Raw genomic sequence first — 110,443 nt, forward strand, 5'->3', positions numbered from 1 at the left:
AATCCCTGCACTATGAAGTGTCGGCTATGTCCCCGAACACCCGTCGGTCATGTCCCCGGGCTGAACACTTGACCGGGTGATCCAGTATTCCAGAGGCAGCAGTGCTGGAGCCGAGAGGCCGCGGCGTACTGGATCGCCCGGTCAAGCCGGGCGATGACAGTTGTGGGTGGGGATCTAGCTGCGCATTCTCGCGACATGATTTGTCCGAGCTTTGCCAGTTGATTGCCGACACGCGCTTCGCGATAGTGCCGGGCAAGAAGCGGCACGACAAGTGCTGCCGGCAAGGAGGATCGAACGGATGAGGGCTGTGTTCGCCGGATCGTTTGCGGTCCGTCTGGTCGAGCCGGTGCGGCGGCGCTTGACGATTCCCTGCGAGATCGTCGCGGGCGACGAAGCTGCCGTCGTTGATCAGCTCCGCGATGCCGATGTTCTCGTCTCGATGGCCTTCACGAAGGAACTCGCCGCCGCGGGAACGAAGTTGCGCCTGGTGCAGGTGCCGGGCGCCGGCCTCGACCGCATCGACCGCTCGCAGCTGCGCCCCGGTCTGGCGCTCGCCAATGCCTTTGGCCACGAGGCCGGCATCGCCGAATATGTGATCGGCAGCATGATCGCGCTGACGCGCAGCTTCCAGCGCATCGACCACGAGCTCAGGGCCGGCCGCTGGGAGAGCCAGTGGTCGATCGACACGCCGGCGCCGCCGTTGTGGCCCGAGCTTGCCGGCAAGACGCTCGGCATTCTCGGCTTCGGACATATCGGCGAGGCGCTGGCGCGGCGCGCTCATGCGTTCGACATGAAGGTGTGCGCCGTCAGGCGGCAGGCGCAAGCGAAAGTGCCGCGCGAGCTGATGTTCGTCGGCGGGCCGGAGCGGCTCGACGAACTGCTCGGTCTCTCCGACTACCTCGCCATCACGCTGTCGCTGTCGTCGGAGACGCGCGATCTGCTCGATGCCCGCCGGCTCGCGCTGATGAAGCCGTCGGCCTATCTGATCAACGTGGCGCGCGCGGAAATCGTCAACGAGCAGGCGCTGTATGATGCGCTCGCGCAAGGGCGGCTGGCCGGCGCGGCGCTCGACGTCTGGTACCGCTATCCGACCGCGCCCGGCCTCACACCGCCATCAACGGCGCCGTTCCATACCCTCGGCAATGTAATCATGACGCCGCATGTCTCGGGCTGGACCGAGGGCATGCTGGAGGCGCGCGCCGGCATCATCGCCGGCAACATCGAGCGGACCGCGCGCGGCGAGCCGCCGCTCAACGCCATCGCTGACGCGCGCTGATCGAAGTGTGTGCCGCATTGGCGATGCGGATGGTGAACGGCGCACTGCTGGCACAAACTGTAACCGGTGTTCTCCGGACGAGAACAGCTTGGCGTTGTCATAACGGAACCTGATATCCGCAGTTTGTGCCAGCCGGCACGATGCGGCTCGAGCCGCGTGCCGGCGCTCGGCAATTGCCGGGCAACGCCGGCCGGTCTGTGCCCAAACCCACGCCACAGGCTGATCAACTCTCCATCAGGATGGAAAATTACATAAGTAATATCAGTATTATAAGAGAAATTGTATGCAGAATACAAAATGTGCTTGTCGCATCGCTGTCATTCGCGCAGACTTCGCGCGGGCAGGACAAAACAAACTGCCGGAGAGGAGCGAAGCATGAGCGAACAGGTGTCCACCATCGCAATGACGGACGCGGCAAGGCCAAGCGGCGTGCGCTGGAAGATCTTCCTGCTGATGCTGTTCCTCATTTCCATCAACTACATCGATCGCGCCTCGTTGTCGGTCGCGATGCCGCTGATCGCCAAGGAGTTCGACATCGACCCGGCGATGCAGGGCCTGATCCTGAGCTCGTTCTTCTGGACCTACGCCTTCATGCAGGTGCCGGGTGGCATGCTGGCCGATCGCTACAAGCCGCGCGTCGTGATCGCCGCGGCGACGTTCTTCTGGGGTGCATTCCAGGCGCTCGCCGCGATCTCGACCAGCTGGTTCCTGCTGCTGCTGACCCGGCTCGGCCTCGGCGCATCCGAGGCGCCGATCTATCCGGCCGGCGGCAAGCTCAATGCGATCTGGATGACGCAGACTGAGCGCGGCCGCGGCGCCACCCTGCTGGACGGCGGCGCGCCGCTCGGTGCAGCGCTCGGGGCGATCGTGATCGCCTGGCTGATCGCGGCGTTCGACTCCTGGCGCATGGCGTTCGTCATCGCCGGTGTCGGCACCATGCTGTGCGGCCTGTGGGCCTGGTACTACATCCGCAACGCGCCGCGCGAGCATCCGTCGGTCAACGAGGCGGAAGCGCGCTATCTCGAGGAGGCGCATGCGATCGAGGATGCCGCGACGCCGGCGCCGTCGGGCGCGGGCTGGATGGCCTATTTCCGCTTCCGCTCGGTGTGGTGCATGTGCCTCGGCTGGATGTTCTTCAACACCACCTTCTACGGGCTGCTGACCTGGATGCCGAACTACCTGTTCAAGGTCCATGGCTTCGACATCAAGACGCTCGGCGGCGCGTCCTTCATCATCTTCTTCGCCGGCTTCGTCGGCGAACTGGTCGGCGGCTGGATCGGCGACGGCTGGCGGGCGAGGGGCGGGTCGCCGAACATGGTGTTCCGCACCCTGTTCGGCATCGCCGCGGTGATGGCGACGGTCTCGATCTTCCTCGTCGCCTACGTCACCAATCCGGTCGCCGTCGTCGTGCTGCTGTCGACCACGCTGTTCTTCCTGCGCTGGTGCGGCATGTACTGGGCGATCCCGTCGGCGCTGGCCGGCCGCGGAAAGTCCGGCTTCCTCGGCGGCTGCATGAATCTCGGCGGCAACATCGCCGGCATCACGACGCCGCTGATCGTCGGCTTCATCGTGCAGGCCACTGGCTCCTACTTCCTGGCGCTGATGTATTTCGCCGCCGCCGGCATTGCGCTGTTGATCAGTTCGACGCTGATCGATTACAGCCGCAAGCTGCCGGTGTAGAAGCATGATCCGGAAAAGTGCGAAGCGGTTTTCCGATAAAGATCATGCTCACCGTAACGGCCGAGCCTCGAAGGAGGCTCGGCCCGTCAATGAGGCCAACGAATGATGCGTCCTATCAGGCTCGGCATGCTGACGCCGTCCTCGAACACCGCGCTCGAGCCGATCACCTGTGCGATGCTGGCCGGCATCGATGACGTCTCGGCGCATTTCTCGCGCTTCAAGGTGACGGAGATCGCGCTGTCCGAGGCCGCGCTGCGCCAGTTCGACGCCAGCGAGATCCTGCGCGCCGCCGAGCTGCTGGCGCATGCCAAGGTCGACGTGATCGCCTGGAACGGCACCTCGGCGAGCTGGCTCGGCTTCGACCGTGACGAGAGATTGTGCGAGCAGATCACGGCGGCGACGGGGATCAAGGCCTGCACCACCGTGCTGGCCTATCGCGACCTGCTGCGGCGGATCGGCGCAAAGCGTATCGGGCTGGTGACGCCGTATCGCAAGGACGTGCAGGCCAGGATCATCGCCAACTGGAATTCGGAAGGGCTCAATTGCTTTGCCGAGCGGCATCTGTCGCTGCAGGACAATTTCTCCTTTGCCGAGGTCAGCGAGGCCGAAGTGGCAAAGCTGATCGAGGAGGTCGTGCGCGCGGGCTGCGATGCCGCCGTCGTGCTCTGCACCAACATGCGGGGCGCCGGTGCCGCCGAGCGGCTGGAGCGCTGCTACGGCGTCCCCGTGCTCGATTCGATCGCCGTGACGCTCTGGGCGTGCCTGCTTGCGACCGGCTACGATCCGTCGCGGATTCGCGGGTGGGGCAGCCTGTTCACAAATCCGGATCTGCGGGCGGCTGCCGCGACACTCATCGATGCAAAGGATAAGGGCCAGTCGTGACCGAGACCGAGACGACGAGGCGCAGGAAGGACCCGAAGCCGCCGCGCGCCATGACGGCGCAGCAGCGGCGGCGCCTGCGCGTGCCGCGGACGGGCCTGCACGAGCAGGCGGCGGCGCGGCTGCGCACCATGATCGTGCGCGGCGAGCTGTCGCCCGGACAGCAATTGGGCGAGGCGGATCTATCCGACGCGCTCGGCATCTCGCGCACTCCGCTGCGCGAGGCGTTGAAGCAGCTGGCGAGCGAGGGCCTCGTCGAACTGCGGCTCAACCGCAGCGCGATGGTGGCGCCGTTCCGGCGTGCCGAGCTGACCGAATTGTTCGAGGCGGTCAGCGGCATCGAGCGCTGCGCCGCCGAGCTCGCGGCCGTCCGCATGGAGGCCGGCGACTTCGAGCAGCTCGAGGCGCTGCAGGACAGGATCGAACGGCATCACGGCCGCGGCGAACTGCGCGAGTATTTCCAGACCAACCAGCAGATCCATTCCGCGATCGTCGGCTTCGCCCGCAATGCCGTGCTGAAGGCGACGCACGAGGCGCTGCTGGCGCGGGCGGAACGGGCGCGCTTCTTCGCGTTGTCGGTGCTCGGGCGCTGGGATGAATCGGTGCGCGAGCACCAGGAGATTCTCTCGGCGCTGCGGGATCGCGATGCCGTGCGTGCCGGGCAGGTGCTGGCGCATCACGTGCGCCGCACCGGCGAGATCGTCGCCGAGACGCTGGACGAGAAGGCGGATGCTGCGGCTGCGCCCGAGGTGGCGGCGAAGTCGCGTGGCCGCAAGACGGGGAAGGCCGGACGATGAGGATTCTGCTGCTCAATCCCAACACGACATCGGCGGTGACCGAGCTGCTGCACGCCGCCGGAAGCAAGGTGGCATCTGAAGGCACCGAGCTGGTGCCGGCGACCGCCTCGCGCGGCGTGCCTTATATTGCGACCCGCGCCGAGGCGCAGATCGGCGGCGCGATCGCGCTGGAAATGCTGGCCGAGGCCGGCGATACCATCGATGCCGCCGTGATCGCCGCATTCGGCGATCCCGGCCTGTTCGGCGCGCGCGAGCTGTTCGCGTTTCCGGTCGTCGGTCTCGCTGAAGCCGCGATGCTCACCGCCTGCATGGTCGGACGGCGGTTCTCGATCGTCACCTTCGCCGGCGCGCTGGCGCCCTGGTACGAGGAATGCGTCGCGATGCACGGCCTCGGTGCACGCTGCGCCGGCGTCCGTGCGCTGAACGGTGCGTTCCAGTCGATCTCGGACGTGCAGGGCGAGAAGGAGGACCTGCTGGTCGATCTCGCCAACCGCGCAGTCGACGAGGACAAGGCCGATGTCGTGATCCTGTCCGGCGCGCCGCTCGCCGGGCTGGCGGCCAAGGTCCGCGACCGCATTCCGGTTCCCGTGATCGACCCGGTCGCGGCCGCGGTGCGCCAGGCGGAGACGCTCGCCGTGCTCAGGCCGCGCAAGGCGATCGCCGGCACCTTCCGCCGGCCGGACCCCAAGCCGACGCGCGGGCTGGCGGAGCCGCTCGCCGCAATCATCGAACATCGCTCACCGAAGGAAGGAGCCCGCTGATGGCCTTCGACACCATCATCCGCGGCGGCACCGTGGTCACCGCTGCCGACACCTTTGCGTGCGATGTCGGCATTCGCGACGGCAAGATCGCGGCGCTCGGGCAGGATCTCGGCACGGCCGCTGAAATCATCGATGCGACCGACCGGCTGGTGCTGCCGGGCGGCATCGACAGCCACGTCCATTTCGCGCAGCCGTCGGGCGAGGGCATCGTGATGGCCGACGGCTTTGCCACCGGCACGCGCTCAGCGGCGTTCGGCGGCAACACCACCGTGCTGCCGTTCTGTTTACAGGAGAAGGGCCAGACGCTGCGCGAGGCGCTCAAGCAGTACCATGCGCTGGCGGAAGGCGAATGCCATGTCGACGTCGCCTTCCATCTGATCGTCACCGACCCGACCGAGCATGTGCTCGGCCAGGAACTGCCGGCGCTGGTCGAGGACGGCTACACCTCGCTGAAAGTGTTCATGACCTATGAGGGCTTGGCGCTGTCGGACCGCGAGCTGCTGGAGACCATGTCGGTGGCGCGCGAGACCGGCGCGATGCTGATGGTGCATGCGGAGAATTTCGACGCGATCCGCTTCCTCACCGACCGGCTCGAGCGTGCCGGCAACACCGCGCCGCGCTTTCACGCCACCTCGCGGCCGATCCCGGTCGAGCGTGAGGCGACGCACCGCGCCATCTCGCTCTCCGAGCTGGTCGACGTTCCCATCATGATCGTGCACGTCTCGAACCGCGAGGCGATGGAGGAGATCCGCCGCGCCCAGCAGCGCGGGCTGCGCGTGATGGGCGAGACCTGTCCGCAATACCTGATGTTGACCGAGAGGGATCTCGACCAGCTCAACATGGAAGGCGCCAAGTACGTCTGCTCGCCGCCGCCGCGCGATGTCGCGAGCCAGAAGGCGTGCTGGGAAGGCCTGCAGCAGAAGGTGTTCTCGGTATTCTCGTCGGACCATTGCCCGTTCCGCTACGACGATCCGGAAGGAAAGCTGGCGCCGAAGGGCCGCACCAGCTTCCGCTGGGTGCCGAACGGCATCCCCGGCGTCGCGGCGCGGCTGCCGATCCTGTTCTCCGAGGGCGTCGTGAAGGGGCGGATCGATCTCAACAGCTTCGTCGCCTTCAGCGCCACCAACCACGCCAAGATCTACGGGCTCTATCCGCGCAAGGGCACCATCGCGGTCGGCTCGGACGCCGACATCGCGCTGTGGGATCCCAGGCGCAAGGTGACGATCCGCCACGAGCTGATCCACGACGGCTCGGACTATACGCCGTATGAAGGCCTCGAAGTCACCGGCTGGCCGGTTATGACCATGGTGCGCGGCAAGGTCGTCGTCGACGACGGCAGGCTGGTCGGCGCCAAGGGCCACGGCACATATCTGCCGCGCGCCAAGCCGCCGGCGGCGGCGACCATCCCGTAACACGAACAAAGAAGGCAGGAGATCAACATGCCCCATGCGACGACGGACGACGGCGTACGCCTCTATTTCGAGGAGACCGGGTCGGGCCAGCCGGTGATCCTGGTGCACGAGTTCGCCGGCGATCTGCGCAGCTACGAGCCGCAGATGCGGCATTTCGGCAAGCGCTATCGCACCATCGCCTACAATGCGCGCGGCTTCCCGCCGTCGGACGTGCCGGAGCAGGTCGCGTCCTATTCGCAGGCGCGCGCGGCCGACGATATCCTGGCGGTGCTCGACCACATCGGCGCCGAGAAGGCGCACATCGTCGGCCTGTCGATGGGCGGCTTTGCGACGCTGCATTTCGGCATCCGCCACCATGCGCGGGCGCTGTCGCTGTGCATCGGCGGCTGCGGCTACGGCGCCGAGCTCGACAAGCGCGAGACGTTTCGCGCCGAGGCCGACGTCATCGCGGCCACGATCCGCAAGGACGGCATGCCGGCGTTCGCCGAGCGCTACGCCTTCGGGCCGACCCGCGTGCAGTACGAGAACAAGGATCCGCGCGGCCACGCCGAGTTCAAGGCGATGCTGGCAGAACATTCCGCGGTGGGATCGGCCAACACCCAGCAGGGCGTGCAGAAGGAGCGGCCCTCGCTCTACACGCTGACCGACGAGATGAAGCGCATCACGGTGCCGACGCTGGTCATCACCGGCGACGAGGACTGGCCGTGCCTGCTGCCGGGCATCCTGATGAAGCAGAACATTCCGTCGGCCGCGCTTGCGGTGATGCCGAACTGCGGCCACGCCATCAACATCGAGGAGCCCGACGAGTACAACAGGATCGTCGGCGACTTCCTCGCGCAGGTCGAGAGCGGCCGCTGGCCGATGCGCGATCCGCGCGCCGTCAGCGCCTCGATCACGGGAATGAAGGACTAGGTTCGCACGGAGTTAGTTGCGCGATTCCCCGCATACATTACGGTGTCATCACCCGCGCAGGCGGGTGATCCAGTATTCCAGAGGCAGTCGTGCTTGAACCGAGAGGCCGCAGCGTACTGGATCGCCCGGTCAAGCCGGGCGATGACGCCGGTGGATGTGCCTCCGCGTTTGAGGTGGTAGATTTCAACGGGACAATCTGCTGAACTGATGCGAGCTCTCGAACAAATAAGGCTCGCATGACACTCGGTCGCTGTTCCAGCCTGGCGACCCTCGTCGCCCTGGTTGTTCTCCCGGCCGCAGCGCAGACGGCGCATTCGCGGGACGCGTGGCGAGTGGTCGACAAGGAATGCCGCGATGTCTCGCCGCTGCAGGCAAAGATACGCGCATGTCTCAGTCTGCTGAGCGATCAACGAATCCCGATCGCAACTGTCGTTCAGATCAATGGCGAAATATCCGGCGCATTCGAAAGCCTGCACGACTACGACAACGCCATAAAATACAAGAAGATCGAAATTGAACGCGCGCTTGCTCCGGTGAAGCAGGCTTCCTCGGACGGGACGCCGCCAGTCACATTTGGCGCGATGTCGCAACGCTACACGGAGCTTGGCGCACTCCAGTCTCTCAATCGCCTCACCAACTTCAAGAGCCAGCCGGATGAAGCGCGCCGAAGCGCCGCTGATGAGCAAAACAATCTTAACCTGGCGCTCCAATACAACCCGATGAATTACAGGGCGTATCGGCACCGTGCCGACGTTTACAGCCTGCTCTGCAACAGCGCGTCTGCCGCTCAAGATTTGGAGGCAGCGATCAGATTTGCAGAGTTAGCTGGAGACCAGAATGCCGCTCGAGACTACAAGCGCGTCACCCCGAGCGCTTGCATTCCGGCATGGCGCCGAGACTAGGCCGTGTACCTGTAAACGCCGCGTGACGTGACTGGTGACTACGTCGCTTTGCCCATATGGCGACCAGGTTAGTGCGGCAGCGAAATATGTCGCGATGGGTCAAAAGCGGTAAGTTGGAAACAAATAGCCTCCCGGAATGCGGCCTCGTTTATGGCGAACCGGCTGCGACTAGCTTGCGCCGCGCCTCGACGAGGTCAATGAGCTTGGACCTGTTTTTCTTGTACGCCTTGTCGAGGTCACGAGCGTGGCCGAGCAACACCCATGGCGCCACTCTCCCCAAGTGCTCCATGACCTCAGCAGTTTGCGCCTTCCAGGCAGAAGCCCGCATCTTCTGGTTGGAGAAGTAGAGCATCAGCGAATGCGAGCGGCTGATCGGTATCACGCCGTACATCAGTGTCGTAGTCGTCATGCTATAGGCATAGAGCATGTCCGACAGCGGCATCAGTCGGAGCCTAAACCAGCCCCTTTGCAACACGTGCGTGTCAGTAATCCGCACGTGGCCGCGAAGCTTCAAGGCAGATCTGGCTGTCGCAATGTCGTGCTCCAGCCGCGCGCTGAGGTTTTCCAACGCATTGGCAGACTGCCCGCAGACCGCACGCAAATCGGGATGCGATGATGGCGCCTTCAATCGCGGTAGTGCTCGCCCGCCGATCAAGAGGGCGAGCCCCAATGGGACCGCAATCACGATCAGCACGGCCGCGACGGCGGCGGAGGTGTATTTCTCCGTGTCGAGCATGACAGGGAGGAACACCGCGCCGGCATCGCCACTCCGCCTGGCGAGGCGACCGATCCGGTCGATTGTCTCCATGTCGGCGGCAACCAGGCCGCCGCTCAGCGCTCTCCCGTCGAGAACGCGTTCCGGAGCCGCCTTGATCAGGAGCAGGCGATCCCCGAGCTGAGCAACAGAGAAGATCGCGTGGTCATATTTGCCCCGGGCGTAGACGCCAGTCGAAACGACTTTATCGGCCTGCAGCGCGACCCAGTTGCGCGACAGTTGCGGAAGACTCTTCACCGCGCGCACCTGGGCTTGCGACATCGCAACGACGCCTCTGGCGTAGTTGCCGAGAAACTGTCCGTTTTCCAGCGCGACGAAGGCCGCAAACGCGAACAGCACAAGGCATGCGCCGAGCTGACGCAAGCTCGTGTAGCGCACCTGGCGCTCGACCCATGTCATGCCCATACCTCTGCTTCGGGGCGCACCCGCCTAAAGTTCCGGCGCTTTGTCTGCCCGGTCCTTTGCACCCCTGGGAATGTCGCGCGAATGCAATTTCCGATCGTTCAGCTGCGACGTAAGTGACAAATCCGTCCACAGCCGCAGCGACGATGAATCTTAAGCTGATGGTCTTACTTCAGGACTGCTGCCGGAGACTGCAGCGCAGGGGATTAAAGCGACTTTAACGACGGGGACCTGGCTTGGCGTCGGTCACGTTTCGATTGCTTAAACTCATAAAATTTGCGCTTTGGTCTTCCCCGCTTGTGCACCACGGGTATGATGCCGTTGTCGAATAGCGACGCGCTACGACAGGCTCGCCGCCAACTACCTTGCCTTCATTCAGCTTGCGTCAATCAGGCTCTGGCTGCGCCTTGATGAGTCCGCAGCCTAGTTCAGGCCGCGCGCGCTGGTCCGGTGTTGTCAGGTTCATCTCGTCACCAACGTACATGCCGAAAGCGCTCTCGGCGACTTTGAGCGCCTCGTTGCGACGCGACGCGGCTCGCAGTTGCTCGCTCGATTTGTCTCGCTTCATGCAACCGATGCGAGAACGCGCGCGCATCTGAACGCTACCGCGCATTCATTTGTCGATTGCACAAGACTGACACGGACCTGTCATTCGACGTGGCTAATGTGTCGCAGGTCGACGTCATAAATCTGTTAAATACAAGGGGCTCTACGTGAGAGACAAATTTCTTTCGACAGTCGGAATCTGCCTGGTCGCTGCCGCGGTTGCGTGCAGCACCTGGGTCTATGCGGCTCAGGACAACAAGGGCAATCAAGGCAACCAGGACCAGGGCAACCACGGCAACGGTCATCATCCGCACGACATCCACACCGCGACGCCGATCAAGCATCTCGTCGTGATCTTCAACGAGAACCGCTCGTTCGATCATTACTTCGCGACCTACCCGAACGCCGCCAATCCGTCCGGCTCGATCCCGTTCGTTGCGAAGGCGCACACGCCGAAGGTGAACAACCTCGCCAACAATGATCTGCTGACCAACAACCCGAACCTCAACCCGGCCAACGGCACCGGCGCGGCCAATCCGTTCCGGCTCGACCGCACCCAGGCCAACACCAAGTCGCAGAACCACGCCTACACGCCCGAGCAGCAAGCCTATGACAACGGCAAGGCCGACCTGTTCCCGAAGTTCACCGGCAAAGGCACCGCCGGCGGCGTCGGCGCGTTCGGCACCAACGGCCAGGTGATGGGCTATTTCGACGGCAACACCGTCACCGCGTTCTGGAATTACGCGCAGAACTTCGCGATGAACGACAATGCCTACACCGACACCTACGGGCCGTCGACGCCGGGCGCCATCGAGGTGATCTCGGGCCAGACCAACGGCGTGCAGAACATCATCGGCTCCTCGTCGTCGGTTGCCGACGGGCAGGGCGGCCTGACGCTGACCGGCGATACCGATCCCGGCTTCGACCAGTGCTCGAGCACGTCGAGCACGATGCTGATGACCGGCAAGAACATCGGCGACCTGCTCAACGACGAGCGCATCAGCTGGGGCAGCTTCATGGGCGGCTTCGACCTGACGCTCAAGAACACCAACAACACGACGGGCTGCGGACGCAGCACCTTCTCGAGCAACGTCAACGGCACCATCGTGGACTACATCCCGCACCACGCCTGGTTCCAGTACTACAAGTCGACGGCGAACCCGACCCATGCGCGCCCGAGCTCGGTGCAGGCGGTCGGCCACACCTATGCCGCCGACGGCAAGACGGTCGATCCGGCCAACCACGGCTATGATCTCGAGGACTTCTACGCCGCGGTGAAGTCGGGCAACTTCCCGGCCGTCTCCTACATCAAGATGCCGGCCTATCAGGACGGTCATGCCGGCAACTCCGATCCGCTCGACGAGCAGGCCGGCAATGTCGAACTGATCAACTTCCTGCAGAAGCAGCCGGAGTGGCGCGAGACCGCGGTCATCATCACTTATGACGACTCCGACGGCTGGTACGACCACGCTTACGCGGCGCCGACCAGCGCCTCGTATGATCCGACCGCCGACCAGGTCAATGGTCCCGGCCAGTGCGGCCGCGGCGTCAACAAGCAGAAGCAGCCGAAGGGCCTCAACGGCGAGCCGGTGAACGGCCGCTGCGGTCCGGGCACCCGCATTCCCTTCATCGTGGTGTCGCCCTTCGCCAAGCGCAACTTCGTCAGCCATACGCGGATTTCGCAGGCGTCCGTGGTCCGCTTCATCGAGGACAACTGGTTGCACGGCAAGCGCATCGGCGGCGGCTCGTTCGACAATGACGTCGAATCGATCACCGACCTGTTCGACTTCGATCGCGGCCATGGCCAGGATCACGAGTTCAAGCAGGACACGCTGTTCCTCGATCCGACCGCCGGCACGGTCATCGTCAGCGCGCCGGATGATCATCATCATCACTAAGAAGAGCGGTGCCGGTTCTGATTGAATCAGAACCGGCACTCTTGATCGTTCACTTGATGCGTCTTTCGTTACGCGAACTGGAACCCGTCCCGCAGCAGATGCGGGACGGGTTTTCGCTCGAAAGCGCGATAGCAACACGGGACGTGATATGAACGGCCGCATGTCGTGGCTCGTCGGCGTCGGCCTCTTGTGCATGGCCGGCGCCGTCGCCGCAGTCGAGACGCAACCGCTGCTTCCAGGGGCGAACCCGAATCCGGTGCAGCTCCGGCGGCCGCCGGTTGCCCCGCTGTCTTCCATGGCGCAACTCGGCCAGAAGATCTTCTACGACGCTTCGCTGTCCTCCTCGGGCGCGCTGTCCTGCGCGTCCTGTCACAGCCCGGATCACGCCTACGGTCCGCCCAATGAAGGGCCGGTGATGCTCGGCGGGCCCGCGATGTCGGGCCAGGGCGCACGCGCCGTTCCCGGACTGACCTATTTGGAACGCGAGCCGAGCTTCAGCATCGGGCCCGAGAAGGACGAAGACGACAACGTCGTCAGCCTCGCGCAGATGGCCGCGATCGGCGAGCAGGCCGCGCGCGCCAAGAAGACGGCGACCGCGACTGCCGCAGCGGCCACCAACATCGTGCCGCAGGGCGGCCTGTTCTGGGATGGCCGCGCCGACACGCTGCAGGACCAGGCGATCTTCCCGCTGCTCGATCCCAACGAGATGGACGGCGGCAGCATCGAGACGGTGGCGGAAAAGCTGCGTCACGCACCCTATGCCCAGCGGTTTGCCGAGCTGTTCGGCGCCGGCATCTTCGACAACAAGGGCTTGCTGGTCGCCGAGGCGATGTTCGCCGTCGCACGCTACCAGGTCGAGGAGCCGAGCTTCCATCCCTACACCAGCAAGTTCGACTACTGGCTGGAGGGCAAGGCGCGGCTCAGCGAAGCCGAGCTGCGCGGCCTGCAATTGTTCAACGATCCGGAGAAGGCCAATTGCGGCGGTTGCCATACTTCGGCGCCGAGCCATGACGGGCTGCCGCCGCTGTTCACCGACCATCAGTATGAAGCGCTCGGCGCGCCGCGCAACGCCGCGCTCGAGCGCAACCGCGATCCCGCCTATTTCGATCTCGGCGTCTGCGGCCCGCATCGCAGCGACATCGCCGAGCAGACGCAGTATTGCGGAATGTTTCTGACGCCGACCCTGCGCAATACGGCGACCCGTCGCGCATTCTTCCACAACGGCGTCTTCCGCAGCCTCGAACAGGTGCTCGACTTCTACAATTTCCGCGACACCGATCCGGAGAAGGTGTTTCCGCGCGATGCCGACGGCAAGGTGCGGAAATACGACGACCTGCCGGAAAAGTATCACGCCAATGTCGACGTTGCCGATCCGCCCTTCGAGCGCCATCTCGGCGACACGCCGGCGATGACGGCGCAGGACGAGGCGGACATCATCGCCTTCCTGAAGACGCTGACCGACGGCTACAAGGTGGAACAATAAGGCGCGCAGGCGTGAGTTGGCAGCGGCCCGGCATGCGCGCATAATGTCCGCATGAATGTCGTCGCAGGCAACGGCGCCGAAATCCCAGCGATCGGGCTCGGCACATGGGAATTGCGCGGGCGCACCTGCGCGCGGATCGTCGAGCAGGCGCTGCGGCTCGGCTATCGTCACATCGACACCGCGCAGATCTACGACAATGAGCGCGAGGTCGGCGAGGGGCTGCGCGCCTCCGGCGTCAAGCGCGACGAAGTGTTCGTCACCACAAAGGTCTGGACCACGCATTTCCGGCCGAACGATCTCGAGCGCTCCGCCAAGGAGAGCCTGGTGAAGCTGCGCATGACCGAGGTCGACCTGCTGCTGCTGCACTGGCCCAATCCGCAGGTGCCGCTGGCCGAGACGCTCGGCGCGCTCGCCAAGGTCAAGAGGGCGGGACTGGCGCGCCACATCGGCGTCTCCAACTTCAACGTCGCGCTGGTCGAGGAGGCGGTGGCCGCCTGTCCCGAGCCGCTCGCCTGCGACCAGGTCGAGTACCATCCCTATCGCGAGCAGGCCGACGTGATCGAGGCCTGCGCGCGCCACGGCCTCGCCTTCGTGGCCTATAGCCCGATCGCCAAGGGGCGGATCAAAGGCGACCGCGTGCTGGCGCGAATCGGCGACCGCTATCGCAAGACGGCCGCCCAGGTCTGCCTGCGCTGGCTGGTGCAGCAGAATGTGTCCGCGATCCCGCGCACCTCGAAGCTCGAGCGGCTGCAGGAGAACATGGAGATCTTCGATTTCGAGCTCTCGGACGAGGACATGCGGGAAATCTCCGCCATCTCCGGCACCGGGGCGCGATGAGAGCGGTGGTTTTGCCCGTCCAGAAAGCCGCGACACGGATTTGTGGATCGTGCTAAGGCCGCCGGGCCGATCCACCTCGCGCCGAAATGGGATTGAGGCGGACTGGCCCCGACCGCTATTGTGGGAGGCGGGGAGACATCACGACGTGATCGAGTGGGATGAAGTTCCGGCCAAACGCGGATATGATGGCGTCGGTGCTCGTGCACCTGCTGTTGCTCGCGCTGATTTTCCTGTTCTCGGAAGTGCATCAGTTCGATCCCGTCGCCGCTGACACGGTGCCGGTCGAGGTCGTGACGCCGCAGGAGGTCGCCCAGGAGGTCGCCGCGGTCCAGCCCGATCCGGTGCCCGCGCCGAGCCCGTCGCCGACGCCCGAGTTGCAACTGCCCTCGCTCGACAAGCCGACCGATGCCGCCAAGCCGGAGCCGGCCGCGCAAGCGCCGGCGCCGCAGCCTGAGCAGAAACAGGCGACGCCGCCGGCGCCAAAGCCGAGCCCGACTCCGCAGCAGGCTGCCGCGCCGCCGCCCGCACCACCGCCGCCGACAGTGCAGCCGCCGCAGACGCCGCCGGCGCCCCAGCCGATGGCGCAGCAGCCGCCGCCGTCGCCACCGGCCTACAAGCCGCCGGAGCCCGACCTCACGGTCAAATACAACGTCATGCTTGGCCTGCCGCCCGATCTCCCGGCGCCGACGCCGGCCGCAGCGCCGTCGAGCAATGACGGCGGCAAGGACAGTTTCGATGCGCCGGCCACAGAGAAGGCCGATGTCGGCTCCAGCGTGGTCGCCGAATTCCGCCGCCATCTGCGCAGTTGCCTGAAGCGGCCGGCGCAGCTCAGCCCGAGCGACGACGTCAGGGTCAAGTTGCGGGTGTCGATGACGCCCGACGGCAAACTCGCCGCCGCCCCGCAGCTGATCGAGGCGACGGCGTCGGCGAAGGGCCCGCTGCTGCTGCAGAGCGCCACCAGCGCGCTGCAGGCCTGCCAGCCCTATGCGATGCTGCCGAAGGACCGCTACGGCGAATGGAAGGTGCTCGACCTCGATTTCACCCCGCGCGATTTCGCGTCGTAGGGCAGGCGGTTAGCCTTCGGGCCGAGGGGTATTTTTGCGATTTCGGAATATTGGAAGAATATCGCTGAGTTGCCCGACGTGTCAAGCGTCGGTGTCGAACGCGGGCAGCCGCGGGCTACTTTGCATGGGGTTGTTTTTCGATATTTTGGCCATGCGCCCCTACGGCCGTGAAGAACGGGGAAAGGGGATATGCCGCGCTGCGTCAGCTCCCCATCGCCTGCCAGGCGTTCGAGGCGAACTGCCGGCGCCAGATCACGATCACGACCGCGGCGGTCGAGACGAACAGCACCCACGGGCTGATGAACCAGCCGAGATAGGCGAGCGCGAAGAAGAACGCGCGCTGGCCGCGGTTGAAATGCTGGCCGGCATTCTCGAACACGCGCGTGGTGCGGATCACATGCGCCTCGGCTTCCGGCGTGTCGCGCTCGCTCACCGGCGGCATCGCGCCGAACAGGATCGCGACATAGTTGAACAGGCGGTAGGCCCAGGCGAACTTGAAGAAGGTGTAGATGAAGATCAGGATCAGCCCGACGCATTTCATCTCCCACAGCGCGGGCGAGGGGCTCAGGTTGAACGGCAGCGTGCCGAGCACGGCGATCGCATCGCTGGTGGCGCGCAGCAGGGTCAGCCCGCCGCCGATCGCGATCAGGCTGGTCGAGGCGAAGAACGCGGTGCCATTCTGCAATGAGGCCATGATCTGCATGTCGACCATCCGCGCCTCGCGGCCGAGCAGGTTGCGGACCCAGATCTCGCGATAGACATGCATGCGGGCCGACAGGCTGTCGCGCCCATAGGTGGTGTGTTCCAGCGTCAGGGCGTAGACCAGCCATTCCAGCGCGAAGAAGCCGACCGCTGCGGCATCGACCCAGTAGCCCGTCATGTTGCCGTTCCCTTCACCGATGCGCCGCTCGCTGCGTCCTCCGTCATGTACCGGTTGAACGCGTGCAATGCACTATGGCAAGGTACAACCCACAACAGGATTCTCGGACATGTTGAAGCTCGTCATCGGCAACAAGAACTATTCGTCATGGTCGATGCGGCCATGGCTCGCGCTGCGCGCCAACGACATCCCGTTCGAGGAAATCTTCATCCCGCTCTACACCGATGACAAGGCGGACAAGGATCGTATCCTCAGCTTCAGCAAGGCAGGCAAGGTGCCGACGCTGATCGACGGCGATGTCACGGTCTGGGATTCGCTTGCGATCATCGAGTATCTCGCCGAGAAATTTCCGGACACAAAACTCTGGCCCGCGGATCGTGCGGCGCGCGCGCATGCCCGCGCGATTTCGGCGGAGATGCATTCCGGCTTCGTGCCGCTGCGCAGCGAGTGCGGCATGAACCTGCACCGGCCGGTCGGCGCCGTGGCGCTGTCCGATGACGCCAGGGCCAATATCGCGCGCATCCAGGAGATCTGGGCCGATTGCCATGCGCGCTATGGCAGGCAGGGGCCGTTCCTGTTCGGCGCCTTCTCCGGCGCGGATGCGATGTATGCGCCGGTGGTGCACCGCTTCCGCACCTATGCGATCCCGGTGAAGGGCGAGGCGCAGCACTATGTCGACGCCATGATGGCGCTGCCTGCGTTCCAGGAGTGGACCCGTGACGGCCTTGCCGAGACGCTGCTGATCGACCGTTTCGAGGACGCCTGACGAAGCTACGCTGATTGTGACCGCGGCCGTCGGCTTCGCGCCTTGACGGCGGCCGCTGGCGGCGTCTCAATCCGCACCGCTGGTGCAACAGGCCGCGAAAGGGCTCGACCATGGGCATTCTTGATTCCTTCGAAAACTCGCCGGAGCTGAAGGGGATACTTGGTCAGCTCGGGGCCGCGGTGCTGCCGGCGGTGCTCGGCGAAGTGCTGGGCCAAGGCGGCCAGGGCGGGCTGTCGGCGATCGTCGCCAAGCTCGAGCAGGCCGGCCTCGGCGAGCAGGTCAAATCCTGGATCGGCACCGGCCAGAACCTGCCGATCACGGCCGAGCAGCTCCAGCAGGTGCTGGGCAGCGACATGGTCAAGCAGCTGGCCGCCAGGTTCGGCATTCCTATCGATCAGCTCGCCCAGGTGCTGGCCCAGCAGCTTCCGGCCGCGGTCGACCATGCCAGCCCCGACGGCAAGCTGCCGCATACCGCCTGACGGCGATGGAACCCGAGGTTGCAGGGCCGGCGGCAATTTGCGTTTGGCACGTAATTTGCTCCGTATCGCTCTGAAAAACCTGCAAAAACCGCAACTTCGCCATGTCCCGATCCTGCTGGATTTCGGGCGCTCGGCTGTGCTAGGTTGTCACAGGGTTTCAAATGCCGGTGAGAGCTGAGGGACAGCACGCTCCGCCGACAATCTCGAAAAAATGGAGAGGGCGTTGAAGCATAAGTACTCCGTTGGAGAGACGGTCTTTTTCACTGCGAGCAACGTGGCGCGTCCTGCCGCCAGCGGCACCTATCAGGTGATCCGGCTGCTGCCCATCGACGGTGACGACTGCCTGTACCGCATCAAGAGTTCGACCGAAGCTTTCGAACGCGTGGCCAAGGAGAGCCAACTCGTGCTGTCCTGATGGACCGGCACGTCGACCGGCGGGCAGGGCGGTTCCGCCCCGGCCGCCGTCAAAAGGCCCCGTTCGCGGACCCATTCTGCTGACGGTCGAATGCCGGGATGACGGCGTTCGCCGCCGCCGATTGTGACTACGCTGCGTTGAGGGGACACCGCGCATGAATTGGTCTTGGACTTCCTCACTGGATCAGATCTGGCGCGCGCCGACCTTCCCGATGTGGCTGACACTGGCCGCTGCGGGGTTCTTTGGCATAGTCGTGCTGGTCACGCTCCTGCGCGCGGAGAAATCCGTCGCCAACGGCGCGCTGACGGTCATTACGCTGCTGTCGATCGCGGTGGCGGTCGCAGCCACCATCCGCGGCTTCACGCCGGGCGGGCAGGGCGCGGCAACGGAAACGCGCGCCGCGCAGGCGAACGGTCAGACCGTGGCGGCGCTCGCCTGCGTCGACGATCTCGCCGGAGATGCCGTCCTCAATGCCTGCGAGAAGGTGCTGTTCGGCTCGGCCGACACCGCGGCGGCTGCCGTCAGCTACGCAGCTTCCCAGATCTCGCGCCTGACCGCCTTCGGCGACCTCGCGTCCGCCGAACGCAACTCGACCACCGAGCTGCAGGCGCTGCGCCGCGCCATCGAGCATGATCGTTACGGCCTGGTGGCCTATGTTCTGATGGCGCGCGACCGTTGCACGCCGACGGCGTGCCCCGCGTTCCGCTCGCTCGGCGACAACCATCAGGTCATCGCCAACATGAACGAGAGGACCTACGAGAACCTGATCACCCGCTACACGGCGTCGTGGAACGCGCCGCCAGCGCAGCCGTCGGCTGCCGGCCTGGTCGCAGCGCTGCCGCCGTCGATGCCCACGGGCAAGCCGACCAATGCCGAGTTTCCGAGCGCGTCGTCGACGCCGCCGGTCAGCATCATGACGCCGGAACCGGCGCGGCCGCCGGCTGCTGCGGCACCGGCTCCGGCCGCACGCGCGCCGGCCCCGCCGGCCGTCGCGGCGGCCAAGCGGCCGCCGGCGCCGAAGCGTCCGCCGGTGCAGATTGCGCCGCCACCGGCTGCAACAGCGGCGCCGCCCGCCGCGAGCGCACCAGCTGCTGAGGAATAGGCGCGGCGACGTCTCGCCACCACTCCGTTGCCGGCATCACCGATATCCACCGCTGCATCCAGCGCTCCCTTTTCAAAAGGCGCGCCGGTCGCTAAATCCGGCCCATGCCGCTTCATCTCATCAAGCTTGCCGTCGGTTGCGACTCGGTCAAGGAACTCAAGGGCTGGGTCGCCGAACGGATGGCGACCGCGAAGAAAAAAGGCCTGCCGCTCCGTCACGTCCACATCACGCGCATGACGCCGAAGCGCGAGGAGGAGATCCTCGCCGGCGGCTCGCTGTATTGGGTGATCCGGGGCGAGATCGCCGCGCGCGAGAAGATCGTCGCGATCGAACCGTTCCGCGACAAGGACGGCATCGGGCGCTGCCGCATCGTCATGCAGCCGAAGGTGATCGCGGTCTCGCCGCGGCCGATGCGCCCGTTCCAGGGCTGGCGCTATCTGACCGCGGACTCCGCGCCGTCGGACCTCACCAAATCGAGCGCCGCCAGCGTCGCCTCGATGCCGGAGCCGATGCGCCGCGAGCTGCGCGACCTCGGACTGCTGTAGCGAAGCCTACATCAGGGCTGAGCCTGCGTCGTGAGCTTCAGCCGTTCCCATTCCGACGCCGGTACCTCTACATAGCGGCCGCCGCCGGCATTCCGGACGGCGACGTCGAGCATTTCGTGGTCGATGCCCATCTCCCCGAGATAGCGCCTGAACTGCTCGGTGAAGATCGAGGTGAGGCTCTCGCGCTGCTCGGTCGAGACGTTGGGCGCCAGCCGGTTCTGAATCGTCATGCCGCTCAGCACCACGCGGCTGCCGGGCGGCAGGCTGCGATGCACGCCGCCCGAGAGCATCAGCACACAAGCGAAATCACAGATCAGATCGGTGGCCTTCTCCTTGGCGTCGAGCGGGCCGCCGGGCCGCTTCAGCGCGAAGCAGTCCGCCTCGGATTTGTCGCCGCAGGCGTCGACCTCGGTTGCTCCGATCGCCGCATCGATGCCGCGGTCGCGCAGGATGCGGCCCATGCTGGTGGCGACGTTGAGGTTGGACTGGCCCTTGATGTTGATCACGACCGGAAGCTTGCGGCCGGCCTGCCGGTCGAGGATCGCGAGCAGACGCTTGTAGCTGTCCCACTGCACGGCGCCTTCGGCGGCGATCCAGTCCGAGCAGCCGGGGCCGCAGGCGCCAGGCGCGCCATGGGCGACGTAGAAGATCATCGCGCCGTTCGCCGAGCCGAAGCCGCCGATCGGCGGCCGGTTCTGGCTTTGCGCCCGCGCCACGCTGCTGGCCAGCAGCGCGACGCCGAGAATCAAGCCTGGTCTGAAATATCGAGTCATGGATGAATCGCCTCTGACATGCGGCGATCATCCACACGGCGGTGGCCAGGCGCAAGCGCGGCGGCGGCAAGGCCAGGCTGTGACAGCGCGGTCACACCGCGATATTGTCGATCAGGCGGGTGGTGCCGAGCCTCGCCGCCACCAGCATCCGCATCGGGCCGTCCTTGAGCGATCCGATCGGCGCCAGCGTGGTGGCGTGGCGGACCTCGAGATAGTCGAGCACGAAGCCGGCCTGAGTGATCGCAGCGGCGCCTTCAGCCATCGCGGCCGCGGTGTCTTCGCCGGCGCGCAAGCGTGCCGCGGTGTCCTTCATCACCCGATTCAGCGTGGGGGCGACGCGCCGCTCGTCCGGCGAGAGGTAGACGTTGCGCGAGGACATCGCGAGGCCATCGCGCTCGCGCACTGTCTTGGAGCCGATCACCTTGACGCCGAGGTCGAGGTCGGCGGCCATCTGGGTCACCACGCGGAGCTGCTGAAAATCCTTCTCGCCGAAGATCGCGATGTCGGGGCGGACTTGCGTGAACAGCTTGCCGACCACGGTGGCGACGCCGCCGAAGAAATGCGGCCGGAAGCGATCCTCGAGCCCGGCGGTGGCCGGTCCCTCCGGCACGATCCGCGTCGCGAAGCCGTCCGGATACATCGCCTTCACTTCGGGGTGCCAGATCAGTTCGACATTCTCGGCGGCGAGCTTGGCGACGTCTTCCTTCCAGGTGCGCGGATATGAACCGAAATCCTCAGTCGGCGCGAACTGCGTCGGGTTGACGAAGATCGAGACGACGACGCGCTGTGCGCGGCGCCGGGCGAGCCGCACCAGCGACACATGGCCGTCATGCAGGGCACCCATGGTTGGGACCAGTGCGACGGTTGCCTTTCTGGCGCGCAGCGCGTCGACGGCGCGACGCAGGGCAGGGACGGTGCGGACGACGGTGGGGTTTCTCGGCATCGGATCTCGGCTCGTGGGAGAAATCAGGGGTGGACGACCTGGAGGGCGCGTCGGCGTTTCGCAGGCGGCGCAGCTTACCAAGAGCGAACCGTTATCGGCAAACCACCGACCGCGATCAGCTCTACCTGATGCCGCACGCGCGCGAACCAGTGTTACGCTGCCGCCGATCGACGCAGCCGCTTTGCGGGGCCGATTCATTATTAAGGAAGGCAGCGATTGATTTCCGGTCGCCGTGATGCATTTCACTTGACCATGGCCAGATGCGCTTTGAAGATATTGCCAGGGATTGAGTCATGTTAGTGCAGGCCAGTCAGGGACAGTCCGGCTCCGCCCATGTCGTCGTGCTGGGGAACGAAAAGGGCGGTTCGGGCAAGTCGACCACCGCTCTGCACATCGTCGTTGCGCTCCTCAAGGCCGGACAGCGCGTCGCCAGCATCGATCTCGACTGCCGCCAGCAAAGCTTCACCCGCTACATCCGCAATCGCCGGGCCTGGGCGCGCCGCACCGGCCTCGATCTCGAACTGCCGGTGCACACCTGCATCAAATACGGCGAGACGATGCAGATCGAGGAGAACGAGAACGCTGAGTTCGAGCAGTTCATGGCCGCGATCAGCGCGGTCGAGCGTGCCTATGATTTCATCGTCATCGATACGCCCGGTTCGGACAGCTACCTGATGCGCCTTGCGCATTCGATGGCCGACACGCTGGTGACGCCGATCAACGACAGCTTCCTCGATTTCGACGTGCTCGGTACCCTCAATCCCGCCACCTATGCGGTGACCGGCGAGAGCCATTATGCGGAGATGGTTCGCGATGCGCGGCGCAAGCGCCGCCAGCTCGATGGCGCCAGCACCGACTGGATCGTGGTCCGCAACCGCCTGTCGGTGCTCGGTTCGCGCAACAAGCAGCTGGTCGCCGACGGCCTCAAGCAGCTGTCGCTGCGGCTCGGCTTCCGCTCGGTCGACGGCTTTGCCGAGCGCGTGGTGTACCGCGAGTTCTTTCCGCGCGGCCTGACCGCGCTCGACGACATCGACGAGGCGACGCTCGGCACTCGCCCGAGCATGGGCCACGTCACCGCGCGCGAGGAGGTCATGGGCCTGCTGCGCCAGCTCAAGCTGCCGCTCGACGAGCGCGGCCGGCGCCGGGCCGCCAATAGGGCCGAATGGTTCAGCCAGGTCGACAAGCCGCTCGAGGTCCACGACATCTTCGGCAGCTAGCGGGCCCATCGAGCATGACCATCGTCACTTCCGGGCTGCCGGGGAGGCCCGGTATTCTTGCGGAGTAGTCCGCCATTTCATCGCCACAAGGGCGGAACAAAGCGGCCACCGGCCGGTTTTCCTGGTTTCAACGGTGAAACTTTGTGTAGTCGGTGTTTTGGTACCGGTTCGGATTTGCTGCAGCTGCACAATCCGTAGGTGCGCCGCACAAGGAAAGGGCGCGCAAACCACAACTTTTAGACTTCCTGTCACGCCTGTGTGACATATATTCTAAAACAAGGAGCCCGCAGCGACTCCGGAGAATAGGCCGCAAAGGCGGGCGCTTGAGGACGTCATGAAACGTGGAATTACAGTTCTGCTTTCGCTCTCCGTGGTTCTCACGGCGGCATACTTTACGGCGAGCAAGTGGGCGATCCGTCATGAGACCATCATGTTCAAGGATCCGACCCGCGACGAGCGGCCGGTCGCTGTGGATGTTGCCGTGCGTTTCGACAAGGAGATGCAGGCGGATGCTGGCCTGATCAAGCTGCCGGTGGCGATCCTCAACCACGGCAACACCGTCAAGTTCACCGAGTACTCCTTCCTCGCGAACGTGTTCGCCGCGCGCGGCTATCTGGCGATCAGCATTCAGAACGACCTGCCGTCGGACGGGCCGATGGTGACCAAGGTCGGCGAGCTCTATGTCGGCCGGCTGCCGCAATATCAGCGCGGCATCACCAACATCAAATTCGCCATCGAGGAGATGAAGAAGCGCCAGCCGAATGCCGACTACAGCAAGCTGACGATGGTCGGCCATTCCAACGGCGGCGACATCGCGATGTATTTCGCCAAGCAGTATCCCGAAGAGATCAAGAAGGTCGTGACGCTCGACAATCTGCGCGTGCCGTTCCTGACCGACGGCAAGTTCAAGATCCTGTCGTTCCGTTCGCATGATCAGCAGTTCAAGCCCGATCCCGGCGTCGTGCCGGACGCGGATGAGTGCGAGAAGGCGGGTATCACCGTCGTGAACACCGACTTCCAGCACAACGACATGCGCGACACGGGTCCGGCTGCCGCCAAGAACTCGATCGAGGCCATGCTCGATAAATTCCTCGCCGACACCGATAGCGATGTCGCGCCGGTAGATACCAGGAATGCGCCGCTGAAAATCCTGGAGCCGGGGCCGGTGTCGCTCTATGTGCCGGTCGACAAGCAGCAGAGCCTGACCGACAAGTTCAAGAAGGCATTCACCGTCAAGAAGACCGAGAAGGAAGCGTCCCAGCCCACTACCTCGGCCACCAACTGACCTGGCAGGCCCCGTAGCCCCGGCGTGACGATCCCGGCTGCATTGACCAATCCGCCATCACGGCCCACATAGCATTTGCTGTACGAGGCAAGCGCTGATGGCCGGCGAGCCGACCAAACCGACATCTGGACATGACCCGCGTCCGGCGGAGACGCGGACGACTGTGCCGGACGCACGGACGTCTACCTCCGACGACATCGCCGCCTTCGTCGCCAAGGCGCGCGCGATGTCGCCGCACCGCGCCGGCGCCCGCGGCCGGCTGGTGTTCGCGCTCGACGCCACCATGAGCCGGCAGCCGACCTGGGACATGGCCTGCACGCTGCAGGCGGACATGTTCCGTGAGGCCGCCGCCCTCGGCAGCCTCGATATCCGTCTCGTCTACTATCGCGGCCTCAACGAGTGCCGTGCCACCGGGTGGATCTCGGACAGCGCGCAGCTCGCAAGGCTGATGGGCAAGATCGATTGCCGCGGCGGCAACACCCAGATCGGCAAGGTGCTGACGGAGACGCGGCGCGAAGCGGTCGCCTCCGGCGTGCGGGCGCTGGTGTTCGTCGGCGATGCGATGGAGGAGCCGGTCGACGAGCTCTGCGCCAAGGCCGGCGAGCTCGGCCTGCTCAAGGTGCCTGTCTTCATGTTCCAGGAAGGCAGCGACGCGGTCGCCGAGCAGGCGTTTCGTGAGATCGCGCGGCTGACCGGCGGCGCATGGTGCAGGTTCGATCCCGGTGCGGCCGCCCAGCTCCGCGAGCTGCTGCGCGCCGCGGCGGCCTATGCCGCGGGGGGACGCGAGGCGCTGTTGCAGTTGGCGAAGACCGCAAGCGGCGCGGCCAAGCTGATCGGCCAGATGAAGTAAGCGGCATCGCCGTCGTTTCACGCGGGGATGAGGCGAAGCCGCGCATGCTTTTTGCGGCGGGCGCGCCTATATTCCGGGCATGCCAACCCTGATTGCCGGCATTGTTGCCGTTGTCGTGATTTATTCAGCCCTGCAGATGTTCCGTGCAGCCAATCCGGCTGTGCTGGCGCGCGGCATCCGCCTTGCGGGCGGTGTCCTCGCGCTCGCCGTCGCGGCCTTCACCGGCGTCCGTGGTGAGCTCGCGGTCGCGATCCCGCTCGGCATTTTCGGCGCCGGCCTGCTCGGCTGGTCGCCGTTCGGCGCGACCGGCTTTCCCAATTTCGGCGGCATGTTCGGCGGGCGCAGCTCGGCGGGACAAAGCTCGCGGGTGCGCTCGCACTATCTCGACATGAGCCTCGATCATGACAGCGGCGTGCTCAAGGGCCGGATCGTGGCCGGCCCACATGAGGGCCGCCTGCTCGACGAGTTCGACCTGTCGGAGCTGCTGGCGATGGTGCCGAGCTTCGATGCCGAGAGCGTGGCGTTACTTGAAAGCTATCTGGACCGCCGGTTTCCCGCCTGGCGTCAGGACGCGCAGGGCGACCGGACAGGGGGGCAGGGGCGCGCGGCGTCGCGCGGCAAAATGACGGACGAGGAGGCCTATCAGATCCTTGGCCTGCAGCCTGGCGCGACGCGTGACGACATCAGCCGGGCCCATCGCGCCCTGATGAAGAAACTGCATCCCGACCAAGGGGGGTCGACGTATCTCGCTGCCCGTGTCAACGAGGCCAAGGACACTCTGCTTCGCACGCATCACTAACTCCGGCAACGCTATCAACGCCACAAGCCGAGAGCCGTCTCTGCCGATCTCTGATTGATGCCCCGCGGCGCCGCCATTGTCCGGCGCGGCCGATCTTTCTTTGGTGAAAACTTAACCGTAAAATCTTGACGAGAAGTTTCGTAAGTCCGGTTGCGGATCGATCTCGCTCGCGGCGTGCTGAAAAGCAACAGGGCCGGCGCTTGCGGCGCCGGCCCTGCGTCAAATCAGATCCTGCGGGTTAGTTCCGAACGGTGATGCAGGAGATGTCGGCGCGCTTGAGCGTGCGGCAGACCTGCTCGGCCTGGTCGCGCTCGAGGCCGGCGAAGCGGGCGCGGTAGAGCTTGCGGTTGTCCTTGGCGACCACCTCGGTGAACGGATCGGCCTTGCTGAGCAGGCCGCGGGCCGAGCTGCGCGCGAGGTCGATGCGCTGCTTCGCTTCGCCTTCGGTTTCCAGCGCGCCGACCTGAACGATCCAGCCGCTGTGGGCGACCGGCGCGGCCGGCTTGATGGCGGCGGCGCTCGGCTGGCTGCGGGCGGGCTCGATCGAGGCCACGGCCTGCGGCGCCGGAGGCGGCGACGCGTGCACGGCGGAAGCGGGAAGGACGCCGAGGATGCCGTTGCCGGTGCCGAAATTGGCGGGCTGCGGCGGCATCTCGGGCCGCGAGGTTTCGACAGCGCGCGCCATCATCGCATTGGAGGTCTCGGCGGCGACCTCGGCGCGCGGCGGGATCGTGCTGGTGATCGGCGGCGCCGACTGTGCGGGGCCGGCGGCGGCGAGCTTGACCTGGCCGGCGCGGACCTGGACGGTCTTCACCTTGACGGGCTTCATCGGTTCAGCGGAGCCCGGGATCGCGGCGATCGGCTGGGTCTGGATCACGCCGGAAGTCAGCGGCGCCGGTTCGGGCTTGGGCTCAGGCTTGGCCTGGGTCTCAGGCTTGGCGGGGAGCGGCGGCAGCGCGGCGGCGGCAGCAGCCATCAGCGACGGCCGGCTCGCCGGGCGGGCCGGCTGCATCGCGGTGGAGGCAGGCTCGGAGGCGGCCGCCGGCGAGGCATCTGCACGCGAGTCGCTGTCGTCTTCGGCGACCTCGACCCTGGCGTCGGCCGGGTTGCGCTCGGTGATCGCGGCAACGGTGCGGGTGGTTGCGCCCCTGCCCACGTTCTCGGCGAGCAAATTGCGCATGATGGCGTCGCGGGAGCCGCCGCTGCGGCCGCCCATCACCACGCCGACCAGGAAGCGGTTGCCGCGGTGCATCGAGGTGACGAGGTTGAAGCCGGAGGCGCGGGTGTAGCCGGTCTTGATGCCGTCGACGCCCTCGACGCTGCCGAGCAGACGATTGTGTCCGGTGATGGTGCGGCCGCGGAAATTGAAGGCCGTGGTCGAGAAGTAACGATAGTAGCGCGGGAAGCGATCCTGGATCGCGCGGCCGAGGGTCGACTGGTCGCGCGCCGTGGTGATCTGCTCGTCGTTGGGCAGGCCGGAGGCGTTGCGATAGACGGTGCGGCTCATGCCGAGCGCGCGCGCCTTGCGGGTCATCATCCGGGCGAAGTCGTCCTCGCTGCCGCCGATCGCCTCGGCGATCACCACCGCCGCGTCGTTGGCGGAGCGGGTGACGAGGCCCTTGATGGCATCCTCGACCTTGATGCTCGAGCCGGGCCGCAGCCCGAGCTTGGTCGGATCCTGCTCGGACGCATGCTCGGAGACCGGCATCTCGGTATCGAGCTTCATCTTGCCGGCGTCGAGGCGCTCGAACAGCAGATAGAGCGTCATGATCTTGGTGAGCGAGGCGGGGTGGCGCAGGCCGTCGGGGCTGGTCGCAGTCAGCACCGCGCCGGAATTGCCGTCGACGATAATCGAGGCGAAGCGCGAGCTGTTGGTCTCGCGCGCTTCCTGGCTGTGCTGGTGGCGGACGTGCCGATGCCGGTAGCGACGTGCTTCGGCACTGTCACTGATCAGGATCGCCGTCGTGACGGTGACGAGCCCGAGAACGCCAACTCGCAACGCCCGCGAGGAAGCCAAGGTTTTACGAAGCATCTACTTCCCCGTCCCAATTTCTATCTAGATCACCGGTCCGTGAGGCGAAATTGTGCCCGGCGGCCGCCGATCCTTGCCTGCGCAACAGTCCAGTTTCGGGCTGAACCTTGGCCCCGTTGGCCGCGCCGGTTGCTCTTCTAGCTAAGGTATTGTTCACAAACGGCTTTTGAGGCCCGTCTGCCGGAAGGCGAACAAAGTCCGGGAATCAGGTTAGGCGGGCCGAGTTTCCAAAAGATTAAGCAACCGTTGCGTAGTCCCCCGGGGTTTATTGCAAATGCTGCAGATTCGCAGCAATGGTGCGTCGCACAAATTATGTTGACTTAATTGTGCATTGCACTATCTTGACAGCGTCAGGGGGCCGGGAGCTTCCCGGCAGGAATGCGCTTTCAAGTCTGGGCAAGGAACCTGAGTCAATGATCAAGATTGAAGACATTCAGAACTACGGCAAAGAGCATCTGGAATCGGTTGCGGCTTCCGCGACCAACGTGCAGAGCGGTGTTCAGGCGATCGCCACCGCTTATGGCGACTACGCCAAGAAGTCCTTCGAGGACACCAAGTCGTTCGTTGAGAAGCTGTCGGGCGTGAAGTCGCTCGACAAGGCGCTCGAGGCGCAGACTGAATTCCTGCGCAGCAGCTACGAGACCTTCGTTGCGGAATCGCAGAAGATCGCCGGCCTCTACGGCGACTGCGCCAAGCAGGCGTTCAAGCCTTACGAGGGGCTGGTCGCGAAGTTCGCGCCGACGACCACCTCGCACTAACGTCGACGCCTGCAGCTTCGCAGCGTCGAAAACAAGAAGCCCGGCCAGTGATGGCCGGGCTTTTTCGTACGCCGATTTGCAGGGCGTCTATTTCGCGACGCGCAGCTTCGAGATCTGCGTGAGGATGTTCTGGAAGGCATCCGCCGTCTGACCGGCAGTCGTGATCATCTGGAAATTGCCGGTCGTCGCGCAGTCCTGCAACACCTGCGATTTCGGGTCCCTGTTGTTGATGTTCACCTGAATGGTGAAGATCGTGATCTTGCTGGCCGGATCGGCCTTGATGGCCTGACAGAGCAACTGCTGCCGGGTGTCGATGTCCGACTGGGTCGTGCTCCAACGATTCTGAGTGTTCAATCCGTCGGAGAGCAGGACGATGTAGTCCTGGTAAGGATAGTTGGCGTCCTTCGGCGGTGCCTTGATCGGCGGGTTTGAGGTGTTCAGCGACAGCCATCCCCATGCCAGCCCAACCGCCTGGTTGGTATTGCCGCTCGGATACATGTTGTCGATCTGGCCTTTGAGCGTGCTCCACTGGTTGCTCATCGCCGTCACGGTGCCGGGAAGACAATCAGCGAACTGCTCGGCGTAAAAAGCCGTCGACGGTGTCGTCGAGACGCCAAGCGAGGACGGCGGCGCAGTGTTGCTCGTATCGTAATTCTGATCGCGATCGTTGACGCAGCCGGTCCAGGTGCTGTGGGCGGGCGCAGCGGCTGCCGTTGCGGCGGTACCATCGCCGCGCCAGAGGTGCGAGTACGTCGGAGGCAGGCTGCAAACCTTGCTCTTTCCGTTGCCGCTACAGCTGCAGTTGCTGGTCGAGCCGCAGCTCGCGCCCGCGCCGGAATCTATGACCGTTCCCGGCACCGTAACCGTCGTGTAGCAGCCGTTGTAGTAGATGCTGGTCTTGCCGGGCAGCTTTCTGCCGCTGTCCATGCTGGGGCAGATATAACCCGCATACGTGCCGCTCGAGGGGATTGTGCTGGTGCTTTGCGCGCCGCTCAAGGTCGCCGGCCGGTCCATGCAGGTAAAGCCGTGGGTGCTGCTCGTGAACGGGCAATCCGACCCCGCTTTGACCGTATTCCAACCGGTGGGATAGTTGCTCTTGAGAATCGGAGGCTCAGCCTCCCATTCCGCCCAGTTGATCCAGGGCTGGTTGACATTGGCCACGTCGACATTCACGTCCTTCGAGAACGGAACAATCGAAATATAAACATCACCGGTCTGCTTGTTGTAACCCGACAGGGTATCGATCATGCCCTTGGCGGCGGATTGGAGCGCGGCCATCTTGCCGTTCTGGGCCATCGACCCGGTGTTATCGAGCACCAGCGCGACGCGCATCTTCATGCTGCCCCAGGTCGATGTCGAACTGGTGTTGAAGTCGATCTTCGGAAATCCGGCGATCTTCATGAAGTCGGTCGTGACCGAACTGGACCCGTTGATGAGGACGGTCGAGGCTGTCGTCGCACTGCCTGCCGAGTAGGTTGCGTTAATCGTTGCCGACGCCTTGGCATCCGTGTTGGTATAAAGCGCGGCGAAGTAGGCCTGCGCCTTTGTGTTGATATCAGCCGTCGTTATGGTGCCGTCGGTAAGATCCTTAGCAACCATCAGGGCCGCGGAGTCCATCGCGGCCTGCATCGACGATCGGGCGCTGTTGGCGCGGGAATAGTCGATCGCGACCCCCACGAAGCTGAGGATCGGGACTGCCGCGAGGGCGAAGATCACCGCGATATTTCCGTCGGTTGCTGCTGAAAACCGGGCTACCGCGGTGCGTGCGCGACAAAAAATGGCTGAACCAAGCATGGCGCTCTCGTCAAAATGGACTGGTACGCCATATCGGCGCGCGCCGCTAAACAGATGATGAATCCTGCAGCGGAAACGGGCAGGAGGTGCGCCGAGCCGGGCTCAAGCCTGGGCAAAAGCCGCATTTATCCTCAACGGCGGCTAAACCGGGGGCCCGACTCCTTTGTCAAATCCGAGGGAAACGATTAACCTTGCCGGGATTGCCGCCGCCGGAATCGGGCGGCTGCGAGCCGGGCAGGCGGGACGCTTCTGTGCTTGCGGCAGGCCGCCGCCGGCCCCATATTCGGGAAGCTGACCCAGCCGCTGGGTCGGGACCGGGAGCGGCAATCCGGAAAGCGTTGCTGGGAGTTCCGCGACGCTGCGGCTTCTTGCGCCAGCGTTCCGATACGCGATCCGGTTTTCCCACGGGAATTCGAACGTTTGAGCCATGTTGCGATCCACGTCCATCATCCTATCGCCGTCGGCGGCATCCACGGCGGAAGCTGTCCGAATGAGCAATGACGAGCCCCGCAACGGCGGGACCAGCGGTCCGTCGACCTCGGTCATCACCAAGGTCAAGCCGAAGACCAAACGACCGAACCTGTATCGCGTCCTGATCCTGAACGACGACTACACGCCGATGGAGTTCGTCGTTCATGTGCTGGAGCGGTTCTTCAACAAGGACGCCGAGGCCGCGACCAAGATCATGCTCCACGTGCATCATCACGGGATCGGCGAGTGTGGTGTGTTCACTTACGAGATCGCCGAAACCAAAGTGACGCAGGTCATGGATTTCGCGCGCAAGCATCAGCATCCGCTGCAATGCGTGATGGAAAAGAAATAGTTCAGCGGTAACGGCGCCCTGCGCGATATTCCGTGATCTGCCGCCGCGCCGGAACGGGTGTTTCGGCCGGTCGGTTGTTGCAGCAAGATAAGTGATTGAAACGAGCAGCGTTCCCGTATCAGTACGGATGGCAGCCGCGCGTTCGCCCCAGTGCCTGAAATTTAGAGGAAAACCATCGCGGCGGGACCGGTCTTTCGCCACGATCCGTCGTAACTATATCAGAGGGGATCACAAAGGTTGCTGTTGCCTGACCGGGTAAGGGCGATCATGATGGCCGGGGGCCATAGAGGACGCGAATGCCTACTTTTTCCCAAAGCCTAGAACAATCTCTGCATCGTGCATTGGCGATCGCGAACGAGCGTCACCATCAATACGCGACGCTCGAACATCTGCTGCTGTCGCTGATCGATGACTCGGATGCGGCGGCGGTGATGCGGGCCTGCAGCGTCGACCTCGACAAGCTGAGGACGAGCCTCGTCAATTATCTCGAGACCGAATTCGAGAACCTGGTGACCGACGGCGCCGACGATGCCAAGCCGACCGCCGGGTTCCAGCGCGTGATCCAGCGCGCGGTGATCCATGTCCAGTCGTCCGGTCGCGAGGAAGTGACCGGGGCCAACGTGCTGATCGCGATCTTCGCGGAGCGCGAGAGCCATGCAGCGTACTTCCTGCAGGAGCAGGACATGACGCGCTACGATGCGGTCAACTACATCAGCCACGGCATCGCCAAGCGGCCGGGCGTCTCCGAGGCGCGGCCGGTGCGCGGCGTCGACGAGGAGACCGAGACCAAGGGCAACGAGGACGCCAAGAAGAAGGGCGAGGCGCTCGAAACCTATTGCGTCAACCTCAACAAGAAGGCGCGCGACGGCAAGATCGATCCGGTGATCGGGCGTAACGCCGAGATCAACCGTGCGATCCAGGTGCTGTGCCGCCGCCAGAAGAACAACCCGCTGTTCGTCGGTGAAGCCGGCGTCGGCAAGACCGCGATCGCCGAAGGCCTCGCCAAGCGCATCGTCGACAGCGACGTGCCGGAAGTGCTGGCCGCCGCGACCGTGTTCTCGCTCGACATGGGCACGCTGCTGGCGGGCACCCGCTACCGTGGCGATTTCGAGGAGCGGCTGAAGCAGGTCCTGAAGGAGCTGGAGGCGCATCCGAACGCCATCCTGTTCATCGACGAGATCCACACCGTGATCGGCGCCGGTGCCACCTCCGGCGGCGCGATGGACGCGTCCAATCTGCTGAAGCCGGCGCTGGCCTCGGGCACCATCCGCTGCATGGGCTCGACCACGTACAAGGAATACCGTCAGCACTTCGAGAAGGACCGCGCGCTGGTGCGGCGCTTCCAGAAGATCGACGTCAACGAGCCAACGGTCGAAGACGCCATCGCGATCCTCAAGGGCCTCAAGCCCTATTTCGAGGATTACCACCGGCTGAAATACACCAATGAGGCGATCGAGGCTGCGGTGCAGCTCTCCTCGCGCTACATCCACGACCGCAAGCTGCCCGACAAGGCGATCGACGTGATCGACGAATCAGGCGCGGCGCAGATGCTGGTCGCCGAGAGCAAGCGCAAGAAGACGATCGGCATCAAGGAGATCGAAACCACCATCGCGACGATGGCGCGGATCCCGCCGAAGAGCGTGTCGAAGGACGATGCCGAGGTGCTCAAGCATCTCGAGCAGACCCTGAAGCGCGTGGTGTTCGGCCAGGACAAGGCGATCGAGTCGCTGTCGGCATCGATCAAGCTGGCGCGTGCCGGCCTGCGCGAGCCGGAGAAGCCGATCGGCTGCTACCTGTTCTCGGGTCCGACCGGCGTCGGCAAGACCGAGGTGGCAAAGCAGCTGGCTGCGTCGCTCGGCGTCGAGCTGCTGCGCTTCGACATGTCCGAGTACATGGAGCGGCACACCGTGTCGCGCCTGATCGGCGCGCCTCCAGGCTATGTCGGCTTCGACCAGGGCGGCCTCTTGACCGACGGCGTCGACCAGCATCCGCATTGCGTGGTGCTGCTCGACGAAATCGAGAAGGCGCATCCGGACCTCTACAACGTGCTGCTGCAGATCATGGACCACGGCCGGCTCACCGACCACAACGGCAAGCAGGTCAACTTCCGCAACGTGATCCTGATCATGACCACGAATGCGGGCGCGGCCGATCTCGCACGGCAGGCCTTCGGCTTTACCCGCTCCAAGCGGGAAGGCGACGACCACGAGGCGATCAACCGGCAGTTCGCGCCCGAGTTCCGCAACCGGCTGGATGCGATCGTCTCCTTCGCGCACCTCAATGCCGACGTCATCGGCATGGTGGTCGAGAAGTTCGTGCTGCAGCTCGAAGCCCAGCTCGCCGACCGCGACGTCACGATCGAGCTGTCCGAGCCTGCCAAGGCCTGGCTGATCGAGCACGGCTATGACGAGCAGATGGGCGCCCGTCCGATGGCGCGCATCATCCAGGAGCACATCAAGAAGCCGCTCGCTGATGAGGTGCTGTTCGGCCAGCTTAAGGGGGGCGGCCACGTTCGCGTCGTCATGGTCAAGGACGAGGCGACGGACAAGGACAAGATCGGCTTCGAGTTCGTCGAGGGTCCGGTCACGCCGAAGCCGGAAAACCTGCCGCCGCGCAAGCGCAAGCCGCCGAAGGGCGGCGGCGGTGGCGGAGGCGGCACCAAGGGCCCCGCGTCGAAGGGGCCGATGGTCAAGGCCTGAGGCGTCAGCGAGACAACCAATGAAAAGGCCGGCTTGAAGCCGGCCTTTTTCGTTTGTAGGGCGCATGGTGCCCCGGTTGGGGCGCAGAGCTCACTCCCCCTTCAGGCGCTGGCTTTCATGGACCCGCACCTGCTCGGCGCCGCGGCTGCCGGCCGTTGACAGCCGCAGCGTGCTCAGCAGAGCGCCGGTGAGGGCAAAGCCGACGCCGACCATCAGCGAGATACGCGTGCCGTCGGCCGGATAGCGCGCCAGCAGCAGTGCCACGAGCGCCGCGCCGATGGTCTGTCCGAGCAGGCGGGCGGTGCCCAGCATGCCGCTGGCGCCGCCGGAGCGCTCGCGCGGGGCTGCCGCGATCATGGTGCGGTTGTTCGGGGTCTGGAACAGGCCGAACCCGGCGCCGGCAAGCGCCATCCGCCAGATCACGTCGACGGGCGTGGCATCGGCCGGCATCATCGCCAAAGTGCCGAGCCCCATTGCGAACAGCAGAAGCCCGATGCCGCCCAGAAGCCCGGCCGGATAGCGCTCGACCAGCCAGCCCGCGAGCGGCGCCGCGCAGGCGACCGCGATCGGCCAGGGCGTGATCAACAGGCCGATCTGCACCGCCGTGTAGCCGAAATGGTTCTCGAGATAGAAGGGCATCGCGACGAAGGCCAGCATCTGGCCGCAGAACGAGGCGATCGAGGTGCCGATCGACAGTGCGAAGATCGGGATCGACAGCAGGTCGACCGGCAGCAGCGGCGAGGGAAGGTGCCGCTGGCGCCGGTACAGCAGGTGGGATGCCATCGCGGCGACGGCAAACTCCAACGCGCACAGATACAGCGCCTCGCCATGGCCGGCGCTGTCGATCGCGCTGATGCCGAAGCCGAACGCGATCGCGCTGAGGCCGGCGCTGAGCCAGTCGAAGGCGTGGACGGCGGGCATCGTGTGCGGCAGGACGCGCCAGCCCAGCGCCAGCGTGACGATGCCGAGCGGGACGTTGATCGCGAACAGATATGGCCATGTGCCGACCGCGAGGATCACCGAGGCGACGGTCGGGCCGACCGCGGCTGATATCGCGACCACCAGCGCGTTGACGCCGATGCCGCGGCCGAGCTGCGACCTCGGGTAGATGAAACGCACCAGCGCGGTGTTGACGCTCAGGATCCCGGCCGCGCCAAAGCCCTGCAGCACGCGGGCGATGGTGAGCAGCGGCAGCGTATGCGCCAGCGCGCAAAACAGCGAGGCCAGCGTGAACAGCAGGAGCCCCGCCAGATAGACCCGGCGATAGCCGATGATCTCGCCGAGCGAGGCCAGCGGCAGCAGCGAGATCGTGATCGCGAGCTGATAGCCGTTGACGATCCAGATCGAGAATGCCGGGCTGGCGTCGAGGCTCTTGGCGATGGTCGGCAGCGCAACGTTGGCGATCGAGCCGTCGATGACGGCCATCACGAGCCCGAGCGCGATGGTGAGAATGGCCCAGTTGCGTTGCGGCTGCGGCAGCCCGTCGGCGTGCTCGATCGGTGGCGATGACATCTCGGAGGCAGGTTCGAGTGGAGCGGCGATTCATCTCCGGATTAGGAAATTGCCGGATCGACCGCAAGCCGGGTGGGGCACGGGTCTGCGCCAAGCTGCTGTCAGTCCCGTCATCCTGAGGAGCGGCGTTAGCCGCGTCTCGAAGGATCGACGGCCACCAGTCGGGCCGTGCATCCTTCGAGACGCCGCTTCGCGGCTCCTCTGGATGACGGGGATGGAGCTCGACGTGTGGGACGACGGCTGACGCCCGCGACGCCTCAGCGTTCGCCGAGCAGTTCCTTGATGCGCCGCTGCAGCTGGCGCTTCTTGATCTCGCTGCGGCGCAGGCGCTCGTCGAGATCGCTGACCGGGGTGTCCGAGGTCATGATGCGGAAGGCGAGGCCGACCTTGTTGGCCTGGCGCCAGATCAGCCGGGCCAGGAACGAGCGGCCCTTGCGGGCGATGGTGAGCTTCATCTCCTCGGGCACGCGCGCGGCGTCGCCGAACTCCACGCAGGCGCCGCCATCGCTGATGTTGCGCACCGTGCAGTCCAACGTCGAGCCGCGTTCGTTGATCTCCGCAACGCCGCCGTAAAGCACCTTGTCGCGAATGGTCCGGCGCCGGTCCAGCATCGCAAAAAATCCTCCGAATGAACGGCAGGACTGTACCGCTCCGCGGCGGGAAAAGAAGGTCCGCAATGGAACCCGTTGCAGTTAACGTAAATTGTTCGCGGCCGGCGCAACCTGGATTCAGCGATAGTTTTTGCGCCGCAAACGTGCCAGCCGGATCAGTTCGGCAACCGGCTGTGGCGCCAGTCGCGCGGCGACTGGCCGTAATGCTCGCGGAACACCCGGCCGAAATGCGAGAGATCGTTAAAACCCCAGGCGAAGGCGATCTCGCCGATATGGCGATGCGCGTGCGCCGGCGAGGCGAGGTCGCGCTTGCAACGCTCCAGCCGCTGCGCCAGCAGGAAGCGCTGGAACGAGGTGCCTTCGTCGGCAAACAGGCTGCTGGCGTAGCGCGGCGAGATGCCGAGCGCCGCGGCGGTCTCGGCGAGGCCGAGATCGGGGTTGGGCAGATGCGCCAGCACATGCGCCTTCAGCCGGTAGAGGAGAGCCGAGCGGTGGGTCGAGGCCGGCAGCGCGGAGCCAGCGAGCCGCTCGCTCATCGCCATCGCGAGCAGGTCCGCGGCCTGATCGGAGAGCCGGATCGCGCTATCCGGATCGAGCCTGTCGGCGACGTCGGCGAGGCCGGCGATGAACTGACAGGCCAGCCGCTGCACCGGGCTGTCCGAGGTGAACGTGGTCGCGGTGAGGGCCTGCGTGCCGGCGAAGCGGCGGTGCAGCATCTCGCGCGGCATCTGGAAGATGGTCTGGGTGAAGTCGTCGTTGAAGCGCAGCTCGTAGGGGCGGGTGGTGTCGTAGAAGGCGAATTCGCCGGGTTGGATCGCGGTCTCGCGGCCGTCCTGCAGCACGGCGCCGGCGCCGCGCCGGCCGAGCGCGATCAGGATGAAGTCCTCGCTGGCGCGCGCGATCCGCGACGGCGTGCGCAACACCCGCTGCCGGCTCGAGGAGACCGTCGAGCATCTGGCCGCGCCGAGCTGCGCTGAGGTGATGGCGCCGTGGAAGGCGGTGCCGAGGTCGGACTTGCAGTCGAGCTGCACGAAGACGTCGCAGACGATGTCCTGCCAGAGCGCGAGGCGCCGGTGGGTGGGCGCGTCTTCCGTGGTGAACAGGGCCGGCATGATTTCCTCCCTCCCTTCACGAGTCCAAACGCTGGCCACTCAAACAAAGCAAGCTTCGTACCCGGGCGCCCGCGGCCGATCTCCTCCGCAGTCGAATTTTCCTTCCGTCCTGGTCGAACGGCGGTCCCGGTCCCGGGGCAGCATGATGTCAGAGGCCGCTAGGGCCGATCAAGTGCGAGGAGGAACATCATGGGCATCGAACATCCGAAATATCGCGTTGCGGTGGTGCAGGCGGCGCCGGCGTTTCTCGACCTCGACGCGTCCATCGCCAAGTCGATCGCGCTGATCGAGGAGGCGGCCGCAAAGGGGGCCAAGCTGATCGCGTTCCCGGAGGCCTTCATCCCCGGCTATCCCTGGTACATCTGGCTGGACTCGCCGGCCTGGGCGATCGGGCGTGGCTTCGTGCAGCGCTATTTCGACAATTCGCTGAGCTACGACAGCCCGCAGGCCGAGAAACTGCGGCTCGCGGTGAAGCAGGCCGGCATGACCGCGGTACTCGGCCTGTCCGAGCGCGACGGCGGCAGCCTCTACCTCGCGCAATGGCTGATCGGCCCCGATGGCGAGACGATCGCAAAGCGGCGCAAGCTGCGGCCGACCCATGCCGAGCGCACCGTCTATGGCGAGGGTGATGGCAGCGACCTTGCGGTGCACGACCGTCCCGGCATCGGCCGGCTTGGCGCGCTGTGCTGCTGGGAGCACCTGCAGCCGCTGTCGAAATACGCGATGTACGCCCAGAACGAGCAGGTCCATGTCGCGGCCTGGCCGAGCTTCTCGCTGTACGATCCGTTCGCGCCGGCGCTCGGCTGGGAGGTCAACAATGCGGCCTCGCGCGTCTATGCCGTCGAGGGCTCCTGCTTCGTGCTGGCGCCCTGTGCCACGGTCTCGCAGGCGATGATCGACGAGCTCTGCGATCGCGACGACAAGCACGCCCTGCTGCATGTCGGCGGCGGCCATGCCGCGATCTACGGGCCCGACGGCAGCGCGCTCGCCGAGAAGCTGCCGCCCGAGCAGGAGGGGCTGCTGTTCGCCGACATCGATCTCGGCGCAATCAGCGTCGCCAAGAACGCTGCCGATCCGGCCGGGCATTATTCGCGGCCCGACGTCACGCGTCTGCTGCTGAACAGGAAGCCCTCCAAGCGCGTCGAGCATTTCGCGCTGCCGCTCGACAATCTGCCGGGCGACGAGCTCGACGCGGCCGCGAGCTGACGGAGGCAAACCATGGAGTCAGCCATTCCATCACATCTCGAGACCACGCGATCCCGCCACAAGCGCGTGCCCGACGACTACGCGCCGCCTTATCCGTCCTTCGTCGCGCGCCACAAGCCCGCGGTGACGCGGGTGATCATGGCCTATTTCGGCGTGCAGTATCGCGGCGAGCCGACGGCCGCGGTGACCGCGGCGCTGGCGCAGATCGCGGCGCGCTTCGCGAGCGAGAACGGTCCGTCGCACTGGGACCGTGCGCAATATGTCGACCAGGCCGGATTCACCAACGTCGTCTCGGTCGCCTATTGGGACGATGCCGGGCGCTTCGACGCCTGGTTCGCCGGAGCGCGCGAGGCGTGGACCGGCGGCGCCGCGGCTGACGGCATCGGCCGCTTGGTCGAGGTGCTACGGCCGCATGTTGCGCGCTACGAGACGCTGTTCTCTTCCACCGACCGTGCCGAAGGCGTCGCGGTTCTCGCCGACGGCATGAGCGGGGAGATCCAGGAGCACGCCTATTGGGGCGGCATGCGCGACCGCATCCCGCTGTCGCAGACCGACGCGATGTCGCCGGGCGGCGAGCCGCGCGTGATCCGTGACGGCGCTCGCATCCGCGTGGTCGCGCACGACAATCTCTGCCTGATCCGCTCCGGGCAGGATTGGAGCGACACCGAGGCGTCGGAGCGCAAGATGTATCTCGACGACGTCGAGCCGGTCTTGCGCGAGGGCATGGACTTCCTGCGCGACGACGGCGTGCGGGTCGGATGCTACGCCAACCGCTACATGCAGGTCGTCGATGCCGAGGGACGGCCGACCGAGAAGTCCTATGGGCAGAGCTGGTGGAAGTCTCTCGCGGCGCTGGAGCGCTGGTCGGAATCGCATCCGACCCACGTCAAGATCTTCGGCGCGGCGATGAAGTATTTGATGACGCTGGGGCCGAGCGCGAAGCTCAGGCTCTATCACGAGGTCACGGTCGCCGCCGCGGACGAACAGTTCTTCGAGTATCTCGGCTGCCACGAGCGGACCGGGATGCTCAACGCAGTTCCGGTCGCGTCATGAACTCGGACGAAGCAAAGGTACGAGTCCCAAATATGGAAGAACAACCCCATGCAAAGTAGCCGGCGGCCGCCTGCACTCGGAAAAGCCACTTGACGCGTCGGGCAACTCAGTAGTAAATTTCCATTGTTCCGAAATTTTGCGAATGCCGCCGCCGCGCGATAGTCCTGCGGGCGGCGCCTTAGTCTTGCGGGCGGCGCCTTGCGCCGACCCGCCTGGCTCGCGGTAAGGCTAATCCGACACGATCAGGCGACGCGCAGACCCTTGGCGATTTCCTTCTGGGCGTCGAACTCGCGACGCAGGCGCGCCAGCTCCTCGGCGCTGAGCGCGTCCGCGTTGCTGTAGTCACGCTTCCAGGCATGGTCCTCGCTCCAGCGCAGTGGCGACTGCACCGTGGTTTGCGGACCGGGGGCCTGCTCCAGCACGCGCAGCGCCAGCTCCAGCGTGGAAGCCTGCGAGGCAACGTCGTGCGGCTTGCCGGCGGAGTTGCCGAGCGGGAAGTCGGAGAACAGGAAACGCGCGACTGCGGCGTGCTCGACGATATCCTTGGCGCAGCCCATCACGACGGTTGGGATGCCGTTCGCTTCGAGATGTCGCGCGACCAGGCTGACGGTCTGGTGGCACACCGGGCAGTTCGGAACCAGCACCGCGGCATCGACGGCATCTGCGCGGCAGCGCGCGAGGATTTCCGGCGCATCGGTGTCGATGGTGACGCGGTGGCTGCGGTTGGTCGGGGCGCCGAAGAAGCGCGGTGCGACCTCGCCGATCCGTCCCTCGGCGGCAAGCCGCTTGAGCTGCGCCAGCGGGAACCAGGTGCCGCTATCGGTTGCCGTGGTGTGCACGCGGTCATAGGCGATATGGGAAATCCGCACATCGTGCGGCAGCGAGGTGTCGCCGTCATAGACCGAATAGAACTTGGCGCCGCCATTGTATTTCGCGCCGGGGCCCTGGTCGCCCTTGGCCGGATCGAACGGCGCCGCCGTCGTGATCAGGGCGACGCGGGACCGGCCGAGCTGCTTGGTCAGCGGCTGGAACGGGGCGGAGGTGTAGTGCGCCCAGCGGTAGGGTGTGGTGTAGCCGATCGCCGCGTAATAATCCCGGGTCCGCTTCATGTAGCCGATCGGGGCGTCGTCCTCGGGCGCGAAACCGAGCTGATCGTCCGAAGGTGCGGCCATTTTGCGCTCCCTTTTGCGCGCCATCATTATCAGCCATAGCTAGACGAGGAGCCTGCGGTGTCAAGCCGCGCGGCGCGGGAACAGAACTGCGATGCGAACGGGTCTTTGCGCCGCATGGATCATGCTTGCGATGCTGCTGCCGCCGGCCGGCGCCAGCGCGGAGGACACGCCGCCTGCCGCGGCCGGGCCGTCCCACGCCGAGCAACCCGTCTCCCCTCCGGCGGACAAGCCGGCGGCGCCGGCCGAGCCACCGGCTGCGCCCGTGGCGGAGAAGCCTGTGGATCAGCCCGCGGCCGCTCCCGCTGAGAAGCCGGCAACGCCGGAAGAGAAATCAGCGTCAGCCCCGGCCGACAAACCCGCCGATGCGCGCGAGAGCGACACCCGCGAGGCGATGTGCCTGATGATCGAGTCCGCCGCGCGGGCGAACGATCTGCCGCTCGAGTTCTTCGCCCGCGTGATCTGGCAGGAGAGCCGTTTCCAGGCCGACGCGGTCGGGCCGGTCACGCGCAGCGGCCAGCGCGCGCAGGGCATCGCGCAGTTCATGCCGGGCACCGCCAGCGAGCGTGGGCTGCTCGATCCCTTCAATCCGGTGCAGGCGTTGCCGAAATCGGCCGAGTTTCTGAGCGAGCTGCGTGGCCAGTTCGGCAATCTCGGGCTTGCCGCCGCGGCCTACAATGCCGGCCCGCGGCGGATCCAGGAATGGCTCGCCGGCACCGGCTACATGCCGCAGGAGACCCGCGCCTATGTCTATGCGATCACCGGCTCCAGCGTCGACGATTGGGCGACGGCAGGGCGCACCGGCAAGATGCCCGAGCGCAAGCCGACGTCGAGCTGCCGCGAGCTGATGGCGCTGCTCAAGCGTGCCCCCAATCCGTTCGTCGCCGAGCTCGAGCAGCACGTGACGCTGTCGGCGGCCAAGGTGTGGGGCGTGCAGCTCGCCGCCGGCTTCAGCCGCGACAAGGCGCTGGCGATGTACGCCCGTGCAATGAAGCGGCTCTCCAACGTGATCGGCGACCAGGACCCGAGCCTCTTGAGCTCGCGGCTGCGCACCCGCGGCAGCGCCACCTTCTACCAGGTGCGCATCGGCGCCGACACGCGCGGCGAGGCCGACGGCCTCTGCAGCCGCATCCGCAAGGCCGGTGGCGCATGCTTCGTGCTGAAGAACCGGGCGTGACGTCATCTCGTAGCCCGGATGCAGCGAAGCGAAATCCGGGGCAGTCTCTCCGCGGTGAGGCTTTCCCGGATTGCGCTTCGCTCCATCCGGGCTACCGCATAGCGGCTCTGTGCGGTGCCTTGCTTGACCGTGCGTTGCGCCGGCCCTAAGCCGCCGCCATTGCAACACCATCCGGTTCTCCCGTGGCGCTTCCTCCGCTCGACTCTCAGCAATGGCAGACCTCGTTCCGCGCCTTCCTGTGGGGCGCGCGGTCGATCGGGGCGACGGTGCTGACGCTGGTGCTGTTTGCGACCTATCTAGGCATCGGCGCGCTGGCGCATGATTCCGGCTTTTCGCTGGGCTGGACGCTGGCGAGCACGGCGTTCGTCTGGGCCGGGCCGGCGCAGATCATCGTGATCACGACGCTCGGCTCCGGCGCCACGGTGCTGCAATCGGCGATCGCGGTCACGGTCAGCGCCATCCGCCTGTTTCCGATGGTGGTGTCGGTGCTGCCGATGATGCGCACCGAGACGACAAAGCGCTGGCATCTCATTCTCGTCGCGCATCTCACCGCGGTGACGCTGTGGGTCGAGTGCTTCCGCTTCCTGCCGCAGGTGCCGCGCAACCGGCGGATCGCCTTCGTGCATGGGCTCGGTTGTGGGCTGGTCTGCGTCTGCCTGATCGCGAACACGATCGGCTACACGCTCGCCGCCAATCTCTCTCCGTTGCTGGCTGCCGGCATCCTGATGCTGACGCCGCTGGCGTTCCTGTTCTCCACCGCGCGCAACTGCCGCGAGCTTGCCGATGTCATCGCGCTGGTGCTCGGACTGCTGCTGTTCCCGGTAGCGGCGCTCTTGAACAGCGGCGTCGACATCCTGGTCAGCGGCGTGGTGGCCGGAACCATCGCCTATGGCGTGCACCGCTTGAGGGCCGGGACGGTGAGGGCGGGCGCATGAGCAGCTTCATCGGCGATTGGCACGCGCTCGCGATCCTGTTCGTCGCCGGCGTCATCCCCAACCAGATCTGGCGCATGCTCGGCCTGTGGTTCGGCGGCGGCATCGACGAGAACTCCGAGCTGCTGGTCTGGGTCAGGGCGGTCGCGACCGCGATCCTCGCCGGCATCATCGCGCAGATCGTGGTGCAACCGCCGGGCGCGCTGGCCAGCGTGCCGGACTGGCTGCGCTACGGCGCGGTCGCCGCCGGCTTCGTCGTCTTCATGCTGACGCGGCGTTCGATCTTCGCCGGCGTGATCGCGGGCGAAATCGTCATGATCGCGGGCAAATACTGGCTCGGCTGATTGCGGCGAGCGGATATTCCGCTAGTCTCGCGCCCCAACAACAACAATCGGGGGAACAGCATGAGGCGGCGCGCATCAGCATTCATTGTCGGATTGGCCGCGGCGCTGATGGCGACGCAGGTATCTGCCGCCGAATATCCGACGCGTCCGATCAAGCTCGTGGTGCCTTATGCTGCGGGCGGGCCGACCGACGTGCTCGGCCGGATCATCGGCGAATATCTCGGGCGCGATCTCAAGCAGGTGGTCGTGGTCGAGAACAAGGCCGGCGCGCAGGGCGCAATCGGTGCCGAGGCGGTGGCGCGCTCCGATCCCGACGGCTACACGCTGTTCGTGACGGCGGCCTCGATCTTCGTGCTCAATCCGCTGCTGTACAAGAAGCTGCCCTACGATCCGACGAAGGATTTCCGCCTGCTGGCCGTCGTCACCGATGCGCCGATGATCATGGAGGTGAATCCTTCAGTGCCCGCCAAGACGATCGCGGAGTTCGTCGCCTATGCGAAGCAGAATCCGGGGAAGCTCAACTTCGGATCGGCCGGCACCGGCGGCACCGTTCATCTCGCCGGCGAGATGTTCAAGCAGATGGCCGGCGTTGAGATGACCCATGTGCCCTACAAGGGCGCCGGCCCCGCGCTGACCGATCTGTTGTCCGGCAACATCCAGCTGATGTTCGACACGCTCGGCACCGCACTGCCGCCGGTGAAGTCGGGCATGCTGCGGCCGCTCGGCGTCAGCTCGACCGAGCGCATTCCTGATCTGCCCGATCTGCCGACCATTGCCGAGAGCGGCTATCCCGATTATGCCGTCAGCGTCTGGTACGGTCTCGCGGCGCCGTCGAAGGTGCCGGGTGATGTCGCCGACAAGATCAAGGCGAGCCTCGACCGGGCCTTGAACGACGAGGCGTTTCGCGCTTCGCTGATCAAGATCGGCTTTCCGCCTCTGCGCCCGAAGAGCCAGGCCGAGATCGACAAGTTCGTGGAGACCGACCGCGCGCGGTGGGCGGGCGTGGTCAAGGCGCTGAACATATCGTTGGACTGAACAGATGGTACGTGAAAGTGAACTGCGCAGCGGCGAAGTCGCCGTCGACATGCCGACGGCGCGCGATGCCGGCCTCGTCTTCATCGGCCGCATCCGCACGCCGTGGACCTCGCGGCTGGAGACGCCGCGGCAGGGGCGGCACGACGGCCCGGTGTGCCGGCTCGAGATCTTCGAGCCCTGGACCAGCGCGATCAAGGGCGTCGATTTCTACGAGAACCTCGAAGTGCTGTACTGGCTGCACCAGTCGCGCCGCGACATCGTGCTGCAAAGCCCGAAGAACAACGGCAAGACCCGCGGCACCTTCTCGCTGCGCTCGCCGGTGCGCCCCAATCCGATCGGCACCTCGATCGTGAAGCTGGTCGGCGTCGAGGGCAACGTCGTCCTGGTGCGTGGCCTCGACTGCCTCGACGAGACGCCGCTGATCGACCTCAAGCCCGACCGCTGCGAGTTCACACCGCTCGCCCCGCCGCAGCCGGGGGATTTCCAGACGGAGTGACGGCGGCGTCGTAGCCCGGATGGAGCGAAGCGAAATCCGGGGCCGGTCTTGCCGCGTGGAGGGAATCCCGGATTACGCTTCGCTCCATCCGGGCTACGACACCGCGTGCGTGGCGTGGTTACTTCAACGCAGCGATCAGCTTCGCCGCGGTGGCTTCCAGCACCTTAGCCTCTTCCTTGCGGCTGGCGGGCGGCAGCAGCGGCTCGCCGTCCTTGCGCGGCATCACGTGCATGTGCAGGTGGAATACGACCTGGCCGCCGGCGGGCTCGTTGAACTGCTGCACGGTGATGCCGTCGGCCTCGAACGCCTTCATCGCCGCGGCGGCGATCTTGTGGGCGCCGCGCGCAACATGGGCGTAGTCGTCGGGCTTGATGTCGAGGATGTTGCGGGCAGGGGCCTTCGGGATGACGAGCGTATGCCCGGGCGAGCGCGGCATGATGTCGAGGAAGGCGAAGACGTGCTCGTCCTCATAGACCTTGTAGCAAGGCAGCTCGCCGCGCAGGATCTTTGCGAAGATGTTGTTGGTGTCGTAGGCGGCGGGCATCGGCGGGCTCCTCAAGTTCTGCGGATTTAATCTCTGACATGCGACTAGAACGTCAAGCCTCGTCCTCGACCGTCTTCCGGAACGGACCGGCCTCGGAGAGCTCGCGGCCGACCTCGGCGACATAGTCGCGCTCGCGCTTGAGATAGTCGGCGATTGCCTTGCGCAGGCCGGGATCAGCGATGAAATGCGCCGAGTGGGTGGTCTGCGGCAGGTAGCCGCGCGCCAGCTTGTGCTCGCCCTGCGCGCCGGCCTCGACCACCTTCAGCCCGCGCTGGATCGCGAAATCGATCGCTTGGTAGTAGCAGACCTCGAAATGCAGGAAGGGGTGATGCTCGACCGCGCCCCAGTTGCGGCCGAACAGCGTATCGGAACCGATGAAGTTGATCGCGCCGGCGATCCAGCGGCCGTCGCGCTTGGCCATCACCAGCAGCACGTCGCGGCTCATGCTCTCGCCGATCAGCGAGAAGAACTTTCGGGTCAGATACGGCCGGCCCCATTTGCGCGAACCGGTCTCCATGTAGAACTCGAAGAACGCGTCCCAGGCGTCCTCGGTGATATCGGAACCGGTCAGCCAGTGGATGGTGATCCCGGCGGCCACCGCCTCGCGGCGCTCGCGCTTGATCGCCTTGCGGTGGCGGGAGTTCAGCGAGCCGAGAAAATCGTCGAAGGTCTTGTAGCCGTCATTGTGCCAGTGGAACTGCTGGTCGGTCCGCTGCAGGAAGCCGTGCGCGCCGAGGAACCTGGCTTCGTCCTCGCGTGCAAACGTCACGTGCACCGAGGAGGCTTCGGTGGCGTTGCAGAGCGCCCGCAGGCCCCGCGCCAGCGCCGAGCCGATCTGTTCACGGTCGACGCCATCGCGGATCAACAGGCGCGGTCCGGTGGCCGGCGTGAAGGGAACGGAGACCTGCAGCTTCGGGTAATAGCTGCCGCCGGCGCGGTGATACGCCTCGGCCCAGCCGCGGTCGAACACGTATTCGCCCTGCGAGTGGGACTTCAGGTAACAGGGCACGACGCCGACGATCTTCCCGTCAAGCTTTGCGATCAGGTGCCGGGGACCCCAGCCGGTGCGCGGGCAGGCCGAGCTGGAGGCTTCGGCCGCGGCGAAAAAGGCGTGGGAGACGAATGGGTTATAGCTCGACCTTGAGATCGCCTCGCAGTCGCCTGCCAGCGTATCGAGGTTGTCCAGACTGTCCGGATCCGGTTTCGGATTGGCGCAGGCGTCCCACTCAGCGGCGGGGATGTCGCTGATGTCTGGAACAGCCTCTAGGGTGATTTCGGAAGACGTCATCGAGAATGAAGACCGGTGCCTCGTTTGAGCAGGATCCCTCCGGAACAGCTGGCTCCACTTCCGGATCATGCTCCGCATTCCGCCATCGATGATGACGACCAACCCTAGCCAAGATCGTGCATCGCAGCGACGACTTCAAGGCTTGCAAGCGACATGTCAGGTTCCCGGAACAAACCCCTCGAAAATCATCTGATCGGCATAACGGGCGGCGCGCTCGCGCTGGTCCACAGTTCGCACCGTCCAGGCCAGCAGCGCGCAGCCGAAGATGTTGCGGGCGATCCAGGGCGCCGGCGCCGGCAGCTGGTTGACCCAGTAGGCGACGAAATGCGGTTGGGTAGCGAAGCCGTGGCGCAGATGGAGCATGCTGTCGCGCTGCGCTTTAGTCAGCCTGTCCCAATGCCCATCGTCGTAGCTGCGCTGGGCGGTGATGCCGCGCGGCAGGTTCGGCATGATCTCGCGCAGCGCCATCACCTGGTCGGGGTCAAACGACATGCCGACGACGGGCCCGGAATAGGACGACAGCACCTCCGCCATCCGCCGCACCAGCCTGCGGTCGCCGGCGAACTGGCTCTTCACCTCGACGACCAGCGGGACGCGGCCGGCCACCAGCGTGCAGAGATCGCCGAGCGTCATCATCTGCTCGGCGGTATCCTTGAACTTGACCGCCTTCAGCTCGGCCGCGGTCTTGGTCAGCAACGGGCCTGAGCCCTCGGTGAGGCGGTCCAGCACATCGTCGTGATGCACCATCGCCTCGCCGTCGGCGGAAAGCTGGATGTCGCACTCGATGGAGAAATGACCTGCGACCGCGGCGTGGGCCGCGGCCGGCATGTTCTCGATGACGCCGCGTGCGGCGTCGTGCAGGCCGCGATGGGCGACCGGCCGCTTCGTCAGCCAATCCGGCGCGCGCATCAGGAGACTTCGAAAATACCCTCGACCTCCACCGCCGCATCCGCCGGCAGCGAGGCGACGCCGACCGTGGTGCGGGCATGTCGGCCCTTGTCGCCGAACGCCGCGACCATCAGGTCGGAGGCGCCGTTCAGCACCTTCGGTCCGTCGAGGAAGTCGGGCGCGGAATTAATGAAGCCGCCGAGCCGCACCACGCGCACCACCTTGTCGAGGTCGCCGAGCGCGGCCTTGATCTGCGCCAGCAGGTTGATCGCGCAGCCCTGCGCCGCGGCGACGCCTTGCTCGAGGGTGACGCCGGCGCCCAGCTTGCCCTTGGCGATCAGCTTGCCGTCGGCGCCGAAGCAGACCTGGCCCGACACGAACAGCAGGTTTCCGGTGCGGACGAAGCCGACATAGTTCGCGACCGGGGAGGTCGGCTCGGGCAGTGTGATGCCCTGTGACGCCAGTTTTTGTTCGACCGTACCCGCCATTTTGTTCGTTCCCGGTTGGATTTCCACACGAAGCCTGAAAACGCGCTCAGGCGGCACATTGTTTCGCGCATCGTGCCGCCGGTTGCAAGCGAGCGGGCGGGCCTGGGCGGCCCGGAATGCGGCCGAAAAAGTCGGTACTTCCCGTCGTTGTCCGTTACCTTTTTGTGAAATTTGCCCCAGTTGCGGCGCAATAGAGCCGTCTCTATTGTAACGAATCGTCATCCCCTTGAGGAGAAACCATGATCCTGCCGTTGCTTGCTCCGTCGCGTGCCCTGGTGCTGACGATCGCGGTGGTTGCGGGATCAGGTTTGGCGCACACGCCGGCCCTCGCGGCGGCGAGCGGGCCGTTTCTCGCGCATCAGGCACTCTACGACCTCAGCCTCGTCAAGTCGCGCGCCGGCAATTCGATCAGCGATGCGCGCGGGCGCATCCTGTACAATTTCTCCGGCAACTCCTGCGAAGGCTACACCTCGGAATTCCGCCAGGTGTCGGAGCTCGACAGCGGTGAGGGCAAGGTCACGCTGTCGGATCTGCGCTCGTCGTCCTGGGAGGATGCCGCGGGCAAGAGCTATCGCTTCAAGATCGACACCCGCATGAACGACAGTGCGACGGCGCCGGTCGACGGCATGGCCGAGCGGGTCGGCGATCATATCACCGTGAAGCTGACGCAGCCGGTGAAGAAGACCTTCAATCTCGACGGTAAGGTCGTGTTCCCGACCGAGCAGATCCAGCACATCATCGCCGCGGCCCGCGAGGGCAAGTCGGTGCTCGAGCTCACCGTCTATGACGGCTCCGACAATGGCGAGAAGGTCTACAGCACGCTGAGCGTGATCGGCCGGGCGATCCCCGGCGACCGCGCGCCGTCCTCGCCGGATCCGTCGACCGCGAACGACGTGATGAAGACGATGACGCGCTGGCCGGTGACGGTGAGCTATTACGACCGCGATGCCCGGGCGAAGGACGGCGAGCAGACCCCGGTCTATGCGATGTCATTCGAGCTGTACGAAAATGGCGTGTCCCGCGCGCTGGTGCTGGATTACAACGATTTCGTGATCTCGGGCGCGATGGACAAGTTCGACGTTCGGGATTCCAAACCCTGCAAGTGATGGTTGGTTAGCGCCGCACACTCGGTGTCGTCCCGGCGAAGGCCGGGACCCATAACCACCAAGCTTCGGTCGTAGAATTCGTTGCGGCCACTGCGTCGTACTACAACACAACCCAGTGGTAATGGGTCCCGGCCCGCGCCGGGACGACACCGAGCAAGGTGGCGCGGCGTCGCTCTGGCCGAGCGCGCCTGACCGCGATACGCTTCCCCAAACACGCGTGTCAGGGAGGCACCCAATGAGCAAGCTCGACCATCTTCGTCCCAGCGGCCTGCATCACAATCCGGCCTATTCGCACGTCGTCGTCGCCTCGGGCGCGCGCACGATCTACATCTCGGGACAGGTGTCCACCGATGAGGAGGGACGTGTGGTCGGCCCCGGCGATCTCGCCGCGCAGACGACGCAGGTGATGACCAATCTCGGCCTGGCGCTGAAAGCCGCCGGTGCAACCTATTCCGACATCGTCAAGATCACGACCTTCGTCGTCGGCTACAAGCCGGAGCTGCGTCCGATCATCGGCAAGGCGCGCGGCAAGTTCTTCGAGGGCATGGAGCCGCCCGCGAGCACGCTGGTCGGCGTGTCGGCGCTGGCGGCGCCGGAATGGCTGATCGAGATCGAGGCGGTGGCCGTGGTGGATTGAGGCTCTCGGCGTCTACTCGTCTGCCTGCTTCTCCGGCCCCTCATAGGCAATGCCGCGGATCACGGCGGCGTTGCCGAACTTCTTGCGCAGATTGTCCATCGCGCGCTCGGCATGTGCGGAGCGGCGGTCGAGCATGTCGGAATCGCTGGCCTGCGAGCCCGGGCGCAGCGCACTGACGCCGGTGCCCATCAGGCGGAAAGCTGTCCCGTCGATCTCCTTGGCCAGCATCTCGCGCGACACCGAAAAAATCTTGGCGGCGAGCTGGGTCGGGGTCTGGATCGATTGCGAGCGGGTGCGCTGGCGGAAGTCCGCGGTCTTCAGCTTCAGCGTGATGGTGCAGCCGGACAGCTCGCTGGTCTTCAGCCGCGCCGAGACCTTCTCGGACAGTTTCCAGAGCAGCCTTTCCAGCGTCGCGAAGTCGCGGATGTCGGTCTCGAAGGTGGTCTCGCTGGAGATCGTCTTGGCGCCGCGGTCGGGCACCACGCTGCGGTCGTCGATGCCGCGCGCCAGCCGCCACAGCCGGCGGCCTTCGCCGGCGAACTGCTTCATCAGCTCGTTCTCGTCGGCGCGTTGCAGATCGGCGATCAGGCGGAAGCCGCGTTGCACCAGCTTCTCCTGCGTCGCGGGACCAACGCCGTAGATGAAGCCGACCGGCTTTTCGGAAAGCATCTGCCGCGCCTCGTCCTGGTCGAGCGCGGCAAAGCCGCGCGGCTTGTCGAGGTCGGAGGCGATCTTGGCGAGGAACTTGTTGCAGGACAGGCCGACCGACACCGTGATGCCGATGTCGCGCTCGACGTCGCGGGCGAATTTGGCGAGCACCTTGGCCGGGATCATGCCATGGACGCGCTGCGTGCCGGAGAGGTCGAGGAACGCCTCGTCGATCGACAGCGGCTCGACCAGCGGCGTCAGCGCCTGCATGGCGCGGCGCACCTCGCGGCCGACACGCACATACTTCGCCATGTCGGGCGGGATCACGGTCGCGTTGGGACAGAGTTCCAGCGCCTTGAACATCGGCATCGCCGAGCGGACGCCGTAGGTGCGGGCGATGTAGCAGGCGGCCGACACCACGCCGCGCTTGCCGCCGCCGATGATCACTGGACGGTCGGCGATCTCAGGATTGTCCCGCTTCTCCACCGTCGCGTAGAACGCATCGCAGTCGATATGCGCCAGCGTCAGCGCGGGCAGGGTGCGGTGACGCACCAGTCGCGGTGAGCCGCAATGGCTGCAGCGCTTCACCTTGATATCGAGGTCGCCGAGGCAGTCTCGGCAGAAACTGAGGGGGCCGTCGAAAGCTGCCGCCGCGGAGGTCACGGCACGTCGCGCTCCCATTTGGGATCACGCAGCACTTGATGGGCGGCGGCGATGTTGGTCGGGTGCAGCTCGGAGGCCTTGGCGAAGGCCGTCACGGTCGCATCGTCGCGCATCACGAAATCGAGCACACTCGCAAGAAATTGAGGATCGGATGCCGCGTTCCGCAGCGTCTCTGGACCGATTCCGGATTCGGCCAGGAACAGGCCCAGCCGCTCGGGCTCGCCGGCGATGAAGCTCAGCGCTTGAATCGCAACGATTTCAGCGACTTCGCGGGGGTTGTGAACAGGCTTTTTCAACGGGCCGGTTTGCCTTTCCGTTAACTTATGGTCTCTATTGAGGGCCCATCATGCCCGAGTCTTCCAAGCGTGTTCAAGCAATCGGAAACCACGCCGCGGACGTTAGACGAACGGGTTAACGGGTTAGAGCGATTCTGGCGCTAGTTTGAATTCACATTTTCGACGCGCCCCGAGCGCGGTGCGTGAGGTGCCGCAAGCGGGCCCGTTTCTTGAGATTGGGAGGGACGGGATGGCCAAAACCGTCCTGATCGTGGAGGACAACGAGCTCAACATGAAGCTCTTTCGCGATCTGTTGGAAGCGCATGGCTATCAGACCTCGGGCACCAGCAACGGCTTTGAGGCACTCGATCTCGTCCGCAAATTGCGTCCCGATCTCATTTTGATGGATATCCAGCTGCCTCAGGTTTCCGGCCTCGAGGTCACGCGCTGGATCAAGGACGACCCCGACCTGCGCGCGATCCCGGTGGTCGCGGTTACAGCCTTCGCGATGAAGGGCGACGAAGAACGCATCCGCGAGGGCGGCTGCGAAGCGTATTTGTCCAAGCCGATCTCGGTCGGGAAATTCATTGAGACTGTCCGACGCTTTATCGGATAGGGGAGTAGTGGTTCAATGTCCGCGCGTATCCTCGTCGTCGATGACGTTCCGGCGAACGTCAAGCTGTTGGAAGCCCGCCTGTCGGCCGAATATTTCGACGTGCTGACCGCATCCAACGGAACCGAGGCGCTGCAGATCTGCGCGCGCGCCGAATGCGACATCATCCTGCTCGACGTCATGATGCCCGACATGGACGGCTTCGAGGTCTGTCGTCGCCTGAAGTCCAATCCGGCGACGCATTTCATTCCGGTCGTGATCGTCACCGCGCTCGACAGCCCCGCCGACCGCGTCCGCGGGCTCGAGGCCGGCGCCGATGATTTCCTCACCAAGCCGGTATCCGACGTCGTGCTGATCGCGCGCGTGCGCTCGCTGACGCGGCTGAAGATGATGACCGACGAACTGCGCATGCGCGCCATCACCTCGCTCGAGATCGGCATGCAGGCGCCGGAGCGCAGCGCGATCGCCGACAAGGGCATGGGCGGCCGCATCCTTTTGGTCGACGATCGTCCGTCGTCCTACGAGAAGCTGGCGCCGATCCTGTCCACCGAGCACACCGTCGACGTCGAGGCCAATCCCGCGGAAGCATTGTTCCACGCCGCCGAGGGCAATTACGACCTCTTGATCGTCTCGCTCAGCCTCGACAATTACGACGGCCTGCGGCTGTGCAGCCAGGCGCGCTCGCTGGAGCGCACCCGCCAGGTGCCGATCCTCGCCATCTCCGATGCTGACAACAACACGCGGTTGATGCGCGGGCTGGAGATCGGCGTCAACGATTACCTGCTGCGCCCGGTCGACAAGAACGAACTGCTGGCGCGCGCGCGCACCCAGATCCGCCGTCGCCGCTACACCGATCATCTGCGCGACAATGTGCAGAACTCGATCGAGATGGCGATCACCGACGCGCTGACCGGGCTGCACAACCGCCGCTACATGGAGAGCCATCTCGCGACGCTCGCGGAGCAGGCCTCGGTTCGCGGCAAGCCGCTGGCGCTGATGATCCTCGACATCGACTTCTTCAAGTCGATCAACGACACCTATGGTCACGATGCCGGCGACGACGTGCTGCGCGAATTCGCGGTGCGCATCCGCAAGTCGATTCGCGGCATCGATCTCGCCTGCCGCTACGGCGGCGAGGAGTTCGTGATCGTGATGCCGGAGACCGATCTGCATGTCGCCGGCATGGTCGCCGAGCGGCTGCGCCGGTCGATCGCGGGCGAGCCGTTCTCCGTCGGCAAGGCCGGCACGCGGATCGCGGTCACGATCTCGATCGGTTTGTCCACGCTGGAGCGCAAAGGCGAGGCCATCGCCGACGTGCTCAAGCGCGCCGACACCGCGCTGTATCGCGCCAAGCACGACGGCCGCAACCGCGTGGTTTCCGCGGCGGCGTAACGCGATCCCGTAGCCCGGATGAAGCGAAGCGAAATCCGGGAACGCGCCATCCGCTGATACAGCGGCCCCGGATTGCGCTGCGCTCCATCCGGGCTACGCAGCTCTCTCCGGGCTACGAAGCCGGCTTATCGCCCGCGCCTCATTGCATCATACGCCATTCGCTTGAACTCGAACGCGAACGGATGGACGAACGCCATCTGGCGCTGCGCCATCATCACGCCGGCGGTGCCGGTCTTCGGCGAGATCCACCACTGCGTGCCGGCGACGCCGCCCCAATAGAGCTCGCCGGCCGCGTCGGGATGATCGATCGGCGCGGTGGGATTGAGGATCAATCCACCGGCGAGGCCATAGGCCTTGCCGGGTTGCTCGCCCATCATCGCAAAGCGGATCCATTGTCCGGGCGTGAGCTGGTTGGTCATCGCCTGCGCGATCGTTTCCGGCTTCAGCAGCGTCGGCCCGCCCGGCAGCAGGCTGCGGATCAGCGCGACCATGTCGTGCAGCGTGGAGACCAGCCCGCCGCCGCCGTTGAAGCGCGGCACCGGACGCAGGTAAGCGCCGGGGTAGGGCGAGTTGTCGGTCCGCGTCAGTCCCGGCTTCATCGGATCCATCAGGTCCGCACCGGCGTAATAGGCGACGAGGCGGTTGTGGTCCTTCTCCGGCACGAAGAATCCAGTGTCCACCATGCCGAGCGGATCGAGAATGCGCGCCTTGATGAACTTGTCGAACGGCTGGCCGCTGATGACCTCCACCAGCCGCGCCACCACGTCGATGGCAACGGAATATTCCCACGATGTGCCGGGATGGAAGACCAGCGGCAGGTCGGAGAGGCCGTCGACCATGTCGGCGAGCGTCGTCAGCGGATTGAGGATCCTGCGCTCGTTGTAGGCCTTGAAGATCGGCGTGCCCGGATCGAACAGGCCGTAGCTGAGGCCGGCGCTGTGGCTGAGCAGGTGACGAATGGTGATCGACGATCGTGCCGGCTCGGTGTCGTCGATCGACGTCGCGCCCGGCCGCAGCACCTTGCGCTTGCCGAGTTGCGGGATGAATTTCTCGATCGGATCGTCGAGCTGAAGACGGCCTTCCTCGAACAGCAGCAGGGCGGCGCAGGAGGCGATCAGCTTGGTGTTGGAGAAGATGCGGAAGATGTGATCGGTGCGCAGTGCCGTCTGCGCTTCCTTGTCGGCCCATCCGACGCAGCCGACGTCGGCGAGTTCGCGCCCGTGAAAGACCGCCCAGGAGATGCCGGACAACAGATCGGCGTCGATATAACGCTGCATGGCCGCGCGCGCCGGCGCGAAATCATAGCCGGTGGCGGTCACCTTCAGATCTTCCATGGTCGCTCCCGTGTTGTGCCGCGGACCGTTCGCGCGGTCGTCGGCAATCTCGCGTGGCGGAATATCCGGTTCAGGACAAGGTCACGCTCTGCTCACGCTAACAACCAAACCGGATCGCGGGACGCAACCGTATTCAGCCGGCGCGCTTCTTCCTTGCCGGCTCCTCCGGACTATTGGGCTTGTCGAACTTCACCCCGGCATTGATCAGCAACACCCGCGCGGCTTCCCTGGCCGCACGCGCCATCGCCGGATCGTCGCGCACGAGGTCCTGCGCGATCGAGCCATCGACCAGCAGCACCAGCTGGGTCGCGAGCCGCTCGGGATCGGCGACGCCAAGCTGTTGCAGCAGATCGCGAAACCAGGTGCGGCGGCTTTCCTTGAAGGCGATCGCGATGGTCTTGACGGTACGGTCGCCGTCGTCCGGTCCGAGCTCCGCTACCGCATTGACGAACGGGCAGCCGCGAAAATCCTTGGCCGCGAAGCGCCGCTCCAGCGAATCGAAGGTGGCGAGGATCTGCTCGGCCGGCGGCTTGTCGGAGGGGCGCGGCTGCACGAAGCGGCCCTGCAGATAGGCCGCGATCAGCGCGTCCTTCGATGGGAAGTGGTTGTACAGCGTGCGCTTGCTGATGCCGATCTCGGCCGCGATGGTGTCGACGCCGATGGCGCGAATGCCCTGCAGATAGAACAGCTTGTCGGCGGTCTCGAGGATCCGCTCTTTCATGGTCTGTTTGGGAGGCGGGGAAGCCATGCGCGGGCCGTGATCGTCTTCGCTTGACAGGAGCACCCCTGTATAGACTAAGTACACAGGTCTGTGTAACTAAAACATATGGGAATCGCAGGCTGGGGCTTCTGCGCCGCAGCCCAACGGGAGAACAAGAACAATGCCCCTGCTGCAGATCCTGCGTCCCACGCTTCCCATCCTGATCGGCGCCTCCATCATGCTCACGCTGAGCATGGGTCTGCGACAGAGCCTCGGCATCTTCCTGCAGCCGTTGACGCACGACATCAAGATCTCGGTTTCGGATTTCACCTTGGCACTGGCTGTGCAGAACCTCGCCTGGGGCTTCCTGCAGCCTGTCGCCGGCGCGATGACGGTGCGCTACGGCTTCCGCCCGATCATGGTGGTTGGTTCGCTCGCCTACATCGCGGGCCTGGTGCTGATGACGACTGCGCATGGCCTTGTCAGCATCATGATCGGCGCCGGCGTCCTGATCGGCATCTCGCTTGCCTGCACCGCGAACGCGATCGCGATGTCGGTGTCAGCGCGCGCGGTGCCGGAGACGGTGCGCTCGACGGTGCTCGGCATCGTGTCCGCCGCGGGCTCGCTCGGCGCGCTGCTGTCGGCGCCGCTCGGCCAGATGCTCAATGAAGGTTTCGGCTGGCGCGTCGGGCTCGCCGGCTTCGTGATCCTGTCCGTGTTCATGATCCCGGCTGCGCTCTACGCCGGCCGCGTCGACAAGATCCCGCTGCCGAAGCTCGCGGCCGACGATATCGGCAATGCCACCGCCGCGACCGCGGCGAAGACCGCCTTCAGCAACGCGTCCTTCGTGGTGATGACCTGCGCCTACATGGTCTGCGGCATGCAGCTCGTCTTCCTCACCACGCACCTGCCGTCCTATCTGGCGATCTGCGGCCTCGATCCGATGCTGAGCGCTCAGACGCTCGGCATGATCGGCGGCTTCAACGTGCTGGGCTCGCTGTTCTTCGGCTGGGCCGGCCAGCGCTGGAACAAGCTCGCGCTACTTGGCGCGATCTACATCCTGCGCTCGCTGGCGCTGGCCTGGTACTTCATGCTGCCGGCGACGCCGGCCTCGACGCTCTTGTTCGGCGCCATCATGGGTTTCCTCTGGATGGGCGTCGGCCCGCTGGTCGCAGGCGCGGTGGCCGAGATGTTCGGGCTGCGTTGGCAGGCGATGATCCAGGGGCTTGCCTTCATGAGCCACCAGGTCGGCAGCTTCCTCGGCGCCTATGGAGGAGGGGTGATCTACGACAGCCTCGGCTCCTACACCATGGCCTGGCGCATCGGCGTCGCGCTCGGGCTTGCCGGCGGCATCATCCAGGTGGCATTCGCGCTGATCCGGCCGTCGCAACCGCCGCTGCTGAAAACGGCCTGACGCCGCTTCGCGGTTTCCAGATCGTACACCGGAAACGCAAAACGGGACCCGAAGGGTCCCGTTTGAACTTCAGCCTGAAGCGATCTTACTTGATCTTGGCTTCCTTGAACTCGACGTGCTTGCGCGCGACCGGGTCGTACTTCTTCTTGACCAGCTTGTCGGTCATGGTGCGCGAGTTCTTCTTGGCGACGTAATAGAAGCCGGTGTCGGCCGTCGACACGAGCTTGACCTTGATGGTGACCGCCTTGGCCATGTGCAAAACCTCGAAAATTGGGAGATATCGGGAGCCGGCCAAATCGGCCCGCGTTTGGCCGGGAAACTAGCCACAAACCGCGAGAAGTCAAGGATTTCTGGGCCGAAACGGTCCCGATTTCGGGAGATTTCGCCGCAAAACGCCCGATTCCATCGAACCTGGCGAGCTCGACCGCCGACAACAGCCTGTTCCCATGTCGATTGGTAGGCGGAGCGCAGAATGGCAGTTGCAATCACCCATGATCATCAGGGACTGCGAGTCGAATGGCTGAAGGAGTGGTGGTTCCGCCTGGCGTCGCTGCCGTTCCTCGCGGGCGGCGCCTACTTCGCCTACTACGTCGGCCTGATGCTCGCCGGCGACCTGGTGGGGTCGCGCTACTGGAGCGAGGACTGGGTGCCGCTGCTGGCGTTCACTTGCTTTGCGCTCGTGGTCGGCGTGCCCGGCCTGATCCTCGCGACGCTGCGCTACTTCATCGACGTCGACCCGCTCTCGCGGCGGCTGGTCGTGACCAAGAAATTCGGTCCGCTCGAGTTTCACAGCCGGCGTGAACTCAGCGAGTTCAAGTTCATCAGCATCACCGATGACAGTGATGCCGATACCGGCTTCACGATGTACGACGTCAACCTCTGCGGCGGCCGCGGCACCAAGCCGATCCAGGTTTCGTCCTTCGCCAAGCGCGAGGAGGCGAACGCTTTCGCCGCTACGCTCGGCGCCGAGTTGAAGCTGCGGCCCAAGGACTATGTGGGCACCGAGCCCGACGCCGACTAGACTCTAGATCCGCGCATCATTTCTCGAAGAAGCGGTTCTTCGGCCGCGGCAGGCCGAAATTCTCGCGCAGGGTCTTGCCCTCGTACTCTTGGCGGAAGATCCCGCGCTTCTGCAGTTCGGGGACCACCTTGTCGACGAAGTCGAACAGGCCCTGCGGCAGATAGGGGAACATGATGTTGAAGCCGTCACTGCCGCGACCGGTCAGCCATTCCTCCATCTGGTCGGCGATGGTCTGCGGCGTGCCGACGAAGGCAAGCCCGCCATAGCCGCCGACGCGCTGCGCGAGCTGGCGCACCGTGAGCTTGTCGCGCGCGGCGACGTCGACGAGGCGCTGCCGGCCGCTCTTGCTGGCGTTGGTTTCCGGGATCGGCGGCAGCTGCCCGTCCGGATCGAAGCCGGAGGCATCGGTGCCGAGGATCACCGACAGCGAGGCGATCGCGCTGTCGTAATGCACGCGGCTGTCGAGCAGCGCGCGCTTCTCTTTTGCCTCTTCGACGCTGTCGCCGACCACGACGAACGCGCCGGGGAGTATCTTGAGATGTTCGGGATCGCGGCCGACCTTCTCCATGCGGCCCTTGATGTCGGCGTAGAGCTTCTGTCCATCGGCGAGGCTGCCGCCGCCGGTGAACACGGCTTCCGCGGTCTCGGCCGCAAGCTGCCTGCCGTCGTCGGAGGCGCCGGCCTGCACGATCACCGGCCAGCCCTGCACCGGGCGAGCGATGTTGAGCGGGCCGCGCACCGAGAGATATTTGCCCTTGTGATCGAGCGTGTGCATCTTCTCGGGATCGACGAACAGCCCGGACTCGACGTCGCGCACGAAGGCCTCGTCGGCGAAGGAATCCCACAGGCCGGTGACGACATCGTAGAACTCGCGGGCGCGCTTGTAGCGCTCGGCGTGCTCCATGTGATCGTCGAGGCCGAAATTCAGCGCCGCATCCGGATTGGACGTGGTGACGATGTTCCAGCCGGCGCGGCCGCCGGAGATGTGGTCGAGCGAGGCGAAGCGGCGGGCGACGTGGTAGGGCTCATCGAACGTGGTCGAGCCGGTCGCAATCAGGCCGATGCGCTCGGTGACGGCAGAGAGAGCCGACAGCAGCGTGAACGGCTCGAACGAGGTCACGGTGTGGCTGCGCTTCAGCGCGTTGATCGGCATGTTGAGCACGGCCAGGTGGTCGGCCATGAAGAAGGCGTCGAACTTGCCGGCCTCGAGCTTCCTGATCAGCGTCTTGATATGGTCGAAGTTGAAATTGGCGTCGGGCCAAGCCCCGGGATAGCGCCAGGCGCCGGTGTGGATGCTGATCGGCCGCATGAACGCGCCGAGCTTGAGTTGACGCTTCGCCATTTGCCCCGTTCCGTCGTTGAGGTCGTTAGCGGAACAGATAGGGAGGCGGTCCACGGCGCGCCATCGGGAAGATTATTTTGTTTTTGGGCGCCGCCTCGACATCGTCATTCTCGGTGCGCAATTGCGCACCTGAGGGCGATGCGTAGCATCGAACCCGGAATCTCGAGATTCCGGGTTCTCGCTTCGCGAGCCCGGAATGACGGGCCTCATACTACGCCCCCAGCACGTCCTTCTGCATCCTGCCGCCGTAGAAATGGAAGAACGGCACCGGCGCGTCGTGGCGGAGCGGGCCGGTGGCGAGGCGGCGGTCGAGTTCGGCGAGCACGTTCTTGGTCATGGCATGCGCGTCCGCGAGCGGCTCGGAGCCGATCTCGACCCAGACCAGTTCGACCAGTTCGGCATCGGCATGCACCACGCCCTCGACCCGGTGCGCGATGGTCGATGCATCAGCTGTGAAGAAGCGGGTGTCGAAACGGCGGACGCGACCGGGCGGGGTGATCGCGCGTGCGATCAAAAACAGGCCGGACGGATCGGGCAGCAGTCCCGCGTCGGCGAACGGCGCCCAGGGCCCGTCGAGCTTGACCGTCTTCTCGACCTTGCTGCCGAGGCAGAGGCCGGTTTCCTCGCAGGCTTCGCGGATCGCAGCATTGGCGAGCGCGCGCGCACGGCCCACGGTGATCTTCGGGCTGCCCTTGAGCAGATTGGCTTCGAGCTCGGGTGTGATCGATGCGGCAACGGGCACGCGGTTGTCGGCCTTGTCGACGCGGCCACCGGGGAAGACGTATTTGCCCGGCATGAACACCACCTTGTCATGGCGCCTGCCGACCAGCACCTTCGGCTTGGCACCGGAGCGATCGATCAGGATCAGCGTCGCCGCATCCTTCGGCCGGAAGTAAGGATGATGATCGGCTTCTTTTTCCCCCTGGTGGACGGCAGCGGCAGTCTCGGTCATCTCATCCCTTTCGGCTCTTGTTGGGTCCGGTTTAGCTAGACCGGCGGGATGTCGCTAGGGGGATTCTCGTCAAAGCCATGCATGCGCAGGGCCCATTGCAATCCGATCACGGCTCCTTTCACCGGCTGCAGCAGCGCCAGCGACGCGAACAGCGTGAACGGCAGGTAGATCGAGAGTTGCAGCCACACCGGTGGCGCATAATCGGTCTCGATCCACAGCGCGGTCGGTACCACGATATGGCCGACGATGACGATGACGAGATAGGCCGGCAGATCGTCGGCGCGATGCGGCGTGAAATCGAGATCGCAAACCGGGCAGTGGCCATCGCATTTGAGGAATGCGCGGAACAACTTGCCCTTGCCGCAGCGCGGGCAGCGGCTGCGGAACCCGCGTTTCATCGCGGTCCATACGTCACGCTTCTCGGGCTCGGCCGTCTCGCGGGTCCAGACAACCGTCGGCGGGGTCACTTCCATGACTTGCCTCGCTTCGATTTGCCGGACTTCTGCTTCGCCGGCTTGCGGTCCTTCTTGCTGCGCGCCTTGCGCTCCGGTTTCGGCTTGCCGTGCTTCTTGTTGCCGTGACTCTTGGGATGACGCCCGGGTCCTGCACCGTCGCGTTTTCTGCCACGCGGAATAGTCTGGCCTTCCGATAACAGCTCAAACCGCAGCGCGCCGGCGATTGGCGCCGCCTCGACGAGGCGCACGTCGACGACGTCGCCGAGCCGGTACATCGTGCCGCTGCGCGAGCCGATCAGCGCGTGGCGGGTTTCATCGTAGTTGAAATATTCGCTGCCGATGGTGCGGATCGGGATCAGTCCGTCGGCGCCGGTGTCGTCGAGCTTCACGAACAGGCCGCTGCGGGTCACACCGGAGATGCGGCCCTGGAACGAGGCGCCGACGCGATCGGCGAGGAAATGCGCGATCAGGCGGTCGGTGGTCTCGCGCTCCGCCTTCATCGCGCGGCGCTCGGTGACGGAAATCTGCGCGGCGATCTCGGCCAGCGTCTCCACGGTCTCATCGGTCGGCAGCGCGCCTTCGCCGAGGCCGAGCGCGCGGATCAGCGCGCGGTGCACGATCAAATCGGCATAGCGGCGGATCGGCGAGGTGAAGTGCGCATAGCGGCGCAGGTTCAAGCCGAAATGGCCGTAATTCTCGGCGGAGTATTCCGCCTGCGCCTGCGAGCGCAGCACCACCTCGTTGACCAGCGGCTCGTAGTCTTCGCCGGCGACCTGCGCCAGCACGCGGTTGAACTGCGCGGGCCGCAGCGCGCCCTGCTTGGTGAAGGGCAGGTCGAGCGTCTTCAGGAATTCCTGGAGATTGTGGACCTTCTCCTGGGTCGGCTCGTCGTGCACGCGGTAGATCAGCGGGAGGTTCTTCTTCTCCAGCATCTCGGCCGCGGCGACGTTGGCGAGGATCATGAACTCCTCGATCAGCCGGTGCGCGTCGAGCCGCTGCGGCACGATCACGCGATCGACGGTGCCGTCACCCTTGAGCAGGATCTTGCGTTCGGGCAGATCGAGATCGAGCGGGTCGCGCTCGTTGCGCGCCAGCCTGACCAGCTCGTAGGCGGACCACAGCGGCTTGAGAATCGGATCGAGCAGGGGACCGGTGGTGTCATCCGGCTTGCCGTCGATCGCTGCCTGCGCCTGCGCGTAGTTCAGCTTCGCCGCCGAGCGCATCAGCACGCGATGGAACGTGTGCGAGCGCTTGCGGCCGTCGGCGCCGATCACCATCCGCACCGCGAGCGCGCCGCGCGGCTCGCCCGGCACCAGCGAGCAGAGATTGTTGGAGATCCGCTCCGGCAGCATCGGCACCACGCGATCGGGGAAGTAGACCGAATTGCCGCGCTGGAGCGCGTCGCGGTCGAGCGCCGAGCCGGGCCGCACATAAAAGGCGACGTCGGCGATCGCGACATGGACGATATAGCCGCCCCTGTTGTTCGGATCGGGGTCGACGTCGGCGTGCACGGCGTCGTCGTGATCCTTGGCGTCGGGCGGATCGATGGTGACGAGCGGCACGTCGCGCCAGTCCTCGCGGCCCTGCAGGGTCGCCGGCTTCGCTTCCTCGGATTCACGGACGGCGGCAGGTGAGAACACCTGCGGAATGTCATGGGCGTTGATTGCGATCAGGCTGATTGCCTTCTCGCTGGCGATCGAGCCGAGCCGTTCCTTGACGCGGCCGGAGTTGAGCCCGAAGCCGCGGCTGCGGACCAGATCGACGCTGATGAGATCGCCGTCCTCGGCGCCGCCGGTGTCCGCCTTGGCGATGTTGAGCTCGCGGCCGACCTGCTTCTTGTCGACCGGGATCAGCCGTCCGCTGCCGTCGGGATTGCGGCGGTAGATGCCGAGGATGCGGCTCCGCGCATGATCGATGATCTTGATGACGCGGCCGCGATAGGGCGTGCCGTCGTGCTCGTTGGTGACCTCGACCCGCAGCAGCGCGCGATCACCGACACCGGCCGCGGTGCCGGGCTTCGGCCGCCGCGGCGTCTCGATGCGGATCTTCGGGGCGGTGCCGTTCTCTTCGGAATCCCACTCGGCGGGGGTGGCGATCAGTTCGCCGTCGCTGTCGCGGCCGGTGATGTCGGCGAGCAGGGTGGGCGGCAGCGCCGCCGGCTCGTGCATCTTGCGACCGCGCTTTGCGATCGTGCCGTCGTCGGCGAGCTCACGGAGCATCCGCTTCAGCTCGACGCGGTCGTCGTTCTTCAGGCCGAACGCGCGGGCGATCTCCCGGGTGCCGACCTTGCCTGGATTGGCACGAATGAAGGCGACAATGGCGTCCCGGGCCGGAAAGCCATGGTCGGGTTTTTGTTTCACTTATCCTCTTGCCTTGCCGGCGCTCTTCTTCGCGGCCGCCTTCGATCCCCCGTTGGGCTTTGCGGCCGTGGTCTTGGAGGCGGATGCGACCGGCGCGCGCGCCTTGCTGGTCGCGTCCGTCTTGGGTTTCGCTGCGGCCTTCTTCGCCGCGGTCTTCTTGGCAGGCTTGGCCTCGGCATCACCGTCGGCCTTGGCCTTGGCGGGCTTCGCAGCCTTGGCCTTCTTGCCCTTCGCCTTGCCGCCGCCCTTGGCTGCGCGCTCGTCGATCAACGCGATCGCCTCCGCCAGCGTGACCTCGTCGGGCGTACGGTCGCTCGGGATCGTCGCGTTGACGCCTCCAGCGGTGACATAGGCGCCGTAGCGGCCGTTCTTCAGCGCGACCGCGCCGAGCGACGGATGATCGCCGAGCGGCTTGCCCGGATCGGCGCCGAACCGGCGGCCGCTCGGACCCTTGGCGATCTTCTCCGCGATCAGCGTGACGGCGCGGTTGAGCCCGATCGTGAACACCTCGTCGCCGGCCTCGAGGCTGGCATAGGTCTTCTCGTGCTTCACGAACGGCCCGAAGCGGCCAAGGCCGGCGGTGATCGGCTCTCCGGTCTCCGGATGCTTGCCGATCTCGCGCGGCAGCGACAGCAGCCGCAAGGCCGTTTCGAAATCGACATCGCCGGGCGAAGTGCCCTTCGGGATGCCGGCGCGCTTCGGCTTTGCGCCTTCCTCATAATCCTTCTGCTCGCCGAGCTGGATGTAGGGGCCGAAGCGGCCGGCCTTCACCGCGACCTCGAACCCGGTGTCGGGATCGGTGCCGAGGATGCGGTCGGCGCTCTCGGCGCTGTCGGCGGCGAGCGGGCGGGTGTAACGGCACTCCGGATAGTTCGAGCAGCCGACGAAGGCGCCGAACTTGCCGGCCTTCAGGTTCAGCTTGCCGGTGCCGCAGGTCGGGCACTGCCTGACGTCGCCGCCATCCGCGCGCGGCGGATAGATGTGCGGGCCGAGCATCTCGTCGAGCGCGTCGAGCACTTCGGCGACCCGCAGATCCTTGATGTCGTTCACCGCGCCGATGAAGCCGCGCCAGAAGTCCTGTAGCACCTGCTGCCAGGCCACCTCGTTGTTGGAGATGCGGTCGAGCTGTTCCTCGAGATCGGCGGTGAAGTCGTACTCGACATAGCGCGCGAAGAAGTTCTCGAGGAACGCGACCACGACGCGGCCCTTGTCCTCGCCGTGCAGCCGCTTCTTCTCCAGCTTGACGTAGCCGCGGTCCTTCAGCACCTGCAGGATCGAGGCGTAGGTCGAGGGCCGGCCGATGCCGAGCTCCTCCATCCGCTTCACCAGCGAGGCTTCCGAGAAGCGCGGCGGCGGTTCGGTGAAATGCTGGGTGACGGCGAGACTCTGGCGCTTCACGGCTTCGCCTTCGCTCATCGCGGGCAGGCGGCGCGAATCCTCGTCCTCCTCGTCGTCGCGGCTCTCCTGATAGAGCGCGAGGAAGCCGTCGAACTTGATGACCTGGCCAGTGGCCCGTAGCTCAAGTACGCGGGAGCCGGCCTTGGCCTCGATGTCGACGGTGGTGCGCTCGAGCTCGGCGGATTCCATCTGGCTGGCGATGGTGCGCTTCCAGATCAGCTCATAGAGCCGGGCCTGGTCGGCATCGAGCCTGCGGCCGATGCTGGCCGGGCGACGTGAAAGGTCGGTCGGGCGGATCGCCTCGTGGGCTTCCTGCGCGTTCTTGGCCTTGGCCTGGTATTGCCGCGCGCTTTCGGGGACGTAGGCATTGCCGTAGTCCTCGCCGATCACCTTGCGCGCCTGCGTGATCGCCTCGGGCGCGATCTGCACGCCGTCGGTTCGCATATAGGTAATGAGACCGGTGGTCTCGCCGCCGATATCGATGCCTTCATAGAGCCGCTGCGCGATGCGCATGGTGTGCGCCGGCGCGAAGCCGAGCTTGCGGCTGGCTTCCTGCTGCAGGGTCGAGGTGGTGAAGGGCGCCTGCGGGTTGCGCCGCGCGGGCTTGGCTTCGACGCTGGCGACGCGGAAGCTCGCGGCCTCGATCGCCTTCTTGAAATCCTCCGCTTCGGCGCCGGAGCCGATGTCGAGCCGGGCGATCTTCTTGCCGTCGGCGCCGACCAGGCGCGCCTCGAAGGCCTCGCCGCGGGTCGTCGTCAGCGTCGCGACCAGCGACCAGTACTCCTTCGGCACGAACTTCTCGATCTCGAGCTCGCGGTCGCAGACCAGCCGCAGCGCGACCGACTGCACGCGCCCGGCCGAGCGGGCGCCGGGCAGCTTGCGCCACAGCACCGGGGAGAGCGTGAAGCCGACCAGATAGTCCAGCGCGCGGCGCGCCATATAGGCGTCGACCAGTGCGCCATCGATCTGGCGCGGCGCCTTCATCGCCTCGGAGACAGCCTGCTTGGTGATGGCGTTGAACACAACGCGCTCGACCTTCTGGTCCTTCAGCGCGCGCTTCTCCTTCATCACCTCCAGCACGTGCCAGGAGATTGCCTCGCCCTCGCGATCAGGGTCGGTCGCGAGAATCAGGCGGTCGGCACCCTTGAGCGCCCTGGCGATGTCGTTCAGCCGGCCGGCTGCCTTGGCGTCGACCTCCCAGATCATCTGGAAATTGGCGTCCGGATCGACCGAACCGTTCTTGGCCGGGAGGTCGCGGACATGGCCGAACGACGCCAGGACCTCGTAGGAGGACCCCAGATATTTATTGATCGTCTTGGCCTTGGCCGGCGACTCCACAATGACGATATTCATGTCATTCCAATAGCTTACGGGAAAACTTGAAGGCAGGTTCCGCAAGACTCGCGGCCCGCTTTGTCGGGGCGAACATGGGTGCTGAGGCGGCCCCTGTCAAATCGCCAGATATTGAAGGGCCGGTTCCGGCTGTGGACTTCCTATCCCCACAGTTGAAAAATGCGCCCTAGAGTTGCGGCCGGAAAGGGCGTATCTCTCTTTATATTAGGTGGGAATCGGAAGCGGGCGTTTTGAGCAGGACAGGGGGCGGCCGGAAGCGCAAGGCGTCCGGCCGGCGGCAACCGGCAGGCGAGCAGAGCGCGGCGGAAGGCGGCCCGGACGACGCCCTGGTCCTGATCGCGGCCGCCGCGACCGAACTCGCCAATCTCGCCCGCCGCCACAAATTCGAGATCCTCGAGCGCTTGCTCGCGATGGCGCGGCTCGAAGCCGACGAGCAACTGCGCGCGCACCGGCGAAGGAAGCTGTCGTGAGGGCGGTTGGTGGTTGCATGCGCGCCGGTCCCTGCGAAAGCAGCGACGACGGTGAGTGTGTGCCGAAATCGCCGACCAACAACGCGGTGTCATCACCCGGCTTGACCGGGTGATCCAGTATCCCAGAGGCAGTCGTTATTGACCCGATGGGCCGCGGCGTACTGGATCGCCCGGTCAAGCCGGGCGATGACAGTTGTGGGTGGGAACGCAGCTTCGCACCCTCGCGACCTGAACGGAGGGTAGAGCTACGCCGACGCGCGTGCGCGCTTTGCCTCGGGTCGCTGCTTCAGCGTGATGTCGGCCTCGTTCAGCAGCCTCCCATCCTGTGAAAATAGCGCGAGCTTCCGCACCGGCTTGCCCTTCTCGCGATCGACCAGGATGGTCGCGATCTCCTCGGGATGGTCATCGAACTCCTCGCTCCATTGCCGCAGCGCGACCAGGATCGGGAAGATGCCGTGGCCCTTCGGCGTCAGCACATATTCCTGATAGGCGCTGCCGTCGGAGGCGGGGACGGTCTTCAGGATGCCGTGCTCGACCAGCGTGCGCAGGCGGCTGGCGAGGATGTTCTTGGCAAGCCCGAGGCCGGCCTGGAATTCGCCGAAGCGGCGCCGGCCGAGGCTGGCGTCGCGGATGATCAGCAGCGACCACCAGTCGCCGAACACGTCGAGCGCGCGTGCCACCGGGCAGCTGTCGCCGGCGAGGCTGGTTCGTTTCACGGAGGTCTCCAATCACGGTCTTGTGTAGTTGCAATATTAAACCAGATGCCCTAGCTAGGCAATCAGGTTTAATAATGCAACTGCGTGGAGGCGGACATGAGACTGGCTAACAAGACGGCATTGATCACCGGCGGCAACAGCGGCATTGGCCTCGCAACGGCAAAGCTGTTCGTCGCCGAAGGCGCCAAGGTCGTGATCACCGGACGCAACAAGGAGCGGCTGGTTGCGGCGGCGAGGGAATTGGGCGCGAACGGCTTTGCGGTCGAGGCCGACGCCAACGATGTTGCGGCGCTCGAAGCCGCGGCGAAGCAGGGCGCGGAAAAATTCGGCAAGTACGACGTCGTGTTCGCCAATGCCGGCATTCCCGGCCAGACGCCGGTCGGCGGCACCACGCTTGCGGCGTTCGAGAACGTGATTCGCACCAATCTCACCGGCGTGTTCTTCACGGTGCAGGCCGCCGTGCCGTATATCAACGACGGCGCCTCGGTGATCCTCAACGGTTCGGTGATCTCGGTGCTCGGCAATCCCGGCTACTCGGCCTATGCCGCGAGCAAGGCCGGCGTGCGCGCGATGGCGCGCGTGATGGCTTCCGAACTGTCGCCGCGCAACATCCGCGTCAACGTCGTCTCGCCCGGCGCGGTGCGCACGCCGATCTGGGGCGCAGCGATCGCAACACCCGAAGCCGAGAAGGCGTTCGAGGCGCGGATCGGCGCGACCACGCCGCTCGGCCGCATCGGCGAGCCCGATCACATTTCGAAGACCGTGCTGTTCCTCGCCTCTGATGATGCCGCGCACGTGCAGGGGCAGGAGCTGTTCATCGATGGCGGCGCGACGGCTTCACCCGCAGGCGCGCCGATCTTTCGCGGATAATTTGTTTCTGATTGTAACGAACGGCCGTTGTGAAACGCTTCACAACGGCTGTTTTCGTTCGCGCCTATCATCGCGTGCTAAGAAAGCATTGAACCTTTGACGTACTCGGCGGGACTCCCGCAAAGGCGGGGAATTTCACAACGGAATCATTTGGAGCGCCGTCATGCCGAAAGCAGCTCGCATTACAACGTCGATCCCGGTTTCGTCCGCGTCCGAAAATTCAGATACCTCGCAGTTCATCACCGTCGCATTGTTCTCCGGCATCGGATTGTTGATTTCGCTCGTCGCCGTCATCCTCGGCATTCAGGGCGTCTGGTTCTGACTTCATCCCACCTGAAGGCCTGCCGTCGTCAGAGCGGCGGCAGGCCCTTGTTGCATCAGGCGGCGTTCAGGCTGCCCGCGGCCTGCAGCGCGCCGGCGACCGCCTTCTCGCGATGCTCCGGGCCGACCTGGATGCCGTCGGCAGGAATGAATTCGAGATTCCTGACGCCGATGAACCCGAACACCCCGCGTAGATACGTTTCGAGATGTTCGAGCGCGGCCATCGGCGTGTCGGCGCCGTAATAGCCGCCACGCGAGATCGCGATGATGACGCGCTTGTTTCCGGCCAGTCCCTCGACGCCGGCGGGGCCGTATTTGAAGGTCTTGCCCGCAACCAGGATGCGATCGATCCAGACCTTGAGCTGGCTCGGGATGGTGAAATTGTACATCGGCGCGCCGATCACGACGATGTCGGCGGCGAGAAACTCCTCCAGCACCGCCTGGCCGGCCGCGACGTCGTCACGGACCGACGGGTCCGGCGCTGCGCCCTGGCCGGCGGCGAGATGCAGGCCGGTGAGGTGGCCGAGCGGCCGCTGGGTGAGGTCGCGATAGGTCACGGCGAGGCCGGGATTGGCCTTTTGCAGCCGCTCGACGGCGGCGGCGGAGACCTGGCGGCTGACGGAGTGGGGGCCGAGAACGGAGGAGTCGATGTGCAGAAGTTTCATGGCAGGGGTCACCTTTGGTATAGGTTTGTAACTGGCGCTATATGAGTGACCGCCCTAAATCTCCGCAAGAACGCACATTTTTGAAACCCGAGCACACCGATGAGACCCGAGAACATCCATGTGACTGCCTCAGCAGCCCCTCCCGGCCCGCAGCACGAGGACTGCCGCGGCGTCGCCTCGGTGCTGTCGCGGGTCGGCGACAAATGGAGCGTGCTGGTGATCATGCTGCTGATCGACGGGCCGCGCCGCTTCAACGAACTGAAGCGTATGATCAACGGCATCTCGCAGCGCATGCTGACGCTGACGCTGCGCGGTCTCGAGCGCGACGGCCTCGTCACGCGCACGGTCTATCCGACCATTCCGCCGCGGGTCGATTACGAGCTGACCGATCTCGGCCGCGGTCTGGCCGAGCCGGTGAAGGCGCTCGGCCAATGGGCGTTCGCGCATCTGCCCGAGATCGAGGGCGCGCGGGGGCGATTCGATGCGCGGAAGGAGGAGTGAGCGCGCTGATCGCTTCTCTTGTTATCCGTCACCCTGAGGAGGCCGCAACGCGGCCGTCTCGAAGGGCGACGGCCACCAGCCGGGCCGTGCATCCTTCGAGACGCGCTACGCGCTCCTCAGGATGACGGGATTGGCAGTTGCAAAGCGGCAGTGTCAGGTCAGATCATCGACACCAGCCCGCCGCCGTGGCGTTCGAGCTTGCCGGCGAGCTCGAGTTCCAGCAGCACGGCGCGGACCACGGCGGGGGATGCGTCGGACATCCGGATCAGATCGTCGAGGCTGATCGGGCTCGGGCCGAGCAGGCCGATGATGCGGGCTCGGTCGGAGGCGTCGGTGGCGAAGTCGAGCGGCTCGTCGTCCTCGCGGGCGTCGAACATGACCGGCCGCTCCATGATCGGCGTCACGGCATTGACGATGTCGGCGGCTTCGGTGACCAGCGTCGCGCCCTGCTTGATCAGATCGTTGGTGCCGGCAGCGCGCGGATCGATCGGCGAGCCCGGCACGGCAAACACCTCGCGGCCCTGTTCGGCCGCCATCCGTGCGGTGATCAGCGAGCCCGAGCGGTGCGCGGCTTCCACGATGACGACGCCGAGCGAGGCGCCCGAGATCAGCCGGTTGCGCCGCGGGAAGTCGCGCGCCCGCGGCACGTGGCCGAGCGGCATTTCGGAGATCGCCGCGCCGCGCGCGAGCAGAGCGGCCAACATATCCTCATGCTCCGGCGGATAGATCTTGTCGTGGCCACCGGCCAGCACGGCGACCGTGCCGCTTGTGACGGTGGCGCGATGCGCCGCCTGATCGATGCCGCGGGCGAGGCCCGAGATCACGACAAAGCCGGCCTCGCCGAGATCGCGCGCGAGCTGGCCGGCGAATTTCAATCCGGCGCCGGAGGCGTTGCGCGAACCGACGATCGCGATCATCGGACGCGCCAGCGTGTCGAGCGCGCCGCGCACGCCGAGCAGCGGCGGCGCATCGTCGATGGTGGCAAGCCGCGGCGGATAGGCCGCTTCGCCTGATGCAACGAGGTCGACGCCGTACTTCCGGCAGGCCATCAGCTCCGCGGCGGCTTCGGCCTCGCTGCAGATGCGCGCCGAGGCGCCGCCGCGGCGCGCGAGATCGGGCAGCCGTTCCAGCGCGGCGGCCGCGTTGCCGAAATGGCGCAGCAGCGATGCAAAGGTGCGGGGGCCCGGTATTATGGCGCAAACGCCACAAGGCCCGTAGAACGGGCAAATGCGGCGCGATTACCTCATTGCGATCCTGCTGGCCGTTGCGGCGGTCCCATTGGGGGCGGCTATGATGGTCGCGCCTGACTATCTTCACCTAAGCGGATATTTCGTTCCCCTCACGTTTTGGGGAGGAATTGCGCTGGCCGCCGCGCTCATACTCGTTGCCGCCCTCATAGCTTGGCGTGGTGAAAGGGCGAACGAAAGTCACGCCGTTTCCCCTCTGAGCCACGAGCCGCGAAACGTCAGGTTGATAGACGCCATCTGGCGCATTCACCTTGGCTGCTGGGATGATAGGGTTGATTGCAGCGGCGACCCCGACGCAGAAATCAAATTCTTCAAGATAACCAGCCAAATCAGACAACTGGCCCTTGATGGGAAGTTGCCTGTCTGGGGCACTAAGGGGCGCCGCCCCGGAGCGCCATTCGAGGCAGTTCCGTTGGCGTTCTGGAGAACCCACGAGATCGTATCCTCTTACGTCATGAACTATTTGGCCCAAGACGTTTTCGTTTGCGTGACCGAGCCAACAAAAATTGGCCAAGTCCGACACGCGCGGACAATGGATTGGAATCCAGACTTCATGACAAGCCGGGAAGTCGTGGAGAGGCTATGGCCTCCTGCCCAAGGGAGGGTACCGTGAGCTAGGAGAAGCGCCGTGTGGCGGCGCGCGGCTTGGGCCGCATCAATCGGAATCGTTGCCGTAGCGGTGCAGTCGGGCGTTCTCGACCAAAATTTCGTGTCCGCTCACCGCTTTGACGGGACCCATTTGAGCGAAGAGAACCTCAATGTTGCGTCCGTTATACCGATGGCAAAAGCGAGAACGTCTTATCTCGCCGAAACCATCGTCGTAAATGATGATCCCCCAAATGTAGATAAACACCTTGTAATACTTCCCGAACTCCTTCTGGTCGAATTTGATCCTTGGAGCGCCCTGCGTCATTGCGGTACCGGGAGACAGAGTTACCTCGCCTTCTGCGGCACCTTCATCGACCGGGAAGTCATTGAAGCGGTCACTCTCATCAAAAGTATGAGTGATGGTCCACCTGACCTTCTTCGCTGGCAGATTGCCAACGTTGCGAATTATGATGTTGGGGTGGCACAAAAAGGCGGAGCCAGATGCAACTATCCCAGCAGGTTCAACGCTGATGTAGGCCCGCTGAAGGATGCGAGTATCCCGCTCTTGATTGGTGGCAGTATCTCTAGTTGCTTTCCACAACTTCTCTGTCGAATACCAGAGGCGAGCTGTGAAAACCGCAAGCACCACCGTGAATCCAGAGACCAGCGCGTGCTCGTAGGTTTCCAAGAAGTGAGTCAGGGGATGCAAGGAGACCCCGACTACCCATGGGATGACGCCGCCAAACGTGGTGCAGTGACCTTGATGGTAATCCTTGCTGGCTGCTGGGTATGTCTGTTGGCATGTCGAAAGTAGTGAATAGGCGATGTCGAACGCCACCAGCATCAAGCAGATAAAAATAAGCGGCTGAAACTTCTTTAAGCTACTCACCGCGCCCCCTGCGGTCAGAAAGCCGAATACTACCTGTTGGGGTTCTGGGACTGCAATACACCTAATAGCTTATAGTGCACCGCAAACTAACGTATTCGTGAGCTAACACAAACGATAGATTTGTTGACCCGAAGACAAGCCTATCATATTCGTTACCTATCGTATTCGTTAGGTAACGACTGTGTCCCAACACTTCCTCCTCAGCAAAGCGGCAAAGAGCCTGAGCCTAGCTCAGGTGTTCCGCATGACTGACGCGGAAGCCGAGACGGCCTTCAAGGCCATCCGTTGGGCTTCTACCGCTGGCGCTCCCGTATGCCCTTCCTGCGGCTCCGTAGAGGCTTACGAGGCCCGCCGTCCTAACGGCTCCCTGCGCTTCCGCTGCAAGGGCTGCAAAAAGGACTTCACCATCACTTCCGGGACGCTGTTCGCCAGCCACAAGCTGCCCCTGCGCGGCTATCTGGCGGCCATTGCCGTGTTCTGCAACGAAGTGAAGGGCAAGTCCGCGCTGGCGCTCAGCCGCGACCTGGGTCTGTCCTACAAGTCCGCATTCGTCCTCCTGCACAAGCTGCGCGAGGCGATGGCTGAGGAAATGAAGGACCGCGTCGTCGGCGGCGAAGGCAAGACTGCGGAAGTCGATGGCGGCTATTTCGGCGGCTACGTGAAGCCCGCCAACCTCAAAGAGGATCGTATTGACCGCCGGTTCGCCCGTAACCAGAACGGCAAGCGCAAGGTTGTCGTGATCGTGCGCGAGCGCGGCGGCAACTCGGTCCCGGCCGTGTTCGGCTCCGAAAGCCAAGCCGCCGCTTTCATCAAGGCCCGCATCGCCAAGGGGACCGTCGTCAACGCTGACGAAGCCGCCTCTTGGGATGGCCTCCATGAGCGTTTCGAGATGAAGCGCATCAACCATCAGGAGGCGTACAGCCTCGATGGTGCCTGCACCAATCAGGCTGAGGAGTACTTCAGCCGCCTGCGCCGTGCCGAGATCGGCATTCACCACCATATCGCTGGTGCGTACCTGCTGCGGTATGCGCAGGAGTCCTCATGGCGTGAGGACAACCGCAGGGTCTCGAATGGCGATCAGGTGAACCGCATTGCCGCTCTGGCCTTGAAGCGCGGCAAGTCCGTGGACTTCACCGGGTATTGGCAACGACACATCGCTTAGCGCGCGTGTCCCCTTGTATGGAAGATTGACGCCGTATCGATCAGGTTTTCATTTATCATTTGGCGCAGTTGCTCAAGGTTGGCTTCGGCCGTCGCCCGGCTCTGCGATCCAACCGGAGCGCTTGCGACCTGCGCCTCAGCATCGGCGATAATAGACTTCAGGCCGCGCAGTCTTACCTTGTTCATGATGTAGCCCGTGATCAGCGGACCTACTACCCCGATCCCAACAGCTACCCATGGCGCCGCGGACTCCACCACCAGCGTCCAAGGCTCTCCCAGTCCCAGTTTCTGGGCAATGACGATCCAGCCAGAACCAACGCCAGCACCGGCAACCTTTGAGAGGGTGCCGGGCCGGCCATTGGTTCTGAGTATGGGGGGCTGATTAGGCTGCTGCTCGGGTGCTGATTGTGATGTCATGATTTCGCCGAATGCGGTCGTGCAGGCTCACCAACTCATCGGTGTCCAGCTTCTGAACGCTATCGGCAGTAATCTCTTTCACAACCACCCCGTCCGAGTCGATAAACACAATCGACTTGGGCGTAGAGTTTTGCCAAATCCGAAATGCTAAAATGGCGGTGGGGATAATCACGGCTCCCAAAGAGAAAGCCGAGAGTAGCCTCATCACTTCTACTTCAGTCATGAGACTCACCATGTGAAAACACCTTCAGCGCTGGAAACGCTGGGGAACATGACAAGTTCCCGCAAAAGGTGCAAGGAAATCCAATTCAATTAGGACGCGGAAAATGCTTTAAAACCGTTAACGAGGCCATTTTCATGGCCTTTTGTCCGTTTGGCCAGCCCAAAGGTTCACCGCGCCTGCGTCACTTTCGCCCCGGATATATGCGGGGCTGGCCGGGTTTCCACCCGCGATTCGTAGCGTTTGCGTGAAGTATGAGCGGGCTGAGAGGCCGTTTTATTGACCCAGATCAACGATCCGCCACCTTGCCGGGCTGGCTTCGCCAACCCGCTCTACGCTCTTACCTTCGTGGTTTTTGAGGCTGTGCTGCACCGCAAGAGCGATGCCCTGCACGTCGTCGCCGGAGGCGCCCTCGACGCCATGGGCGGCCAAAACGGCCTTGGCTAGCTCCGTCGTGGTCATCGGCTCCGTGGCCGTCCTGAGCACGTCCAGCGCCCGCCGGTAGAGGGTGCCGCGCTTGAACCACGGGTTGGGCTTCCGCCGCTTCACCGCGATCCGACCCAGATTGTAGCTGGGGTCCAGCATCTTGATGACGGCCTCGACGTGCCGCATCTGCTCGCTCAAGGCGTCGTGCTGTTGCCGGTTGGCGAGTATCTGGCCGCCCAGCTCCATGTGGAGCCGTTCAAGGGTGTTGATCGCCGGGCGGGTGTGAGGGTCTTTCGTCGGTCTGCCGCGCATTGCCGCATCCTATCGAATGTGATAGCTAACGAATATGAACCGTTTGACCGGAAGTCAAGGCCGGTCTATCGTATTTGTTAGCTCACGGAATCGATAGGAGAACGCCATGGTCCTACCCAAGGCGGAAGAGGAATGGGGCCAGCGCGCCAGCGCCTTCCTCAAGGCGGAAATGAAGAAAGCCGACGTGACCTATGCCGATCTGGTCAAGCGGCTGAAGAAGCACGGCCTCAAAGACGAGACCGAGGCCGGGATCACCATGAAGCTCAAGCGGGGATCGTTCACGGCTATCTTCTTTCTTGCATGCGTTGCGGCGCTAGAGCTTGAGCAAGTGGTGTTAGAGGAAATCTGACCGCATGCCTCACCTCAATACTTGCCTTACGATCCTGCGCAGGCTGATTGCCAAGGGTGACGTGAACGGCATACCGCTGGCTGAGCGGGCGATAAAGGAATATCTTGAAGCAACACCAGAGCCTGCCCGTAGAAGCGGCCTTCGTTTGATTCAGGACGACGTTCTAATACAACGCGACGCGGTGATAGGAGATCGGTACGACTTCGCCGAAACCATTAACGTCTACATCGAGAAGGTGTTGGTATCGCTCTAATCAGACAATGAGAGATCACTTGGGAGGCGTGCAATGCACCCACAGTCAATTCTCGCAATAGTCGTCTTGGTTGCCATGATCGGGCTTGGCGCTTTTGTCGTCTATGAATACGTGCCCCATTAGGTAAAGCGATGACAAAGGAAACGAAGTCCTTGCGCAAGCAGGCCGATAAGGCCGAGCGCGCAGCGCGGGCGAGCACTGATGCTGAGGCATCCGAAAGCATGCTGGCGTTGGCGAAAGCCTTCCGCAGTCAGGCCGAAGTCATAAAGGCTAAAAAGAACACCGACAAAAAGCGCCGATGATGTTACGGTGGCGCTGCCGTCTTCCCTGTTGCGACATGGGGTTGATGGGCTAGCAAAACTAAATCCCGTCCGGCTCGGTCCGGGCGGGATTTTTCCGTCGCAGACAGGCCTTGTGGCGTTTGCGCCATAATACCGCGGGGGCCGACATTGTCGGAGCGGATCAGCCGCAGGCGATTGAGCCGTTCGGCGTCGCTAAGCGTGGCTGCGCTGGTGGTTCGGTCATGCATTGCGAGGGGCAGCTTCGCCCAACCGGAGATTGTGATCAACCGTGACATTGGCTTGGCCGCACGCGCCGCGCTAAAAGGTAGCCGACAGCAAAGGAAATGCAGGCCATGATCTCACTTGCCGACCTCAAAGCGCGCATCGAACGTGGCGAGCTTTCACCCGATACCGCCGTCGCGCAGTCGCTGGAGGCGATCCGCGCGCGCGAGAGCGCCGTCGGCGCCTTCGTCTGCCGCGACGAGAATGCGCGCGCGCAGACCACCGGGCCGCTGCGCGGGATCGCGGTCGGCATCAAGGACATCATCGACACCGCCGACTTTCCGACCGAGATGGGCTCGCAGATCTACCGCGGCCATCGTCCGCGCGGCGATGCGCCAGTCGTGATGGCGCTCAAGCGGGCCGGCGCGACCATCATCGGCAAGACCACGACGACCGCGTTCGCTGCGAATGATCCGACCGCGACGCTCAATCCGCACAACGGCGCGCACACGCCGGGCGGATCGTCGTCCGGCTCGGCGGCGGCGGTCGGCGGTGGGATGATCCCGCTGGCGCTGGGCACGCAGACCGGCGGCTCGGTGATCCGGCCGGCCTCGTTCTGCGGCGTCGCTGCGATCAAGCCGAGCTACCGGCTGCTGCCGACCATCGGCGTGAAGTGTTTTTCATGGACGCTCGACACGGTCGGGCTGTTCGGAGCCGGCGTGCGCGATGTCGCGCTGGGGCTCGCGGCGATGACGAACCGTCCGGACCTTGCGGTGCCGACAGGCGTGGCGGCGCCGCGGATCGGCGTGGTGACGCAGGCCTTCGCCGGCGCGCCGGAAGCCTCCGGTGCCGAGGCGCTGCAGAAGGCGGCGCGTGCGGCGGGACAAGCCGGTGCGACGGTGCGCGAGCTCGCGATGCCGGACGTCATCGCAGAGGCCTGGCGCATCCATCCCGTGATCCAGGACTTCGAGGCGCATCAGTCGTTCGCGTGGGAGTACGGGCAGAATTACGACGCGATGCCGCCGCTGCTGCGCGGCAGGCTCGACGAGAGCAAGGACGGTACGCCGGCCGACTACGACGCCGCGCTCGACGTCGCCGCCCGCGCGCGGCAGGCGCTGGCAGCGGTGTTCGATGAGGTCGATGTGCTCATCACGCTGTCGGCACCGGGCGCGGCGCCGCAGGGCTTATCGTCGACCGGCGATCCCCGCTACAACCGGCTGTGGACGCTGATGGGCGTTCCTTGCGTCAACGTGCCGACGCTGGTCGCGGAGGGCGGACTGCCGGTTGGCGTGACTGTCGTCGCGCCGTTCGGCGCGGATGCGCGGGCGCTGGCTACGGGGAGTTTTGTCGAGGCGGCGATCGCGAAGTAGGCGACCGTCATTCCGGGGCATTACTTCTTCTCGCCGATCTTGCCTTCGGTGCCGGCCTGCAGGCGCTTGATGTTCTCGCGGTGCATGTAGAACAGCAGCAGCGTCAGCACGACGAACAGCGAGGCCAGTGCGTTGTGCCCGAACCACCACAGGAACAGCGGCGTCAGGAAGGCGGCGATCAGGGCCGACAGTGACGAATAGCGGGTGGTGTAGGCGGTGCCGAGCCAGATCACCGCAAAGATCAGCGCCGCCGGCCAGAACAGGCCGAGCAGCACGCCGATATAGGTCGCGACGCCCTTGCCGCCGCGAAACTTCAGCCAGACCGGGAAGAGGTGGCCGAGGAACGCGCCGAGCGCGGCCACCATCGCCGCGTTCGGGCCGCCGAAGGAGCCCGCGATGATGACGGCGATGGTGCCCTTGAGCATGTCGCCGAGCAGCGTCCCGGCAGCGAGGCCCTTGCGGCCGGTGCGCAGCACGTTGGTGGCGCCGATATTGCCCGAGCCGATCGAGCGCAGATCCTGCGTGCCGGCGAGCCGGGTCAGGATCATGCCGAACGGGATCGAGCCGAACAGGTAGCCGATCAGGAAGGCGGGCAGCAGCAACGCTTCAGCGGACATCGCGGAGGCTCCCTCGGTGGTCGGTGCCATCAGCGGCGGGCAGTGCGGGCAACAGAAAATTAACCATAAATCGGCATCATCGGCTTCGGAAAGAGGAGCTTACCATGGCTTCCGTGCGCAAGCGTCTGGAGCAGGTCGTGTTCGGCCTTTATTTCGTGATCGTCGCCGTCGGCACGGCGATGGAAGCGATTACGCAGCTCGTGGTGCGCTGAGTTCCGCGAGCCCCTCACACGTGTTCGTACACGGTTCGACCACCGACGATCGTCCGGACCACGCGGCCCGAGAAGCGGGCATCGTCGAACGGCGTGTTCTTGCAGAGCGATTTGAGATCGTCGCGGTCCAGCACCCAGGGTGTGTCGGCATCGATCACGATCACGTCCGCCGGCGCCCCCGCGCGCAGCGTGCCGCCGGGTAGGCCGAGCAGTTCCGCCGGCCGGGTCGACATCGCCCGGATCAGGGTTTTGAACTCCATCTCGCCATTGTGGATCAGCCGCAGCGCCGCCGGCAGCATCGTCTGCAGGCCGACCGCGCCGCTGGCCGCTTCCGCGAACGGCAGCCGCTTGACCTCGACGTCCTGCGGATTGTGGTCGCTCATCACGACGTCGATCAGCCCTGAGGCCAGCGCCGCGACCAGCGCCTTGCGGTCGTCCTCGGTGCGCAGCGGCGGAGCCAGCTTCAGGAAGGTGCGGTAGGGGCCGATGTCGTTCTCGTTCAGCGTCACGTGGTTGATCGAGACCGAGGCCGAGACGTCGAGACCGCCGTCGCGGGCGCGCTTGAGGATCTCCAGCGACTCCATCGAGCTCAGCGACGCGGCGTGGTAGCGGCCGCCGGTCAGCGCCGCGAGCCGCATGTCGCGCTCGAGCATGATCGACTCGGCGGCGGTCGGAATTCCCATCAGCCCGAGCCTTGTGCCGAACTCGCCCTCGTTCATCACGCCTTCGCCGACGAGGTTCGGATCCTCGGTGTGATGCACGATCAGCGCGTCGAAATCGCGCGCGTAGGTGAGGGCGCGCCGCATCACCTGCGCATTGGTGACGCTCCTGTCGCCGTCGGTGAAGGCGACGGCGCCGGCAGCCTTGAGCAGGCCGATCTCGGTCATCTCCTGGCCCTGCAGGCCCTTGGTCAGCGCCGCCATCGGGTGGATGTTGACGATCGCGGTGTCGCGGGCGCGGCGCAGCACGAAGTCGACGGTCGCGGAATTGTCGATGACCGGGGAGGTGTCGGGCTGGCAGATGATGGTGGTGATGCCGCCGACGGCCGCGGCCTGGCTGGCGGAAGCAAAGGTCTCGCGGTGGCTGGCGCCGGGCTCGCCGACGAAGGCGCGCATGTCGATCAGGCCGGGGGCCACGATCTTGCCGGCGCAATTGACGATGTCGGTGCCTTCGGGGACGCCGGCGGCGCCGATGCCGCGCCTGGCGTCACGGATCACGCCGTCGGCGATCAAGACGTCACCGGGGCCGTCGAAGTCGCGCGACGGATCGATGACGCGGGCGTTGGCGAGCAGGATGGGGCGGCGGTCGGTCAGCATCGGTCTCACGCGTTCGGCAGGTTGCGGGCCAGTGCTTCCAGCACCGCCATGCGCACCGCCACTCCCATTTCGACTTGTTCACGGATCAGCGACTGTGCGCCGTCGGCGACGAAGGTGTCGATCTCGACGCCGCGGTTCATCGGGCCGGGATGCATCACCAGCGCATCGGGCTTGGCATAGGCGAGCTTCTTCTGGTCGAGGCCGAAATAGTGGAAATATTCGCCCGACGACGGCACGAAGGAGCCGTTCATGCGCTCGCGCTGCAGCCGGAGCATCATCACGATGTCGGCGCCGTTCAGCCCCTCGCGCATGTCGCGCGCGACCTCGACGCCCATCCGCTCGATGCCGGGCGGCAGCAGCGTGGAGGGGCCGACGACACGGACGCGGGCGCCCATCGTGTTCAGCAGCAGGATGTTGGAACGCGCGACGCGCGAATGCAGCACGTCGCCGCAGATCGCGATCACGAGGCCCTCGATCCGGCCCTTGTTGCGGCGGATGGTCAGCGCGTCGAGCAGCGCCTGGGTCGGATGCTCGTGGCTGCCGTCCCCGGCATTGATCACGGAACCGTCAACCTTGCGCGCCAATAGCTCGACCGCGCCGGAGGCGTGGTGGCGCACCACCAGGATGTCCGGGTGCATCGCGTTCAAGGTCACCGCGGTGTCCATCAGCGTCTCGCCCTTGCGGGTCGACATCGATGACACCGACATGTTCATGACGTCGGCGCCGAGGCGTTTTCCGGCGATCTCGAACGAGGACTGGGTCCGGGTCGAGGCCTCGAAGAACAGATTGACCTGGGTGCGGCCGCGCAGGGAGGCGCGCTTCTTGTCGACCTGCCGGTTGAGCTCGACATACTCCTCGGAGAGGTCGAGCAGGCCGGTGATGTCGTCGGCGGAAAGGCCCTCGATGCCCAGCAAATGCCGGTGGCCGAGGACGAAAGTCGATTTCAATGATGGGGTCATTAAAGCGAGAGCTATAGGCGCGGATGGCCTGGGGGGCAAGCGCGAAGAGGGGGTGGCGGAGTTATCCCCCGCGTAAGTGAACACGGGTCTGCCGCCCGTCATGCCCGGGCTTGTCCCGGACATCCGCGTCTTGCTTGATTTCACCCTGCATGAGACCTGGACCGCCATGACGATGCGCCTCACGCCCGTAAAACTGTTGATGAGCGCCGTCATGATCGCGGCATGGAATTCTCCGGTCCGGGCGCAAACGATGCCCCGCGGCTTCGTGTTCCTGCGCGAAATCGAGCCGTCCATCATCCAGGACATCCGCTACGCCAGCTCGAACAACTTCATGGGCCGGCCGATCGCGGGCTACGGCGCCGGCGAATGCGTGGTGAAGCGGGAGGTGGGGCTGAAGCTGAAGGCCGTGCAGCAGGAGCTGGCGCGGCAAAACCTGTCGCTGAAGATGTTCGATTGCTACCGGCCGGCGCGCGCGGTCGCCGACATGGTGGCGTGGTCGAAGAACGGCCGGGAAACCGCGGCGGAGCGGCGCTACAACCCGGCCTTCGCCAAGGCGGATCTGTTTCGCCTCGGCTACATCGCCACGCATTCCGGCCACTCGACCGGCGCTGCGGTCGATCTGACGCTGGTCGACCTTGCGGCCGACAATTCCGGCAAGTTCGATCCCGCGAACGATTACTCCGACTGCACAGCGCCGGCCGCGGCGCGCGCGCCGGAGGGCAGCGTCGACATGGGCACCGGTTATGACTGCTCCGACATTAAGGCCCATACATCCGCTGGTATGATCACGCCGGCGCAGCGGCGCTGGCGCAGCAGGCTGGTCGCGACGATGGCCCGGCAGGGCTTCGTGAACTACGCCAAGGAATGGTGGCACTTCTCGTTGCCGGGAGCAGGCGGGCCGGCCTACGATTTTCCCATCACGCGGCTGCGTTAGTTTGCGTTAAATGCGACGTATCCTGGCAATGGTGCGGTTGCCATGGAACAAGCAGCCGGGCGCGCATTCAACACTCCTTAATTGCCGAAGCGCGATGTACCCGCATTGCGGGAGAATGCGTGATGCGTTTGGCAGCCTTTGCAATTGTTGCCGTCGGCCTTGCCGGCGTTGCGGCCTACGACCAATACGACAAGAGGGCGAACTATCAGCGTGTCGAGGCACGCATCGCCGCCATCAACGAGCAGTGCTATCTGGAAAAGGTCGAGCGTGGGATCGCAACCAAGACGACGTCGACCTCCGGCCTGGTGCGTTGCGAGCTCGCCGAGCTGTTGAAGCGCGAGCACCCGAAATGGCAGGGCTACGACGTGAAGCACAAGATCGAGTTGAGCCTCGTCTATGTCTCGCCGGTTGATGGCGCCGCCCACACGTCCAGCCTGCACATGTCGGCGTTCCCCAACGGCAAGCCGCTACGCCCGGGCGAGGTGCTCCTGGTGCTGGCGTCGAAAAGCAAGGTGGACAAGACGCGCATGATCTGATCGGCGCGTCGGCTGACAGGGTGGAGGTTTGAAACATGCGTTCTGCCGTCTATCCAGCCATCGCGCTGCTCGCCTTGATCGCGCCTGTAACGGCGCGCGCCGACATGCTCAGCGATGCCGAGGCGACGTTCCTCGACGAGCTCGTCACTGCGGCCGCGGTTCTCGGCCAATTATGCACCGGCTATGAGGTCAACGGTGCCGGCGGTGTTCAGCTCGGCGCCAGGCTGCTCGGCAGCACCGACGCGGCGATGGCTATGATCGATGCGGTCGACACCGCCATCAAGGCCCATGATGGCAACGACTACGATCCGGCAAAATTTCGCCCCGAGGTGTACGAGGCGGCCAGCAAGACGGCCAGGCGAGTCCAGGCGGACTTGATCAATGATCCGAAACAGGCCTGCGCCGCCTATGGCGAGATCAGCGCGGAGCGCGGCCTGCTGAGGAGGTTCTGACAGTTACATCGATTTTGCACCGGATGCGCCGGCTCGGTCCGCTTCTGTCCCGGTGTCCGGCACGTCCTTGTCTTCCCAGTCTTCCCACGTCACGTTGTTGACGTCGAGATAGCGGGCGACGGCAACCCCGATGGTCGGGAAGAAGTAAAGCTCGCCGAGCTGCGCGAACAGGCCGAACCGTTTCAGCTTGTCCTTCACGGGATCCTTGAGCTCGGCGAAGCAAAGCTCGATGCCCTGCGCGTGCAGCGTCTGGTCCAGTTCGGCAACCACGTCGCAGGCGGTGACGTCGACGCTCGTCACGGGCTCCGCGGCCACGACCAGCCAGCGCACCGGTGTCGGCGATGTCGCGACCGCATCCAGGACACGCTCCCTGAAGAATTCAGCGTTGGCGAAGAACAGCGGCGCATCCCAGCGAAACAGCACCAGCCCGGGGATCCGGCGCGCGTCCGGATATCGCGTGATGTCGTGATAGCCCTTGACGCCGTGGGCGCGCCCCAGGATAGCGGAGTGCGGACGCCAGCCGTCCCACAGGAACTCGGCGATCGCGAGCGCGATCGCAAGACCAATGCCCGGGATCACGCCGAGCACCGCGACGCCGACGAGGCAGACGATCGACAGCCAGAATTCCCAGCGCTGAATCCGATAGATCCGTCTGAGATCGTTGACTTCAAACAGGCCGATCGCCGCGGCGATGACGACGGCGGCCAGCGCGGCGTTGGGCAGATGCTGCAGCAGGTTCGGCGCGATCAGCAGGAGCAGGGCGATGGCAAGCGCGCCGACGACGCTGGTGAGCTGGGTGTGGGCGCCGGCGGCTTCCGCGACGGGCGTGCGCGAACTGCTGCTGCTGATCGGGAAACCCTGGAAGAATCCGGTGGCCAGATTGGCGGCGCCAAGCCCGACCATCTCCTGATTGGGATCGACGCGAGCCCCCAGTCGCGCGGCGTAGGAGCGCGACAGCACGCTGGTATCGGCAAACGACACCATCGCGATGGCGCAGCCGCCGAGCAGCACCGGGACGATGTCGGCGGTAGTGATCCACGGGACGACGAAACCCGGCAGACCCTGCGGAAGCGGACCAAGCACCTTGACGCCATAGCGCGTCCCGAGATCGAGCATGCCGACGATGATCGTCGCCCCGACGACGGCGATCAGAATGCCCGGCACCCGCTTGTGGTTCTTGAGCAGCAGGATCACGATCAACGTGGCAAGCCCGATCCCGAACGCGACCCAGTTTATTTGGCCCGCAAGGATCGCGCTGACGATCGCGATCGCGCTTCGCAGCGGTCCCTCGCTGTCGATCGAAAAGCCGAACAGCTTGGGCAATTGGCTGATCAACACGGTCAGCGCAATTCCGTTCATGTAGCCGTAGCGTATCGGCTTGGACAGAAGCTCGGTGACAAAGCCGAGCCGCGCGACGCCTGCGAGGATGCAAACCAATCCCGAGACGATCGCCATCATGCCCGCGAGCGTCACCGCCCGCACCGGATCGCCGTGCGCCAGCGGCGTGATGACCCCAAGCAGGATGCCTGCCAGCGCCGAGTCCGGGCCGAGCACGAGAATGCGGCTTGGGCCGAACAATGCGTAGGCCAGCAGCGGCACGATCGTCGCGTACAAACCGTAGATGCCAGGCAGGCCCGATGCGGTTGAGTAGGCAATGCCGACCGGGACCAGCATGGTCGCCAGCACGAAGCCGGCGAAGATGTCATGCGGAAGCCAGGCCGCTTCATAGCGACGGAGCGTGTCCAGTCCGGGCAACCAGTGCTTCACGGCGGTCACTCCCAAGCCCGCGTTGAGCCAGCCTCGGCGCCATGTCCTGTTGGCTCGATGGCCGATCCAAAAGGTGGTCCGGCCTTCGGACCGGTGACGTTGACGTAGATCAAGAGGGCCCGTGGGCGCCCGGCCGGCACGCGCATTTTTTCCTGCCCGGCACCCGCGGAGCGGCCTATGATCTGCCGATTCCGCTGCGCGGTGACTGCGGCATGACCCCGCAGCGGAAACCTGGCCGATCTTGTACCATGCGCGCAGCTTGCGTTGCCTGAGGAGACCATGACGCAGACTCGATTTGCGACCCACGAGGTCCTCAATCAGTCGCCGCCGTTCGAGGATGTCGACCTCTTCAGCGCGGATGCGCCGCTGGTCGCGGCCGTCGCTGCCAATGGCGGGGCAGGGGCTGCCGCCGAGCTGTCCGACTTCGGCCGGCATTGGGGTTCCGCCGCGATGGCCGAGCGCGGCCGCATCGCCAATGAGAACACGCCAAAACTGCGGCTGTTCGACGCCAGAGGCAATCGCCGCGACGAGGTCGAATTTCATCCGGCCTATCACGAGCTGATGGCGCACTCGGCGCATGCAGGTGTGCACAATTCGACCTGGAGCGCCGACGGCAGGCCGGCTGGCGGCGCGGCCGAGGTGGTGCGGGCGGCCAAATTCTACATCGCCGCGCAGGTCGAAACCGGGCATCTCTGCCCGATCACGATGACGCGGGCCTCGGTCGCGGCGCTCGCTTCGCAGCCGGATATCCTCGCCAGGACGATGCCGGTGATCGGCACGCGCGCCTACGATCCGGCCTTCGCGCCGTGGTGGACCAAGCGCGGCATGACGCTCGGCATGGGCATGACGGAGAAGCAGGGCGGCACCGACGTGCGCGCCAACATGACCCGCGCCGAACGCGACGGCGATGCCTGGCGCATCACCGGGCACAAATGGTTCATGTCGGCGCCGATGTGCGATGCGTTCCTGGTGCTGGCGCAGACCGATGGCGGCCTGAGCTGCTTCTTCATGCCGCGCTTCGCGCCTGATGGCTCGGTCAACGCGATCCATTTCCAGCGGCTGAAGGACAAGCTCGGCAACCGTTCCAACGCCTCGTCCGAGGTCGAATTCCACGGCGCCCATGCCGAGCTGATCGGCGAGGAGGGCAAGGGCATCCGCACCATCATCCAGATGGTGCAGCTCACGCGGCAGGATTGCGCGATCGCCTCCGCCGGGCTGATGCGCTCGGGCCTGGCGCATGCGCTGCACCACGCGCGGCATCGCAGCGTGTTTCAGAAGCATCTCGCCGACCAGCCGCTGATGCGGGGAGTGCTCGCCGACATGGCACTGCATGTCGAGGCGACGGTTGCGCTCGTGATGCGGCTGTGCCGGGCGTTCGACCGTGCACCGGCCGATGCCGGCGAGGCCGCCTATGTGCGGCTGCTGACGCCGGCGATCAAATACTGGACCTGCAAGAGCGCGCCGCCTTTCCTCTACGAGGCGATGGAGTGCCTCGGCGGCAACGGCTATGTCGAGGAAGGCATTCTGGCGCGCCACTACCGTGAGGCGCCGGTCAACGCGATCTGGGAGGGCTCCGGCAACGTGATGTGCCTCGACGTGCTGCGTGCGCTCGGCCGCGAGGCGGACGCCGCGCTGGCGGTGCTGCGCGCGCTCGCCGACGATACCAAAGGCCTGCCGGGTGCCGCGGAGACGGCCGCATCGATCGGAAAGGCCTTCCGCCGTCCCGACAGCGAGCGCATCGCGCGGCTTGCGGTCGAGCAGCTGGCGCTGCTCGCGGCGACGGCGGCGCTGAACCGGGTCGCGCCCAAGGGCGCCGAACTATTTGCCGCGACACGGCTCGCCGCCGGCCGCGCCGCCATGTACGGTGCGGTGGACCTGTCCGATGACGACCAGCGCGCGCTGTTGCAGCGGGCGTTGCCATGAAGGCCTGCTGATGGACGCATTCAATTCCGACCTGCCGCCTGCCGCGATCGAGCCGGCGCCGCGCCCGCCACGGGTCTGGAAGTTCTGGGGCACCGCGCTGTGGGGCCTCGTGATCTTCACCGCGATGTTCCTCGGCCAGCTCGCCGTCGTGATCTACACCGTCCTGCTGCAGGGCGGGCCGCTGTCGGTGACGGGCATCACCCAGGTCGTCGCCAACGGCTTGACGATTTCGCTCTCGGTGATCGCCGGACTGCCGATGGTGCTGCTGGTGCTGTGGATCGCCATCCGCCCGACCCGGATCCCGTTCGCCGACTATCTCGGGCTGCGAGGCACGTCGTGGAAGAACGTGATCATCGGCGTCATTGCGCTCGGCGTCCTGGTCGGCGTCTGGGACGCGGTGTCGCGCACGGTCGGCCGCGAGGTGACGCCGGGGTTCATGGGCGACGTGCTGAAATCGGCGCAGGCCGACGGCGCGTTGTGGCTGCTGGTGCTCGCATTCGCCGGCGCCGCGCCGCTCTGGGAGGAGCTGTTCGCGCGCGGCTGGCTGTATCGCGGCTGGTCGGAATCGTTTCTCGGGCCCTATGGCGCGATCGTGCTGTCGGCGCTGGTCTGGACACTGATGCACCTGCAATACGACTGGTTCTTCCTCTGCGAGGTGCTGTCGATCGGACTGCTGTTCGGCTACCTGCGCTATCTCACCGGCTCGACCTGGCTGACCATTCTGCTGCATGGGCTGAACAATCTGGCGGCGACGATCCAGACCTGGTGGTTGACGGGGTGACCTCTTGATATGTTAGATAGAGGGAAGGCCGCCCCTCGCTGCGAAGTTGTCGCAGAAAATCCGAATGTCGAATTACCAAAACGCTCCGATCCCGGCGTCGGCAAAATTGCCGCGAACATGGAATTTCGCGGACACGACGCTTATTGGCGTGGTCGCTTATGGCGCCTTCGTACTGGCAGGATCGCTCGTCCTTCTTGTCCTTGCGATGACGCAATATTCCTTACAATCGCCAGACGCGTCTTTTGTGCTGGGCAGTCCAGCCGCCGTCGCGGTGCTGTGGGTCGCGACCCGAAAGCTCGATCGCGACTTCTCTGAATATCTTGCGCTCAATTGGCCTCGTCCAAGACAGCTTCTTCTCGCGTTCGCAGTCACGGCCGTCTTGCTGATCGCGGAAGCCCATTTTCAAGCATTCGTGGATGCGGACACGAGTTGGATCGCACCCAGTCTGAAAGTTTATGGACGGGCGGGTTTGCTGATCTTCCTGATCGCAGGCTGCCTGGCGGCGCCGATCATGGAGGAGTTTATTTTCCGCGGCTTCCTGTTTCGGGGATGGTCGCAGTCTTTCGCCGGCCCGACCGGTGCCATCGTCCTGACATCGGTCATCTGGGCCCTGATCCACACGCAATACGACTGGTCGGGTCAGTTCTGTATCTTCGTTTCCGGCCTCGTTCTGGGGTACCTTCGCTGGCGAAGCAACTCCACCTGGCTGACGGTAATCGTTCATTCGACGATTAACATCGTCGTCCTATTCTCGATAGGTCCTTACGTCTAAGGCCCAGCCGCGGCGAACGCGATCGGCATCGTGATCGCCGCAAAGGACTCTCAGATCAACAGGAAGCTGCCTGCGCTGAGCTGGTTCAGACTGACGTGATCCAGGGTGATCGTATTGGCCGCATTATGGGGATCGCTGATCACGACGTTGCCATGGCCGTCATTGGCGGCGTAGTGCGCAAGGATGTCGGCAACGCTGCCGAACGTCGACGCCTGCAACTCGATCACGTCAGGCTTGCCGAAGTCCTTGATCTCGTTGTGGCCGAAGTCGTACTGGAAAACGAAGTGGTCCGGACCGTTGCCGCCGGTCAGCACATCGTTTGGACCTCCGAGCAGGACATCCTGGCCGTTGCCGCCCGAAAGGGTCTGGTGACCGAGGCTTCCATCAACGATGGACTGGCCATTGCCGCTCGAGACTGTCTGGCCCGGCGTGCCTGAGACATAAGTCTGGCCGGGCGCGGCCGTGGTGACCGTCAGGCTCGCGGTGGAGGAGCCGCCGTGACCGTCGGTGACTTGATACGTAAACCTGTCTTGAGCAACGCCAAGCGCCGCAAGATGGCCGTCCGATTGGTACGAGTAATGCCCGTCGGAGGACAGGGTCAGCCAGCCATATTTACCATGCAGTTGCTGGCCGAGGGTGCCGCCGGTCAATGCCGCGACCGCGATGGCGTCGCCGTCGGGATCGGAATCATTGGCGAGCACGTTTCCGGAGACCAGACCTCCCTTGCTGATGCCCGCAATCTCGGCATTGGCGACCGGAGCGCGGTTGAGCGTGATGTCGAGCGTGGCAGTGTCCGTGCCGCCGTTGCCGTCGCTGACCGTGTAGTCGTAGCTGTCGTGCAGGTGAACCCCGGTCGGTGCCGAGGCGAGGGCGGCGCTGTTGTCCGCCACGTAGCCATAATGTCCGTCCGAGAACAGTGACAGGTGGCCGTAGGTGCCGGCCGTCGCGACACCGACATTGGCGGCGAGTCCGTCGACCGCGCTCACGACAAGCGTGTCGCCCTCGGGATCGGTATCGTTGCCGAGCACGCCGGGTGCAGCGACCGAAAGCCCGGCGACTTGCGCATTGGCCGTATCGTTAGTCGCCACCGGCGGATCATTGTAGCTTCCGTTCAATGTGACCGCGATATCGCGCTGGGCGAGGCCGCCATTGGCGTCGGACAGCGTGACGAGAAAATGCTCGACGCGGGTTTCGCCGGGGGCGAGGAACGCAACGGCGGCGTTGTCCACAGTGAATTGCCAGTCGACTGCGCCGCCGGTCCCGTCGCCGGTGGTGTCGCTGTGCAACGCCGCCGTGAATGTTCCGATCGAGCCCGGCGTCAGCGGGGTGACGGTGACGCTATGCGTGTCGGCGACGTCGGAATCGGAGAACCCGAATGATCCCTCAGTTGCCAGCAACCCGGCGACCCCGCCCGATAGCTCGGTGACCTGTCCGGGCGCCGTCCAGTGGGCATTGAGCGTGAAGCCGAGCGTCGCCGCCGCGACGTTCTGCAGCGCCGCCGCCACTGCCGGCGTGATGCCGAGATCGGCCGCCGCGTGCTCGGCAGCGCCGAGCGAGCGGGGATCGAGCCCCGTGAGTGTTCCGAACAGGGTGAGCGCACTGAGATAGGAGCCGTACTTGCTGGCATGCAGATTGTCGTCCCACCACAGGTCGACCTTGCCGTCCGCGCCGGCGTCGGGTGCGTAGGGATCGCGGACCGCCGTGCCGTTCTGAACGGCGGCGAGGAAGGCCGCGCCGACCGGGGCGACACCCGCGAAGATCGGATTTGCTGCGGCAAGGCCCTCATAGGCGGCGCGCAGATCCGCCGTCATCGCCTCGAGCGAGGTGTAATATTCCGGCGCATTCGTCGCCGTGTTGGTAACGGCGCCGGTATTGTCGTCGGTGTTGGCGACAACCGCGCCCGTCACCATGTTCGGCCGCGCCCAGGTCTCGTACAGATAGACGTTGGTTGCGGGATTGGCGTTCGGATTGGCCGGAACGGCGCCGTCGGCCGCGCCCGTGGTCGCGTATTGCGCGAGCTTCACCGCGTAGGTGTTGAACGACTGAAGGTCCGGATCGGCCGCTCCCGCGGTCGAGAAGGTGTTTGCGCCGGTGACCGTGAAGTCGTGTCCGGGCAGCGTTGCCGTTCCCGATACGGTGAAATTGACCGTCAAAGGTCCGGTGTTCGGGCCCGAGCGGGTAAACTGGTAGACCAGATTGCCGGATCCGTCCTCGTAAACGGCTGAAGCGGCGAGGCTGAGTGAGATGTTCGGCAGCGAGGTATCGGTGCCGGGCGCGAAGTCGTCATTCAGGATGGTGGCGGAGATCGCCCCCTGCGTACCGACATTGTAGGCGGCGTTGGCGCTCAGCGTCAGGCGGATCGATTCGTCGTTCTCCACCGTGGTATCCGGCTTCGGATCGAGCGTGAGGGTAGCGCTGCTGGCACCCGCCGGAATCACCACCGAGCCGCTGTTGCTGGTGAAGCTCATGCTGCCAGTGGTCTGCTGGCCGTTGGCCTGGAAGCTGGTCGTGAACAGGTTGACGAAGTTCTCGAAGTCGCCGGTCGAGGTGTTGACCGAGGGCGCCGTGCTGCCGTCACGGGCGGCACCGAACTGAATGGTGAGCGGCGTGTCCGTCGGTCCGGTGCGGGTGAAGGTGTAGACGAGCTTCTGTGAGCCGTCCTCCAGCACCGCGCCGGGAGAGGCGACGAGCGTGACGGTCGGGAGAGCAGGATTGATCACGGGACCAGTCGGATCGTCGTTCAGGATCGTTCCGCTGACGACGCCGGCGCTGGTGCGATAGGCGGAGCTGGCGTTGATCTGGAGGCCGATCGTCTCGTCGGTCTCCATCGTGGTGTCGGCTGTCGGATGAATGACCAGCGTCGCCGTCGAGGAACCTGGGGCGAAAGTGATGGAGCCGGAACCCGAGGGCAGCGCCTGGGTGCTGTTGTCCTGCAGCACGACGGTGTCCCAGGACTGGCTCGCGACGTTGCCGCGCAGGTCCCAGCCGGCAGGATTGCTGTTGAGGTACTGGCCCTGCAGCGTCGCGGCGTTGCGCGCCGAGATGGCGACGTCAAGCTCGAGGCCCGCCTGAGAGGCGAGGGCCTCGAAGATGCCGGGAACGCCGCCCCAGGGATGCGGCTCGTACGGATTGGAACCGGTGGTGTTCGCGAACGTGGTGCCGGGCACCGGCGCCGTCAGATCCCTGACGTTGTCGGCATTGTAGCTCATGACCGGATCGACGCGGCCGAACGTGAAGCTGTTGCCCACGAAGAGAATTGAACCGCCGGAATCGAGCTGGATCGAGCTGTCAGTCATGATGTTCCTTCCCCACGCCGCGCATTGATGATCGAGCGGATTTTTTGTTGCTGAACCGGGCCAGCAATAACCGCGTGTTTCGTGATGTCAAATATATGAAAATGCGATATTCCATATCTTATGGATATGGAGGTCCGACATCTGCGTTACTTCCTGGCGGTTGCCGAGGCCGGGCACCTGACCCGTGCCGCGGCTCGGCTCAACATCCAGCAGCCGCCGCTCAGTCAGCAGATCAAGGCGCTCGAGAACCATCTCGGCGTCGTGCTGTTTCGTCGCCATGCAAAGGGCATGGCGTTGACCGAGAGCGGCGAGTTCTTCCTTGAAGAGGCCCGGCGCATCCTCGACGGCATTGCCGTCATGGAGCAGCGAATGGCGCGCGTGGCGAAGGGCCTGCGCGGCCGGCTCGCGATCGCCTTCACGACCTCGGCGGCGGCCCATCTGTTGACGCCGCGCGTGCTGCGGCTGTTCCGCGGCCGCTATCCGGAGATCGAGCTCTCCCTCACCGAGAACAACGCCGACGAGATCACCGAGCGGATTGCCTCGGGCACCTTGCAATGCGGGTTTCTGCGCGTGCCGGTCTCACGGCCGCCCGGCCTGGTGTTCCGGACCTTGTTGAGAGAACCGGTGCTCGTCGCGGTCCCGCTCGACCACCGCCTGGCGCAGCAGCCTCGCGCGGGCAAGAACGCCGCCGTCACGCTCAAGGATTTCCAGGGCGAGAATCTGATCCTCGTGCGGCGCGCCGGAGCGCCGGGGCTTTATGCGAACCTGCTGGCGCTGTGTGCCGAACGGGGCATCCACCCGAACGTCGTGGCGGAAGTTCAGCGCATGATGACGAATCTCAATCTGGTGGCCGCGGGTGCAGGGATTTCCGTCGTTCCGGCGTCGATGCAGCACGTGCACGCGAAAACGGTGGCATATCGTCCGCTCGCGAAGAGCATTCACCTGAATGCGCCGCTGACCCTGGTGTATCGCGCGGCCGACTCCACCGCCGCGACCGCCTTCTTCGTCGAACTGGTGACGACAACCGCCGCCGATGGGGGCGGCACGCGTTCGTGAGGAAGGTCCTAGAGCCCAACCACGGCAATCGCGATCGGCATCGTGACCGCGGCGAGGATCGTCTGCAGCGTGATGATCTGGGCGAGCAGCGGGGCGTCGCCGCCCATCTGGCGCGCCAGGACATAGGCTGACGGGGAGGTCGGCACCGCGGCGCAGGCGGCGACGATGGCGAGATTGGAGCCGGTCACGCCGAACCACACCGCGAGCGCGACGGTGATCACGGGCATCAGCACAAGCTTCAGTGCCAGCGCCACGCTGGCGGCGAGGCTGGGGCGGAAGATGCCCTTCAGCTGCAATCCGGCTCCGGTCACCAGGAGGCCGATCGCCAGCGACGAGCCGCCGAGCGCATCGGCGACGTCATGCCAGAGTTTCGGCAACGGGATGTGCGTCACGTTGATGGCGAGCCCGATGACGCAGGCCCAGATCAGCGGGTTCTTCACCACCGTCATCACGATCGCACCCGCCGACCGTTTTTCGGATGACGCGTATCGTGCCAGCACGGCGACGCTGAATACGTTGACCAGCGGGATGATCGCGACCATCGCGACGGACGCCAGGGCAAGCCCGACCTTGCCGTACAGATTGCCGGCCACCGACAGCGCGACATAGGTCTGCCAGCGGATCGCGCCCTGGAAGATCGAGGTGAAGGCCGGTCCGTCGATCCCGGCGCCGGCGAGCGGGCCGCGCAAGGCGAGGCAGAACAGCGACATCACCAGCGCCGCAAGCAGCAGCGCGCCGCCGACGCCTGCGATCGGCACCGTCGTCAGATCCGCCTTGACCAGCGTCTGCACCAGCAGCACCGGAAACAGCACGTAGTAGGTAAGCTGCTCCAGCCCGTGCCATTGCGTATCGAGCCGCATCAACGTGCGCTTCAGCACGACACCGAGCACGATCAGAAGGAACACCGGCATTAGCGCCGCGACCACCACCGCCATGGTCAGCTCTCTCCGCGCAGCTTCGCGAGCCGGTCCAGTGCGCCCTGCAGGATGAAGATCGCGGCATGCTCGTCGATCACCTCGGCGCGCCGCGCACGGCTGACATCCATCCCGATCAGCTCGCGCTCGACCGCGGCGGTCGACAGCCGCTCGTCCCACAGCGCGATCGCGAGCGCGGTGAGGCCGGCCAGGTTGCGGGCAAATGCCCGGGTCGATTGCGCACGCGGCCCTTCGCTGCCGTCCATGTTGATCGGCAGGCCCAGCACGAAGCCGACCGCGCTGCGCTCGGCGGCGATCGCAAGCAGCCGTGCCGCGTCGGCCTTGAACGCCTTGCGCTTGACGGTCTCGACGCCGGTCGCGAGCCGCCGGTCCGGATCGGACACGGCAACGCCGATGGTCTTGGTGCCGAGATCGAGGCCGACAAGCGCGCCGCGCTCGGGCCAGTGCGGCGCGGCTTCGATCAGGGGAAGGATGGGGGCGGGCATTCGCTAGCGCTTAGCATGCAGCCGCGCGCCGAGGCAAAGCCCGGCGTCGGCGTGGCGTCCATGCGAAAACGCCACGCCGCAGAGGTTTACCGGATCGCGATCGGGTTGATCATGCTCTGCACGCCGCCGCGCCAGCGCGGCTGGCCCAGCACGAACAGGAACTCGTAGCCCTTGTCCTTGGCGAGCTCGGCGGTGTCCATGTTCTCCAGGATGTAGGTGCCGTTCATCGCGAGCAGGATCTGGTGCACCTCGAACACGTTCGGGGATTCGAACGGCAGCACCTCGAGGGCCCAGGTGTCGGCGCCGACCGCGACCACGCCCTTGCCGGTCAGGTACTTCGCGCCATCGACGCCAAGCCCGGGTTCGCCGGCCGAATAACGCTTGTCGTCCTTGCCGATCAGGCTGAGCCAGCCGGTGTGGAAGATCACGACGTCGCCCTGGCGGATCTCGACGCCCTGTTTCTTGGCGGCTTCCTCGATTTCCTTGGTGTTGAAGGCGGTGCCTTCCTTGACCACGTCGGTGTTGAAATAGGCGGCCATGTCGAGCAGCAGGCCGCGGGTGACCATTGGCGGCACCTTCTCGATGCCGAGCTTCTTCAACCCGTTGGGATCAGCGAAATCGGCGAGCTTGTTGCCGTTGTAATAGACGTGCTCGATGCCGAGATGGCCGAGGCCGTCGAGCTGGCTACCGATGCCGACCCAGGTGTCGAGGATGTCGTCATTGTAGGTCGCCTTGTTCGGACCGATGCCGGCGAGGCCGGCCTGTCCGGGCTGCACGATGGTGATCTTGAAGGTCCGCGGCGGGTAGGCGGGCGTCTTGGTGTCGACGGGAATGCCGAGCGCATAGGTCTTGCCGGTCTTCACCAGCGAGGCGGCTTTGACCACGAGCTCCGGCGTCATGTAATTCGCCGAGCCGATCTCGTCGTTGGGTCCCCATTTCGATTTGGTCCAGTCCTGCGCGCTGGCGGTTCCGGCCGTGGTCAACAAGGCAACAGAGCAGCACAATACGAATGCGGTGCGCATCGCAGTCTTCCTCCCAGAGTTGACGTTATGGTTATGAGCTAGCGGCTTATACTAACGTCGTAGAATGACGCGCTTCAAAAGGTTTCCCGACACCAGTGTGTCGCTGCGCCGGAAGGTCGCACCCCCGCCATCGTGATGCCTTCCATTCATTCCTTCAGGGCTTGCGATCAGGCGGCCGCCGACGCTTCGCGCGCATCGAGACAGGCCGTAAATCCCTGCAGCGCGCTGTACTGGTGCAGGGTGCGGCGCTGGATGAACAGCGTCTCGACCCGCGCATGCTGCGGATTGAGCTTGTGGATGCTGATCTCGCGATTGATGTGATCGCGCTCGACCACGGCGCGCGGCAACATCGTCACGCCCATGTCGGCGGCGACGCAGCCGATCATGCCGTCCAGCGTCCCGAACTCGAAGCGCACGGCCGAGGGCCAGCCGAATTCGGTCAGCACCTGCTCGAGACGCTGGCGATAGGTGCAGCCGGTGCGGAAGACGAGAACCGTCGGTCCCGACTCCGGCGTGCCGGCGCGCAGCGCGGCGAGCGAGGTCCAGCGCTTGGCGCTCACGAGCACCAGCTCCTCGCTGAACGCCACCGTCGCGGCGAGTTCGGCATGCTCGATCGGACCGGCGACGAAGGCGCCGTCGAGCGAGCCGTCGAGCACCGCGGCAACGAGGTCGGCGGTCGTCGCGGTGCTGAGCGTCAGGCGCACAGCGGGATAGCGGCGATGGAAGTCGGCGAGCAGCGCCGGCAGCCGCACTGCCGCCGTCGTCTCCATCGAGCCGATCGAGAGCGGCCCCTTCGGCTCGCCGTCGTCACGCGCGGCGAGCACCGCTTCGCGCGACAGTGCTGCCATCCGTTGCGCGTAGGGGAGCAGGCGGCGGCCGGCGCCGGTCAGCGTCATGCCGCGGCTGTGCCGCTCGAACAGCGCGGTGCCGATCTCGGCTTCCAGCGCCTTGATGCGCTGGGTAACGTTGGACTGCACCGTGTTGAGCTCTTCGGCGGCGCGCGTGATGCCGCCGAGCTGCGCGACGGTCGAGAAGGTGAGGAGGTCGGTCAATTCCATCGCGAACCCCGTTTCATTTTAGAGATGGTAGCGTTCTCTAGTATTCATTTTCCGAGAATGTTAGGCCCGCTTAGGCTTGAAGTCCAGAACAGGGAGCAGCGCATGCCTGTAAGCACCGAACTGACGGCACGCCTAAGCATCCAGCATCCGATCCTGCTGGCGCCGATGGACACGATCAGCGGCAGCCGGCTGGTGCGGGCCGTCAGCGAGGCTGGCGGCTTCGGCATTCTGGGCGGCGGCTACGGCGACCGCACGCGGCTCGCCACCGAGACCGCAAAGCTGAAGGGTTCTGCAAAACCGTTCGGCATCGGCTTCATCACCTGGAGTCTCGCAAAGCAGCCCGAATTGCTCGACATTGCGCTTGAAGCGCGGCCGCGCGCGGTGATGCTGTCGTTCGGCGATCCCGCGCCGTTTGCCCCGAAGATCAAGAGTGCGGGCGCGCTGCTGATCTGCCAGGTGCAGAGCGAGGAGCTTGCAAAGCAGGCGCTGGATTGCGGCGCCGATATTCTGATCGCGCAGGGCACCGAAGCCGGCGGTCACGGCGCTTCGCGCACCACCATCGACATCGTGCCCGCGATCGTCGACTTCGCGGCGGGCCGCGTGCCTGTCGTTGCCGCGGGCGGCCTCGCGGATGGACGCGGGCTGGCGGCGATGATGATGCTTGGCGCATCCGGCGTGCTGATGGGGACACGCTTCTATGCCAGCGTCGAGGCCGATGGGGCCGACGAGGCGAAGCAGCGGATCTGCGCGGCGAGGAGCGGGGAGACCGTGCGCGGCGTGGTGTTCGACTGGTCGCGCAAGCTGATGTGGCCGGCGCCGTTCACCGCGCGATCGCTGGTCAACGCACATCTGCGGCGCTGGAGCGGCCGCGAGATCGAACTGATGCAGCGCGCCGACGAGATCGCGGTAGATTATGCCGCGGCGAAGGCGGCCGGGGATTTTGAAGTCGCCGCCGTGTTCGCCGGTGAGTCCGCCGGGCTGATCCATGATATTCCTCCAGCGGCCGAGATCGTCGGCCGCATCGTCGCCGAGGCGGAGCAGATCCTGCTGGGGCGGCGCAACTTCCTTCCTTCTCCCCTTGTGGGAGAAGGTGGCTCGCATCGATAGATGCGAGCCGGATGAGGGGTCTGTCTCCGCGGATAGATACCCCTCACCCGGTTTCGATGCTTCCGCATCGAAACCACCCTCTCCCACAGGGGGAGAGGGTTAGAAGCAGCGAGAAAGAGAGACACACCATGTGGCCAGACCGTCGACTGATCGATCGCTTCAAGACTGAATTCCCGATCGTGCTGGCGCCGATGGCCGGCGCGATGGATGCGGACTTGGCGATCGCGGTGGCGCAGGGCGGCGGGCTCGCCTCGTTGCCGTGCGCGATGCTGTCGGCGGACAAGGCGCGCGAGCAGGTCAATATCGTCCGCCAGCGCGTCGCGGGGTCGGTCAATCTGAACTTCTTCTGCCACAGGGCCGTCGACGCCGATCCGGCGCGCGAGGCGACGTGGCGGCAGCGGCTGGCGCCTTACTATCGTGAGCACGGCCTCGACCCGAGCGCGCCGGTCAATGCCGCGAACCGCGCGCCGTTCGATGCCGCCTTCTGCGCGGTGGTGGAAGAATTGAAGCCGGAGATCGTCAGCTTCCATTTCGGCCTGCCGGACGAGAAGCTGCTGCTGCGTGTGAAGGCCGCCGGCGCCATCGTGCTGTCGTCGGCGACGACGGTGAAGGAGGCGATCTGGCTGGAGGAGAACGGCGCCGATGTCATCATCGCGCAGGGCGCGGAGGCGGGCGGCCATCGCGGCATGTTCCTGACCGAGAACATCGCCGAGCAGCCCGGCACCTTCGCGCTGGTGCCGCAGGTGGTCGATGCGGTGAAGGTGCCCGTCATCGCGGCCGGCGGCATTGCCGACGGGCGCGGTATCGCGGCGGCGTTCGCGCTCGGCGCCTCTGCCGTGCAGATCGGCACGGCCTATCTGCGTTGTCCGGAATCCAAGGTGAGCGCGGCGGGCCGGGTCGCGCTGGCGCAGGCGCGCGACGATTCGACCGTCATTACCAATGTGATGACCGGCCGGCCGGCGCGTGGGGTCGCCAACCGGGTGATGCGCGAGGTCGGCCCGATCTCGCCAGATGCCCCGGCGTTTCCGCATGCCGCAACTGGCCTCGGACCGCTGAAGGCGGCTGCCGAAAAACAGGGCAAGGTCGATTTCACCAACCTCTGGGCCGGGCAAGCGGTGCGGATGGGCAGGGAAATGCCCGCTGCCGAACTGACCCGGGCCTTGGCGGGGGCGGCTTTGGCGCGGATGGGCCAGCTGGCGGGCTGATTTCGTCCGCTTCCAGCGCGGTTGCGGCGCAAAACCGAGCTCTGCTATACGGCGGGCTGATCTTCAGCCCCGAGACCCTATATAATGTCCGTAGACGCCACGACCGTCCGCCGTATCGCGCATCTGGCGCGGATTGCGGTCAGCGACGCCGAAGTTCCCCATCTCCAGGGGGAATTGAACGCGATCCTGGCCTTCGTCGAGCAGCTGTCGGAGGTGAATATCGAGGGCGTCGAGCCGATGACCTCGGTGACGCCGATGGAGATGAAGAAGCGCACCGACGTGGTCAATGACGGCGAGATCGCCGACACCATCGTCGGCAACGCGCCCGATACGATGAACCACTTCTTCCTGGTGCCGAAGGTGGTCGAGTAATTCTCTGTAATTCGGGATCGTCCGATGTGTCTGCTCTGCGACGATGAGAAAGCCTACAAGGCCTATATGGACTTCCTCGACGCGATGGAGCGGAAGGGGAAGGTCGCCGATCCCAACGAGGCGATCGACGCCGTGCTCGACCAGCTCGAGGCGCTCGATGCCGAGCGCGCCAAGGCCAACAAGGCCAAGCTCGACGATCCCGCCAACGACAAGACCCTGTCCCCGTTCTTCTGCAGCCCGATCAATAAATGACCGATTTGACATCGCTGACGATCGCCGAGGCCCGTGCGGGCCTCGCGAGCAAATCCTTCACCGCGCGCGAACTGACCGACGCGCATCTCGCCGCGATCGAAGCCGCGCGCGTGCTCAATGCCTATGTGCTGGAGACGCCGGACCGCGCCCGCGAGATGGCCAAGGCCGCGGATGAGAAGATCGCCAAGGGCGAGGGCGGCCCGCTTGCCGGCATCCCGCTCGGTATCAAGGACCTGTTCGCCACCCGCGACATCAGGACCACGGCGTGCTCGAAGATCCTCGGCAATTTCATCCCGCCCTACGAGTCGACGGTGACGACGCAGCTCTGGCGCGACGGCGCCGTGCTGCTCGGCAAGCTCAACAATGACGAGTTCGCGATGGGCTCGTCGAACGAGACCTCGTGCTTCGGCCCGGTCACCAATCCGTGGCGGCGCGACGGCTCCAACACCACGCTGGTGCCGGGCGGCTCGTCCGGCGGCTCGGCCTCCGCGGTGGCGGCGCAGCTCTGCATGGGCGCGACCGCGACCGACACCGGCGGCTCGATCCGCCAGCCCGCCGCGTTCACCGCGACCGTCGGCATCAAGCCGACCTATGGCCGCTGCTCGCGCTGGGGCATCGTGGCATTCGCGTCCTCGCTCGACCAGGCCGGCCCGATCGCGCGCAGCGTGCGCGATGCCGCGATCCTGATGCGCTCGATGGCGGGCTACGATCCGAGGGACACCACCTCGGTGGACATCGCCGTGCCTGACTATGAAGCCGCGATCGGCAAGTCCGTGAAGGGCATGAAGATCGGCATTCCCAAGGAGTATCGGCTCGACGGCATGCCGGCCGAGATCGAGAAACTCTGGAGCGAGGGCGCGGAGTGGCTCAAGGCGGCCGGCGCAGAGCTCGTCGAAGTGTCACTTCCGCACACCAAATATGCGCTGCCGGCCTATTACATCGTGGCGCCGGCGGAGGCCTCCTCGAACCTCGCGCGCTATGACGGCGTGCGCTACGGCTTGCGCGAGGGCGCGAAGAACATCATCGAGATGTACGAGAACACCCGCGCCGAAGGCTTTGGTGCCGAGGTGCGCCGCCGCGTCCTGATCGGCACCTACGTGCTGTCGGCCGGCTATTACGACGCCTACTATCTGCGTGCGCAGAAGGTGCGCACTTTGATCAAGAAGGACTTCGAGGATTGCTTCGCCAAGGGCGTGAACGCGATCCTGACCCCGGCGACGCCGTCGGCCGCGTTCGGCATCGGGGAGAAGGGCGCCGATCCCGTCGAGATGTATCTCAACGACATCTTCACGGTGACCGTGAACATGGCCGGCCTGCCGGGCATCGCGGTGCCCGCGGGCAAGGACACGCAAGGCCTGCCGCTCGGCCTGCAACTGATCGGCCGCGCCTTCGACGAGGAGACGCTGTTCTCGCTCGGCGACATCATCGAGCAGGCCGCCGGCCGCTTCGCCCCGGCCAAATGGTGGTGAGCGATGGCGGATTTCCGCGCCAGTCTCGCTGACGCCGCGCCGGAGAAGACGCTGTCGCCGCCGCTCGCTGCATTGTGGTGGGCGGCAAAGGGCGATTGGGACCAGGCGCACCGCATCGTGCAGGACGAGAGCGATGCCAACTCGGCCTGGGTGCACGCCTATCTGCACCGGGTCGAAGGCGATCTCGGCAACGCCGGCTACTGGTATCGCCGCGCCGGTCAGCCGGTCGCGAAGGATGCGCTCGAGGCGGAGTGGGAACGGATCGTCGCCGCGCTTTTGACGGCACGCGGCTGAGTGCGCCGGTACCGTTCGGCCCGTTTTGCCGCATTAACTGTGTTTCGCCCGCCACGCCGCTGCCCAGATTGGCCGTGATACGCTGATGGAACCGGGGCGGGGGCCAGGCGGCAAGAGAGTGATCGTGCGTAGATCGGGCATAGGGGGATGGCTGTCGGCGCTGCTGGCAGCCGGGGTGGCGGCGGTCCTTGCGGGCTGCGCGTCCGTCTACAATCTCCCGGGCAACGTGCCGCTCGGTGCGGCGCTTGCCGACACCAATGGCCTCAGCGACCTTCCGAGCTATGAAGATGATCTGCTGCTTGCCTTGTCGTTCTCCGGCGGCGGCACGCGCGCCGCGGCGTTTTCCTTCGGCGTGCTGCAGGAACTCGATCACACGCGTTCCGGCGCGGCCGGCACCAAAACTCTGCTCGACCGCGTCGACTTCGTCTCCGGCGTTTCCGGCGGATCGATCACCGCCGCATATTTCGGCCTGAAGCGGCGCGCGGCGCTCGATGACTTCCGCGAGCGCTTCCTGCTGCGTAATGCCGAGGAGGGACTGAAGACCCGGATCTCGCTCGGCAATATCGGACGGGCGCTCGGCGGCGGCGTCAACGACAGCCAGTTCACCGACTGGCTCGACAGCAATCTGTTCAACGGCGCGCGCTTCGGCGCGTTGCCCGACGACCGCCGGCCGCGGGTCTGGATCAACGCTTCCGACATCTACAACCGCACGCCGTTCGTGTTCGGCAAGACCTCGTTCGATGCGCTGTGCAGCGACATCCGCTCCTACCGCGTCGCCGAGGCGGTGGCGGCGTCGGCCGCGGTGCCACTGGCATTTGCGCCGATCGTGCTGGAGACCTTTCCCGGCGGCTGCGCTGCACCGCTTCCGTCCTGGCTCGAGAAGGTGCGCAACGATCCGAACGCGCAGCCGCTGCTGCGCTCCTACGCCGAGGCGCAGGCGCACTACCGCGACGGCTCGATGCGTTACGTCAAGCTGCTCGATGGTGGCCTCGTCGACAATTACGGTCTGTCCGGGCTGAGCATCGGCTTGCTCGCCGCCCAGCGCCCTTACGAGCCGCTGAGCGAGCGGCAGGCCGCGAAGCTCAGGCGCATCCTGTTTCTGGTGGTCGACGCCGGCCGCGGCATCTCCGGCGACTTCGTGCAGACGCTGGAAGGACCGAACGGCGTCGAATTGGTGTCGGCTGCGGCGGACACCGCGATCGACGCAAGCGTGCGCTCGAGCTACGCCGCGTTCACGACGCTCGCCGACGACTGGTCGGGCAAGCTGAAGCGCTGGCGCTGCGGCCTGTCGGCGGCGGATCGCGCCAGACTCGGCGTCGGCGCCAACTGGAAATGCGGCGACGTCGCGATCTATGTCGAGCGGCTCGGCTTCGATCGGCTCGGGCCGGACCGCGCCGGCATCCTCAACGCCATCCCGACCCGGCTTTCGCTGCCGCCTGAGCAGGTCGACCAGTTGATCACGGGCGGCGCGGACGCCTTGCGTTCGAGCAAGGCCTATCAGCAGTTCCGGCGCGGGCTGTAGAACACGGCAGATGCCGGTTCAGGGCGGCTTGACTGGCGCCATTGGTTGCGCGAAGCCGAATGCAATCCCAGATATTATACCCTATCCGGAAACCTGAGCCATGAATGCACCTGCCGCCCCCCACAAGCTGATCAAAGGCGCGACCGGCGACTGGGAAGTCGTGATCGGCATGGAGATCCATGCCCAGGTCACCTCGAACTCGAAACTGTTCTCGGGCGCGTCGACCGCGTTCGGCGGCGAACCCAACAGCCATGTCTCGCTGGTCGATGCCGCGATGCCGGGCATGCTGCCCGTGATCAACGAGGAGTGCGTCCGCCAGGCGGTACGCACCGGCCTCGGGCTCAACGCGAAGATCAACCTGCGCTCGGTGTTCGACCGCAAGAACTATTTCTATCCGGATCTGCCGCAGGGCTACCAGATCAGCCAGTACAAGTCGCCGATCGTCGGCGAGGGCGAGGTCGAGCTCGAGCTCGACGGCGGCCGCAGCGTCACGATCGGGATCGAGCGGCTGCATCTGGAGCAAGATGCAGGCAAGCTGTTGCACGATCAGTCACCAACCATGTCCTATGTCGACCTCAACCGCTCCGGCGTCGCGCTGATGGAGATCGTCTCCAAGCCCGACATCCGCGATGCCGAGCAGGCCAAGGCCTACGTCACCAAGCTGCGCTCGATCCTGCGCTATCTCGGCACCTGCGACGGTGACATGGAGAAGGGCAGCCTGCGCGCCGACGTCAACGTGTCGGTGCGCAAGCCGGGCGGCCCGCTCGGCACCCGCTGCGAAATCAAGAACATGAACTCGGTCAACTTCATCGGCCAGGCGATCGAGTACGAAGCGCGGCGCCAGATCGACATCATCGAGGACGGCGGCACGATCGACCAGGAGACGCGGCTGTTCGACCCCAACAAGGTCGAGACGCGCTCGATGCGCTCCAAGGAAGAGGCGCACGACTACCGCTACTTCCCGGATCCCGATCTGCTGCCGCTGGAGTTCAGCCAGGCCTTCGTCGACGATCTCAAGGCGCAGCTGCCGGAACTGCCTGACGCGAAGAGGTCCCGGTTTATTACGGGCTTCGGCCTCTCTTCGTACGACGCAAGCGTGCTGGTCGCCGAGCGCGAGAGCGCCGAGTTCTACGAGACGGTGCTCGCCGGCCTCGCCGACAAGGCGCGCGACGGCAAGCTCGCCGCCAACTGGGTGATCAACGAACTGTTCGGCCGTCTGAACAAGGAGAGCATGGACATCGCATCCTCGCCGGTGTCGGCAGCGCAGCTTGGCGCGATCGTCGACCTGATCGGCGAGGGAACGATTTCCGGCAAGATCGCCAAGGACTTGTTCGAGATAGTCTGGCAGGAGGGCGGCGATCCGCGCGAGCTCGTTGAGACGCGCGGCATGAAGCAGGTCACCGATCTCGGTGCGATCGAGAAGGTGGTCGACGACATCATCGCCGCCAATCCCGACAAGGTCGAGCAGGCGAAGGCGAAGCCGCAACTGGTCGGCTGGTTCGTCGGTCAGGTGATGAAGTCGTCCGGCGGCAAGGCGAACCCGCAGGCGGTCAACGATCTCCTGAAGTCCAAGCTCGGCATCTGAAGCAACCCGGCAACGACGTTGTCCATGGGCATGATCCGTCCGGTTCATGCGCTCGCGCCGTCTCCTTCGGCGTCGTCGCATGCGCGTGAACGCGACGTGATCCCGCCTCACGCCCTCCCTTGATCGCGCAACGACGCGGTCGCCGCCGAATCGTCAGAAGCCGTGGGTGGACCAGGAATCGGGTGCCGATGACCTCGGACGAGGCAAAACAGAGCTTACCCACGAAAATATTTTCATTGCCAAAAATTGCGACTCGGAGGTCGTCACGCGCCGCTCGGCGTCGTTGCTTTCGACTCGACGCGAGGGCGAATGCGTTTCGACCGGCCGAATGCGAATTCAAGAAAAGCCTACAACAGAAGTGCTTTCCTGCAACGTTGACAGATGCCGATGTCGGCGGCGTCTGGATTTCTTGCATCGTCGCGCGAACGCATCGTCGATTTGTCCGGCGTCGCGCGCTGCGCGCAGACACACCGCTGCGTCAACACTTCCTTAAGCGGGACACTGTTTTTTTTGGCCTGTTGGTGTATTCGGGAAGTAGTGCATATCGATTCCCGAGTGCACGCAGCGAAGTAAGAGCCATCTCACACACTGGAGGGCAACATGGCTAAGAAGGCAAAGAAGGCTAAGAAGGCGAAGAGCGCAGTGAAGAAGACTGCGAAGAAGACCCGCAAGGTCGCCAAGAAGAAGAAGTAAGCCTCTCGCCTCGAGAGGTTCGCCGGCGAGAGCCGGCACGTCGCGAGAGCCACGGACGGATAGCTGAGAGGCACATCCACCCAGGCTCTGGCTGACGAAAGAGGGTGTCGGCGAGACATCAGGTCAAACGGCTGGATCGAATTTCGGAGAGGGCCCCTTTCCCAAACCGGTCCGGCAGAAGAAACCAGAGATTTCTTCGTTCGGTGCGGAGCCCGCTTGGTTCCGCAATTTCGCCGGCGGCAAATGCCGGGCTGAAATCTGGTCCTGACGTGTTCGCCGACCCCCTCGATCCGGCGGCAAGCGCAGCCCGCGCCCCGGTCGCTATTTCCCCAATGCAAGTTCCATCTCGCCACGCGGTCGCTCGGCCGTGCGCCTCTCTATGCATGCGCATCCCATGGTGCTTGCCGCCGTCTGCGTTCGGCCGGCCCAACGATTTCTTCCGCCGACCTTGATCTGAACGCGTGGGGGTGTTCGCCGCGGGCTCGCCGCCGCGCGCGGCCATTGTCCGCAATGGTTATCGATGTCCCAAAAGCAAGGGTAAACCGGCGTTCACGAACGCAGAGAAATGCCTGCGGCACAGGCACTTTTGCAATTTCCGTAAGCCGTGCCGGCGCGGCTGATTTACATCCCGTTCATCGCGATACTTAAACCGCTCTTCAAATTTGATGGGCCATGATCATCCCAACAAGCCGGCAAATGGCTAGCGCACGATCCAGGGATCGGCGCGGCGCATCATCCGACGGATGAGCGTGGGGATCGAAGGCGTTTTGACAGTGGACGGGGGCCGCGCTCGGGGGAGGGCGGCCAAACAACAATAAGGGGTAAGACAATGTTTCAGGGCTTTATCGATCAGGACAGCGCCATTCCGGTTGCGGCGACCGCGATCCAGGACGTGCTGTTCGAGCGCGGACTGTATTGGGCGAGCGGCCGCTCCGGCGTGGTCAACCTCGTCGCGGCGCACAAATGGTTCAACCTGGCGGCGCTCAAGGGACGTGCCGACGCGATCGCACACCGCCGCGAGGTCGCCGAGCAGATGTCGGAGACCGACATCGCCGCCGCGCAGCGCGAAGCCCGCGCCTGGATGTCGACGAACTAACCAGCCGGTCCGTTAGCTTTGCCTTGGGGGCCTTCGGGCCCCTTTGTCATGTCGGGGGCCATCTTGCGGGACGCACGCGGATCATGTCGCCGCCTGTGGTCATGACGACCTCAGGACCGAGCCATCGTGGCGACCGGCGAAGCGGTTCGCATCGTCGCCACTGCGATGAGCGCGGCAACGATATTGGCGGCAGCGCTGATCGCAACCGGAATGAAATAGCTGTGGCTGACATCGAACACGAAGCCGGCCGCGCTCGGGCCGAGCAATGTGCCGATCGCGACGCTGGTGTAGAGGATGCCGATGATGCCGCTGACGTGGCGGCCGCCGAAATGGTCGGTGACGACGGCGGGTAGGATCGCGACCCAGCCGCCATAGAACACGCCGAACAGCAGCGCGAAGGTTGCAAGCGACCAGAACCCGCCGGCGACGGCCCAGATCGCCAGCGACACTGCCATGCCGGCATACATTGCGACCAGGAACGCGTCGCGGCCGACGCGATCGGCGATGCCGCCCAGGAAGAAGCGGCCGGCGGTGCTGCCGACGCCGATCATTCCGAGCAGCAGGACGGCGGAGGCCGGCGTCACCTGATGATCGACGGCATAGGGCACGAGGTGCACGAAGGGCACGAACACGCCGAACGCGCTGATCAGGCACGCTGCATAGAGCCCGGCAAAGCGCGGCGTCCGTACCGCGGCGCGGATCGCTACGCCGTGGCGGACGGGCGCGCTTCCGGCAGCCTCGAGCGGATCGCCGTCCGGCCCGGTGCCGTGGCGGCGCGGATCGTCAGCGATCAGGAGCGATGATCCGACACCGATCAAAGCTGCAAGGATGCCGAGCACGAGATAGGCGTCGCGCCAGCCGATGCCTGCGATCAGCCAGGTCGCGAGCGGCGGCATCACCAGCGTGCCGACGCCGATGCCGCTGACCGCAAGGCCTGACGCGAAGCCGCGCCGCCGCACGAACCAGCGCTGCACGGCGCCGAGCGTCGGGACATAGGCGCAGCCGACGCCGGCCCCGATGCCGATGCTGTAGGCGGCATACACCTGGAGGATGGTCTGAGCCCGGCTGGCGAACAGCAGGCCGAGGCCGACCAGCGCCATGCCGAGCGCCGCGAGCTTGCGCGCGCCCCAGCGGTCGGCGAGCGGGCCCGAGATCACGCCGAGCCCGAAATAAAGGAAGCCCGCGAGGGAGAACACCAGCGACACCGCGCCGCGCGAGGCGCCGAACTCGTGCTGCAGCGGCTCCACGAAGGACGAGAACGTGTAGGCGCTGCCGAAGCCGATGAAGGTCACGGCGAAGGCCGCCGCCACCACGAACCAGCCGTAGAACGGCTTTGCCTTGCGATGGCCGGTGCTCACAGCTGTCGTTCTCATGATGGCTCCGATGATGTCTGGCGGCTGCTTGCGTCGACGGGCGGGTAGAGCAGCATCTGTGTGCAGCGAAACAGCGCGATGGTCCTTGCGGTCGTCTCACTGCGGATCTCGGCATCCCACACCTGGGTCGTGCGTCCGCCATGGACGAGGCGCGCGTCGCAGCTCACCGTTCCCTGTCGTGCGGTGCCGATGAAGTTGGTCTTCAATTCGCCGGTGGCGAAGCCGCTCGCGCCTTCCGGCAAGGAGGCGAGGCAGCCGAAGCCGCAGGCCGTGTCGGCCAGCGCGACGATGGTCGCACCGTGCAGCAGGCCATGCGGCGAGAAGTGTCTTGCCGTGATCTCGAAGCAGCCGCGGACGAGGCCATTGCCGGCTTCGATCCAGCGAAACCCAAGCAGGCCCGGCAGGCTGCCGGCTTGCGAGGCATTTATCTGATCGGCGAGTAGGTTCATTCGGTTCCCTGAATGGATAGAAAATCTAATGCATCCTGGGGAGGTGCTTCGCCTTGCGCGAGCCATTCCCGGAAGTTATTCTGACAAATGGATCGGAAAAAGCAGGTCCGCAAACCAGAATTCCTGCGCATTTCAGATTAGAAAATCTAAGCTATGGAAGAGAAGCTTCCGCCGCTGAACGCGCTCAAGGCGTTCGAGTCCGCCGCCCGCCATTTGTCGGTGAAATTGGCGGCCGAGGAGCTGTGCGTGACGCCCGGCGCGGTCAGCCAGATGCTCAAGACGCTCGAAGTCCATCTCGGCACGAAATTGTTCGAGCGGGTGCCGCGCGGCATCTATCTCACCGACGCCGGGCGCGACTATTTGCCGTCGATCCGCAACGCGTTTCGCCAGATCGCCGAAGCCTCGCGTCGCGTCGCCGCATCGAACGATGTCGGCGTGCTCACCGTCAGCGTGACGCCGTTCTTTGCGTCGGCCTGGCTGGTGCCGCGCATGGCGTCGTTCCACGACTCGCATCCCGAGATCGATCTGCAGATCGTCACCGGCAACGCGCTGGTGGATTTCTCGCGCAGCGGCGTCGACGTCGCGGTACGCCACGGCCTCGGCCGCTATCCGGGTCTGCGCAGCGATCGCGTGGTCACGGTCGAGATGGTGGTGGTCGCAGCGCCGTCGCTGGTCGCCCGGCTCGGGCGGCCGCAGTCTCCCGGTGACCTTTCGGATTGGCCGCAGGTGCACGATGCCGAGCGCAAGGGATGGAGCCTGTGGTTTCAGGGCAATGGCATCGTGGAGGCTCGTGCGCCGCGCGGGCCGTCGTTCGACGACAGCGGTCTTCTCCTCAAGGCGGTGCTGTCAGGGCAGGGCGCGGGCCTGCTTCCGGCGGCGATGGTCGAGAATGAAGTCCGCGCCGGCGCGCTGATCCAGCTGCTCGAGACGGCACACATGGAGGAGTTTGCGTACTATCTCGTCTGCCCCGACAACCGGCAGACCCTCCCGAAGATCGCAGCGTTCAGGGAGTGGATACTGGGCCCGCTCGCCCAATCGGCGATGGTGGCTGGATGATCCCGCCGATGTGACTGGCCGTGATGCCTCTGCAGGTGGCGGTCCTGCCGCCGGTGCATCATCTAACAGGTCGAAGGAGCCAATGCGATGCGTGCCGCCTTGGGTGTTGCGTTTGCCGTTGGCCTCGTTGCGATGGCATGGAGTGTCTCCACCGATGCCGCGACGGGGCATCATCAGCGCGGGCGCCAGCACGTCGTCGTCCGTTCGACCGAGGAGGTGGTCCGTCCAGGCCAGGAGGTGGTCCCTCCGGGCTGGTACAAGTTTCCCGGCTATAAGGCGATCCCGCCGGAGGAGAACCGCAATCTCGATCCGTCGAACTTTGGCGGCGGCTGATCGGCACAGCTTGATAACTGGCGGCCGATTTGGCACTCTTGCGCCGGACACGTCATCTTATTTGGGGGCGTTATGCATAAGTCATTTTTTGCGATCATTGCCACCGCGGCTGCAATCGCCGTTGTTTCGCCGACAACAGCGCGCAGCGCCGAATACGTATTCGGTGATCCGCCGTACCGGCTCGATTACGGCTACGATCCCCGACTCGAATCGGGCTGCTTGAAATGGAATTGGCAGCTGTATCAGTGGCAGGATCTCTGCCCGGTCTACATCCGGCCGAAGGCCTATATGTATCCGCGCGGCGCTCGCGTGGTGCTTCGCACCAAGGGGTGAGGGCCGCTTCGCGATGACCACCTCCGCGTCAGGCTGACTGACGCGGACCGTGGCCGCGAGTTTTCGAAACGATCATGACCCGGCAAAGAGCTGAAGCGCGGTGACGCTTCAGCCTGATCCGATCGCGCTTTAGTGCGCGATGGTGCACGCCACCTGGCTGTGCTTGCCGAAGTTGAGCAGGGCACTTTCGCCGACGCCGTCCAGCCAGATGCCGCGACCGGCATAACGATAGCCGACGCCCATCGGCACATGCCGCATATAGACGCTGCCGTGACGGCCGGTGCGCAGCGAGGCCGTGACCACTTCGCCCTCGACCGTGACGGCGCGCGGGCACAGCGGATAGCTGCGGCCGTTCTCACAGGTGAAGACGATCTCGGAGCAACCGCCGCCCGCGACCGGTGCCTTCGTTATCAGGCCAAGGTCGGCTGCGGCCACCGGCGCAGAACTCCCGAATGACGTCACACCCAGGGCCAGAAGGCCGGCAACGGCGTAACGGAAGCGAATATGCATCTGAGCCCCCTCGTGAGCGATACACGCGGCAAATCACTAAAAATAATCCCGCATAAATGAGCAAAAATATCCCGCAAGGTCAAACCCGCGAGGGGCCAAGAGGCTCGTCGGGCGGTTGGGTGTTGCAACTTTGCTGCAGTGGATCGGAATTAGGCCGGAAGCCATTTCGCGGCGCCGCCGTGCCTTTACTCGCCACAATTGGCCTGCAACTGGTCTACCGATACCGAATCTCGTCGTGGGGCATTTCTTCACGGACCTGATCCGGACCCACATCGCAAGCGGTTCGGAATCCATTTGGGGGCGGGAATGATCTTCCGGAATGCCATTGCAGGTTCGTTGCTGACCATGATGATCGCCGCGGCACCGTCATTCGGTGCCCTCGCACAGACGCTGTCTCCCCAGCCTGCGAACGGCAAGGGCGCGGCGGTTCAGCCCGCTCAGGACACTCAGCCGTTCTCCGGTCCCAGCTTCCGCAAGGGCTTGTGGCGCTTCGTGCGGACGCTCGACGTCGTCAGGAACGCCAACAAGAACGTGAAGTATCGGGTCGTCAACGCGGAGATGACCCGCTGCGTCGACCCGACCCACGCCATGAAGGCAACCTTCTCCTCGGTACCCGTCGGCACCTGCGTTTCGGACAAGCCCGAGAAGAACGGCAACCAGTACACGTTCGGACGCCGCTGCGATTACATGGGCGCGGTCAGCACCGTCATCACCGTGCGCAGCGACGAGGCCTACACCGAGTTGAACGAGGTGAGCACCGGCGAGAATCCCAGGACCGACATGGTCGTCGCGACGCGGATCGGTGATTGCGAGGACAATGCGGCGGGCAGCGTCGAGAAGGCGACGACGGCGCGCTTGATCCATTGATGCGTGAACCGGATGCGCGATCCGGCTCGGGCAGTGTCGGTCGCTGCCGCGACGGGCTTCGACAGTGAGAGAAACTTAACCGACGCATCTCGTGCCACGTCCTGTCGGAGCCGGCGGCGGTTCAAAACCACCGCTAATTTACGGGAATTTAACGTGAAGCGTCATGGAATGAGTCCATGCTAGGCTTGCGGCGTGGCTCAAAGCGAAGCCGTGCGGCCGCGGTGGTGCAGCCGATAGGAATCCATCATATGACGTTGGGTGAGGGCTTCGGGCAGTCGAAGATCTTTGCACGCTCGGTTGGCGTAATGATCGCCCTTTCTGTGTCCTTTGCCTCGCACGCTGCGGCGGCCGAGGAAGGCTTTGGCGGACCGACCTTTCGCAAGGGGATGTGGCGCTTCGTCCGGACGCTCGAGCTCGTTTCGGACTCGAAGGTCCGGCAGAAATTGTTCGAGCGCGAGATGACGCGCTGCGTCGACCCGACCCAGGCGATGAAGGCGACGTTCTCACCGGTGTCCGTCGGCAATTGTCATTCGTCGAAGCCCGAGAAGGTCAGCAACAAGTACATCTTCTCCAATCGGTGCGACTATCTCGGACCGGTCAGCACGGTCATCACCGTGCTCAGCGACGAGGCCTATACGGAAGTCAACGAAGTCAGGGTAGGCGCTCAGCGGAGGGATCGCGTGGTCGCCCGCCGCATCAGCGACTGCCATGAGGACAGGGCATCGCTGGATCAGCAGACTGCGGCACGACGGGACGTCTCGCCGCCGCAGGTGCAGGACTCCGACGAGAGCGAGCCGCTCTAGGACGAACTGTATCCCGATTTTTGTCGTGCCCGCCGGTCGCCTGATGGCGCCGTCAGATCTTTTGCTGAGCTCCAGCGCCGCTGACATTCACGGTAATTTTCTGGATCTCGGTGCGGCCGCCCGGATACTTGACCTCGATCGTCAGCGAATCGGCGCCGACGAATTCGGCCGGCGCCTTGTAGAATGCGACGTAGGCCGGCACCTCGAGCGCCAGGCAGGCCTTGTAGTTGGTGGCCTTCGCCTTCGCGGACTTCACCACCACCTTTCCTGCAGCCGGCGGGCTGACGAGGCGGATGGTCGGCAGGGGGCCCGACGTACAGTCAGGTAACACATTGAGATAAATGCCGATTTGGGTGTCGCGGTTGGCCTGGGCCTTTACCGCGCGCTCGACCGTGGTCTCCTGCGGGACGGGTTTGACGTCTT

The 110,443-nt window shown here is 65.1% G+C and carries 113 protein-coding genes and 2 pseudogenes (1 of these 115 cut by a window edge); 68 read left to right on the forward strand and 47 right to left on the reverse strand.

Translation table 11 applies throughout. The features are described 5' to 3' along the window. Nucleotides 1-298 precede the first annotated feature (298 nt). The 8 genes from JQ633_RS32815 (at nt 299) to JQ633_RS32850 (ending at nt 8,619) form a co-directional block, all read left to right on the forward strand. Nucleotides 299-1,276 carry a 2-hydroxyacid dehydrogenase gene (locus tag JQ633_RS32815; protein WP_211989972.1) on the forward strand — a complete coding sequence of 326 codons (978 nt, stop codon included), beginning with the start codon at nt 299-301 and terminating at the stop codon, nt 1,274-1,276. Between the two features lie 375 nt (nt 1,277-1,651). Further along, the gene (locus JQ633_RS32820; RefSeq protein WP_211989973.1) at nt 1,652-2,956 is read left to right on the forward strand and encodes an MFS transporter; all 1,305 of its coding nucleotides are present in this window, start codon (nt 1,652-1,654) and stop codon (nt 2,954-2,956) included. A gap of 102 nt (nt 2,957-3,058) precedes the next feature. After that, nucleotides 3,059-3,838 (forward strand): maleate cis-trans isomerase family protein, encoded by a 780-nt coding sequence (locus JQ633_RS32825; protein ID WP_211989974.1) that lies wholly within the window; start codon nt 3,059-3,061, stop codon nt 3,836-3,838. Then, on the forward strand, nt 3,835-4,632 hold the full coding sequence (locus tag JQ633_RS32830; protein ID WP_349631657.1) for a GntR family transcriptional regulator: 798 nt from the start codon (nt 3,835-3,837) through the stop codon (nt 4,630-4,632). The genes JQ633_RS32825 and JQ633_RS32830 overlap by 4 nt, the downstream gene beginning before the upstream one ends. Beyond that, nucleotides 4,629-5,393: an aspartate/glutamate racemase family protein gene (locus tag JQ633_RS32835; protein ID WP_211989975.1), complete on the forward strand. Its 765-nt coding sequence runs from the start codon at nt 4,629-4,631 to the stop codon at nt 5,391-5,393. The genes JQ633_RS32830 and JQ633_RS32835 overlap by 4 nt, the downstream gene beginning before the upstream one ends. After that, entirely contained in the window at nt 5,393-6,805 is a 1,413-nt protein-coding gene (gene hydA / locus JQ633_RS32840; RefSeq protein WP_211989976.1) for a dihydropyrimidinase, read from the forward strand. The genes JQ633_RS32835 and hydA overlap by 1 nt, the downstream gene beginning before the upstream one ends. 27 nt (nt 6,806-6,832) lie before the next feature. Next, complete coding sequence (locus JQ633_RS32845) at nt 6,833-7,717, forward strand: alpha/beta fold hydrolase (protein WP_211989977.1); 885 nt, start codon at nt 6,833-6,835, stop codon at nt 7,715-7,717. A gap of 236 nt (nt 7,718-7,953) precedes the next feature. Continuing rightward, a complete protein-coding gene (locus tag JQ633_RS32850) occupies nt 7,954-8,619 on the forward strand; it encodes a hypothetical protein (RefSeq protein ID WP_211989978.1) in 666 nt (221 codons plus the stop codon). A gap of 148 nt (nt 8,620-8,767) precedes the next feature. Here the strand turns inward: JQ633_RS32850 and JQ633_RS32855 are convergent, their stop codons facing one another. Continuing rightward, nucleotides 8,768-9,793, reverse strand: coding sequence for a DUF6709 family protein (locus JQ633_RS32855; RefSeq protein ID WP_211989979.1), 1,026 nt, complete (start codon nt 9,791-9,793; stop codon nt 8,768-8,770). Between the two features lie 328 nt (nt 9,794-10,121). On the opposite strand from JQ633_RS32855, the pseudogene JQ633_RS32860 reads away from it, so the two are divergent. After that, nucleotides 10,122-10,223: pseudogene (locus tag JQ633_RS32860) on the forward strand (IS5/IS1182 family transposase); the annotation flags it as partial. On the opposite strand, the gene JQ633_RS32865 reads toward JQ633_RS32860, so the two are convergent. Further along, complete coding sequence (locus JQ633_RS32865) at nt 10,182-10,364, reverse strand: hypothetical protein (RefSeq protein WP_211989980.1); 183 nt, start codon at nt 10,362-10,364, stop codon at nt 10,182-10,184. The pseudogene JQ633_RS32860 and the gene JQ633_RS32865 overlap by 42 nt on opposite strands. A gap of 145 nt (nt 10,365-10,509) precedes the next feature. Between JQ633_RS32865 and JQ633_RS32870 the strand changes: the two genes are divergently transcribed. The 4 genes from JQ633_RS32870 to JQ633_RS32885 all read left to right on the forward strand — a co-directional run bounded on the left by JQ633_RS32870 (nt 10,510) and on the right by JQ633_RS32885 (nt 15,624). Next, nucleotides 10,510-12,240, forward strand: coding sequence for a phospholipase C (locus JQ633_RS32870; RefSeq protein ID WP_211989981.1), 1,731 nt, complete (start codon nt 10,510-10,512; stop codon nt 12,238-12,240). A gap of 160 nt (nt 12,241-12,400) precedes the next feature. Then, nucleotides 12,401-13,723, forward strand: a complete 1,323-nt coding sequence (locus JQ633_RS32875) for a cytochrome-c peroxidase (protein WP_249159831.1) — start codon at nt 12,401-12,403, stop codon at nt 13,721-13,723. A 51-nt stretch (nt 13,724-13,774) separates the two neighbouring features. Then, on the forward strand, nt 13,775-14,560 hold the full coding sequence (locus JQ633_RS32880) for an aldo/keto reductase (RefSeq protein ID WP_211989983.1): 786 nt from the start codon (nt 13,775-13,777) through the stop codon (nt 14,558-14,560). Between the two features lie 158 nt (nt 14,561-14,718). Further along, nucleotides 14,719-15,624, forward strand: coding sequence for a hypothetical protein (locus JQ633_RS32885; protein ID WP_211989984.1), 906 nt, complete (start codon nt 14,719-14,721; stop codon nt 15,622-15,624). A 202-nt stretch (nt 15,625-15,826) separates the two neighbouring features. On the opposite strand, the gene JQ633_RS32890 is transcribed toward JQ633_RS32885, so the two are convergent. Then, nucleotides 15,827-16,504 (reverse strand): DUF599 domain-containing protein, encoded by a 678-nt coding sequence (locus JQ633_RS32890; RefSeq protein ID WP_211989985.1) that lies wholly within the window; start codon nt 16,502-16,504, stop codon nt 15,827-15,829. A gap of 109 nt (nt 16,505-16,613) precedes the next feature. Between JQ633_RS32890 and JQ633_RS32895 the strand changes: the two genes are divergently transcribed. The 5 genes from JQ633_RS32895 to JQ633_RS32915 all read left to right on the forward strand — a co-directional run bounded on the left by JQ633_RS32895 (nt 16,614) and on the right by JQ633_RS32915 (nt 19,811). Beyond that, nucleotides 16,614-17,270: a glutathione S-transferase family protein gene (locus JQ633_RS32895; protein ID WP_211989986.1), complete on the forward strand. Its 657-nt coding sequence runs from the start codon at nt 16,614-16,616 to the stop codon at nt 17,268-17,270. A gap of 110 nt (nt 17,271-17,380) precedes the next feature. Then, on the forward strand, nt 17,381-17,749 hold the full coding sequence (locus JQ633_RS32900; protein ID WP_211989987.1) for a YidB family protein: 369 nt from the start codon (nt 17,381-17,383) through the stop codon (nt 17,747-17,749). A 211-nt stretch (nt 17,750-17,960) separates the two neighbouring features. Further along, nucleotides 17,961-18,164 (forward strand): hypothetical protein, encoded by a 204-nt coding sequence (locus tag JQ633_RS32905; protein ID WP_211989988.1) that lies wholly within the window; start codon nt 17,961-17,963, stop codon nt 18,162-18,164. A gap of 154 nt (nt 18,165-18,318) precedes the next feature. Beyond that, on the forward strand, nt 18,319-19,266 hold the full coding sequence (locus JQ633_RS32910; protein WP_211989989.1) for a hypothetical protein: 948 nt from the start codon (nt 18,319-18,321) through the stop codon (nt 19,264-19,266). A 104-nt stretch (nt 19,267-19,370) separates the two neighbouring features. Continuing rightward, complete coding sequence (locus JQ633_RS32915; RefSeq protein WP_211989990.1) at nt 19,371-19,811, forward strand: DUF1489 family protein; 441 nt, start codon at nt 19,371-19,373, stop codon at nt 19,809-19,811. An 11-nt stretch (nt 19,812-19,822) separates the two neighbouring features. Here the strand turns inward: JQ633_RS32915 and JQ633_RS32920 are convergent, their stop codons facing one another. Next, nucleotides 19,823-20,584, reverse strand: coding sequence for a hypothetical protein (locus tag JQ633_RS32920; protein WP_211989991.1), 762 nt, complete (start codon nt 20,582-20,584; stop codon nt 19,823-19,825). 91 nt (nt 20,585-20,675) lie between these two features. After that, nucleotides 20,676-21,527 (reverse strand): pantoate--beta-alanine ligase, encoded by an 852-nt coding sequence (panC, locus tag JQ633_RS32925; protein WP_211989992.1) that lies wholly within the window; start codon nt 21,525-21,527, stop codon nt 20,676-20,678. Between the two features lie 293 nt (nt 21,528-21,820). Between panC and JQ633_RS32930 the strand changes: the two genes are divergently transcribed. From JQ633_RS32930 to JQ633_RS32945, 4 genes are all read left to right on the forward strand, one after another. Then, the gene (locus tag JQ633_RS32930; protein ID WP_211989993.1) at nt 21,821-22,744 is read left to right on the forward strand and encodes a division plane positioning ATPase MipZ; all 924 of its coding nucleotides are present in this window, start codon (nt 21,821-21,823) and stop codon (nt 22,742-22,744) included. A gap of 334 nt (nt 22,745-23,078) precedes the next feature. Next, a complete protein-coding gene (locus tag JQ633_RS32935) occupies nt 23,079-24,029 on the forward strand; it encodes an alpha/beta fold hydrolase (protein ID WP_211989994.1) in 951 nt (316 codons plus the stop codon). 97 nt (nt 24,030-24,126) lie between these two features. Then, nucleotides 24,127-24,879, forward strand: coding sequence for a VWA domain-containing protein (locus JQ633_RS32940; protein ID WP_211989995.1), 753 nt, complete (start codon nt 24,127-24,129; stop codon nt 24,877-24,879). A 79-nt stretch (nt 24,880-24,958) separates the two neighbouring features. Then, the gene (locus tag JQ633_RS32945) at nt 24,959-25,678 is read left to right on the forward strand and encodes a DnaJ domain-containing protein (RefSeq protein WP_211989996.1); all 720 of its coding nucleotides are present in this window, start codon (nt 24,959-24,961) and stop codon (nt 25,676-25,678) included. 238 nt (nt 25,679-25,916) lie between these two features. On the opposite strand, the gene JQ633_RS32950 is transcribed toward JQ633_RS32945, so the two are convergent. Next, on the reverse strand, nt 25,917-27,710 hold the full coding sequence (locus tag JQ633_RS32950) for a serine hydrolase (protein ID WP_211989997.1): 1,794 nt from the start codon (nt 27,708-27,710) through the stop codon (nt 25,917-25,919). 413 nt (nt 27,711-28,123) lie between these two features. On the opposite strand from JQ633_RS32950, the gene JQ633_RS32955 reads away from it, so the two are divergent. Continuing rightward, on the forward strand, nt 28,124-28,468 hold the full coding sequence (locus JQ633_RS32955; RefSeq protein ID WP_211989998.1) for a phasin family protein: 345 nt from the start codon (nt 28,124-28,126) through the stop codon (nt 28,466-28,468). A gap of 87 nt (nt 28,469-28,555) precedes the next feature. On the opposite strand, the gene JQ633_RS32960 is transcribed toward JQ633_RS32955, so the two are convergent. After that, on the reverse strand, nt 28,556-30,262 hold the full coding sequence (locus JQ633_RS32960) for a TadE/TadG family type IV pilus assembly protein (RefSeq protein WP_211989999.1): 1,707 nt from the start codon (nt 30,260-30,262) through the stop codon (nt 28,556-28,558). Nucleotides 30,263-30,752: 490 nt separating this feature from the next. On the opposite strand from JQ633_RS32960, the gene clpS reads away from it, so the two are divergent. Together clpS and clpA are read left to right on the forward strand one after the other, a co-directional pair. After that, a complete protein-coding gene (gene clpS, locus JQ633_RS32965) occupies nt 30,753-31,085 on the forward strand; it encodes an ATP-dependent Clp protease adapter ClpS (RefSeq protein WP_211990000.1) in 333 nt (110 codons plus the stop codon). 296 nt (nt 31,086-31,381) lie between these two features. After that, entirely contained in the window at nt 31,382-33,784 is a 2,403-nt protein-coding gene (gene clpA / locus JQ633_RS32970; protein ID WP_211990001.1) for an ATP-dependent Clp protease ATP-binding subunit ClpA, read from the forward strand. Between the two features lie 90 nt (nt 33,785-33,874). Here the strand turns inward: clpA and JQ633_RS32975 are convergent, their stop codons facing one another. The 3 genes from JQ633_RS32975 to JQ633_RS32985 form a co-directional block, all read right to left on the reverse strand. Further along, nucleotides 33,875-35,296: an MFS transporter gene (locus JQ633_RS32975; RefSeq protein WP_211990002.1), complete on the reverse strand. Its 1,422-nt coding sequence runs from the start codon at nt 35,294-35,296 to the stop codon at nt 33,875-33,877. A gap of 257 nt (nt 35,297-35,553) precedes the next feature. Next, nucleotides 35,554-35,907, reverse strand: coding sequence for a PilZ domain-containing protein (locus tag JQ633_RS32980; RefSeq protein ID WP_211990003.1), 354 nt, complete (start codon nt 35,905-35,907; stop codon nt 35,554-35,556). Between the two features lie 155 nt (nt 35,908-36,062). Next, the gene (locus JQ633_RS32985) at nt 36,063-37,019 is read right to left on the reverse strand and encodes a helix-turn-helix domain-containing protein (protein WP_211990004.1); all 957 of its coding nucleotides are present in this window, start codon (nt 37,017-37,019) and stop codon (nt 36,063-36,065) included. 189 nt (nt 37,020-37,208) lie between these two features. Here JQ633_RS32985 and JQ633_RS32990 point away from each other — a divergent pair, with 189 nt between their 5' ends. After that, nucleotides 37,209-38,225 carry a carbon-nitrogen hydrolase family protein gene (locus JQ633_RS32990; RefSeq protein ID WP_211990005.1) on the forward strand — a complete coding sequence of 339 codons (1,017 nt, stop codon included), beginning with the start codon at nt 37,209-37,211 and terminating at the stop codon, nt 38,223-38,225. A gap of 12 nt (nt 38,226-38,237) precedes the next feature. Continuing rightward, the gene (locus JQ633_RS32995; protein ID WP_211990006.1) at nt 38,238-39,278 is read left to right on the forward strand and encodes a phenylacetaldoxime dehydratase family protein; all 1,041 of its coding nucleotides are present in this window, start codon (nt 38,238-38,240) and stop codon (nt 39,276-39,278) included. Between the two features lie 242 nt (nt 39,279-39,520). On the opposite strand, the gene JQ633_RS33000 is transcribed toward JQ633_RS32995, so the two are convergent. Then, nucleotides 39,521-40,450, reverse strand: coding sequence for a glycine/sarcosine/betaine reductase selenoprotein B family protein (locus JQ633_RS33000; RefSeq protein ID WP_211990007.1), 930 nt, complete (start codon nt 40,448-40,450; stop codon nt 39,521-39,523). 91 nt (nt 40,451-40,541) lie between these two features. Here JQ633_RS33000 and JQ633_RS33005 point away from each other — a divergent pair, with 91 nt between their 5' ends. From JQ633_RS33005 to tsaA, 5 genes are all read left to right on the forward strand, one after another. Continuing rightward, on the forward strand, nt 40,542-41,624 hold the full coding sequence (locus tag JQ633_RS33005; protein WP_249159832.1) for a lytic transglycosylase domain-containing protein: 1,083 nt from the start codon (nt 40,542-40,544) through the stop codon (nt 41,622-41,624). Between the two features lie 182 nt (nt 41,625-41,806). Next, on the forward strand, nt 41,807-42,559 hold the full coding sequence (locus tag JQ633_RS33010) for an AzlC family ABC transporter permease (RefSeq protein ID WP_211990008.1): 753 nt from the start codon (nt 41,807-41,809) through the stop codon (nt 42,557-42,559). After that, a complete protein-coding gene (locus JQ633_RS33015) occupies nt 42,556-42,900 on the forward strand; it encodes an AzlD domain-containing protein (RefSeq protein ID WP_211990009.1) in 345 nt (114 codons plus the stop codon). The genes JQ633_RS33010 and JQ633_RS33015 overlap by 4 nt, the downstream gene beginning before the upstream one ends. Before the next feature lie 60 nt (nt 42,901-42,960). Beyond that, on the forward strand, nt 42,961-43,935 hold the full coding sequence (locus JQ633_RS33020) for a Bug family tripartite tricarboxylate transporter substrate binding protein (RefSeq protein WP_249159833.1): 975 nt from the start codon (nt 42,961-42,963) through the stop codon (nt 43,933-43,935). Nucleotides 43,936-43,939: 4 nt separating this feature from the next. Next, on the forward strand, nt 43,940-44,431 hold the full coding sequence (gene tsaA / locus JQ633_RS33025) for a tRNA (N6-threonylcarbamoyladenosine(37)-N6)-methyltransferase TrmO (protein WP_211990010.1): 492 nt from the start codon (nt 43,940-43,942) through the stop codon (nt 44,429-44,431). Between the two features lie 118 nt (nt 44,432-44,549). Here the strand turns inward: tsaA and JQ633_RS33030 are convergent, their stop codons facing one another. The 4 genes from JQ633_RS33030 to JQ633_RS33045 form a co-directional block, all read right to left on the reverse strand. After that, the gene (locus JQ633_RS33030; protein WP_211990011.1) at nt 44,550-44,975 is read right to left on the reverse strand and encodes an HIT family protein; all 426 of its coding nucleotides are present in this window, start codon (nt 44,973-44,975) and stop codon (nt 44,550-44,552) included. A 52-nt stretch (nt 44,976-45,027) separates the two neighbouring features. Further along, nucleotides 45,028-46,263 carry a GNAT family N-acetyltransferase gene (locus JQ633_RS33035; RefSeq protein WP_211990012.1) on the reverse strand — a complete coding sequence of 412 codons (1,236 nt, stop codon included), beginning with the start codon at nt 46,261-46,263 and terminating at the stop codon, nt 45,028-45,030. 156 nt (nt 46,264-46,419) lie between these two features. After that, nucleotides 46,420-47,172 (reverse strand): glycerophosphodiester phosphodiesterase family protein, encoded by a 753-nt coding sequence (locus JQ633_RS33040; protein WP_211990013.1) that lies wholly within the window; start codon nt 47,170-47,172, stop codon nt 46,420-46,422. Continuing rightward, nucleotides 47,172-47,639 (reverse strand): RidA family protein, encoded by a 468-nt coding sequence (locus JQ633_RS33045; protein ID WP_211990014.1) that lies wholly within the window; start codon nt 47,637-47,639, stop codon nt 47,172-47,174. The genes JQ633_RS33040 and JQ633_RS33045 overlap by 1 nt, the downstream gene beginning before the upstream one ends. Before the next feature lie 239 nt (nt 47,640-47,878). Here JQ633_RS33045 and JQ633_RS33050 point away from each other — a divergent pair, with 239 nt between their 5' ends. Together JQ633_RS33050 and JQ633_RS33055 are read left to right on the forward strand one after the other, a co-directional pair. Beyond that, nucleotides 47,879-48,745 carry a cell envelope integrity EipB family protein gene (locus tag JQ633_RS33050; protein ID WP_211990015.1) on the forward strand — a complete coding sequence of 289 codons (867 nt, stop codon included), beginning with the start codon at nt 47,879-47,881 and terminating at the stop codon, nt 48,743-48,745. Nucleotides 48,746-48,980: 235 nt separating this feature from the next. Then, the gene (locus tag JQ633_RS33055; protein WP_211990016.1) at nt 48,981-49,382 is read left to right on the forward strand and encodes a RidA family protein; all 402 of its coding nucleotides are present in this window, start codon (nt 48,981-48,983) and stop codon (nt 49,380-49,382) included. A 12-nt stretch (nt 49,383-49,394) separates the two neighbouring features. Here JQ633_RS33055 and JQ633_RS33060 read toward each other — a convergent pair whose 3' ends face one another. Next, nucleotides 49,395-50,711, reverse strand: coding sequence for a DNA polymerase IV (locus tag JQ633_RS33060; protein ID WP_211990017.1), 1,317 nt, complete (start codon nt 50,709-50,711; stop codon nt 49,395-49,397). Then, nucleotides 50,690-50,989 carry a DUF3572 domain-containing protein gene (locus JQ633_RS33065; protein ID WP_211990018.1) on the reverse strand — a complete coding sequence of 100 codons (300 nt, stop codon included), beginning with the start codon at nt 50,987-50,989 and terminating at the stop codon, nt 50,690-50,692. The genes JQ633_RS33060 and JQ633_RS33065 overlap by 22 nt, the downstream gene beginning before the upstream one ends. Nucleotides 50,990-51,218: 229 nt before the next feature. On the opposite strand from JQ633_RS33065, the gene JQ633_RS33070 reads away from it, so the two are divergent. Together JQ633_RS33070 and JQ633_RS33075 are read left to right on the forward strand one after the other, a co-directional pair. Beyond that, a complete protein-coding gene (locus JQ633_RS33070; protein ID WP_028336390.1) occupies nt 51,219-51,584 on the forward strand; it encodes a response regulator in 366 nt (121 codons plus the stop codon). 15 nt (nt 51,585-51,599) lie between these two features. Beyond that, entirely contained in the window at nt 51,600-52,973 is a 1,374-nt protein-coding gene (locus JQ633_RS33075) for a PleD family two-component system response regulator (protein WP_211990019.1), read from the forward strand. A 125-nt stretch (nt 52,974-53,098) separates the two neighbouring features. Here the strand turns inward: JQ633_RS33075 and JQ633_RS33080 are convergent, their stop codons facing one another. Together JQ633_RS33080 and JQ633_RS33085 are read right to left on the reverse strand one after the other, a co-directional pair. Continuing rightward, nucleotides 53,099-54,307 carry a serine hydrolase domain-containing protein gene (locus tag JQ633_RS33080; protein WP_249159834.1) on the reverse strand — a complete coding sequence of 403 codons (1,209 nt, stop codon included), beginning with the start codon at nt 54,305-54,307 and terminating at the stop codon, nt 53,099-53,101. Nucleotides 54,308-54,440: 133 nt separating this feature from the next. Then, on the reverse strand, nt 54,441-55,055 hold the full coding sequence (locus JQ633_RS33085) for a TetR/AcrR family transcriptional regulator (protein ID WP_211990020.1): 615 nt from the start codon (nt 55,053-55,055) through the stop codon (nt 54,441-54,443). A gap of 133 nt (nt 55,056-55,188) precedes the next feature. On the opposite strand from JQ633_RS33085, the gene JQ633_RS33090 reads away from it, so the two are divergent. Next, on the forward strand, nt 55,189-56,421 hold the full coding sequence (locus JQ633_RS33090; protein WP_211990021.1) for an MFS transporter: 1,233 nt from the start codon (nt 55,189-55,191) through the stop codon (nt 56,419-56,421). Nucleotides 56,422-56,506: 85 nt separating this feature from the next. Here JQ633_RS33090 and rpmG read toward each other — a convergent pair whose 3' ends face one another. After that, complete coding sequence (gene rpmG, locus JQ633_RS33095; RefSeq protein ID WP_018271988.1) at nt 56,507-56,674, reverse strand: 50S ribosomal protein L33; 168 nt, start codon at nt 56,672-56,674, stop codon at nt 56,507-56,509. Between the two features lie 219 nt (nt 56,675-56,893). On the opposite strand from rpmG, the gene JQ633_RS33100 reads away from it, so the two are divergent. Beyond that, nucleotides 56,894-57,442, forward strand: a complete 549-nt coding sequence (locus tag JQ633_RS33100; RefSeq protein WP_211990022.1) for a hypothetical protein — start codon at nt 56,894-56,896, stop codon at nt 57,440-57,442. A gap of 16 nt (nt 57,443-57,458) precedes the next feature. Here the strand turns inward: JQ633_RS33100 and JQ633_RS33105 are convergent, their stop codons facing one another. From JQ633_RS33105 to topA, 5 genes are all read right to left on the reverse strand, one after another. Beyond that, nucleotides 57,459-58,784, reverse strand: a complete 1,326-nt coding sequence (locus JQ633_RS33105) for an LLM class flavin-dependent oxidoreductase (protein ID WP_211990023.1) — start codon at nt 58,782-58,784, stop codon at nt 57,459-57,461. Between the two features lie 211 nt (nt 58,785-58,995). Then, nucleotides 58,996-59,736, reverse strand: coding sequence for an NUDIX hydrolase (locus JQ633_RS33110; protein WP_211990024.1), 741 nt, complete (start codon nt 59,734-59,736; stop codon nt 58,996-58,998). A 35-nt stretch (nt 59,737-59,771) separates the two neighbouring features. Beyond that, nucleotides 59,772-60,209: a DUF983 domain-containing protein gene (locus JQ633_RS33115; protein WP_211990025.1), complete on the reverse strand. Its 438-nt coding sequence runs from the start codon at nt 60,207-60,209 to the stop codon at nt 59,772-59,774. After that, complete coding sequence (gene rnr / locus JQ633_RS33120; protein WP_211990026.1) at nt 60,200-62,551, reverse strand: ribonuclease R; 2,352 nt, start codon at nt 62,549-62,551, stop codon at nt 60,200-60,202. Before rnr ends, JQ633_RS33115 begins: the two co-directional genes overlap by 10 nt. Beyond that, nucleotides 62,552-65,302 carry a type I DNA topoisomerase gene (gene topA, locus JQ633_RS33125; protein ID WP_211990027.1) on the reverse strand — a complete coding sequence of 917 codons (2,751 nt, stop codon included), beginning with the start codon at nt 65,300-65,302 and terminating at the stop codon, nt 62,552-62,554. A 230-nt stretch (nt 65,303-65,532) separates the two neighbouring features. Between topA and JQ633_RS33130 the strand changes: the two genes are divergently transcribed. Beyond that, nucleotides 65,533-65,772 carry a hypothetical protein gene (locus tag JQ633_RS33130; protein WP_211990081.1) on the forward strand — a complete coding sequence of 80 codons (240 nt, stop codon included), beginning with the start codon at nt 65,533-65,535 and terminating at the stop codon, nt 65,770-65,772. A gap of 245 nt (nt 65,773-66,017) precedes the next feature. Here the strand turns inward: JQ633_RS33130 and JQ633_RS33135 are convergent, their stop codons facing one another. Continuing rightward, a complete protein-coding gene (locus JQ633_RS33135; RefSeq protein WP_211990028.1) occupies nt 66,018-66,488 on the reverse strand; it encodes a winged helix-turn-helix transcriptional regulator in 471 nt (156 codons plus the stop codon). 96 nt (nt 66,489-66,584) lie between these two features. Here JQ633_RS33135 and JQ633_RS33140 point away from each other — a divergent pair, with 96 nt between their 5' ends. Together JQ633_RS33140 and JQ633_RS33145 are read left to right on the forward strand one after the other, a co-directional pair. After that, nucleotides 66,585-67,358, forward strand: a complete 774-nt coding sequence (locus JQ633_RS33140; RefSeq protein WP_211990029.1) for an SDR family oxidoreductase — start codon at nt 66,585-66,587, stop codon at nt 67,356-67,358. 163 nt (nt 67,359-67,521) lie between these two features. After that, a complete protein-coding gene (locus JQ633_RS33145) occupies nt 67,522-67,680 on the forward strand; it encodes a hypothetical protein (protein ID WP_211990030.1) in 159 nt (52 codons plus the stop codon). Between the two features lie 55 nt (nt 67,681-67,735). Here JQ633_RS33145 and JQ633_RS33150 read toward each other — a convergent pair whose 3' ends face one another. Beyond that, nucleotides 67,736-68,344, reverse strand: a complete 609-nt coding sequence (locus JQ633_RS33150) for an FMN-dependent NADH-azoreductase (protein ID WP_211990031.1) — start codon at nt 68,342-68,344, stop codon at nt 67,736-67,738. A 99-nt stretch (nt 68,345-68,443) separates the two neighbouring features. Here JQ633_RS33150 and JQ633_RS33155 point away from each other — a divergent pair, with 99 nt between their 5' ends. Next, nucleotides 68,444-68,845 carry a winged helix-turn-helix transcriptional regulator gene (locus tag JQ633_RS33155; protein ID WP_211990032.1) on the forward strand — a complete coding sequence of 134 codons (402 nt, stop codon included), beginning with the start codon at nt 68,444-68,446 and terminating at the stop codon, nt 68,843-68,845. Between the two features lie 158 nt (nt 68,846-69,003). Here the strand turns inward: JQ633_RS33155 and dprA are convergent. The 3 genes and pseudogenes from dprA to JQ633_RS33170 all read right to left on the reverse strand — a co-directional run. Then, nucleotides 69,004-70,029 (reverse strand): annotated as a pseudogene (gene dprA / locus JQ633_RS33160) (DNA-processing protein DprA); the annotation flags it as partial. A gap of 133 nt (nt 70,030-70,162) precedes the next feature. Further along, on the reverse strand, nt 70,163-70,525 hold the full coding sequence (locus JQ633_RS33165) for a hypothetical protein (protein ID WP_211990033.1): 363 nt from the start codon (nt 70,523-70,525) through the stop codon (nt 70,163-70,165). Between the two features lie 222 nt (nt 70,526-70,747). Then, entirely contained in the window at nt 70,748-71,569 is an 822-nt protein-coding gene (locus tag JQ633_RS33170; RefSeq protein ID WP_211990034.1) for a hypothetical protein, read from the reverse strand. 181 nt (nt 71,570-71,750) lie between these two features. Between JQ633_RS33170 and JQ633_RS33175 the strand changes: the two genes are divergently transcribed. Then, nucleotides 71,751-72,731, forward strand: coding sequence for an IS1595 family transposase (locus JQ633_RS33175; protein WP_211990035.1), 981 nt, complete (start codon nt 71,751-71,753; stop codon nt 72,729-72,731). Here the strand turns inward: JQ633_RS33175 and JQ633_RS33180 are convergent. The 3 genes from JQ633_RS33180 to JQ633_RS33190 form a co-directional block, all read right to left on the reverse strand. Beyond that, a complete protein-coding gene (locus JQ633_RS33180) occupies nt 72,728-73,147 on the reverse strand; it encodes a hypothetical protein (protein WP_211990036.1) in 420 nt (139 codons plus the stop codon). The two genes, JQ633_RS33175 and JQ633_RS33180, sit on opposite strands and share 4 nt — an antisense overlap. Further along, complete coding sequence (locus JQ633_RS33185) at nt 73,113-73,370, reverse strand: hypothetical protein (RefSeq protein ID WP_211990037.1); 258 nt, start codon at nt 73,368-73,370, stop codon at nt 73,113-73,115. The genes JQ633_RS33180 and JQ633_RS33185 overlap by 35 nt, the downstream gene beginning before the upstream one ends. Nucleotides 73,371-73,643: 273 nt before the next feature. Beyond that, on the reverse strand, nt 73,644-74,105 hold the full coding sequence (locus JQ633_RS33190) for a hypothetical protein (RefSeq protein WP_211990038.1): 462 nt from the start codon (nt 74,103-74,105) through the stop codon (nt 73,644-73,646). A 106-nt stretch (nt 74,106-74,211) separates the two neighbouring features. Here JQ633_RS33190 and JQ633_RS33195 point away from each other — a divergent pair, with 106 nt between their 5' ends. The 3 genes from JQ633_RS33195 to JQ633_RS33205 all read left to right on the forward strand — a co-directional run bounded on the left by JQ633_RS33195 (nt 74,212) and on the right by JQ633_RS33205 (nt 75,009). Continuing rightward, nucleotides 74,212-74,454, forward strand: a complete 243-nt coding sequence (locus JQ633_RS33195) for a DUF6471 domain-containing protein (RefSeq protein WP_211990039.1) — start codon at nt 74,212-74,214, stop codon at nt 74,452-74,454. Between the two features lie 4 nt (nt 74,455-74,458). Then, the gene (locus tag JQ633_RS33200; protein ID WP_211990040.1) at nt 74,459-74,707 is read left to right on the forward strand and encodes a hypothetical protein; all 249 of its coding nucleotides are present in this window, start codon (nt 74,459-74,461) and stop codon (nt 74,705-74,707) included. A gap of 131 nt (nt 74,708-74,838) precedes the next feature. Next, nucleotides 74,839-75,009, forward strand: coding sequence for a hypothetical protein (locus JQ633_RS33205; RefSeq protein WP_211990041.1), 171 nt, complete (start codon nt 74,839-74,841; stop codon nt 75,007-75,009). A 2-nt stretch (nt 75,010-75,011) separates the two neighbouring features. Here JQ633_RS33205 and JQ633_RS35555 read toward each other — a convergent pair whose 3' ends face one another. After that, nucleotides 75,012-75,284 (reverse strand): hypothetical protein, encoded by a 273-nt coding sequence (locus JQ633_RS35555; RefSeq protein WP_349631659.1) that lies wholly within the window; start codon nt 75,282-75,284, stop codon nt 75,012-75,014. A 57-nt stretch (nt 75,285-75,341) separates the two neighbouring features. Here JQ633_RS35555 and JQ633_RS33210 point away from each other — a divergent pair, with 57 nt between their 5' ends. Then, nucleotides 75,342-76,580 (forward strand): amidase, encoded by a 1,239-nt coding sequence (locus JQ633_RS33210; RefSeq protein WP_211990042.1) that lies wholly within the window; start codon nt 75,342-75,344, stop codon nt 76,578-76,580. A 20-nt stretch (nt 76,581-76,600) separates the two neighbouring features. On the opposite strand, the gene plsY is transcribed toward JQ633_RS33210, so the two are convergent. From plsY to JQ633_RS33225, 3 genes are all read right to left on the reverse strand, one after another. After that, nucleotides 76,601-77,197 (reverse strand): glycerol-3-phosphate 1-O-acyltransferase PlsY, encoded by a 597-nt coding sequence (plsY, locus tag JQ633_RS33215; RefSeq protein WP_211990043.1) that lies wholly within the window; start codon nt 77,195-77,197, stop codon nt 76,601-76,603. 226 nt (nt 77,198-77,423) lie between these two features. Further along, nucleotides 77,424-78,725, reverse strand: coding sequence for a dihydroorotase (locus JQ633_RS33220; RefSeq protein WP_211990044.1), 1,302 nt, complete (start codon nt 78,723-78,725; stop codon nt 77,424-77,426). Between the two features lie 5 nt (nt 78,726-78,730). After that, nucleotides 78,731-79,684, reverse strand: a complete 954-nt coding sequence (locus JQ633_RS33225; protein ID WP_139484223.1) for an aspartate carbamoyltransferase catalytic subunit — start codon at nt 79,682-79,684, stop codon at nt 78,731-78,733. 211 nt (nt 79,685-79,895) lie between these two features. On the opposite strand from JQ633_RS33225, the gene JQ633_RS33230 reads away from it, so the two are divergent. The 3 genes from JQ633_RS33230 to JQ633_RS33240 all read left to right on the forward strand — a co-directional run bounded on the left by JQ633_RS33230 (nt 79,896) and on the right by JQ633_RS33240 (nt 81,606). Beyond that, nucleotides 79,896-80,618: a M15 family metallopeptidase gene (locus JQ633_RS33230; RefSeq protein WP_211990077.1), complete on the forward strand. Its 723-nt coding sequence runs from the start codon at nt 79,896-79,898 to the stop codon at nt 80,616-80,618. A gap of 122 nt (nt 80,619-80,740) precedes the next feature. Continuing rightward, nucleotides 80,741-81,154 carry a hypothetical protein gene (locus tag JQ633_RS33235; protein WP_211990045.1) on the forward strand — a complete coding sequence of 138 codons (414 nt, stop codon included), beginning with the start codon at nt 80,741-80,743 and terminating at the stop codon, nt 81,152-81,154. 35 nt (nt 81,155-81,189) lie between these two features. Next, nucleotides 81,190-81,606, forward strand: coding sequence for a hypothetical protein (locus tag JQ633_RS33240; RefSeq protein ID WP_211990046.1), 417 nt, complete (start codon nt 81,190-81,192; stop codon nt 81,604-81,606). 3 nt (nt 81,607-81,609) lie between these two features. On the opposite strand, the gene JQ633_RS33245 is transcribed toward JQ633_RS33240, so the two are convergent. After that, nucleotides 81,610-83,373: a SulP family inorganic anion transporter gene (locus JQ633_RS33245; protein ID WP_211990078.1), complete on the reverse strand. Its 1,764-nt coding sequence runs from the start codon at nt 83,371-83,373 to the stop codon at nt 81,610-81,612. A gap of 279 nt (nt 83,374-83,652) precedes the next feature. Here JQ633_RS33245 and JQ633_RS33250 point away from each other — a divergent pair, with 279 nt between their 5' ends. From JQ633_RS33250 to JQ633_RS33260, 3 genes are all read left to right on the forward strand, one after another. Beyond that, nucleotides 83,653-85,296 carry an acyl-CoA dehydrogenase family protein gene (locus JQ633_RS33250; RefSeq protein WP_211990047.1) on the forward strand — a complete coding sequence of 548 codons (1,644 nt, stop codon included), beginning with the start codon at nt 83,653-83,655 and terminating at the stop codon, nt 85,294-85,296. Between the two features lie 10 nt (nt 85,297-85,306). Then, a complete protein-coding gene (locus JQ633_RS33255) occupies nt 85,307-86,077 on the forward strand; it encodes a CPBP family intramembrane glutamic endopeptidase (RefSeq protein ID WP_211990048.1) in 771 nt (256 codons plus the stop codon). 64 nt (nt 86,078-86,141) lie between these two features. Beyond that, the gene (locus JQ633_RS33260) at nt 86,142-86,849 is read left to right on the forward strand and encodes a CPBP family intramembrane glutamic endopeptidase (protein ID WP_211990049.1); all 708 of its coding nucleotides are present in this window, start codon (nt 86,142-86,144) and stop codon (nt 86,847-86,849) included. 50 nt (nt 86,850-86,899) lie between these two features. On the opposite strand, the gene JQ633_RS33265 is transcribed toward JQ633_RS33260, so the two are convergent. Then, a complete protein-coding gene (locus JQ633_RS33265) occupies nt 86,900-90,145 on the reverse strand; it encodes an Ig-like domain-containing protein (RefSeq protein ID WP_211990050.1) in 3,246 nt (1,081 codons plus the stop codon). 120 nt (nt 90,146-90,265) lie between these two features. Between JQ633_RS33265 and JQ633_RS33270 the strand changes: the two genes are divergently transcribed. Next, nucleotides 90,266-91,201 carry a LysR substrate-binding domain-containing protein gene (locus JQ633_RS33270; protein ID WP_211990051.1) on the forward strand — a complete coding sequence of 312 codons (936 nt, stop codon included), beginning with the start codon at nt 90,266-90,268 and terminating at the stop codon, nt 91,199-91,201. A gap of 8 nt (nt 91,202-91,209) precedes the next feature. Here the strand turns inward: JQ633_RS33270 and JQ633_RS33275 are convergent, their stop codons facing one another. The 4 genes from JQ633_RS33275 to JQ633_RS33290 form a co-directional block, all read right to left on the reverse strand. Then, nucleotides 91,210-92,136: an AEC family transporter gene (locus tag JQ633_RS33275; protein WP_211990052.1), complete on the reverse strand. Its 927-nt coding sequence runs from the start codon at nt 92,134-92,136 to the stop codon at nt 91,210-91,212. Nucleotides 92,137-92,138: 2 nt separating this feature from the next. After that, nucleotides 92,139-92,621, reverse strand: a complete 483-nt coding sequence (gene ruvX / locus JQ633_RS33280) for a Holliday junction resolvase RuvX (RefSeq protein WP_211990053.1) — start codon at nt 92,619-92,621, stop codon at nt 92,139-92,141. Between the two features lie 86 nt (nt 92,622-92,707). Continuing rightward, nucleotides 92,708-93,643 carry a cyclase family protein gene (locus JQ633_RS33285; RefSeq protein WP_211990054.1) on the reverse strand — a complete coding sequence of 312 codons (936 nt, stop codon included), beginning with the start codon at nt 93,641-93,643 and terminating at the stop codon, nt 92,708-92,710. A gap of 167 nt (nt 93,644-93,810) precedes the next feature. Then, complete coding sequence (locus tag JQ633_RS33290; RefSeq protein ID WP_211990055.1) at nt 93,811-94,701, reverse strand: LysR family transcriptional regulator; 891 nt, start codon at nt 94,699-94,701, stop codon at nt 93,811-93,813. Between the two features lie 102 nt (nt 94,702-94,803). Between JQ633_RS33290 and JQ633_RS33295 the strand changes: the two genes are divergently transcribed. The 9 genes from JQ633_RS33295 to JQ633_RS33335 all read left to right on the forward strand — a co-directional run bounded on the left by JQ633_RS33295 (nt 94,804) and on the right by JQ633_RS33335 (nt 104,296). Next, the gene (locus JQ633_RS33295) at nt 94,804-95,808 is read left to right on the forward strand and encodes an NAD(P)H-dependent flavin oxidoreductase (protein ID WP_249159836.1); all 1,005 of its coding nucleotides are present in this window, start codon (nt 94,804-94,806) and stop codon (nt 95,806-95,808) included. Between the two features lie 128 nt (nt 95,809-95,936). Then, complete coding sequence (locus tag JQ633_RS33300) at nt 95,937-97,013, forward strand: NAD(P)H-dependent flavin oxidoreductase (RefSeq protein WP_211990057.1); 1,077 nt, start codon at nt 95,937-95,939, stop codon at nt 97,011-97,013. Nucleotides 97,014-97,097: 84 nt separating this feature from the next. After that, complete coding sequence (gatC, locus tag JQ633_RS33305) at nt 97,098-97,385, forward strand: Asp-tRNA(Asn)/Glu-tRNA(Gln) amidotransferase subunit GatC (protein ID WP_211990058.1); 288 nt, start codon at nt 97,098-97,100, stop codon at nt 97,383-97,385. Nucleotides 97,386-97,409: 24 nt separating this feature from the next. Next, nucleotides 97,410-97,637, forward strand: coding sequence for a hypothetical protein (locus JQ633_RS33310; RefSeq protein ID WP_211990059.1), 228 nt, complete (start codon nt 97,410-97,412; stop codon nt 97,635-97,637). Then, nucleotides 97,634-99,106, forward strand: a complete 1,473-nt coding sequence (gene gatA / locus JQ633_RS33315) for an Asp-tRNA(Asn)/Glu-tRNA(Gln) amidotransferase subunit GatA (RefSeq protein ID WP_211990060.1) — start codon at nt 97,634-97,636, stop codon at nt 99,104-99,106. Before JQ633_RS33310 ends, gatA begins: the two co-directional genes overlap by 4 nt. Before the next feature lie 3 nt (nt 99,107-99,109). After that, nucleotides 99,110-99,400 (forward strand): hypothetical protein, encoded by a 291-nt coding sequence (locus JQ633_RS33320; RefSeq protein WP_211990061.1) that lies wholly within the window; start codon nt 99,110-99,112, stop codon nt 99,398-99,400. Between the two features lie 160 nt (nt 99,401-99,560). Beyond that, on the forward strand, nt 99,561-100,922 hold the full coding sequence (locus JQ633_RS33325) for a patatin-like phospholipase family protein (protein WP_211990079.1): 1,362 nt from the start codon (nt 99,561-99,563) through the stop codon (nt 100,920-100,922). A gap of 100 nt (nt 100,923-101,022) precedes the next feature. Next, nucleotides 101,023-102,507 (forward strand): Asp-tRNA(Asn)/Glu-tRNA(Gln) amidotransferase subunit GatB, encoded by a 1,485-nt coding sequence (gene gatB, locus JQ633_RS33330; protein WP_211990062.1) that lies wholly within the window; start codon nt 101,023-101,025, stop codon nt 102,505-102,507. A gap of 1,522 nt (nt 102,508-104,029) precedes the next feature. Beyond that, the gene (locus JQ633_RS33335) at nt 104,030-104,296 is read left to right on the forward strand and encodes a hypothetical protein (RefSeq protein WP_211990063.1); all 267 of its coding nucleotides are present in this window, start codon (nt 104,030-104,032) and stop codon (nt 104,294-104,296) included. Nucleotides 104,297-104,406: 110 nt separating this feature from the next. On the opposite strand, the gene JQ633_RS33340 is transcribed toward JQ633_RS33335, so the two are convergent. Beyond that, nucleotides 104,407-105,669: an MFS transporter gene (locus JQ633_RS33340; RefSeq protein ID WP_211990064.1), complete on the reverse strand. Its 1,263-nt coding sequence runs from the start codon at nt 105,667-105,669 to the stop codon at nt 104,407-104,409. Continuing rightward, entirely contained in the window at nt 105,666-106,118 is a 453-nt protein-coding gene (locus JQ633_RS33345; protein ID WP_211990065.1) for a PaaI family thioesterase, read from the reverse strand. The genes JQ633_RS33340 and JQ633_RS33345 overlap by 4 nt, the downstream gene beginning before the upstream one ends. Before the next feature lie 153 nt (nt 106,119-106,271). On the opposite strand from JQ633_RS33345, the gene gcvA reads away from it, so the two are divergent. From gcvA to JQ633_RS33360, 3 genes are all read left to right on the forward strand, one after another. Then, nucleotides 106,272-107,174 carry a transcriptional regulator GcvA gene (gcvA, locus tag JQ633_RS33350; RefSeq protein WP_211990066.1) on the forward strand — a complete coding sequence of 301 codons (903 nt, stop codon included), beginning with the start codon at nt 106,272-106,274 and terminating at the stop codon, nt 107,172-107,174. 87 nt (nt 107,175-107,261) lie between these two features. Beyond that, on the forward strand, nt 107,262-107,507 hold the full coding sequence (locus tag JQ633_RS33355; RefSeq protein ID WP_249159837.1) for a hypothetical protein: 246 nt from the start codon (nt 107,262-107,264) through the stop codon (nt 107,505-107,507). A gap of 72 nt (nt 107,508-107,579) precedes the next feature. Then, complete coding sequence (locus tag JQ633_RS33360; RefSeq protein WP_211990067.1) at nt 107,580-107,840, forward strand: hypothetical protein; 261 nt, start codon at nt 107,580-107,582, stop codon at nt 107,838-107,840. Between the two features lie 129 nt (nt 107,841-107,969). Here the strand turns inward: JQ633_RS33360 and JQ633_RS33365 are convergent, their stop codons facing one another. Further along, nucleotides 107,970-108,350 carry an MliC family protein gene (locus JQ633_RS33365; protein ID WP_211990068.1) on the reverse strand — a complete coding sequence of 127 codons (381 nt, stop codon included), beginning with the start codon at nt 108,348-108,350 and terminating at the stop codon, nt 107,970-107,972. 306 nt (nt 108,351-108,656) lie between these two features. Between JQ633_RS33365 and JQ633_RS33370 the strand changes: the two genes are divergently transcribed. Together JQ633_RS33370 and JQ633_RS33375 are read left to right on the forward strand one after the other, a co-directional pair. Beyond that, nucleotides 108,657-109,217 (forward strand): DUF3617 family protein, encoded by a 561-nt coding sequence (locus JQ633_RS33370; RefSeq protein ID WP_211990069.1) that lies wholly within the window; start codon nt 108,657-108,659, stop codon nt 109,215-109,217. Nucleotides 109,218-109,522: 305 nt separating this feature from the next. Then, a complete protein-coding gene (locus JQ633_RS33375) occupies nt 109,523-110,020 on the forward strand; it encodes a DUF3617 domain-containing protein (RefSeq protein ID WP_249159838.1) in 498 nt (165 codons plus the stop codon). A gap of 52 nt (nt 110,021-110,072) precedes the next feature. On the opposite strand, the gene JQ633_RS33380 is transcribed toward JQ633_RS33375, so the two are convergent. Then, nucleotides 110,073-110,443, reverse strand: partial view of a hypothetical protein gene (locus JQ633_RS33380; RefSeq protein ID WP_211990071.1) — the 3' portion only. The gene runs 67 nt beyond the window's last position; 371 of the gene's 438 nt are visible here — the last part of the coding sequence; its start codon lies off the right edge, out of view — the gene reads right to left on this strand; its stop codon occupies nt 110,073-110,075.

The organism is Bradyrhizobium tropiciagri (genome assembly GCF_018130505.1).
Classification (GTDB): domain Bacteria; phylum Pseudomonadota; class Alphaproteobacteria; order Rhizobiales; family Xanthobacteraceae; genus Bradyrhizobium; species Bradyrhizobium tropiciagri_B.

Coding starts and splice junctions, on each gene's coding strand:
- JQ633_RS32815 (WP_211989972.1), top strand. CDS start 299: ATGAGGGCTGTGTTCGCCGGATCGTTTGCGGTCCGTCTGGTCGAGCCG.
- JQ633_RS32820 (WP_211989973.1), top strand. CDS start 1,652: ATGAGCGAACAGGTGTCCACCATCGCAATGACGGACGCGGCAAGGCCA.
- JQ633_RS32825 (WP_211989974.1), top strand. CDS start 3,059: ATGATGCGTCCTATCAGGCTCGGCATGCTGACGCCGTCCTCGAACACC.
- JQ633_RS32835 (WP_211989975.1), top strand. CDS start 4,629: ATGAGGATTCTGCTGCTCAATCCCAACACGACATCGGCGGTGACCGAG.
- hydA (WP_211989976.1), top strand. CDS start 5,393: ATGGCCTTCGACACCATCATCCGCGGCGGCACCGTGGTCACCGCTGCC.
- JQ633_RS32845 (WP_211989977.1), top strand. CDS start 6,833: ATGCCCCATGCGACGACGGACGACGGCGTACGCCTCTATTTCGAGGAG.
- JQ633_RS32850 (WP_211989978.1), top strand. CDS start 7,954: ATGACACTCGGTCGCTGTTCCAGCCTGGCGACCCTCGTCGCCCTGGTT.
- JQ633_RS32855 (WP_211989979.1), bottom strand. CDS start 9,793: ATGACATGGGTCGAGCGCCAGGTGCGCTACACGAGCTTGCGTCAGCTC.
- JQ633_RS32865 (WP_211989980.1), bottom strand. CDS start 10,364: ATGAAGCGAGACAAATCGAGCGAGCAACTGCGAGCCGCGTCGCGTCGC.
- JQ633_RS32875 (WP_249159831.1), top strand. CDS start 12,401: ATGTCGTGGCTCGTCGGCGTCGGCCTCTTGTGCATGGCCGGCGCCGTC.
- JQ633_RS32880 (WP_211989983.1), top strand. CDS start 13,775: ATGAATGTCGTCGCAGGCAACGGCGCCGAAATCCCAGCGATCGGGCTC.
- JQ633_RS32885 (WP_211989984.1), top strand. CDS start 14,719: ATGAAGTTCCGGCCAAACGCGGATATGATGGCGTCGGTGCTCGTGCAC.
- JQ633_RS32890 (WP_211989985.1), bottom strand. CDS start 16,504: ATGACGGGCTACTGGGTCGATGCCGCAGCGGTCGGCTTCTTCGCGCTG.
- JQ633_RS32895 (WP_211989986.1), top strand. CDS start 16,614: ATGTTGAAGCTCGTCATCGGCAACAAGAACTATTCGTCATGGTCGATG.
- JQ633_RS32900 (WP_211989987.1), top strand. CDS start 17,381: ATGGGCATTCTTGATTCCTTCGAAAACTCGCCGGAGCTGAAGGGGATA.
- JQ633_RS32905 (WP_211989988.1), top strand. CDS start 17,961: ATGGAGAGGGCGTTGAAGCATAAGTACTCCGTTGGAGAGACGGTCTTT.
- JQ633_RS32910 (WP_211989989.1), top strand. CDS start 18,319: ATGAATTGGTCTTGGACTTCCTCACTGGATCAGATCTGGCGCGCGCCG.
- JQ633_RS32915 (WP_211989990.1), top strand. CDS start 19,371: ATGCCGCTTCATCTCATCAAGCTTGCCGTCGGTTGCGACTCGGTCAAG.
- JQ633_RS32920 (WP_211989991.1), bottom strand. CDS start 20,584: ATGACTCGATATTTCAGACCAGGCTTGATTCTCGGCGTCGCGCTGCTG.
- panC (WP_211989992.1), bottom strand. CDS start 21,527: ATGCCGAGAAACCCCACCGTCGTCCGCACCGTCCCTGCCCTGCGTCGC.
- JQ633_RS32930 (WP_211989993.1), top strand. CDS start 21,821: ATGTTAGTGCAGGCCAGTCAGGGACAGTCCGGCTCCGCCCATGTCGTC.
- JQ633_RS32935 (WP_211989994.1), top strand. CDS start 23,079: ATGAAACGTGGAATTACAGTTCTGCTTTCGCTCTCCGTGGTTCTCACG.
- JQ633_RS32940 (WP_211989995.1), top strand. CDS start 24,127: ATGGCCGGCGAGCCGACCAAACCGACATCTGGACATGACCCGCGTCCG.
- JQ633_RS32945 (WP_211989996.1), top strand. CDS start 24,959: ATGCCAACCCTGATTGCCGGCATTGTTGCCGTTGTCGTGATTTATTCA.
- JQ633_RS32950 (WP_211989997.1), bottom strand. CDS start 27,710: ATGCTTCGTAAAACCTTGGCTTCCTCGCGGGCGTTGCGAGTTGGCGTT.
- JQ633_RS32955 (WP_211989998.1), top strand. CDS start 28,124: ATGATCAAGATTGAAGACATTCAGAACTACGGCAAAGAGCATCTGGAA.
- JQ633_RS32960 (WP_211989999.1), bottom strand. CDS start 30,262: ATGCTTGGTTCAGCCATTTTTTGTCGCGCACGCACCGCGGTAGCCCGG.
- clpS (WP_211990000.1), top strand. CDS start 30,753: ATGAGCAATGACGAGCCCCGCAACGGCGGGACCAGCGGTCCGTCGACC.
- clpA (WP_211990001.1), top strand. CDS start 31,382: ATGCCTACTTTTTCCCAAAGCCTAGAACAATCTCTGCATCGTGCATTG.
- JQ633_RS32975 (WP_211990002.1), bottom strand. CDS start 35,296: ATGTCATCGCCACCGATCGAGCACGCCGACGGGCTGCCGCAGCCGCAA.
- JQ633_RS32980 (WP_211990003.1), bottom strand. CDS start 35,907: ATGCTGGACCGGCGCCGGACCATTCGCGACAAGGTGCTTTACGGCGGC.
- JQ633_RS32985 (WP_211990004.1), bottom strand. CDS start 37,019: ATGCCGGCCCTGTTCACCACGGAAGACGCGCCCACCCACCGGCGCCTC.
- JQ633_RS32990 (WP_211990005.1), top strand. CDS start 37,209: ATGGGCATCGAACATCCGAAATATCGCGTTGCGGTGGTGCAGGCGGCG.
- JQ633_RS32995 (WP_211990006.1), top strand. CDS start 38,238: ATGGAGTCAGCCATTCCATCACATCTCGAGACCACGCGATCCCGCCAC.
- JQ633_RS33000 (WP_211990007.1), bottom strand. CDS start 40,450: ATGGCCGCACCTTCGGACGATCAGCTCGGTTTCGCGCCCGAGGACGAC.
- JQ633_RS33005 (WP_249159832.1), top strand. CDS start 40,542: ATGCGAACGGGTCTTTGCGCCGCATGGATCATGCTTGCGATGCTGCTG.
- JQ633_RS33015 (WP_211990009.1), top strand. CDS start 42,556: ATGAGCAGCTTCATCGGCGATTGGCACGCGCTCGCGATCCTGTTCGTC.
- JQ633_RS33020 (WP_249159833.1), top strand. CDS start 42,961: ATGAGGCGGCGCGCATCAGCATTCATTGTCGGATTGGCCGCGGCGCTG.
- tsaA (WP_211990010.1), top strand. CDS start 43,940: ATGGTACGTGAAAGTGAACTGCGCAGCGGCGAAGTCGCCGTCGACATG.
- JQ633_RS33030 (WP_211990011.1), bottom strand. CDS start 44,975: ATGCCCGCCGCCTACGACACCAACAACATCTTCGCAAAGATCCTGCGC.
- JQ633_RS33035 (WP_211990012.1), bottom strand. CDS start 46,263: ATGACGTCTTCCGAAATCACCCTAGAGGCTGTTCCAGACATCAGCGAC.
- JQ633_RS33040 (WP_211990013.1), bottom strand. CDS start 47,172: ATGCGCGCGCCGGATTGGCTGACGAAGCGGCCGGTCGCCCATCGCGGC.
- JQ633_RS33045 (WP_211990014.1), bottom strand. CDS start 47,639: ATGGCGGGTACGGTCGAACAAAAACTGGCGTCACAGGGCATCACACTG.
- JQ633_RS33050 (WP_211990015.1), top strand. CDS start 47,879: ATGATCCTGCCGTTGCTTGCTCCGTCGCGTGCCCTGGTGCTGACGATC.
- JQ633_RS33055 (WP_211990016.1), top strand. CDS start 48,981: ATGAGCAAGCTCGACCATCTTCGTCCCAGCGGCCTGCATCACAATCCG.
- JQ633_RS33060 (WP_211990017.1), bottom strand. CDS start 50,711: ATGGGAGCGCGACGTGCCGTGACCTCCGCGGCGGCAGCTTTCGACGGC.
- JQ633_RS33070 (WP_028336390.1), top strand. CDS start 51,219: ATGGCCAAAACCGTCCTGATCGTGGAGGACAACGAGCTCAACATGAAG.
- JQ633_RS33075 (WP_211990019.1), top strand. CDS start 51,600: ATGTCCGCGCGTATCCTCGTCGTCGATGACGTTCCGGCGAACGTCAAG.
- JQ633_RS33080 (WP_249159834.1), bottom strand. CDS start 54,307: ATGGAAGATCTGAAGGTGACCGCCACCGGCTATGATTTCGCGCCGGCG.
- JQ633_RS33085 (WP_211990020.1), bottom strand. CDS start 55,055: ATGGCTTCCCCGCCTCCCAAACAGACCATGAAAGAGCGGATCCTCGAG.
- JQ633_RS33090 (WP_211990021.1), top strand. CDS start 55,189: ATGCCCCTGCTGCAGATCCTGCGTCCCACGCTTCCCATCCTGATCGGC.
- rpmG (WP_018271988.1), bottom strand. CDS start 56,674: ATGGCCAAGGCGGTCACCATCAAGGTCAAGCTCGTGTCGACGGCCGAC.
- JQ633_RS33100 (WP_211990022.1), top strand. CDS start 56,894: ATGGCAGTTGCAATCACCCATGATCATCAGGGACTGCGAGTCGAATGG.
- JQ633_RS33105 (WP_211990023.1), bottom strand. CDS start 58,784: ATGGCGAAGCGTCAACTCAAGCTCGGCGCGTTCATGCGGCCGATCAGC.
- JQ633_RS33110 (WP_211990024.1), bottom strand. CDS start 59,736: ATGACCGAGACTGCCGCTGCCGTCCACCAGGGGGAAAAAGAAGCCGAT.
- JQ633_RS33115 (WP_211990025.1), bottom strand. CDS start 60,209: ATGGAAGTGACCCCGCCGACGGTTGTCTGGACCCGCGAGACGGCCGAG.
- topA (WP_211990027.1), bottom strand. CDS start 65,302: ATGAATATCGTCATTGTGGAGTCGCCGGCCAAGGCCAAGACGATCAAT.
- JQ633_RS33140 (WP_211990029.1), top strand. CDS start 66,585: ATGAGACTGGCTAACAAGACGGCATTGATCACCGGCGGCAACAGCGGC.
- JQ633_RS33145 (WP_211990030.1), top strand. CDS start 67,522: ATGCCGAAAGCAGCTCGCATTACAACGTCGATCCCGGTTTCGTCCGCG.
- JQ633_RS33150 (WP_211990031.1), bottom strand. CDS start 68,344: ATGAAACTTCTGCACATCGACTCCTCCGTTCTCGGCCCCCACTCCGTC.
- JQ633_RS33155 (WP_211990032.1), top strand. CDS start 68,444: ATGAGACCCGAGAACATCCATGTGACTGCCTCAGCAGCCCCTCCCGGC.
- JQ633_RS33180 (WP_211990036.1), bottom strand. CDS start 73,147: ATGACATCACAATCAGCACCCGAGCAGCAGCCTAATCAGCCCCCCATA.
- JQ633_RS33185 (WP_211990037.1), bottom strand. CDS start 73,370: ATGACTGAAGTAGAAGTGATGAGGCTACTCTCGGCTTTCTCTTTGGGA.
- JQ633_RS33190 (WP_211990038.1), bottom strand. CDS start 74,105: ATGCGCGGCAGACCGACGAAAGACCCTCACACCCGCCCGGCGATCAAC.
- JQ633_RS33195 (WP_211990039.1), top strand. CDS start 74,212: ATGGTCCTACCCAAGGCGGAAGAGGAATGGGGCCAGCGCGCCAGCGCC.
- JQ633_RS33200 (WP_211990040.1), top strand. CDS start 74,459: ATGCCTCACCTCAATACTTGCCTTACGATCCTGCGCAGGCTGATTGCC.
- JQ633_RS33205 (WP_211990041.1), top strand. CDS start 74,839: ATGACAAAGGAAACGAAGTCCTTGCGCAAGCAGGCCGATAAGGCCGAG.
- JQ633_RS35555 (WP_349631659.1), bottom strand. CDS start 75,284: ATGTCACGGTTGATCACAATCTCCGGTTGGGCGAAGCTGCCCCTCGCA.
- JQ633_RS33210 (WP_211990042.1), top strand. CDS start 75,342: ATGATCTCACTTGCCGACCTCAAAGCGCGCATCGAACGTGGCGAGCTT.
- plsY (WP_211990043.1), bottom strand. CDS start 77,197: ATGTCCGCTGAAGCGTTGCTGCTGCCCGCCTTCCTGATCGGCTACCTG.
- JQ633_RS33220 (WP_211990044.1), bottom strand. CDS start 78,725: ATGCTGACCGACCGCCGCCCCATCCTGCTCGCCAACGCCCGCGTCATC.
- JQ633_RS33225 (WP_139484223.1), bottom strand. CDS start 79,684: ATGACCCCATCATTGAAATCGACTTTCGTCCTCGGCCACCGGCATTTG.
- JQ633_RS33230 (WP_211990077.1), top strand. CDS start 79,896: ATGATCGCGGCATGGAATTCTCCGGTCCGGGCGCAAACGATGCCCCGC.
- JQ633_RS33235 (WP_211990045.1), top strand. CDS start 80,741: ATGCGTTTGGCAGCCTTTGCAATTGTTGCCGTCGGCCTTGCCGGCGTT.
- JQ633_RS33240 (WP_211990046.1), top strand. CDS start 81,190: ATGCGTTCTGCCGTCTATCCAGCCATCGCGCTGCTCGCCTTGATCGCG.
- JQ633_RS33250 (WP_211990047.1), top strand. CDS start 83,653: ATGACGCAGACTCGATTTGCGACCCACGAGGTCCTCAATCAGTCGCCG.
- JQ633_RS33255 (WP_211990048.1), top strand. CDS start 85,307: ATGGACGCATTCAATTCCGACCTGCCGCCTGCCGCGATCGAGCCGGCG.
- JQ633_RS33260 (WP_211990049.1), top strand. CDS start 86,142: ATGTCGAATTACCAAAACGCTCCGATCCCGGCGTCGGCAAAATTGCCG.
- JQ633_RS33265 (WP_211990050.1), bottom strand. CDS start 90,145: ATGACTGACAGCTCGATCCAGCTCGATTCCGGCGGTTCAATTCTCTTC.
- JQ633_RS33270 (WP_211990051.1), top strand. CDS start 90,266: ATGGATATGGAGGTCCGACATCTGCGTTACTTCCTGGCGGTTGCCGAG.
- JQ633_RS33275 (WP_211990052.1), bottom strand. CDS start 92,136: ATGGCGGTGGTGGTCGCGGCGCTAATGCCGGTGTTCCTTCTGATCGTG.
- ruvX (WP_211990053.1), bottom strand. CDS start 92,621: ATGCCCGCCCCCATCCTTCCCCTGATCGAAGCCGCGCCGCACTGGCCC.
- JQ633_RS33285 (WP_211990054.1), bottom strand. CDS start 93,643: ATGCGCACCGCATTCGTATTGTGCTGCTCTGTTGCCTTGTTGACCACG.
- JQ633_RS33290 (WP_211990055.1), bottom strand. CDS start 94,701: ATGGAATTGACCGACCTCCTCACCTTCTCGACCGTCGCGCAGCTCGGC.
- JQ633_RS33295 (WP_249159836.1), top strand. CDS start 94,804: ATGCCTGTAAGCACCGAACTGACGGCACGCCTAAGCATCCAGCATCCG.
- JQ633_RS33300 (WP_211990057.1), top strand. CDS start 95,937: ATGTGGCCAGACCGTCGACTGATCGATCGCTTCAAGACTGAATTCCCG.
- gatC (WP_211990058.1), top strand. CDS start 97,098: ATGTCCGTAGACGCCACGACCGTCCGCCGTATCGCGCATCTGGCGCGG.
- JQ633_RS33310 (WP_211990059.1), top strand. CDS start 97,410: ATGTGTCTGCTCTGCGACGATGAGAAAGCCTACAAGGCCTATATGGAC.
- gatA (WP_211990060.1), top strand. CDS start 97,634: ATGACCGATTTGACATCGCTGACGATCGCCGAGGCCCGTGCGGGCCTC.
- JQ633_RS33320 (WP_211990061.1), top strand. CDS start 99,110: ATGGCGGATTTCCGCGCCAGTCTCGCTGACGCCGCGCCGGAGAAGACG.
- gatB (WP_211990062.1), top strand. CDS start 101,023: ATGAATGCACCTGCCGCCCCCCACAAGCTGATCAAAGGCGCGACCGGC.
- JQ633_RS33335 (WP_211990063.1), top strand. CDS start 104,030: ATGTTTCAGGGCTTTATCGATCAGGACAGCGCCATTCCGGTTGCGGCG.
- JQ633_RS33340 (WP_211990064.1), bottom strand. CDS start 105,669: ATGAGAACGACAGCTGTGAGCACCGGCCATCGCAAGGCAAAGCCGTTC.
- JQ633_RS33345 (WP_211990065.1), bottom strand. CDS start 106,118: ATGAACCTACTCGCCGATCAGATAAATGCCTCGCAAGCCGGCAGCCTG.
- gcvA (WP_211990066.1), top strand. CDS start 106,272: ATGGAAGAGAAGCTTCCGCCGCTGAACGCGCTCAAGGCGTTCGAGTCC.
- JQ633_RS33355 (WP_249159837.1), top strand. CDS start 107,262: ATGCGTGCCGCCTTGGGTGTTGCGTTTGCCGTTGGCCTCGTTGCGATG.
- JQ633_RS33360 (WP_211990067.1), top strand. CDS start 107,580: ATGCATAAGTCATTTTTTGCGATCATTGCCACCGCGGCTGCAATCGCC.
- JQ633_RS33365 (WP_211990068.1), bottom strand. CDS start 108,350: ATGCATATTCGCTTCCGTTACGCCGTTGCCGGCCTTCTGGCCCTGGGT.
- JQ633_RS33370 (WP_211990069.1), top strand. CDS start 108,657: ATGATCTTCCGGAATGCCATTGCAGGTTCGTTGCTGACCATGATGATC.
- JQ633_RS33375 (WP_249159838.1), top strand. CDS start 109,523: ATGATCGCCCTTTCTGTGTCCTTTGCCTCGCACGCTGCGGCGGCCGAG.